General features: G+C 73.6%; 85 protein-coding genes (2 of these 85 running past the window's edge). 37 read left to right on the top strand and 48 right to left on the bottom strand.

The features are described from left to right. The 4 genes from WMF14_RS20885 to WMF14_RS20870 form a co-directional block, all read right to left on the bottom strand. On the bottom strand, positions 1 to 742 hold the start of the coding sequence (locus WMF14_RS20885) for a cation:proton antiporter (RefSeq protein WP_272099379.1). 995 nt of this gene lie to the left of the window's left edge; the window shows 742 of its 1,737 coding nt (coding positions 1-742); the start codon lies at positions 740 to 742; its stop codon lies off the left edge, out of view. A 106-nt stretch (positions 743 to 848) separates the two neighbouring features. After that, positions 849 to 1,523, bottom strand: coding sequence for a glutathione S-transferase family protein (locus tag WMF14_RS20880; RefSeq protein ID WP_437803306.1), 675 nt, complete (start codon positions 1,521 to 1,523; stop codon positions 849 to 851). A gap of 57 nt (positions 1,524 to 1,580) precedes the next feature. After that, positions 1,581 to 2,543, bottom strand: coding sequence for an NAD-dependent epimerase/dehydratase family protein (locus WMF14_RS20875; protein WP_437803305.1), 963 nt, complete (start codon positions 2,541 to 2,543; stop codon positions 1,581 to 1,583). Continuing rightward, a complete protein-coding gene (locus WMF14_RS20870; protein ID WP_437803304.1) occupies positions 2,543 to 3,190 on the bottom strand; it encodes a class I SAM-dependent methyltransferase in 648 nt (215 codons plus the stop codon). The genes WMF14_RS20875 and WMF14_RS20870 overlap by 1 nt, the downstream gene beginning before the upstream one ends. Positions 3,191 to 3,803: 613 nt before the next feature. Between WMF14_RS20870 and WMF14_RS20865 the strand changes: the two genes are divergently transcribed. Then, positions 3,804 to 6,245 (top strand): S8 family serine peptidase, encoded by a 2,442-nt coding sequence (locus WMF14_RS20865; protein WP_437803303.1) that lies wholly within the window; start codon positions 3,804 to 3,806, stop codon positions 6,243 to 6,245. Positions 6,246 to 6,254: 9 nt separating this feature from the next. Here the strand turns inward: WMF14_RS20865 and WMF14_RS20860 are convergent, their stop codons facing one another. From WMF14_RS20860 to WMF14_RS20805, 12 genes are all read right to left on the bottom strand, one after another. Then, a complete protein-coding gene (locus tag WMF14_RS20860; protein ID WP_437803302.1) occupies positions 6,255 to 7,382 on the bottom strand; it encodes an RtcB family protein in 1,128 nt (375 codons plus the stop codon). Continuing rightward, positions 7,379 to 7,702: a ribosome-binding factor A gene (locus tag WMF14_RS20855; protein WP_437330393.1), complete on the bottom strand. Its 324-nt coding sequence runs from the start codon at positions 7,700 to 7,702 to the stop codon at positions 7,379 to 7,381. Before WMF14_RS20855 ends, WMF14_RS20860 begins: the two co-directional genes overlap by 4 nt. A 300-nt stretch (positions 7,703 to 8,002) precedes the next feature. After that, positions 8,003 to 8,572 carry a hypothetical protein gene (locus WMF14_RS20850; protein ID WP_437803301.1) on the bottom strand — a complete coding sequence of 190 codons (570 nt, stop codon included), beginning with the start codon at positions 8,570 to 8,572 and terminating at the stop codon, positions 8,003 to 8,005. Between the two features lie 214 nt (positions 8,573 to 8,786). Next, positions 8,787 to 10,160: a 3-deoxy-7-phosphoheptulonate synthase class II gene (locus WMF14_RS20845; protein WP_272099365.1), complete on the bottom strand. Its 1,374-nt coding sequence runs from the start codon at positions 10,158 to 10,160 to the stop codon at positions 8,787 to 8,789. A gap of 212 nt (positions 10,161 to 10,372) precedes the next feature. Then, on the bottom strand, positions 10,373 to 11,275 hold the full coding sequence (locus WMF14_RS20840) for a hypothetical protein (RefSeq protein ID WP_437803300.1): 903 nt from the start codon (positions 11,273 to 11,275) through the stop codon (positions 10,373 to 10,375). A gap of 148 nt (positions 11,276 to 11,423) precedes the next feature. Then, positions 11,424 to 13,130, bottom strand: coding sequence for a serine/threonine-protein kinase (locus WMF14_RS20835; RefSeq protein WP_437803299.1), 1,707 nt, complete (start codon positions 13,128 to 13,130; stop codon positions 11,424 to 11,426). A gap of 324 nt (positions 13,131 to 13,454) precedes the next feature. Then, a complete protein-coding gene (locus tag WMF14_RS20830) occupies positions 13,455 to 13,625 on the bottom strand; it encodes a hypothetical protein (protein WP_012236312.1) in 171 nt (56 codons plus the stop codon). A 203-nt stretch (positions 13,626 to 13,828) separates the two neighbouring features. Beyond that, entirely contained in the window at positions 13,829 to 14,647 is an 819-nt protein-coding gene (locus tag WMF14_RS20825) for an RNA polymerase sigma factor (protein ID WP_437803298.1), read from the bottom strand. Then, the gene (locus WMF14_RS20820; protein WP_437803297.1) at positions 14,644 to 15,021 is read right to left on the bottom strand and encodes a hypothetical protein; all 378 of its coding nucleotides are present in this window, start codon (positions 15,019 to 15,021) and stop codon (positions 14,644 to 14,646) included. The genes WMF14_RS20825 and WMF14_RS20820 overlap by 4 nt, the downstream gene beginning before the upstream one ends. 217 nt (positions 15,022 to 15,238) lie before the next feature. After that, on the bottom strand, positions 15,239 to 15,556 hold the full coding sequence (locus tag WMF14_RS20815) for a PEGA domain-containing protein (protein WP_272100034.1): 318 nt from the start codon (positions 15,554 to 15,556) through the stop codon (positions 15,239 to 15,241). A 2-nt stretch (positions 15,557 to 15,558) separates the two neighbouring features. Then, positions 15,559 to 17,133: a glutamine-hydrolyzing GMP synthase gene (gene guaA / locus WMF14_RS20810; RefSeq protein WP_437803296.1), complete on the bottom strand. Its 1,575-nt coding sequence runs from the start codon at positions 17,131 to 17,133 to the stop codon at positions 15,559 to 15,561. A gap of 69 nt (positions 17,134 to 17,202) precedes the next feature. Then, positions 17,203 to 17,499 carry a hypothetical protein gene (locus WMF14_RS20805; RefSeq protein WP_272099352.1) on the bottom strand — a complete coding sequence of 99 codons (297 nt, stop codon included), beginning with the start codon at positions 17,497 to 17,499 and terminating at the stop codon, positions 17,203 to 17,205. 447 nt (positions 17,500 to 17,946) lie between these two features. On the opposite strand from WMF14_RS20805, the gene WMF14_RS20800 reads away from it, so the two are divergent. From WMF14_RS20800 to WMF14_RS20790, 3 genes are read left to right on the top strand one after another with little or no spacing between them, the layout of a single operon-like run. Beyond that, complete coding sequence (locus WMF14_RS20800; RefSeq protein WP_272099351.1) at positions 17,947 to 19,227, top strand: glutamate-5-semialdehyde dehydrogenase; 1,281 nt, start codon at positions 17,947 to 17,949, stop codon at positions 19,225 to 19,227. Positions 19,228 to 19,283: 56 nt separating this feature from the next. Beyond that, complete coding sequence (gene rsfS / locus WMF14_RS20795) at positions 19,284 to 20,177, top strand: ribosome silencing factor (protein ID WP_437803295.1); 894 nt, start codon at positions 19,284 to 19,286, stop codon at positions 20,175 to 20,177. Between the two features lie 7 nt (positions 20,178 to 20,184). Next, positions 20,185 to 20,622 (top strand): 23S rRNA (pseudouridine(1915)-N(3))-methyltransferase RlmH, encoded by a 438-nt coding sequence (locus tag WMF14_RS20790; protein ID WP_272099347.1) that lies wholly within the window; start codon positions 20,185 to 20,187, stop codon positions 20,620 to 20,622. Positions 20,623 to 20,635: 13 nt separating this feature from the next. Here WMF14_RS20790 and WMF14_RS20785 read toward each other — a convergent pair whose 3' ends face one another. Continuing rightward, positions 20,636 to 21,589 carry an SDR family oxidoreductase gene (locus WMF14_RS20785; RefSeq protein ID WP_437803294.1) on the bottom strand — a complete coding sequence of 318 codons (954 nt, stop codon included), beginning with the start codon at positions 21,587 to 21,589 and terminating at the stop codon, positions 20,636 to 20,638. 187 nt (positions 21,590 to 21,776) lie between these two features. On the opposite strand from WMF14_RS20785, the gene WMF14_RS20780 reads away from it, so the two are divergent. After that, entirely contained in the window at positions 21,777 to 22,787 is a 1,011-nt protein-coding gene (locus tag WMF14_RS20780) for a helix-turn-helix transcriptional regulator (protein WP_437803293.1), read from the top strand. 193 nt (positions 22,788 to 22,980) lie between these two features. After that, a complete protein-coding gene (locus tag WMF14_RS20775; protein WP_437803292.1) occupies positions 22,981 to 23,070 on the top strand; it encodes an SUMF1/EgtB/PvdO family nonheme iron enzyme in 90 nt (29 codons plus the stop codon). Positions 23,071 to 23,127: 57 nt separating this feature from the next. Here WMF14_RS20775 and WMF14_RS20770 read toward each other — a convergent pair whose 3' ends face one another. Next, the gene (locus WMF14_RS20770; protein WP_437803291.1) at positions 23,128 to 23,805 is read right to left on the bottom strand and encodes a putative quinol monooxygenase; all 678 of its coding nucleotides are present in this window, start codon (positions 23,803 to 23,805) and stop codon (positions 23,128 to 23,130) included. Between the two features lie 540 nt (positions 23,806 to 24,345). Between WMF14_RS20770 and WMF14_RS20765 the strand changes: the two genes are divergently transcribed. Beyond that, positions 24,346 to 25,083, top strand: coding sequence for an OB-fold protein (locus tag WMF14_RS20765; protein WP_437803290.1), 738 nt, complete (start codon positions 24,346 to 24,348; stop codon positions 25,081 to 25,083). 680 nt (positions 25,084 to 25,763) lie between these two features. Here WMF14_RS20765 and WMF14_RS20760 read toward each other — a convergent pair. The 7 genes from WMF14_RS20760 to WMF14_RS20730 all read right to left on the bottom strand — a co-directional run bounded on the left by WMF14_RS20760 (position 25,764) and on the right by WMF14_RS20730 (position 37,480). Then, positions 25,764 to 27,176: a hypothetical protein gene (locus tag WMF14_RS20760; protein WP_437803289.1), complete on the bottom strand. Its 1,413-nt coding sequence runs from the start codon at positions 27,174 to 27,176 to the stop codon at positions 25,764 to 25,766. Between the two features lie 126 nt (positions 27,177 to 27,302). Then, positions 27,303 to 29,321: a potassium transporter Kup gene (locus WMF14_RS20755; RefSeq protein WP_437803288.1), complete on the bottom strand. Its 2,019-nt coding sequence runs from the start codon at positions 29,319 to 29,321 to the stop codon at positions 27,303 to 27,305. 366 nt (positions 29,322 to 29,687) lie between these two features. Beyond that, positions 29,688 to 33,611 carry a hypothetical protein gene (locus WMF14_RS20750; RefSeq protein WP_437803287.1) on the bottom strand — a complete coding sequence of 1,308 codons (3,924 nt, stop codon included), beginning with the start codon at positions 33,609 to 33,611 and terminating at the stop codon, positions 29,688 to 29,690. A 248-nt stretch (positions 33,612 to 33,859) separates the two neighbouring features. Beyond that, the gene (locus WMF14_RS20745) at positions 33,860 to 34,363 is read right to left on the bottom strand and encodes a hypothetical protein (protein WP_437803286.1); all 504 of its coding nucleotides are present in this window, start codon (positions 34,361 to 34,363) and stop codon (positions 33,860 to 33,862) included. A 79-nt stretch (positions 34,364 to 34,442) separates the two neighbouring features. Beyond that, the gene (locus WMF14_RS20740; protein ID WP_437803285.1) at positions 34,443 to 35,588 is read right to left on the bottom strand and encodes a hypothetical protein; all 1,146 of its coding nucleotides are present in this window, start codon (positions 35,586 to 35,588) and stop codon (positions 34,443 to 34,445) included. Then, complete coding sequence (locus WMF14_RS20735) at positions 35,589 to 36,860, bottom strand: tetratricopeptide repeat protein (RefSeq protein ID WP_437803284.1); 1,272 nt, start codon at positions 36,858 to 36,860, stop codon at positions 35,589 to 35,591. It lies immediately after the preceding gene. Then, positions 36,857 to 37,480, bottom strand: coding sequence for an RNA polymerase sigma factor (locus WMF14_RS20730; RefSeq protein WP_437803283.1), 624 nt, complete (start codon positions 37,478 to 37,480; stop codon positions 36,857 to 36,859). The genes WMF14_RS20735 and WMF14_RS20730 overlap by 4 nt, the downstream gene beginning before the upstream one ends. A gap of 319 nt (positions 37,481 to 37,799) precedes the next feature. On the opposite strand from WMF14_RS20730, the gene WMF14_RS20725 reads away from it, so the two are divergent. Next, positions 37,800 to 38,627, top strand: a complete 828-nt coding sequence (locus tag WMF14_RS20725; protein ID WP_437803282.1) for an SPOR domain-containing protein — start codon at positions 37,800 to 37,802, stop codon at positions 38,625 to 38,627. A gap of 138 nt (positions 38,628 to 38,765) precedes the next feature. On the opposite strand, the gene nikR is transcribed toward WMF14_RS20725, so the two are convergent. Then, the gene (gene nikR, locus WMF14_RS20720; RefSeq protein ID WP_272099324.1) at positions 38,766 to 39,188 is read right to left on the bottom strand and encodes a nickel-responsive transcriptional regulator NikR; all 423 of its coding nucleotides are present in this window, start codon (positions 39,186 to 39,188) and stop codon (positions 38,766 to 38,768) included. Positions 39,189 to 39,202: 14 nt separating this feature from the next. Beyond that, positions 39,203 to 40,321, bottom strand: coding sequence for a hypothetical protein (locus tag WMF14_RS20715; protein ID WP_437803280.1), 1,119 nt, complete (start codon positions 40,319 to 40,321; stop codon positions 39,203 to 39,205). 298 nt (positions 40,322 to 40,619) lie between these two features. Here WMF14_RS20715 and WMF14_RS20710 point away from each other — a divergent pair, with 298 nt between their 5' ends. The 3 genes from WMF14_RS20710 to WMF14_RS20700 all read left to right on the top strand — a co-directional run bounded on the left by WMF14_RS20710 (position 40,620) and on the right by WMF14_RS20700 (position 47,252). Continuing rightward, the gene (locus WMF14_RS20710) at positions 40,620 to 41,855 is read left to right on the top strand and encodes an SPFH domain-containing protein (protein ID WP_272099320.1); all 1,236 of its coding nucleotides are present in this window, start codon (positions 40,620 to 40,622) and stop codon (positions 41,853 to 41,855) included. 140 nt (positions 41,856 to 41,995) lie between these two features. Further along, positions 41,996 to 43,981, top strand: coding sequence for a protein kinase domain-containing protein (locus WMF14_RS20705; RefSeq protein WP_437803279.1), 1,986 nt, complete (start codon positions 41,996 to 41,998; stop codon positions 43,979 to 43,981). A 181-nt stretch (positions 43,982 to 44,162) separates the two neighbouring features. Next, positions 44,163 to 47,252, top strand: coding sequence for a response regulator (locus tag WMF14_RS20700; protein ID WP_437803278.1), 3,090 nt, complete (start codon positions 44,163 to 44,165; stop codon positions 47,250 to 47,252). A gap of 15 nt (positions 47,253 to 47,267) precedes the next feature. Here WMF14_RS20700 and WMF14_RS20695 read toward each other — a convergent pair whose 3' ends face one another. From WMF14_RS20695 to WMF14_RS20685, 3 genes are read right to left on the bottom strand one after another with little or no spacing between them, the layout of a single operon-like run. Continuing rightward, positions 47,268 to 48,380 (bottom strand): ABC transporter permease, encoded by a 1,113-nt coding sequence (locus tag WMF14_RS20695; protein ID WP_437803277.1) that lies wholly within the window; start codon positions 48,378 to 48,380, stop codon positions 47,268 to 47,270. Beyond that, positions 48,377 to 51,067 (bottom strand): ABC transporter substrate-binding protein, encoded by a 2,691-nt coding sequence (locus WMF14_RS20690; protein ID WP_437803276.1) that lies wholly within the window; start codon positions 51,065 to 51,067, stop codon positions 48,377 to 48,379. The genes WMF14_RS20695 and WMF14_RS20690 overlap by 4 nt, the downstream gene beginning before the upstream one ends. Further along, positions 51,064 to 51,855: an alpha/beta fold hydrolase gene (locus tag WMF14_RS20685; protein WP_272099311.1), complete on the bottom strand. Its 792-nt coding sequence runs from the start codon at positions 51,853 to 51,855 to the stop codon at positions 51,064 to 51,066. Before WMF14_RS20685 ends, WMF14_RS20690 begins: the two co-directional genes overlap by 4 nt. A 476-nt stretch (positions 51,856 to 52,331) precedes the next feature. Here WMF14_RS20685 and WMF14_RS20680 point away from each other — a divergent pair, with 476 nt between their 5' ends. Next, positions 52,332 to 52,829: a MerR family transcriptional regulator gene (locus WMF14_RS20680; protein WP_437803275.1), complete on the top strand. Its 498-nt coding sequence runs from the start codon at positions 52,332 to 52,334 to the stop codon at positions 52,827 to 52,829. 242 nt (positions 52,830 to 53,071) lie between these two features. Then, positions 53,072 to 53,857: a sigma factor-like helix-turn-helix DNA-binding protein gene (locus WMF14_RS20675; RefSeq protein WP_437803274.1), complete on the top strand. Its 786-nt coding sequence runs from the start codon at positions 53,072 to 53,074 to the stop codon at positions 53,855 to 53,857. On the opposite strand, the gene WMF14_RS20670 is transcribed toward WMF14_RS20675, so the two are convergent. The 3 genes from WMF14_RS20670 to WMF14_RS20660 are packed head-to-tail and all read right to left on the bottom strand — an operon-like array spanning position 53,858 to position 57,918. Beyond that, entirely contained in the window at positions 53,858 to 56,356 is a 2,499-nt protein-coding gene (locus WMF14_RS20670) for a hypothetical protein (protein WP_437803273.1), read from the bottom strand. After that, entirely contained in the window at positions 56,344 to 57,216 is an 873-nt protein-coding gene (locus tag WMF14_RS20665) for a hypothetical protein (protein ID WP_272099304.1), read from the bottom strand. The genes WMF14_RS20670 and WMF14_RS20665 overlap by 13 nt, the downstream gene beginning before the upstream one ends. 60 nt (positions 57,217 to 57,276) lie before the next feature. Continuing rightward, positions 57,277 to 57,918: an RNA polymerase sigma factor gene (locus WMF14_RS20660; protein ID WP_272099302.1), complete on the bottom strand. Its 642-nt coding sequence runs from the start codon at positions 57,916 to 57,918 to the stop codon at positions 57,277 to 57,279. Positions 57,919 to 58,233: 315 nt separating this feature from the next. Here WMF14_RS20660 and WMF14_RS20655 point away from each other — a divergent pair, with 315 nt between their 5' ends. Then, on the top strand, positions 58,234 to 58,785 hold the full coding sequence (locus WMF14_RS20655) for a hypothetical protein (protein ID WP_272099301.1): 552 nt from the start codon (positions 58,234 to 58,236) through the stop codon (positions 58,783 to 58,785). Between the two features lie 200 nt (positions 58,786 to 58,985). Next, a complete protein-coding gene (locus tag WMF14_RS20650; protein WP_373372262.1) occupies positions 58,986 to 59,345 on the top strand; it encodes a septal ring lytic transglycosylase RlpA family protein in 360 nt (119 codons plus the stop codon). 36 nt (positions 59,346 to 59,381) lie between these two features. On the opposite strand, the gene WMF14_RS20645 is transcribed toward WMF14_RS20650, so the two are convergent. Further along, positions 59,382 to 61,817: a PQQ-binding-like beta-propeller repeat protein gene (locus WMF14_RS20645; RefSeq protein ID WP_437803272.1), complete on the bottom strand. Its 2,436-nt coding sequence runs from the start codon at positions 61,815 to 61,817 to the stop codon at positions 59,382 to 59,384. Between the two features lie 233 nt (positions 61,818 to 62,050). Between WMF14_RS20645 and WMF14_RS20640 the strand changes: the two genes are divergently transcribed. The 3 genes from WMF14_RS20640 to WMF14_RS20630 all read left to right on the top strand — a co-directional run bounded on the left by WMF14_RS20640 (position 62,051) and on the right by WMF14_RS20630 (position 64,616). Next, the gene (locus WMF14_RS20640) at positions 62,051 to 62,677 is read left to right on the top strand and encodes a CDP-alcohol phosphatidyltransferase family protein (protein WP_437803271.1); all 627 of its coding nucleotides are present in this window, start codon (positions 62,051 to 62,053) and stop codon (positions 62,675 to 62,677) included. A gap of 160 nt (positions 62,678 to 62,837) precedes the next feature. Beyond that, positions 62,838 to 63,428 carry a Uma2 family endonuclease gene (locus WMF14_RS20635; RefSeq protein ID WP_272099294.1) on the top strand — a complete coding sequence of 197 codons (591 nt, stop codon included), beginning with the start codon at positions 62,838 to 62,840 and terminating at the stop codon, positions 63,426 to 63,428. A 243-nt stretch (positions 63,429 to 63,671) separates the two neighbouring features. After that, complete coding sequence (locus tag WMF14_RS20630; RefSeq protein WP_437804252.1) at positions 63,672 to 64,616, top strand: outer membrane protein assembly factor BamB family protein; 945 nt, start codon at positions 63,672 to 63,674, stop codon at positions 64,614 to 64,616. Between the two features lie 43 nt (positions 64,617 to 64,659). Here the strand turns inward: WMF14_RS20630 and WMF14_RS20625 are convergent, their stop codons facing one another. Beyond that, positions 64,660 to 65,394, bottom strand: coding sequence for a hypothetical protein (locus WMF14_RS20625; protein WP_437803270.1), 735 nt, complete (start codon positions 65,392 to 65,394; stop codon positions 64,660 to 64,662). Between the two features lie 362 nt (positions 65,395 to 65,756). On the opposite strand from WMF14_RS20625, the gene WMF14_RS20620 reads away from it, so the two are divergent. The 4 genes from WMF14_RS20620 to WMF14_RS20605 all read left to right on the top strand — a co-directional run bounded on the left by WMF14_RS20620 (position 65,757) and on the right by WMF14_RS20605 (position 74,455). Further along, positions 65,757 to 67,250 carry a hypothetical protein gene (locus WMF14_RS20620; protein WP_437803269.1) on the top strand — a complete coding sequence of 498 codons (1,494 nt, stop codon included), beginning with the start codon at positions 65,757 to 65,759 and terminating at the stop codon, positions 67,248 to 67,250. A gap of 211 nt (positions 67,251 to 67,461) precedes the next feature. Then, on the top strand, positions 67,462 to 71,364 hold the full coding sequence (locus tag WMF14_RS20615) for a serine/threonine-protein kinase (RefSeq protein WP_437803268.1): 3,903 nt from the start codon (positions 67,462 to 67,464) through the stop codon (positions 71,362 to 71,364). Positions 71,365 to 71,581: 217 nt separating this feature from the next. Continuing rightward, positions 71,582 to 72,604, top strand: a complete 1,023-nt coding sequence (locus tag WMF14_RS20610; protein ID WP_437803267.1) for a methyltransferase — start codon at positions 71,582 to 71,584, stop codon at positions 72,602 to 72,604. Positions 72,605 to 72,700: 96 nt separating this feature from the next. Then, the gene (locus tag WMF14_RS20605; protein WP_437803266.1) at positions 72,701 to 74,455 is read left to right on the top strand and encodes a hypothetical protein; all 1,755 of its coding nucleotides are present in this window, start codon (positions 72,701 to 72,703) and stop codon (positions 74,453 to 74,455) included. A gap of 254 nt (positions 74,456 to 74,709) precedes the next feature. Here the strand turns inward: WMF14_RS20605 and WMF14_RS20600 are convergent, their stop codons facing one another. Continuing rightward, the gene (locus tag WMF14_RS20600; RefSeq protein ID WP_437803265.1) at positions 74,710 to 76,605 is read right to left on the bottom strand and encodes an NACHT and WD repeat domain-containing protein; all 1,896 of its coding nucleotides are present in this window, start codon (positions 76,603 to 76,605) and stop codon (positions 74,710 to 74,712) included. Positions 76,606 to 76,961: 356 nt separating this feature from the next. Between WMF14_RS20600 and WMF14_RS20595 the strand changes: the two genes are divergently transcribed. Beyond that, positions 76,962 to 77,210, top strand: a complete 249-nt coding sequence (locus WMF14_RS20595) for a hypothetical protein (RefSeq protein WP_437803264.1) — start codon at positions 76,962 to 76,964, stop codon at positions 77,208 to 77,210. 125 nt (positions 77,211 to 77,335) lie between these two features. On the opposite strand, the gene WMF14_RS20590 is transcribed toward WMF14_RS20595, so the two are convergent. From WMF14_RS20590 to WMF14_RS20580, 3 genes are all read right to left on the bottom strand, one after another. Then, entirely contained in the window at positions 77,336 to 77,848 is a 513-nt protein-coding gene (locus tag WMF14_RS20590) for a DoxX family protein (RefSeq protein WP_437803263.1), read from the bottom strand. A gap of 24 nt (positions 77,849 to 77,872) precedes the next feature. Beyond that, positions 77,873 to 78,667 (bottom strand): helix-turn-helix domain-containing protein, encoded by a 795-nt coding sequence (locus WMF14_RS20585; RefSeq protein WP_437803262.1) that lies wholly within the window; start codon positions 78,665 to 78,667, stop codon positions 77,873 to 77,875. A 73-nt stretch (positions 78,668 to 78,740) separates the two neighbouring features. Further along, positions 78,741 to 78,908 (bottom strand): hypothetical protein, encoded by a 168-nt coding sequence (locus WMF14_RS20580; protein WP_437803261.1) that lies wholly within the window; start codon positions 78,906 to 78,908, stop codon positions 78,741 to 78,743. 5 nt (positions 78,909 to 78,913) lie between these two features. Between WMF14_RS20580 and WMF14_RS20575 the strand changes: the two genes are divergently transcribed. Continuing rightward, a complete protein-coding gene (locus tag WMF14_RS20575) occupies positions 78,914 to 79,540 on the top strand; it encodes a recombinase family protein (RefSeq protein WP_437803259.1) in 627 nt (208 codons plus the stop codon). A 16-nt stretch (positions 79,541 to 79,556) separates the two neighbouring features. On the opposite strand, the gene WMF14_RS20570 is transcribed toward WMF14_RS20575, so the two are convergent. Further along, positions 79,557 to 85,208 carry a pentapeptide repeat-containing protein gene (locus WMF14_RS20570; protein WP_437803258.1) on the bottom strand — a complete coding sequence of 1,884 codons (5,652 nt, stop codon included), beginning with the start codon at positions 85,206 to 85,208 and terminating at the stop codon, positions 79,557 to 79,559. 460 nt (positions 85,209 to 85,668) lie between these two features. Between WMF14_RS20570 and WMF14_RS20565 the strand changes: the two genes are divergently transcribed. Further along, complete coding sequence (locus tag WMF14_RS20565; protein WP_437803257.1) at positions 85,669 to 88,383, top strand: dynamin family protein; 2,715 nt, start codon at positions 85,669 to 85,671, stop codon at positions 88,381 to 88,383. A gap of 81 nt (positions 88,384 to 88,464) precedes the next feature. On the opposite strand, the gene WMF14_RS20560 is transcribed toward WMF14_RS20565, so the two are convergent. The 3 genes from WMF14_RS20560 to WMF14_RS20550 all read right to left on the bottom strand — a co-directional run bounded on the left by WMF14_RS20560 (position 88,465) and on the right by WMF14_RS20550 (position 93,352). Next, a complete protein-coding gene (locus WMF14_RS20560; protein ID WP_437803256.1) occupies positions 88,465 to 90,018 on the bottom strand; it encodes a protein kinase domain-containing protein in 1,554 nt (517 codons plus the stop codon). Positions 90,019 to 90,071: 53 nt separating this feature from the next. Beyond that, entirely contained in the window at positions 90,072 to 91,661 is a 1,590-nt protein-coding gene (locus tag WMF14_RS20555; RefSeq protein WP_437803255.1) for a 3,4-dehydroadipyl-CoA semialdehyde dehydrogenase, read from the bottom strand. A 173-nt stretch (positions 91,662 to 91,834) separates the two neighbouring features. After that, positions 91,835 to 93,352, bottom strand: coding sequence for a TolC family protein (locus WMF14_RS20550; protein WP_437803254.1), 1,518 nt, complete (start codon positions 93,350 to 93,352; stop codon positions 91,835 to 91,837). Positions 93,353 to 93,623: 271 nt separating this feature from the next. On the opposite strand from WMF14_RS20550, the gene WMF14_RS20545 reads away from it, so the two are divergent. Next, the gene (locus WMF14_RS20545) at positions 93,624 to 94,562 is read left to right on the top strand and encodes a hypothetical protein (RefSeq protein WP_437803253.1); all 939 of its coding nucleotides are present in this window, start codon (positions 93,624 to 93,626) and stop codon (positions 94,560 to 94,562) included. Between the two features lie 37 nt (positions 94,563 to 94,599). Here WMF14_RS20545 and WMF14_RS20540 read toward each other — a convergent pair whose 3' ends face one another. After that, the gene (locus WMF14_RS20540) at positions 94,600 to 96,078 is read right to left on the bottom strand and encodes a hypothetical protein (RefSeq protein ID WP_437804250.1); all 1,479 of its coding nucleotides are present in this window, start codon (positions 96,076 to 96,078) and stop codon (positions 94,600 to 94,602) included. Positions 96,079 to 96,227: 149 nt separating this feature from the next. Between WMF14_RS20540 and WMF14_RS20535 the strand changes: the two genes are divergently transcribed. From WMF14_RS20535 to WMF14_RS20500, 8 genes are all read left to right on the top strand, one after another. Then, complete coding sequence (locus WMF14_RS20535; protein ID WP_272099258.1) at positions 96,228 to 96,767, top strand: hypothetical protein; 540 nt, start codon at positions 96,228 to 96,230, stop codon at positions 96,765 to 96,767. A 39-nt stretch (positions 96,768 to 96,806) separates the two neighbouring features. Beyond that, a complete protein-coding gene (locus tag WMF14_RS20530; RefSeq protein WP_437803252.1) occupies positions 96,807 to 99,254 on the top strand; it encodes a DEAD/DEAH box helicase in 2,448 nt (815 codons plus the stop codon). Between the two features lie 223 nt (positions 99,255 to 99,477). Next, on the top strand, positions 99,478 to 100,167 hold the full coding sequence (locus WMF14_RS20525; RefSeq protein WP_272099254.1) for a hypothetical protein: 690 nt from the start codon (positions 99,478 to 99,480) through the stop codon (positions 100,165 to 100,167). 593 nt (positions 100,168 to 100,760) lie between these two features. Further along, positions 100,761 to 102,107 (top strand): STAS domain-containing protein, encoded by a 1,347-nt coding sequence (locus WMF14_RS20520; RefSeq protein WP_437803251.1) that lies wholly within the window; start codon positions 100,761 to 100,763, stop codon positions 102,105 to 102,107. 23 nt (positions 102,108 to 102,130) lie between these two features. Continuing rightward, complete coding sequence (locus WMF14_RS20515; protein ID WP_157906757.1) at positions 102,131 to 102,526, top strand: STAS domain-containing protein; 396 nt, start codon at positions 102,131 to 102,133, stop codon at positions 102,524 to 102,526. After that, positions 102,507 to 103,292, top strand: a complete 786-nt coding sequence (locus tag WMF14_RS20510; protein WP_272099248.1) for an anti-sigma regulatory factor — start codon at positions 102,507 to 102,509, stop codon at positions 103,290 to 103,292. The genes WMF14_RS20515 and WMF14_RS20510 overlap by 20 nt, the downstream gene beginning before the upstream one ends. Next, the gene (locus tag WMF14_RS20505) at positions 103,289 to 103,873 is read left to right on the top strand and encodes a SpoIIE family protein phosphatase (protein WP_272099246.1); all 585 of its coding nucleotides are present in this window, start codon (positions 103,289 to 103,291) and stop codon (positions 103,871 to 103,873) included. Before WMF14_RS20510 ends, WMF14_RS20505 begins: the two co-directional genes overlap by 4 nt. Continuing rightward, positions 103,870 to 104,349 carry an ATP-binding protein gene (locus tag WMF14_RS20500; protein ID WP_272099244.1) on the top strand — a complete coding sequence of 160 codons (480 nt, stop codon included), beginning with the start codon at positions 103,870 to 103,872 and terminating at the stop codon, positions 104,347 to 104,349. The genes WMF14_RS20505 and WMF14_RS20500 overlap by 4 nt, the downstream gene beginning before the upstream one ends. Positions 104,350 to 104,407: 58 nt before the next feature. Here the strand turns inward: WMF14_RS20500 and WMF14_RS20495 are convergent, their stop codons facing one another. After that, positions 104,408 to 105,433 (bottom strand): tetratricopeptide repeat protein, encoded by a 1,026-nt coding sequence (locus WMF14_RS20495; protein ID WP_272099242.1) that lies wholly within the window; start codon positions 105,431 to 105,433, stop codon positions 104,408 to 104,410. A 306-nt stretch (positions 105,434 to 105,739) separates the two neighbouring features. After that, entirely contained in the window at positions 105,740 to 107,647 is a 1,908-nt protein-coding gene (locus tag WMF14_RS20490) for a L,D-transpeptidase (protein WP_272099240.1), read from the bottom strand. Between the two features lie 284 nt (positions 107,648 to 107,931). Here WMF14_RS20490 and WMF14_RS20485 point away from each other — a divergent pair, with 284 nt between their 5' ends. The 3 genes from WMF14_RS20485 to WMF14_RS20475 all read left to right on the top strand — a co-directional run bounded on the left by WMF14_RS20485 (position 107,932) and on the right by WMF14_RS20475 (position 111,032). After that, complete coding sequence (locus WMF14_RS20485) at positions 107,932 to 109,296, top strand: hypothetical protein (protein ID WP_272099239.1); 1,365 nt, start codon at positions 107,932 to 107,934, stop codon at positions 109,294 to 109,296. A 162-nt stretch (positions 109,297 to 109,458) separates the two neighbouring features. Continuing rightward, complete coding sequence (locus WMF14_RS20480) at positions 109,459 to 110,730, top strand: hypothetical protein (RefSeq protein ID WP_437803250.1); 1,272 nt, start codon at positions 109,459 to 109,461, stop codon at positions 110,728 to 110,730. 53 nt (positions 110,731 to 110,783) lie between these two features. After that, positions 110,784 to 111,032, top strand: a complete 249-nt coding sequence (locus WMF14_RS20475; RefSeq protein ID WP_272099235.1) for a hypothetical protein — start codon at positions 110,784 to 110,786, stop codon at positions 111,030 to 111,032. A gap of 17 nt (positions 111,033 to 111,049) precedes the next feature. On the opposite strand, the gene WMF14_RS20470 is transcribed toward WMF14_RS20475, so the two are convergent. Next, positions 111,050 to 112,729, bottom strand: coding sequence for a hypothetical protein (locus tag WMF14_RS20470; protein ID WP_437803249.1), 1,680 nt, complete (start codon positions 112,727 to 112,729; stop codon positions 111,050 to 111,052). Between the two features lie 240 nt (positions 112,730 to 112,969). Beyond that, positions 112,970 to 115,343: the 3' portion of a hypothetical protein gene (locus WMF14_RS20465; RefSeq protein ID WP_437803248.1), read on the bottom strand. It continues 1,742 nt past the right edge of the window; 2,374 of the gene's 4,116 nt are visible here — the last part of the coding sequence; its start codon lies beyond the right edge, outside the window; the stop codon is at positions 112,970 to 112,972.

The raw sequence follows: 115,343 nt of genomic DNA, 5'->3' as shown, positions 1-115,343 counted from the left end.
TCGACGATCCGAAGAGAATGGCCGAGCCCACGGCGACGCCGAGCGCGACGACGAGCACCGTCAGCGTGAAGAGCTCCCGCGAGCCGGTCTTCGCCACGTACCCGAGCAGCGCGGGGATGACGCGCTGTCCGACGATGAAGATGAACGCCACGAGCCCGGCGAGCTTCAGGACCGCGATCCCCACGGACACGGCGACGCCCGCCGCGCCCGCGCCCGCGGCTTCGCCCATCACGGCGGGGAGCAGCACGAGCACCAGCACGGTGAAGACGTCCTCGAGCACGAGCCAGCCGATGGCGAGGTGGCCAGCGGGGGTGTGCAGGACGTCGTTGTCGCTGAGGACCCGCGTGAGCACGACGGTGCTCGCCACCGAGATGGCCACGCCGAAGACGACCGCCGCGCCCCACGTCCAGCCCGCGGCGCGGCCGACCATGGCGCCGAGCGCCGTGGCGACCGCGATCTGGATGAGCGCGCCGGGCACGGCGACCTTGCGCACGGCGAGGAGCTCGCGGACGTGGAACTGCAGGCCGACCCCGAACATCAGCAGGATGACCCCGATCTCCGCGAGCTGGTCCGCGAGCCGCTTGTCCGCCACGAACCCCGGGGTGAAGGGGCCGACGAGGAGGCCGGCCAGCAGGTAGCCCACGATGGGAGAGAGCCTCAGGCGCTGGGTGACGAAGCCGAGCGCCAGGGCTGCGGTGAGCCCGCCCGTGATCGTGAGGATGAGGTCGAGTTCGTGCGGCATGTCCGGGTCTAGCGCTTTCCGTCGCCGGCCGCCGCATCGCGGTGCGGCGCCGCCGGCGATCGCGAGCGCGGCCTGGACCGCTCGCTTCTGCTTACATATTTACTTATTACACGCCCACGACGCCGATGGCCTCGTACGCCTCGATGATGTGCGGCTCCTCCCTGGCCTTGGCGACCCACGCCTGCATCGCGGGCAGCCCGAGGATCGACGCCACGTAGCGCCGGGAGACGGCGTCGAGCTCGACGCCGTACGTGTCGAACCGCGTCGCGACCGGCGCGTACATGGCGTCCGCCACGCTGAAGCGCCCGAACAGGAACTCGCCTCCCTGGCCGAAGCGCGATCGGCAGTCGTTCCATACCGCCTGGACGCGCGCGATGTCCTCCGACGCCGCGTCGGTGATCGCCACGCCCTGGATCTTCCGCCGCACGTTCATCGGAAGCGCGGCGCGGAGCGCGGTGAAGCTGCTCGCCATCTCGGCGCTCACCGATCGCGCGACGGCGCGCGCGTCGCGCGCCTCCGGCCAGAGCTTCGCCGCGGGGAAGATCTCCGCCGCATACTCGGCGATCGCGAGCGACTCCCAGATCGTGAGCGCCCCGTGCTGCAAGGCCGGCACCTTGCCCGACGGAGAGTAACGCTGGATCTCGAGCGTGCGCGTGCCCGGCGCCCTGAGGGGGATCACCACCTCTTCGAAATCGGCGCCAGCCTGCTTCAGGGCGAGCCAGGCCCGGAGCGACCACGAGGAATAGGTCCTGTTCCCGATATAGAGGGTGAGCTCAGCCATCCGCGGAGTCTACCACCGCGGCCGACACGCGCGGCGGCGGCCGCGTCGACGGCGCGCTCACCGCGCCAGCTCGCCCCCGAACACCTCGCTCGCCAGCGCCTCCACCGCCATCCGGACCGCCTCGTCGCTCGTGTGGCGCACCCGGAAGCCCAGCGCCGCCAGCTTGCCAGGATCCATCCGCGATCGCGGCACGTCCCCAGGCCACCCGCGCTCGCCTCCCTGATACCGGATCACCGCGTCCGGATAGGGCGACGCCGCCACGCACAGCTCCGCGATGCGCGAGACGCTCGTCGTGTCCTCGGGCGCGAGGTTGTAGATGTTGAGCCGCTCCCTGGCCTGATCGAAGCCGAACAGGATCCCCTCCGCGCAGTCCCGGACATCGAGGTACGGCTTCGACTGGCGCCCATCGCCGAGCACCTCGAGCTCCGTCCGCCGATCGCGCAGCTTCTTCAGGAAATCGAGCGCCGCGCCGTGCGTCCCGCGCGGCCCGACGACGTTGCCGAAGCGGTAGATCCACGCCGTGAGGCCGAAGCACTCGACATAGGCGCTGATGAGCGCCTCGCCCGCGAGCTTGCTCGCGCCGTAGAGCGAGATGGGCAAGGCGCCGAGATCGCCCTCCGCGCACCGACGCGCGGTGTCGCCGTAGACCGTCCCGGAGGACGAGAAGATCAGCCGGCCGACGGCCGTCCGCCGCATCGCCTCGAGCACGTTGTACGTCGCGATGGTGCCCTGATCGAGGTCGAGCCGCGTCCGCGCGAGCCCCCAGCGCGCCTCGGGGTTCGCCGCGAGGTGCACGACGAGGTCGTGGCCCGCCATGGCCTCGGTGAGCCGCTCCAGATCGAGGGCGTCGGCCTCGACGAGCGCCGCGCGCCCGGAGGCGAGGTGCGACGCCACGAACGCGCGGCGCCCGACAGAGAGGTTGTCGTAGATCGTCACGGGGCCGCGCTCGACCAGGCGATCGGCAAGGTGGCTCCCGATGAACCCGGCGCCGCCGACGACGAACGACCTGAGCTCCTTCATCACGCGTCTCCCGCGGCTCCCGCGATCCCCGAGGCCAGGCGCTCGATCCGCGCCGCGAACTGGAGGCGATCCTGGGTCACGAGGCGGAACGGCAGATCGTGGATCCGGAGCGGCCACTCGAGGCCGGTGATGCGACCGCCCGCGTCGCGCACGAGATCGACGAGCCCGCCCGGCGTGAAATATGTGCCCCGCACCTCGACGCCGGGCGCGGCGTTCCCGGCGAGATCCATCCAGAGCAGCACGCGCTCCGAGACCGGGCCGAACCGGAAGTGATCCTTGAGCGCGACGACGCGGGACGCGACCCGCAGCGCCTCGGCGAGCAGGGCGCCGGGGCGCGCGGCGTGGTGCAGCACGTCGGAGAGGAGCACCGCCTCGAACGCCGCGTCGGGGAAGGGGAGGCGCTCGCCGTCATAGCCGATGACCGGCAGCGCCGCCCCGGGACGCGCCTTCACGTCGACGCCGACGACGCGGGGCGCCCCGACCAGGCGCGCGACCTCCAGCGCGACCGTGCCGTCGCCCGCGCCCACGTCGAGCAGCGACGCCGCAGGGCCCACCTGCGCGGCCAGCGCCCGCGCGACGCGGACCACGCGCGGCACGTGGACCAGGCGATGGTGCAAGGAGAACAAGGCGCGCTCTAGGACCGTCATCGTGCATCCGAGCCCCGGCGCCGCCCGCGCCGGAGAGCCGCGCCACGCTAGTCGAGCGCCCGAGGACCGGCAACGCCCGGGGCCGGACACGCGCCGCCGGAGCCCCAGGCGGCCTCGTGAGCGCGATGAGCTCGGACGCCGCGGCATGGCAGGACAGCGACGACATCGCGAGATAACGACATCTCTCGAGGGGGCTTCTCTGGGCGCTCCGGGCTTCGTGGACACCGCGCCGCCGCGCTCCGCCGCGCGTGGCAGGGCCGCACAGCGCGGTCCTCGTTACGCCCCACCCGAATGGGCGGCTGCTCCGAAACAACCACTCTTCCATGGTCTGCGACAATGACGGTCCGCGGCGCGCGCCTCCCTCCGTTCTCGCGCCGCTCACGCTTGACCGATTCGCGTCATCGAACATAGCTGATCGATGATCGGAGCGCGCGGAAAGGGGCTTGTGAGGTGCGGTGGTTGCCGGCTCGTTCTGGCATCTCTCTGGTTCGCCATTTCAGGGTGCAGCGGAGAGACTGGAGACAAGGAGGCGGGCCACGACACTGCCCCTCCAGACGACTCGGAGCCAGGCGAAGCGACGTTCGCGCCGGCCGAGGCCACGGAGCTCTGGTTCGTGGAGTTCGAGCGAGCGCCGGCCGCGAGGGACAGCGGGGGCGACCGCGTCAAGCGCCTTGTCGAGGAGGAGCGGGAGCTCTTCCGGCGAGCTGCCGCGGCCCGCGGGCTCCGGTACAAACAACGATTCTCGTTCGAGGAGCTCTGGAACGGCCTCTCCGTCCGGGTCGCGCAGGAGAGCTCCGCCGCGCTCGCGGACATGCCCGGGGTCAAGGCCGTCTACCCCGTGGTGCCGGTGGAGCTCGACACCACGCGCGCGGCGCCGACGGTCGACCCGGACCTCGCCGTCGCAGGCGAGATGTCGGGCGCGGACGTCGTGCGCCGAGAGCTCGGCGTGACCGGCGAGGGCATCCGCGTCGGCGTGATCGACAGCGGCATCGACTACAATCACCCCGATCTCGGAGGCTGCTTCGGCCCGGGCTGCCGCGTGGCGTTTGGCTACGATTTCGTCGGCGACGATTTCGTCGCCGGCGACCCGAGCAAGCCGCCCGTGCCCGACGGACAGCCCGACGATTGCCTGGGCCACGGCACGCACGTCGCCGGCATCATCGGGGCGAACGGGGTCGTGCAGGGCGTGGCCCCGGACGTGACCTTCGGCGCTTACCGCGTGTTCGGCTGCCGCGGCGGCTCTCGCGCGGACATCATCCTCAAGGCGATGGAGCGGGCAGCCAGCGACGGCATGCACGTCATCAACATCAGCATCGGAACGCCGTTCCAGTGGCCTGACTACCCGACGGCGGCGGCGGCGAGCGCGCTCGTCGGGCGCGGCGTCGTGGTCGTGGCGTCGATCGGCAACAGCGGCGAGAAGGGGCTCTGGGCCGCCGGCGCGCCCGGCGTGGGAGAGGCGGTCATCGGCACCGCGTCCGTCGACAGCACCCGCGTCACCACCCTGTCGTTCACCGTCTCGCCGGGCGACGCCGTGATCGGCTACGCTCGCGCCGCCGGGAGCCCGCCCGCGCCGCTCTCGGGCAGCGCCGCCCTCGCGCGCACGGGGACGATCACCAGCGCGCGCGACGCGTGCGCCGCTCTCCCCGCTGGCAGCCTCGCAGGCCAGATCGCGCTCGTCCGGCGCGGCGGCTGCTCGTTCCACCTGAAGGCCACGCGCGCGCACGCCGCGGGCGCCGTCGGCGTCGTGCTCTACAACGACCGGGCCGGGGCGATGAGCCCGTCCGTGGAGGGCGACGACCCGATCACCATCCCTGTCGTGGGGATCGCGCAGGCGGACGGCGAGCTCCTCAACGCGCGCCTCGACGCCGGACCCGTGACCCAGAGCTGGACCCATCGAGCCGTGGCCGCGCGGAACGGCACCGCGGGCCTCGTCTCCCGCTTCAGCTCGTACGGCCTGAGCGCGGCGCTGTCCTTCAAGCCCGATCTCGCGGCGCCCGGCGGCACGATCTACTCGACGGTGCCGATCGAGCAAGGCTCGTACGACACGCTCAGCGGGACGTCGATGGCGGCGCCGCACGTGACCGGGGCCGTCGCGCTCCTGCTCGCCGCGCGCCCGGAGCTGTCCGCGGCGCGCGTGCGCGACGTCCTGCAGAACACCGCGGTCCCCGCGCCGTGGAGCGGCGATGTGAGCGCCGGCGTGCCGGAGAGCGCGCATCGGCAGGGCGCAGGCGTGATCCGCGTCGACCGGGCGATCCGCGCGACCACCATGATCATCCCTGGAAAGCTCTCGCTGGGAGAGAGCGAGGCCGGCCCCGCCGCGCGCACGCTGACGCTCGAGAACTCGAGCGGGCACGACGTCACCTACGACCTGTCGCACGTGCCCGCGGCGTGCGCGACCGCGGGTGACCACTGGGCGCCGGCGAGCGCCACGACCGGCGCCGCGCGCGTCGATTTCAGCGCCGCGAGCGTCACGGTGCCCGCCGCCGGGAGCGCGACCGTCTCCGTCACGGTCACGGCGAGCGATGCGCTCGCGGAAGGCGGCCTGTTCGGCGGCTACCTCGTGTTCACGCCGCGGGGCGGCGCGGCCGACGGCCTGCTGCGGGTGCCGTATGCGGGCTTCAAGGGCGATTATCAGAGCCTGCCCGTCCTCAAGCCGTCGGGTCTCGGGGCTCCGTGGCTCGGCAAGCTGAGCGGGACGCGCCTGACTCAGCAGCCGCGCGGCGCGGCCTACACGCTGGAGTCGGACGACGTGCCGTATGTGGTCGTCCACCTCGATCACGGCGCGGAGCGCATGACGCTGGACATCGTCGACGCCGCCACGGCGAAGCCGTGGGGGCGCGCGCTGATGCTGTCCCACGTCGGTCAGAGCGCTTCCGCGACGTCGGTCACGCGGTACGGATGGAAGGGGACGACGACGCTCGACGGGAGGGCGACCGTCGTCCCGGACGGGGATTACCTGATCAAGCTCCGCGCGCTCCGTGCGCTCGGCGATCCGGACAACGAGGCGCACTGGGAGACGTGGACGTCGCCTGTCGTCACCCTTGATCGGCCGTGACGGGTCCGCTCATGGCGCCTTGTAGACGAGCACCGGCCAGAGCCGGCGCGCGACGCGCACGAGGTCGCGTTGCGCCCGCATGACCGCGCCGATGTCCTTGTACGCCGAGGGCGCCTCCTCGCGCAGCCGGTCCGCGAGGCGGTGGTCGAACCACACGCCCTCGGCCTCTCGCAGCAGCTGCCGCGCGCCGATGCGGCGCCGCGCCTCGCCCCGCGGCAGCGCGCGCCCGGCGCCGTGCGCCGACGAGCCGAGCGCCTCGGGGTGGCCGCGCCCCTCGACGTGGAAGCTCGGGCTCCCCATCGACCCGGGCACGACGCCGAGCTCCCCCTCGCGGAGCCCCATGGCGCCCTTGCGGTGCACCCACAGCGCGCGTCCGCCGTGCTCCTCGCGCCGGACGTGGTTGTGATCGACCTCGACGCGCGACGACGCGTCGGCGTCGACGCCGAACAGCTCGGCGAAGAGCGAGAGGGCCTCGGTGACCATCCGTGCGCGGCTCGCCTGCGCGTACCTTGCGGCCCAGGCGGCGTCATCGAGGTACGCGCGCCCGGCTTCGCTGTCGGCGTCGAGGAAGCGGACGCCCGACGCGTCGCGCGCCGCAAGCGCCTCGTGGTGCTGCCGGATCGCGGGGCCCATGGCGCGCGAACCGCTATGGAGGAGCAGCCACAGCGCGCCCTCCTCGTCGCGTTGCACCTCCAGGAAATGGTTGCCCCGGCCCAGCGTGCCCAGCTCCATCCGGCCCTCGCGGTGCTTCATCGCCTCGAGGCGAGGCGCGGCGAGCCGCGCCTCGGCGAGATCGCCGGGCAGCGGCGGGGCGCCGGCGGCGGGGCGCAACAGGTGAGGGACGCGGCGGCCCAGCGCGGAGAGGAGCTGCGCCGCGCGATCGCGATCCGCGAGCAGATCGGCGTCCGCGCGGAGCCGCAGCGCGACCATGCCGCAGCCGATGTCGCCGCCGACCGCCGCCGGCAGGAGGCGACGGGTCGTGGCCGTCACCGTGCCGACGCACACGTCGTCGGCCACGTGCGCGTCCGGCATGACCGCGATGTGCGCGACGTCTTCGGTGCGCGCGAGCCGCGAGAGCGACGCGCTGAGCGCCGCGCTCGCGCCCTCCGGGAGCCACGCGGAGATGCGCGCGCTCACGGCTCTCCCTCCGGCGGCAGCACCTGAAACGCGAGCGTCGGCGCGCGCTTGCGGGTGATCGCCCCTGCGACCTCCGAGCGCACGTAGCCCGCCACCTTCTCCAGCCGCGCCGCCGCCAGCTCCGGCGGCGTGCCAGGCCTGACCTGCACGACCACCGCGAGCCGGCTGGCGTCCGGCGCCGGCTCCACACCCATCACCCAGACGCCCTGGAGGACGTCGTCGCGGAGCGCGGCGAGCGCGTCGCTCACCGCCTCCTGCACCTGACGGCAGAGCTGGCGCTCCTTGCGCTGCGCGTTCCGCGCCGCCGTCCCACCGAACAACGAACCTGCATCCACGACGGAGCGCGCGCTTTCGCGGCTCCGCGATCGATCTTTGCCCATGCCATGCTCCCGAGGGCGCGGCGACGCACCTACGCGTCGGCCGCGCGGTTCCAGCGACACGCGAGATGAGCTCGGGGATGTGAGCCTCGCCGGCGCGCTCAGCGGCGCGTCAGGCCGAGGCTCGTGGATGCAATGGGGTGCATGGCGGGCCTCCTTCGCCGCGTAGGGTGCACGAGCGAGGGCCGAGGCGCAAGGCGCGCCCCGGCTGCGCTCCCGGCGGGGTGATCGCCGGTGATCGCGCTACATGGCCTGCTGGCGATGATACGGCGGCGCCGCGCACTGGTACTTGGCGACCCTGGCGACGACGCGGAGCATCCGGCGCATGACGAGCCTCCCGAGCGGCGCCGTCAGCGCGTCCAGGAGGAACAGCCGCCGCCTCGTCCGCGTGTCGGTCGCGCGGATGCGCGCCTCGTACGCGAGCAGCGTCCGGCGCTGTCCGTAGGGCATCACGACGAAGCTCGCCGCCGCCTTGAAGTAGCCGGCGCAGTCGAACGACTTGAACTCGGCGGCGGTCCGCCTCGTGAACAGGCTCTCCACGCTCAACAGGCGCGCGATCGAGCCGATGACGATCTCGGATCCCTCCTTTTCGGCGAGCTTGGACTGGCCGTAATCCTCGATGTTCTGGAGCGACATCCGCGCGCGCGCCGGAAGCGGCGCGAGGCGGAGCCTGCGCCGGGCGCGCCGCACGGCGGCCAGGCGGAGCGCGAAGACCGCGCGCAGCAGGAGAGAGCGGCTCCTCGCGAAATCCACCCTCTTCAGCGTGGCGTACGTCACCTCCGGTGGCGCCATCACCACGATTGCGTGGTTCATGACGATATCGGCTTCCGGCAGGATATGCTCGAGCAGCGTGGGGCTGGCGCCGGAGCGCTGCGGACACCCGTGCGAGGCATCCGTCGTGGCTTGCTCTCCGCCCTGTCGGCTCTCACCCTGTTCCGTCGAGATGGTCTGCATGGCGAACTACCCCCTGCGGGTGTTCATTGGGCAGTCTCGACGGAACGCCAGCAGGGGACTCCTGCCCTCCGACTCAGCCTTTCGCGCGCCGGGAGGCCTCCGTCATGCGGTGGGCGATACGGAACGCCATCTCGAGGGACTGGCGGTAGTTCAGCCTCGGGTCGCACAGGCTCGCGTAGCGCTGGTCGAGATCGGACTCCGTGAGCCCCGCCCCGACGCACTCGGTGACATCGTCGCCCGTGAGCTCGAAGTGGACGCCGCCGAGGTGGGATCCCATGGACTCGTGCACCTCGAAGCTCCCCTCGATCTCGGTGAGGATATCCTCGAAATTCCGTGTCTTGATCCCGCCGGACGTCGTCAGTGTGTTGCCGTGCATCGGGTCGGACATCCAGAGCACCTTGCGCCCGGCGGACCGCACCGCCTCGATGAGCGGCGGGAGCCCGTCGCGCACGCGGCCCGCGCCCATGCGCACGATGAGCACGATCTTGCCCGGCTCGTCCGCCGGGTTGAGCCGGTCGAGGAGGCGAATCACGTCGTCGCGGAGCGTCTTCGGGCCGAGCTTGATGCCCAGCGGGTTCTCCACGCCGCTGAAGAACTCGACGTGCGCGCCGTCCGGCTGCCGCGTGCGCTCGCCGATCCAGGGCAGGTGGGTCGTCAGGTCGTAGAAGCCGGGCCGGCGCGCGACCTTCCGCGTCTGCGCGGACTCGTAGTGCAGGTTGAGCCCTTCATGGCTCGTGAAGAACTCGGCCCGCGAGAGCTCCCCGACCGGCACCTCCGCGAGCGCCTCCATGAACCGAAGGGCCTCCCCGACCTGCTCCGTCATCCGCTGGTATCGCTCGCGCAGCTCGCCGGGCAGATCCGCCCGCTCGAGGAAGCTCAGGTCCCAGTACTCCGGGTGGTGCAGATCGGCGAAGCCGCCCTCCGACAGGGAACGGATGAAATTCAGGGTGATCGCCGCGTGCTGATATCCCGTGATCATCAGGTTCGGATCGGGGCGCCGGGAGGAGGCGTCGAAGGGAGCACGATTGATGAGATCCCCGAAATAGCTGGGCAAGCTCACGCCGTCGCGCGTCTCGACCGGGCTGGAGCGCGGCTTGGCGTACTGCCCGGCAAAGCGCCCGAGGCGCACCACCGGCCGGCGGGCGCCGTGCACGAGCACGAGCGACATCTGGAGCAGGATCTTCAGCTTGTTCGTGACGATGTTCGGGCGGCAGTCGTCGAGCGTCTCCGCGCAGTCTCCCCCCTGGAGCACGAACCGGCGGCCGAGCTGCGCTTCGGCCAGATAGCCTTTGAGTCGCTCGACCTCCCACGAGGTCACGAGCGGCGGCAACGCCCGGAGCTTCTCGACGGCCGCCTGGACGGCCTCGGGCTCGTCATACGGGAGGGGCGCAGCGTTGAAACGTTCACGCCATGAATCCGGCGACCAGGGTTGAGCAGGAACGTACATGAGTTGAGCCCTACTATGTCAAGGCTCCCACCTGCGCAACCCTCGGTCAACGTCATCGATTCGAGCGTGAGGCGATGGGCTCGCGGGCGCGGTCATCGGCTCACCGACGCTGTCGTCGGCTCGCGGGCGCGGTCATCGGCTCGCGGGCGCGGTCATCGGCTCGCAGGCGCGGTCATCGGCTCACCGACGCTGTCGTCGGCTCGCAGGCGCGGTCATCGGCTCGCAGGCGCGTCCGCCGCCCGGGGCGATGGCCCGGTGCGCGCCTCGATCGCCTGGATCGCCGCCTTGATCTCTCCCGCGATCGAGGCGCACGCCGCCGTGCAGCGGCTCATGCCCAGAAAGCCGCACCCCTTGCCCTTGCTGGTGATGAGCGGCGCGAGGACATCGATGGCGCGCCGATCGCCGTCGGTCGTCGCGCGCGCCAGCAAGGCCTGCCTCGCCTTGCAGGAGGGCGCGACCCGGAGCTCGTGGGCGATGCGCAGCGCGGGCGTCGCCCGCCCCTGGACCGCGGCCTCCGCGAGCCGCTTCGCGGCGCGCTCCTTCAGCGCGGAGCTCCCCACCGCGAGCTCGTAGAGCAGATCCGCCCCGTGGCTGCCCATGCCGCTCGCCATCAGGTCGAGCGCGGCCGAGGCCACCTCGGGCGGTCCGCTGGCGGCGCTCGAGACGATGCGCTCCACGTCGTCGTCGGCCGCCGCCCCCGGATCGAGCTCCAGCAGCCGCTTCGCCGCGGCGAGCGCGGCGGCGTGGTAAGGCGGCGGGAGCGCGTGACGCAGCATCAGCGCGCGGAAGATCGCCGGATCCTTCGGGTAGCGCGAGGCGAGCGCCTCGAGCGCGAGCACGCCGCCCGCGGTCGCCGTCGCCAGCTCGTCGGCGGGGACGGCATCGGAGGGTTTCGGCGCGACCGGACGCCGGAGGCCGGAGCTCGACGGCGTCGCGCGCTCGGCGAGCGAGGCCGACTCGAGCCGGGAGAGGGAGACGCCGTCGCGCAGCAGCGCCGCGGCGATCACGACGACCACGAGGGCAGCCGCGCCCGTGACAAGCCACAGCGCAGCGGGCGGCGTCCGCGCCAGCAGGGAGGGGCGCGAGCCCGAGGCGTTGCCGCCTGCGCCGAGCACGGTGGTTGTTCCCGCCTGTGCGCCCGGTCTGTCAGGGGTGCTGGCCTGGCTGGCGCCCGTCCCAGATGCCTGCGCTGGCATGGCCCGCTCCCCTAACACACGCCCGGACGGCGGCCCATGGCTCACGTCCGGTGGCCCGGCCGCGGGCTCATCGCCGCTGGCCTCGCCACTGGAACAGGGCGGCGGCGCCCGCGGCGAGCACGCTGATGAGGAAGAGCAGCGCGTCCCAGACCGGCCACGCGATGCCGATGGCGCGCCGCAGGAACACGGCCTCGACGAGCCGCACGAGCAGCGACGCGGACCCGTAGGCCACGAGGGCGAGCACGACGGGCGTCGTGAGCCGCGGCGCGAGCGCGCTCATCCGGGCGTCGTCCCGCCAGACGCGGCGAAAGATATAGAAGCCGCCGAGCAGCCCGACGCCGAACAGGGCGCACAGGATCCCGAGCGTGAGCAAGGTGGCTCCCTGGCTCGACATCGCGGCGGCGTCGCCGCGCGCCGCGCGCGCGAAGCCGGCGAGGCAGCTGACGAGGCCCGCGCCGAGCCACCCCAGGCCGAGGCTCACCACGAGGAAGACCATCTGCCGCGTCAGGTACGCCTCGGACGACGCGGAGCCGGGCAGGCCGAACGCGTGCGAGAGCGCGTAAGGCCGCCCGAGCACGACGGACGCGCGCGCGAGCGACGCGCGAGCGCTGGGCGGCCCGGGCGCGGCCGCTTCCTCGTAGGGCGCGAGCTCGCCGGCGAGCTCGCCCATCGAGGCGTGGCGGCCCTCTCGCTGCTTCGCCATGGCGCGCTGGACGATGACCTCCAGGCCCGGCGGGATCTCCGGGTTCAGCGATCGCGGCGGCGGCGGCTCCTCCGTCATGACGGCGAGGAGCACTGCCGTCGGGTCGCTGCGCTCGAAGGGGCGCTGCCCCGTGAGCGCGTGGTAGAGGACCGCCCCCACGGCGTAGATGTCGGCTCGAGGGTCGATGTCTTCCCCCTTCGCCTGCTCCGGGGCCATGTACGCCGGCGTTCCGAGCACCATGCCCGTCCTCGTGAGCGTGGACGGCGCGGAGGTCTTCGAGATGCCGAAATCGAGGACCTTCACGGTCGGGCACGCAGGGTCGCCCGTGAGGAAGATGTTCTCCGGCTTGATGTCCCGGTGCACGATGCCCGCGGCGTGCGCGGCCGCGATGCCTTCGCATACCTCGCGCGCGATCCGCACCGCGGCGCCGGCCGGCAGCCGCCCTCCCGACCCTGCGAGGAGCTCGTCGAGGCCCTTGCCCTCCAGGTACTCGGCGATGATGCACGGCCGGCCGTCGCTCAGCCGGTTCACGTCGAAGATCTCGACGACGTGCGGGCTCCGGATCGACGCCGCGGCCTCGGCCTCGCGCTGGAACCGCGCGAGGACGGTGGGCTGCTGGGCGAGCTCGGGGTGGAGCGTCTTCAGCGCGAACCGCTTGCCCGGGATGCGGGTGTGGTGCGTCTCGTAGACGCGGCCCATGCCGCCTTCACCGAGCAGGCGGATGACGTGGTACGCGCCCGCCACCGTGGTGCCGACGAGCGGGTCCGCCTCCGCCGGCTGCCCGCCGGCCGCGCTGTCCGGGGGGCCCGCCGCGCTCCCCGCGGGAGGAGCGGGTGGACGGACCGTGTCGGCGGTCGCGTCGTGCGCCGCCGCCGCTGCCAGCCCCTTGGGGAGGGCAGCGGGGCGGACCGTCTCGGCGGCCAGCTCGTGCGCCGCCGCGCCCGCCGCGGGCGGAGGGGGCGGCGGAGGGCGAACCGTCTCCGCGGTCGTGGAGGTGGCGGCAGCGGCGGCGGCCGCGGCCTGCGCTCCGCGCACGGCGGCAAGCGCGGCCTGCCGCTCCGTGTCGCTCATGACGCGGGTGGGTCCGTCGCCCTCCTCGCCTCCCGTGGAGGGCGCGCGGGACGATGGCACGGCAGGAGTGCCCGAGCGACCGGGCGAAAAGCTCGAATCCGACACGCTCAGGGCCTCGCTCCCATGGATCCGGGTCGACCCTCACCAGAGGTGGGGATCGACGATTCGTCGCCAACGCGCGGGCGAACACCGCGAGGCGACGCTACCACGGATCGCGCCGCGCGAGGGCGCCGACCTGCGGAACCGTGAGCGGCTCGTGATTTCGAGGTGTTCGCGCGGCCGGACTGGCAAGTGTCGCGCGGTGCGTAACGGGTGGTCGCCCCTTCAGCTCGCGGGCTGCTCGACCTGGACGGGCTTCTGCTTGGCAGCCTTGCGCTGCTCCGCATCGAGCAGGCCGATCCGCGCCTTCTGGCAGCGCTTCAGGCGCTTCTTCTTGAGCGGGGTGGCGAGCCATTCGTGACGCAGACGGACATTCCACTTCGGAGTATTGGCCATGATCGTAGGACTTTCTCTGCGAGGGCGGCGGAGACTACACAAACGTGCCGGGGCGTCAAGCTGCCAGTGGGGTCGCCCGCTTCGTATTTTTCGCTCTCGTCTTGCTGTCGCGTGGTCGCGTAGTCGCGTTGTTGTGTGCGGCGCCGTGCGCGCTGCGTTCTGTCCCTATCGTCCCTGCGTTTGTGGCGCTGGCCCGCTGGCACTTACCACAGTGCTGGCGGGGTGGTCCTGGCAATCGCGGAGCGCTCGGCGATCCGCTGCTGGAGGCGGCGCCAGAGCGCGCGTGCAGCGGGCGCGGGGACGGCAGGGAACGCGCGCACGGTGTGGAGCATGGTTGTGGCGCTCGTGTGGAGGGGGCGCTCCGACGCGGTGAGGGCGCACAGGGCGCTGCGCCGCTCGGCCGACTGACGCGCGACCGCGGCGCGGAAGTCCTCGCGGGCGAGGCGCAGGCGGGAGCGGACCGTGTTCTCGTTGAGCGAAAGCTCGCCGGCGATGTCGGCCACCGCGACGCCGAGGAGATCGTACATGACGAGGATCACGCGCCGCTCGGGCGCGACCTTCAGCAGCAGCGCCGTCACGATCTCGGCGCGGTCGGCGCTCGCGAGCGACTGCTCCGGCGTCGGCGCCGGGGCGCGCCCGTCGAACGGCCAGGACACGCCGGCCCCGGAGGGGATCTCGCGGCGCCGGTGAGCGCGCGCGTGGTAGTGGCTCGTCTTTCTCCATGCGATGCCGAACAGCCACCGATGCAGCGCCGCCTCGGGCGTGATGCGAAGGGGCGGCGGCCCTGACGCGGAGAGCCCGCCCGCAGGGGCCGCGTGGAAACGCCATGGGTCGTAGCTGGCCAGGCCCCGATAGGCCGCGAGGAAGACCTCCTGGAGCATGTCGTCCAGATCGTTCACCGAGACGCCCAGCCAGCGGAGCGCGTGATGAAGGAACGGCAAGCCCACGGCATAGACCGTCTCGAACGACGGGCGCGCCGGCGCGGACGGCGGCGCGGACGGCGAGGAACGCGGCGGCGTCATCCGGAGCCTCGCGGCGCCGGGAGCTCCGCGCCGGCGCAGGTGGGGTAGGGGCGCGGCGCAGACCGGCCGGCCGGCAGATCGGACGCCGGCGGCGGCCGGAGCCAGCGCTCGACCGGCTCGAGCTCGACCAGCATGTCCAGGGAGGTCCGGAGAGAGAGGCGGAAGTCGTCGTCCTCGGCGGCTCGGGCGCTGTGGAACGCGACATAGAACAGCACGGTGCCCAGCTGCATCGCCCGCGGATCTCCCCGGCGTTGCAGGAAGCGATCGGCGAGATCGCACAGGGCGTGAAACAGGCGGCCTCCCGGGCGACAGCTCTCGGGACCGCACACATCGAGGGTGGCGCACCGGCGGGCGCGCCGGGCTGCTTTGTGCATGGAAGGCGCGCGCGTCTTCGTCACGCGCGCCTTCGGACTGCTCCGATCCGGCATGATTCGGTCCCCCGTAAGGTTGAGATCGCGATGGATGCCACGTGCATCCACCGCATGAATTACGGAGACCGCCTGCGGATGATTTCGTCCTGTGCCCTCTCGCCTGCGCGCCGGTGGATGTGCGGCGGCGCCAGGGCCGGCCGGCGTCGGCCCCGCGAGATCGTCAATCCGGCACGGGCGTGAGCTGCACCTGGAGGTGGATCGGCGGGGCGCCGCTCCTGGCCTCGACCAGGCGGTCCCAGGCGAAGTAGCCGGCCTTCTCCACGGTGATCCGGTGCGCGCCGGGCGGCAGCGCGACGCCGTGGGCGGCGACGTAGGCGAGCGCGCCGATGTACTGGTCGTCGATGGTGACCGACGCGTCGGGCACGTTCCCCTTCACCCGCAGCGAGACCGTCGCCGGAGTCCGAGCGACGCACGCCGACAGCCCGAGCATCAGGAGCGCCGCCGTGGCGCGCGTCCGCTTCGCGCTCGCGCTGGCCATCGTCACTCCCACTCGATCGTCGAGGGCGGCTTCGAGGACACGTCGAGCACCACGCGGTTCACGCCGCGCACCTCGTTGATGATGCGCGAGCTCACCCGGGCGATGAGGTCGTAGGGCAGCCGCGCCCAGTCGGCCGTCATGCCGTCGGTCGAGTGCACGGCGCGGAGCGCGATCGCCTCGTCGTAGGTGCGCTCGTCGCCCATCACGCCCACGGAGCGCACCGGGAGGAGCACGCAGAAGCTCTGCCAGAGCGACTCGTAGAGCCCGGCGGCGCGGATCTCCTGGTCGAAGATGGCGTCGGCCGCTTTGAGCACGCGCAGCTTCTCCGGCGTCACCTCGCCGAGGCAGCGCACGGCGAGCCCCGGGCCGGGGAACGGCTGGCGGTACAGGATGTCCCGCGGCATGCCCATCGCCTCGCCGGCGGCCCGCACCTCGTCCTTGAAGAGCTCCCGCAGGGGCTCGATCAGGCCGAGGTTCATCCGCTCGGGCAGGCCGCCGACGTTGTGGTGGCTCTTGATGACGGCGCTCGGACCCTTGAACGAGACGCTCTCGATCACGTCGGGGTAGAGCGTGCCCTGCACGAGCCACTTCGCGCCCTGGACCCGCTTCGCCTCCTCCTCGAACACCTCGATGAACAGGCGGCCGATCACCTTGCGCTTCTGCTCCGGATCCACGACGCCGCGCAGCCCCTCGAGGAACCGCGCCGACGCGTCGACGGCGTCGAGGTTCATGTGGAAGTGGCCGCGGAAGGTCCGCTCGACGCTCTCCGCCTCGCCCTCGCGCAGCAGGCCGTTGTCGACGAAGATGCACGTCAGCCGGTCGCCGAGGGCGCGCTGACAGAGCACGGCGGCGACCGAGGAGTCGACCCCGCCCGAGAGGCCCAGGATGACGCGGTCGCTCGGCCCGGCCTTCTCGCGGACCGCGGCGATCGCCTCCTCCACGAACGACGCGGGCGTCCAGGTCGGCGAGAGGCCGGCGACGTCGAACAGGAAGGACTGGAGGATCTCCTTGCCGCGCGGCGTGTGGACGACCTCGGGGTGGAACTGGAGGCCGTAGAGCTTGTCGCGCTCGCGGGCGACGGCGCAGAGCGGGCTGCCGGTCGTGGTGCCGAGCGACACGAACCCCTCCGGCATCGCGGTGAGCCGATCGCCGTGGCTCATCCAGACGTCGATGGAGTCGCCCTCGGCGAAGCGCGAGAAGATGCCCGTCGGGCGCTCGACGCGCACCGCCGCGGGGCCGTACTCGCCCCCCGTGTGCGCGCGCTCGACCTTGCCGCCGAGGTGATACGCCATGAGCTGGAGCCCGTAGCAGATGCCCAGCGTCGGGACGCCGAGCTCCAGCACCTCCCGGGAACAGCGGGGAGCGTTGTCTCCGTACACGCTGGCGGGGCCGCCCGAGAGGATGAGCGCCCGCGGGGCGAGCCGGCGCAGCTCGGCGATGGGCACGTCGAAGCGGTGGATCTCGCAGTAGACGCCAGACTCGCGCACGCGCCGGGCGATGAGCTGCGTGTACTGAGAGCCAAAATCGAGGATGACGACGAAGTCCCGCCGGGGTGAGAGCATGGCTGCCGCTAGCATGGCGGGGCTGGATCCGCCAGAGTCGCGCGGCCGAGGCGCTCGCCGCACGCCCGCTCGCAGCGCCCTGCGCTACGGCTGCGTGGGCGGCGGCGGCGTGGTGGGCGGCGGCTGCGTGGACGCGGGCGGCGCGCCCGGCGACGGGGCGAGCAGCGGCGCGCCCGGCGTCGCATCCGTCGCATCCGACTCGTCCGGCGGCGCGGCGGGCGCGTCGCCGACGCCGCCGTCGTACACGCGCGGGCGCTCGTACTCGGGCGGCGGACCGGGTGGGAGCGGCTTCGGCGCGGCGGAGGAGCACGCCGCGGCGAGGTGCGCGGCGAGGATCGCGGCGAGCGCCGCGATCGGCGAGGCGTGGCGGGCGCGTGTCATAGCTCCACTCCGCTCCCCCCGCTGTTCGCGGGAGGAGCACGATACGGTGGTATTTCGGGAGGGCCGGCCGGATCGGGCGGCACCTGGAGCCCCTCCGGATCGGCGAAAGGCGAGGAGGGGACGGAGCGGGCCGCCGGCGGCGCGTCGAGCGGCGCCCCCAGCGCGCCCGGCGCCGCGAGGGGGATGCCCGTGCTCGCCGTGGCGGGCGCGTCTGCGCCTGCGTCCGAGCCGCGGCACGCCGGCGCGATCACGGCGACGAGCGCCCCCGCGAGGAGCGCCGCGCCGCGCCGCGCGCTGCCTGCCCGCGGCGCGCGGCCGGCGTCTCGGGATCCGGGTGCGAAGGACGCCTGGCTCGAGCTTCGGAGATCGCCGGACACGGCGGGTACGCTAGCATGGACGCGCAGGAGAACGGTTGGCCCGCGCAGGGAGGCGAGCTAGGTTCCCGCTGTGGAACAGAGCAACATCGATCTAGAGGGCACGCTTCGCGCGCTCTGCCAGCGCGCCCGGACGGCTGCCCGGGCCCTCGCCCCGCTGGACCGGGCCCAGAAGGACCGCGCGCTGCGCGCGATCGCGGAGCGGCTGCGCGCCGAGGCCGGCGAGGGCAAGCGCTCCGCGGTGCTGGCCGCGAACGCCGAGGACGTGGCCGCGGCGCGCGCCGCCGGCGTCTCCGAGGCGCTCGTCGACCGGCTCGTGCTCGACGAGGCGCGGCTCGCGGCGATCGCCGGCGCGGTGCTCGAGGTCGCCTCCGCCAGCGATCCGGTCGGGCAGGTCGTCGGGATGGAGCGGCGGCCGAACGGGCTCCTCGTCGGGCAGGTGCGCGTCCCGCTCGGCGTGATCGCGATGATCTACGAGTCGCGCCCCAACGTGACGGTCGACGCCGCCGTGCTCTGCCTGAAGAGCGGCAACGCCGCGGTCCTCCGCGGCGGCAAGGAGGCGGCTCGCTCGAACGCGGCCCTCGGCGAGCTGATCTCGGACGCGCTGCGCTCGGTCGGCCTGCCGGCCGACGCCGTGCAGATGGTCCCCTCGCTCGACCGCGAGGCCACGCGGATCCTCCTCGGCCTGACCGGCATGATCGATCTGGCCATCCCGCGCGGCGGCGAGGGGCTCATCCGGTTCGTGGCCGAGAACGCGCGCGTCCCGGTGATCCAGCACTACAAGGGCGTGAACCACCTCTTCGCCGACGCCGGCTGCGACGTCGAGATGGCCTACCGCCTCGTCGAGAACGGCAAGCTCCAGCGCCCCGGCGTCTGCAACGCGCTGGAGTGCCTGCTCGTCCACGAGGGCGTCGCGGCGCCGCTGCTCGGGCGCGTGGCCGCCCTCTCGGAGCGCGGGCTCGAGCTGCGCGGCGACGCCGCCACCTGCGCGCTCGTGCCGTCGGCGCGCAAGGCCGCGGAGGACGACTACGGGCGGGAGTTCCTCGCGCCCATCCTCGCGGTGCGGGTGGTGAGGTCGCTCGACGAGGCGATCGAGCACATCGGCCGCTACGGCTCGATGCACACCGAGGTCATCTGCACGCCCCGCTACGATCACGCGCAGCGGTTCCTGCGCGAGGTCGACGCGAGCTGCGTGCTCGTGAACGCGTCGTCCCGGTTCAACGATGGCGGCGAGCTCGGCCTCGGCGCGGAGATCGGCATCTCCACGACGAAGCTCCACGCCTACGGCCCGATGGGGCTCGCGAGCCTGACGACGCTCAAGTGGATCGCGTACGGCGAGGGCCAGACCCGCTGACGCGGGCGAGACGAGGGGCGCCGGTCATCGACCGGGCGCAAGAAAGCGAGAGAACGTTGGCGAGCAAGAAGGACGCAGGCGAGGGGAGCAGCAAGCCGCGGGCGAAGTCGGGGTCGAAGGCGGGCGAGGGCGCGGAGCCCCGCGCGCCGGCGCGGAAGAAGGCGACCACCGCCAAGGCGGGCGCGGCCGGCCGGGCGTCGTCCGCGGCCAAGCCGAAGCGACCGGCGTCTCCCCGGATCCGCGCCTCCCACGCGGGCGTCGGCGAGGCCGGCGCGAAGAAGAAGGTGGTCCGCGCGCGCCGCGCGGGCGGCGAGGCGGAGCCGCTGGAGCGCGCGGAGCGGCCGATCCCCGCGGATCGGCCGGCTTCGAGGGCGCGGCGTCCGGCGCGCGACGACGGCGACGCGCCGGCCCCGCGGGTCGCGCGTGGCGGCGGCGAGGGCGCGAAGGCGGTGCTGCCGCTCGCGGGGCGGTCGCCCGCGCGCGCCAAGTCGCCGCTCACCGGCCCGAAGCGCGCCGGCTCGCGCAGGAGCACGCCGCCGCCCGTCCCCGAGCCCTCGGCACCCGCGCGCGAGCTCGCGCTGACGCTGGCCGCGGCGGGGCTCGACAAGAAGGCGATCGGCGTCGAGATCCTGGAGGTCGTGGGGCGCGTCGACTACGCGGACTACCTCGTGATCATGACCGGCCGCTCCGACCGGCACGTCCACGCGATCGCGACGGGGCTGGAGGAGGCGGTGCGCAAGCAGAAGCTCGCGCCGCTCTCGATGGAGGGCCTCGCCGCGGCGACCTGGGTGCTCATCGATTTCGGCGACGTGGTGGTGCACGTGTTCCAGGAGGAGACGCGCCGCATCTACGACATCGAGGGGCTCTGGATCGACGCGGGGCGCGTCCCGGTCCCGGAGGAGAGCCTGCCGCCGGGGGCGCAGCCCGCCCCGCGGTTCGATCCGAGCTGAGCGCGCCGTGCGACTCGTCGTCGCCGCCGTCGGGCGCGTGAAGGACAAGCCGCTGCGCGCGGCGATGGACGAGTACCTCGGCCGCATCCGCCGCTACGTGGCGTGCGACGAGATCGAGATCCAGGACGGCCCGCCGGCGAAGGTCGGGCCGTTGCTCGCTCGCGCGTCGGCGGGGGCGAGCGTCATCGCCATGGAGGTGGGCGGCAAGGCGCTCGGCAGCGAGGCGTTCGCGGCCGGCGTCGAGCGCTGGGGCTCGCGCGGCAAGGGCGTTGTCACGTTCCTGATCGGGGGCGCGGACGGGCTGCCGCCCGACGTGTCCGCCGCGGCGGACGACCGGTGGAGCCTGTCGCCGCTCACGTTCCCGCACCGCCTCGCGCGGCTGGTGCTGATCGAGCAGCTCTACCGCGCGATGACCCTGCTGCGCGGCGAGCCCTACGCCCACTGAGGCGGAGCGCCGGTCACTCCTTGGGCCAGTCGGGGCACGCGAGCTCCATCGGTCCATTGAACCAGCTCGCATAGGCCGCCTCGCCGGCCCTGTTGTACCTGCCGAGGTTCCGCTCGAAGTACTCGCCCCAGTGGGGCTTCCGGCCATCGACGTCGGTGAACCCGTACTCCCTCGCGAGATCCCACGAGCTGAACACGCGGCCGGATTTCGCCGCGACGCCCGGATCGGCGGCGAGCGCCGCGACGGCGCGGCCCACGTAGAACGGCGTCTCCGATTCGATGAAGTGCGGCTCCTTCTCGGCGGCGTCTCGCCAGTTCGCCTCCGTGACGCCGAAGTGGTCGAGCATGGCCTCCGAGCGCAGGAAGCCGGGCGTCACCGCGAGCGCCGTCACGGCGGGGTGGCGGCGCAGCTCCCAGGCCATGGCGAAGGCCAGGCGGATGACCGACATCTTCGCCAGATCGTAGAAGAGGTTGCCGCGGTAACCGAAGTGGTCGCCGTCGGTGATCTCGACGATGAGGCCGCGATCGCGCTCGAGCATGAGCGGCACCGCGTGGCGGCTCGTGATGATGTGCGAGGTGACGGCCCGCTCGAGCAGGATCCTCCCGCTGGGCAGGGAGAGCTTCCAGAACGGCTGGCCGAACTCGGTGAGCTCATCGCCGCCCCACACGTCGTTGACCAGGACGTCGAGCCTCCCTTGCTCCTGCCGGATCCGGGCGCAGAGCGCCTCGACCTGCTCCTCGACGGTGTGGTCGACCTGCGCGGCGACGCCGCGCCCTCCCGCCGCGGCCACGAGCTCGGCGGTCTCCTCGATGGTCTCGGGGCGCTGGCCCGTGGCGGGCCGGCCGCGGACGCTGCGCCCTGTGCAATAGACCGTGGCGCCGGCCTCGCCGAGCGAGCGTGCGATGGCGCGCCCCGCGCCGCGCGTGGCTCCGGCGACGAGCGCGACCTGTCCTTCGAGCGGTCTCATACGATGTCTCCTCCTTGGCGACCGGCGTCGTCGCGGACGCGCGCGGCTCCTGCGGCGCGCGCGCCCTTGCATTCCGGCCTGTTCCGGTCGTCCTGCGACGCTACGGGAGAATTCCTGACGTCTCCTGTCATGAATTGCGCGTAGCCTCTCGGGCGGGTCATTTCGGGGTCGGGAGCCACGGACGGTCATGCGCGCGGATCGGCTGCTCAGCTTGATGTTGCTCTTGCAGCGGGCGAAGAGCCGGCAGCTGACGGCCGAGGACCTGGCGCGCCGCCTGGAGGTCTCGGCGCGGACGATCTACAGGGACCTCGACGCGCTGTCGTCCGCGGGCGTGCCCGTCTATGCGCAGCGCGGCCCGAGCGGCGGGATCGCGCTGGCGGAGGGGTGGCAGACGACGCTGACCGGGCTGACGCAGCCCGAGGTGCAGGCGCTCGCCGCGGTCGCCGCGCCCGGAGCGCTGGCCGACATCGGGCTCTCGGCGGCGCTGGAGAGCGGGCTGATCAAGCTGTCGGCGGCGCTGCCGGCCGTGCACAGGTCGCTGGCCGAGCACGCGCGGCAGCGGCTCCACGTGGACGCGTCGGGGTGGTTCCAGGGCAGGGAGGTGGTGCCGCACCTCGACGTCCTGCGGGAGGGGGTCTGGCAGGATCGCAAGGTGTGGCTCGCGTACCGGGACTTCGACGGCGAGGCGAGCGAGCGGGTGGTGGAGCCGTACGGGCTCGTGATCAAGGCCGACCGCTGGTACCTCGTCGCCGGCACCGAGCGGGGGCCGAGCATCTTCCGGGGAGCGCGGGTGGCGGGGGCGCGGCTCCTCGAAGCCGCGTTTGCGCGGCCGGAGGGGTTCGACCTGGCGGCGTGCTGGAAGGCCTTGAGCGGGCGGTTCGCGGAGCGCAGGGCGAGCTACGTGGTGACGTTGCGCGTGACCGGGGAGGGGGAAGAGGCGCTCCGGCGGGTCCGGCCCGGCGGCGAGCACGAGCGGTGGGGGCGCGGGGAGCGCGGGCGCGACGGGACGAGCGCCGTGACGGTCGACTTCGAGCGGGAGTCGATCGCGATCTCGCAGATCGTCGGGCTGGGCCGGGGCGTCGAGGTGGTCGAGCCGGCGGCGCTGCGGGCGCGGCTCCGGGAGATCGCGGAGGATCTACGAGCGGTTTACAGGGCGCGCGGCGCGGCGGCGCCTCGACGCGCGGGCAGGAAGAGGTGAGCCGACGCCGGAGAGATCGCGAACGTGCCCAGGCTCATTCCGCGCCGGGACACGAATACCCGATCTCCCAGTCGCATGCATGTCAAGTCGTGAAGAAGACGATTCGGTGGTGCGGACATAGGATGCCGACACCTGGCAGCTCGTTCATCGTTGAATTGTTTTCAATTGTTTGCATGAGCACGATGGGAAGGGCGTGATCTGGCGCCGCGAGGCGAACGGCTATCGGCTCCCCACGGAGGCAGAGTGGGAGTACGCCGCGCGGGGCGTCGATGGACGCCTCTAGCTGTGCGAGGGCGATCGAGCGAGCGGGCGAGAGACTGCAGCGTCTCGGGGGTAGTACTTAAGACCCCTCGACCAGATCTCGCAGCTGAGTCAGCTCCCGATCCACCCATTCTCTCTGCTCGTCGAAAGCCGCCTCGGAACACCCCGGCGGCCGCTGAATGGTGAAGAGGAGCAGGCTCCCGGGGCCGTGTCGCACGATGCGCATGGGCATCCGCAGCTCTCCGCTGCCTGGATCCACGCAGTGCCAGACCACGCCCGCGGACGGGTCTGCCTCGTAGCGGAAGCGCACGTCTCCCTGGGGGGAGCTCACGATCCAGCGCTCCCCCTCCTGTCGCAATCCCTGGCAGAAGCGCGTGCTCCAGCGGGGCAGGAGGCGGATGTCCGCGGCCAGACGGAAGGCCGTGTCCAGGGGAGCGCGCGTCAGGGCGAGGGCTGTATATCGCGTGTCCCCGGGCTCGTGTCCCGGATAGTAGCTCACCTCCAGGCGCTCAAGCAGCGCACGCATGCGCGGAAACAAGGCGGTTCCGTGGGGCGAGCCGCAGTGGGCCGCCAGCGCCTCTCCGTCTTGATAGCGGTCCAGGACCACATAGCGCCCGGGCGCGCCGTCCCTGAACAGGTCGTAGCTGAGCGTGCCCGGCTCCTGGGCCCGGACTGCAGCCGCGTGGGTCCTGAAGATCGCCTCGAACTCCGCCTCGGAACCCGCCTTGGCCTGCGCGCGCTTGATACCACCGATCATGAGCCCTCCTTCCGACCTCGCGGAAGTTACGCACCGGCGGGCCGGCCGACTTGGAGGATCTTGCGATCGGTCGTTGGCCGTCCTCGGAGGCGCCGTACGTCCAACGGATTGCCCCCGATCTCCCGGTGAAATCCATCGGTGAAATGGCTGCCCAAAAGAACCAAGGACCGCCGAGGTGGCAGCCAGCCCACTCACGGTCGGCCACCGCGGCCCAGGGCCGGCCGAGCAGGCCCTGGGCGATGGTCGGGGGAGGCGCGCCGCTTCCGGCGCAGCGCGCATCGTGCCTGGGGAATTCAACCCGGAGGGGGTCGACAGCCTTCGGGGAGAGAAAAAACTCAACCCGGAGGCTGTCGACAGCCTTCGGGGAGAGAAAAAAAACGAGGAGGCTCCAGTGCCCGGCGCTCGCTTCGTCGAGCGGGATGGCGCCGAGGCGTCTCAGCCGTCGCCCGCCGCCAAGCCGAAGCGATGGCGGCGGTGGGGCGGTCAGGCTGAACCGAAAGCGGTGGACGGCCGCGGATCGAGGCTCGTAGCCTCGATCTCATGCAACAGCCGCCGAACGGAGGATGGGGACCGCCTCCCGGGTACCCACCGCCACCACAACAGCAGTATCCGCAAGCGCCATACGGCCCGCCGCAAGGGTACGGGCCCCCTCCCGGCTACGGCCCTCCGCCTCCGAAGCCGCCGTGGTACTTCGGCGCGGGGATCGTCATCCTCTCGCTGTTCTGCTGCTGGCCGGTGGGCCTGGGGCTCCTCTGGAGCTCGCCCGCGTTCAGCAAGAACGGCAAGGTCGGCCTCACGATCGCGGTCGGCATCCTCTGCCTCATCGGGGCCGTGGGCGCGTTGAACGCGCCGCAGACACCTGCGACCCGCGCGGCCGCGACGCCCACGGTGGCGACCGCGCCGGCTGCCAGAGAACCGGCGCCAGCGCCCAAGGCCGTCGAGCCGCCGCCGGCCGAGGTGCAGGCGCTGAAGGTCAAGGCGTCCGACCTCATGTCCGCCTACAAGGCGAACGAGGTGCGCGCGGACGGGCAGTTCAAGGGCAAGACGGTCGAGACGACCGGCGTCGCGGGCGACATCAAAAAGGACATCCTCGGCGGCATCTACATCATCGTCGGCACCGGAGCGGCGTTTGAGCTTCCCGCGCTCCAGGCGACGTTCTCCAAGGCACACGAGCAGGAGGTCGCGGCGGTCTCCAAGGGAGACCGCGTGACGATCCGCTGCGAGGTCAAGGGCCTCATGATGCACGTGCAGCTCGACGACTGCGAATTCGTGCGATAGCGGGTAATGGTCAAGGTGCCAGTCGATTGGTCAAAGTGAGTACTTCGCGATAGCGGAGCTCAGATCGGGCCCGTAGGTTCGGCCTCAAGCAAGTGCAGCCCGCGTCGGCGCCAACCGACCGGGCTGCGTGGCCGAACCCCGACCGAAGCGGAGTTCGACAGTGCAGCTATACCTGATCCCACCCGACGGTGGGCAAGGCGGACGTGTATCCACACGGCGCCGCCCCTTCGTCACCCGTTCCCTCACCGAACCCGAGCGCAAGCGCCTCCGGGAGGCGCTGAAGAACCTGCGTGGGCTGCGTACGGCACGTGGGCATGCCTCACCGAGGTGATGGGCATGCCGACCCGTGATCGCCTCGGGCCAGTTCGCCGGGTCGCCCGGCACCGCCATGCGCGCCGCGCGGGCGGCTGGAACCACGATCGAGCGCCTATTCGGCCGCCCAGTCGCAGCGGACAGGTGCCCTATGTGCGGGAGGAGCGGGTGAAGCGCCCGCGGAAGGTGGCGAAGAGCCCGCCTGCCGCACGACATCCCAAGAAGAAGCCGACGATGGAGGCGATCCTCGCGGAGCGCGGCATCGTCCTCGCGACGCTCGCCGGCATCCCGCGACGCGACCGACGCGATGTGGAGGCCGAGGTGTTGCTCAACGCCTGGAAGGCTGTCGACGCCCTCCGGCGGACCGCTCACTCCGGGAAGAACGTCTCGATCGTCAGCGCCGGCGTCCCATCCGCGTGGACCCCGCCGAGCACCGCGAGCGTCCCGTTCGGCGCGGGCACCACGGCCGCGCCGCGCCGCGGCTCCCTCAGCGGCAGCTCCTCGACCTGCGCCGCCGCGACGTCGACGATGAAGCTCCGCGTCAGCCCGTCCTCGCCCGCCTCGGACCCCACCGCGAGGATGCGCCCGCCGGGCAGCGCGAACGCCGCGACGCCCCCGATGGCCGCGGTCAGCGCTGCGCCCTCGACCTCCACCGCCGCGCAGGTCGCGGCGCTCACGGCGCACCCCGGCGCGAGCCGCCGCGTCGGCGCCGCGGCGCCGCCCTGGACCCCGCCGACGAGCGCGATCTCCCCGGGGCCGGTCACCGCGGCGCCCGCCCCCTCGGAGGGGTCCGGCGGAAACGGCCTCGGCGAGAACGCGGTGGCGCCGTCGCCGAGCACCTCCAGCCCCGCGCCGTCCGCGCTCCCGCCGGCGACGACCAGGCCCAGCCCCTCCACCCACACGGCCGCGGCGCCGGCCCGCGCATGACGGAGCTTCGCCACCGAGAGCGCCCCGTCCGCGCCGACGACGAGCACCTTGTCCGAGGGCTCGCCCGGCGCCCCCTCGGCCGCGCCTGAGCGCGTCGCGCCGACGACGAACGAGCGCCCGTCCGAGGCCTCGATCGTCCGGCCGCCCGCCACCTCCGCGAACGAGCCGAGCCCCTCGGGCAGCGACGCCTCGGCGCTCTGCCCCGCCGCGAGGTCGGTCCAGGTCGCGCCCTCGTCGTCCAGCGTGAGCAGCAGGTCTCCCCGGACGACGAGCGACCGCGCCGCCCGCGGGAGCGCGCCGCTGGAGGCGCTCCCGCCCCACATCGCGAGGTCGTATGCGTCGAGCCGGGCCGGGTCCACGTCGCCCGCCGCGGCGCCCCCGGCCGCGGCCCCGCCGGTGAGGACCAGGTACCGCTCCGCGAGCGCCGCCCCGGGCGCGCCGACGCGCGACGCCGCGAGCTCGCCCGGCGGCCGCGCCCACCGGCCGGTCCGCTGGGCGAAGAGCGGCAGCACGTCGCCCGTCAGCGCGGCGAGGTAGATACCCGCCGCGGAGCGGCCTCGCACCACCGTCGCGCCGCCCGCGTCGAGGCCGCGCACCTCGAACGTGTACGCCCGCTGCGCCGGGATCTCGCCGAAATCGAGCTCGCCGCCCGGCGCCGCCGCCGCCGATACGGTGACGTCCCCCTCGGCCGCCGTCGCGGTCACCTCGATCCGGGCGACCGGCGGATCTTCCTGGAAGGCGGTCGCCTCGTGCCCCGGCACGACCTCGATCGTGAGCGTCCACGGCTCGGACGCGCAGCCCAGGAGCGACAGGCCGAGCGCGGGCAGGACACGGCCCAGGGGCGTGGTCTTCATGAGGGCCGAGTCATAGCGCCTCGGGCGCGCGAAAGCCCAGCGGAGGTGGAGCCGCCCGCCATCCGAAACCTCCCCTCGAATTTTTCTCGCTAAAAACCCAACAATCGAGGGGACTTATCACGCCCGCTACAGGTCGACCTGCACGCCGATCTCCACAACCCGCTCCGGCGGAAGCCTGAAGTAGTCGGGCACGGCGCCGGCGTTCCGCGCCATCACCGCGAAGATCGTCTCCGTGATCCTGCCCATCCGGCCCCTGTCGGTGGCGAGGATCGTCTCGCGGCCGAGGTAATACGCCACGTCCGCGAAATCGATGGGCAGTCCGTGCGTGGCCGCGGCGCGCCGCAAGAGCGCCGGCACGTCGGTCGACTGCATGAAGCCCGAGCGGATGACGATCTGGTGAACCCCCTTGTCGAGGCTCGTCACGTCGAGACGCTCCCTGTCGGCGACCCGCGGGACGTGCTCCGTCACCACCGTCAAGATCACCACCGTCTCGTGGAGCACCTTGTTGTGCTTGAGGTGGTGCGTCAGCGCATAAGGCGTCTTGCCTGCGCGCGAGCTCAGGAACACCGCCGTGCCGGGGACCCGCGCGCGGCACTTCGCGTCGAGATCGCGCACGAAGGCAGAGGCCGAGGGGGCCGCCCGCGTGAAGCGCTCGGCCAGGATCGCGCGGCCTCGCTTCCAGATCACCATCATGATGAACAGGACAGCGGCGATGACAGCCGGCACGTACCCGCCGTCGAGGAACTTGATCAGGTTGGCCCCGAAGAACGGCAGATCGAACGAGAGGAACAGGATCAGCAGCGGCAGGGCCTTCGCGAGCGGGGCTCGCCACGTGTGGCGCATGACGACGAAGAAGACGATCGACGTGATCCCCATCGTGCCGGTCACCGCGAGGCCGTACGCCGCGGCCAGCCGGCTCGACTGCTGGAAGATCAGCACGAGCGCGAGGCACCCGGCCGCGAGGGCCCAGTTCGTCAGGGGGATGTAGATCTGCCCCGCGGTCTCGCTCGAGGTGTGGCGCACCTGGGTCCTCGGCAGGTACCCGAGCTGGATCGCCTGGTGCGTGAGCGAGTAGGCGCCCGAGATCAGCGCCTGCGACGCGATCACGGTGGCCATGGCGGCGAGCGCGACCAGCGCGTAGGTGAGGGGACCCTTCGGCACCATCGCGAAGAACGGGTTCGCGGCGGCCTCGGGCGCTTGAAGCAGGAGCGCCCCCTGGCCGAAGTAGTTGAGAACGAGCGCCGGGAGCGCGAGCGCGTACCAGGCGAGCCGGATCGGGGCGCGCCCGAAGTGCCCCATGTCCGCGTAGAGCGCCTCGCCCCCCGTGATGACGAGCACGACCGACCCCAGGATCGCGACCCCGTGGAGGCCGTGGGCGGCGAAGAAACGCGCGGCGTACACGGGGCTCAGCGCGGCGAGCACCGCCGGGTTTCTGGCGATGAACACGAGCCCGAGCGCGGCGAGCGCGGTGAACCAGAGGACCATGATGGGGCCGAAGACCTTGCCGACGCGCGCCGTCCCCCAGCGCTGCACGCTGAAGAGCCCGACGAGGATCGCGCAGGTGAGCGGCACGACGAACGGCTTGAGCGCGGTCGTCGCCACCTCGAGGCCCTCCATGGCGCTCAGCACCGAGATGGCGGGCGTGATCACGCCGTCGCCGTAGAGGAGCGCGGCGCCGAGCACCACGAGCCCGGCGAGCCAGCCGACGCCCTGCGTCCCGCTGGCGCGCAGCCGCTCCGGCACCAGCGCGAGCAGGGCGAGGATGCCGCCCTCGCCGTCGTTGTCGGCCCGGGTGATGAAGGTGACGTACTTGACCGTGACGACCATCATCAGCGACCAGAAGAGGAGCGAGAGCAGCCCGAGGACGTTGTCGGGCGTCGGCGGGACGCCGTGCGTGCCGCTCACGCACTCCTTGAGCGCGTAGAGCGGGCTCGTGCCGATGTCGCCGAAGACGACCCCCAGCGCGGCCAGGGCGAGCGCTGCCTTGCCGCCGTGGTGGCCGTGCGCCGCGGTAGCGTCGGCGTCACGGCGAGCAGCGCCGTGCTGCGTGGGACCATCGTCCGCGCGGGTCACCGCCTGCTGCGTCGCTCCAGGAGGGGCCGGCATAGCGCCGGGGGGAGGCTCGGCAGAGGCCCGGTCGTTCATGGGGCGGAGTCATAGCGCTCGCCGTCGTGAAAGCCCACCGCCGCGCGCGTGCTCGGCCCCGATGCTGGGAATCCTGGCCGGGCACCAGCTGCGGCTTGGTGAGAACTTGGATCGGGACCTCCTGCAGCGCCTGGTCGACCAGCTCCGTGCGATGCATCGAGGTGAAGCACTCGTCGCGAGACGGAGCCGGTCATCTTGGCTCAAGCTGCGATCGTGGTTGAAGCTGCCACCGCGCTCGACGTTCTTCGTCCGGGCGCGGTGACATCGCGCGGCGCACGAAGACCAGGAACTGTTGAATCGACCGGCGCCGGACCGGGAGAGGCCCCCTCCAGGACGGTCGCGCTCCGCGCGGGTCAGGCGGTGGGCTCAGCCAGAGGGCAAGCGATGGCCGGCGCGTAGAGCGCGCCGCTTTCGGAGCACGCCGAGGGCCAGCGGTGCGAGCAGCCAGAGGGAGGTCGATGCGCCCGACCTCGTCGTTCCGATATGAGCGCACGAGCATCCTCCATCGTCCGACGGGTCCGCGTCGGCTGAGCCAGAGCCGCTCGAATCGGGGGGCGCGCCGCCTGTAGAAGCTCCGCCACCACCAGCCGAGCTGTTCGACCCATCCGTTGCGGTGCCGCCGCTCGTCGAGGCGCCTTCCGCAGACGTTCCAGCGCCACCCGTGCTCGCAGCGCCGCTGCCCGCGCTTCCGCCGCCGCTGCTCGCGCCACCGGCGCCGCCGCTGGTCACCGCGCCTGCCGTGGCGGTCGTGCTGGCGCTGCTGGCGCCCCCAGCGCCGTTCTCACCGCCTGCGCCTGCGCTGGTCACCACGCCTGCCGTGGCGGTCGTGCTGGCGCTGCTGGCGCCCCCAGCGCCGTTCTCACCGCCGGCGCCGCCGGTGTTCGCACCTCCGGTGCCGGCGGCGCTCGCACCGCTCTCTCCGCCGCTGCCGCCGCTGCTCGCGGCGCCTGCCGTGGCGCTCGTGCTGGCGCTGCCGGCTGCACCTCCGGTGCTCGTGACGCCCGTCCCTGCGACGTCACACGAGCCCTTGATACAGATACCGCTTGCGCCGCAGCTGTTGCCGTTCGTGGAACCACAGATCCCGTCGACGGCAGCGCCCGCCGCCACGCTGCACGCGGAGCAGTCATCCGTCGCCGCGCTGCAAGTCGTTCGGCAACAGACACCATCGACGCAGTGCCCGCTCTTGCACTGGATGTCGAGCTCGCACTCCTGTCCTTGCGACGCGGCGTCCATCTGATTGGCATTGACGCGATAGTTCTGAACGCCAGTCGTCTGGTCACCGAAGACGTACGTGACGAGCGAGCTGCGTCCGTCCCCGACCGCTGCCACGGTCGGCGAGTGGTACGCCCCGGTCGACGACGACAGGAGCGTCGTGCCGAGGACCACATCGCCCGCCGGTGAGAGCCACGCCCCGTGGATTTTCTTCTCTGTGATGCCTCCGGGCCACACGATGAGCGTGTCGACGCCGTCGAAGGCGAGCTCCGGTCCCTGCCGATACCACGCGCCGGAGTACCCTGCGATGCTCGTCGCGGAGAGCTGGATCCAGCTCGGATCCAGGACGTTGCCCGTGCTCGGCGACACGCGGGTCGCCCACATCCGGTAGGTCGACGAGCTGACGCTGCTGCTGGCGACCCGTCGCGCCGCGACCACGAAGGACGTGCCGTCGTAGGCGACCGCGGGGAACATGCCCGTACCCAGGCTGAGACCTGGGCTCGGATCGAGGCGCGTGCCGTCGGGCAGGACGCGCGCGCCTCGCGTCCCGCTCGGCAGGAGGCTCGTTCCAGGCGTGTGCCAGACGATGAAATATTGACCTGCCCCATGGGCCATCGTGACGTGGCTCGCGCCCGTCCGCTGCGCCACGAGCAGCGGCGGGTCGTCGAGCACCGCGCCGTCCGCGCCGATACGCGACGCTTCGAGCTTGTCGTTGTCACCGCCAGCCGTATCTTGCCAGGCGACGAGGTACCCAGAGCCATCCGAGGAGACCGCCGGAGTCTGATCGGAGCCGCCCACCGAGATCGCGATGCCGTCCGGATCGAGCACCTGTCCGTCCGGCGTCACGCGCGCTCCAACCACGTCGCGGCGGGTGTAGTTGCTGCCGCTCCTGCGTCCGTCGATCCACACCACGAAATAGCCGCTCTCGCTCGCCGCGAGGCGAGGCTCGAGCTGATCGTACGGCGCGCTGTTGATCAGGATTCCGGCTGGATCCAGGACGGTGCCCGCCTCGCTGACGCGCGCGCCATAGAGGTCGGTGCGCGTCCCCTCGCGGTAGTCCTGCCAAACCACGAAATAGTTTCCATCCCTGTAGGCGATGGCGGGCATCGACTGCTCGCTCGCCGCCCGGCTCAGGTGCAGGCCTCCGGCGTCGAGGGCGGCGCCGTCCGCGATGCGGGTGCCAAAGACCTCCACGTCGTCGTCGCCAGCAAAGCTTCCATTGCCAAAGCGCCCATCCTCCCACGCGGCGAGACACCCGGCCGCGCCGCAGAACACGGTGGGTAGCGCCTTTCTCCCGCTGGCCGTGACGAGCGCGCTCCCGGCGCCGCCCAGGACCGCGCCGTCGGGGCTCACCCGGTTCACGAACACGTCCAGAGCGTTGCCGGAGCTCCAGACGACGACGAAGCTCGTCCCGTCGAACGCCGCCGAGGGGGCGACGTGCGTGCCGGGCTCAGCAGAGAGCTTCTGGCTCACCGCGTCCTCCACCACGCCGGCCTGGCTCACGCGCACGGATTCGATTTGCGGGCGATCGGTCCCGTTCTGGTAGGCGACCAGGTAGCGCGTGCCGTCGAAGGCGACGGACGGCTTGATCTGATCGTAGGCGCCGGCCGCGATCGCGATGTGGTTCGGCTCGAGGACCACGCCCGCAGGCGAGATGTGCGCGCCGTAGATGTCGAAGCCGGCGACGCCCCCGCCCCGACGATCCGACCAGGTCGCGAAGTAGTTCGTGCCATCGAAGAGGAGGCGCGGCTCGAGCTGCGCCTGAACCTGGGTGGCGACGTTGAAGGAGGCGCCTACGAAGGTGCCGCCGGCGCTCACCAGCCGCGCCTTGATGTTCGAGCTCGAGTCCGTGTGCGTCGGCCACGCCACGAGGTAGTTCGTGCCGTCGAAGGCGACCGCGACGTCCCGTCCGAGGGCCTTCTCGATCGCCACCCCGCCCTGGCCGTGGAGCGGGACGCCCGCCGGCGTGATGCGGTTGAATCGAACCCAGCCGCTGATGTCGACGAACGCCACGAGGTAGTTGGTGCCGTCGAAGGCGATGGCGGGAGGGTGCTCCGCCGTGCCGTTCTCGAGCACGGGGATGCCCCCCGGATCGAGGACCTCTCCGGCCGGCGTGACGCGCGTGGCAAAGAGCTTGCGGTAGTTCTCGTCGATGGCCCGGTGGTCGTTCCAGATCACCAGGTAGTTGGTGCCGTCGAAGCCGATCGCCGGCATCGACTGATCGAGGCGCGCAAAGCCGAGCACCGGCTCGTTCAGCGGGATGCGCAAGGTGAGGAGCGGATCGATCTCGGCGGGGAAGATGGAGCCCGCCAGGACCTCCTCCGGCACCACGATGCGCAGCGCGCCCTCGCCCAGGTGCTCGACGGCCAGCGAGGCGACGTCGCCCGTCGCGTCGCGCCATGTCGCGTCTCCGTAGCTCACCACCCGACCGTCCTCGGTCACGAACGAATGCCCCGAGCCCGCGGAGTACCCGCGGTACGTGGCCCCCGTCACGCGGAGCCGCACCTCGATCGCCCCCGCGCACGGCGCCTCCGCGAAGGAGAAGCTCTGATGAAGGCCTTCTTCCGTGTTCGCGAGGTGCTCGACGGCCCAACCGCGATCGAGCGCGAGGTGACCGTCGGCGACCACCTCGGCGCCGCGCCGCTCGGGCGACGCGAGCTCGCCTCCGCCGCACGAGAAGCCAGACGTCTCGAACGCGACCGGGACCGACGGGGCCGCGCCTCGAGCGGCTCTGCCGGCAAGGCCCAGCTCCACGCGCTCCTCGGAGACACGCGCCCGGTAGGCGCCAAAGCCGCCGCTGAAGGTGCCTCCGGGCGTCCGGCGAAAGGCGAGGCGCGCTCGACGCATCGTCTTCTCGAGGTCGAAAGGCACGGCATGAAGCGACCTGGCGCCGCTCTGGACAGCCCTCGAGGCCTTCGCCTCGGCTCCCGGCTGCGGCGCGGAAGAATCGGAGCAGGCCGCCCCGCCGAGCGCCGCCAAGGTCGTCAGCAGCAGCGCGCTGGTCACCCGGCGGCTCGCGCCGAGCCCGCGGTGCGAAGGCCTGGTCGCAGGGGGCGAGGTGCGAGCGCAAGAAGGCATGTGCCCGCAATTTCTCACGCTCGAGCTCGCTCGCCCATGGAAAGCCGCCGACCACCCCGGAGAAAGCCGCCGCGTCTGGCGTTGGGTCGCCCCGAGCGCGCTCTTCACTCGGAGATCGTTGGAGGCCGGCTTGTGAGAAAAATCACGCCACTGGGCCAGCGCATCCAGTGCGCCAGGGACGCGACGCCCGGAAGAAACGAGAACGAGCGGGCTCTCCCCGACGGGGCCAGGTCCGTCGACCTCGACCTTCAGTCACATTCGTACTTCCACATGCAGACGCCCTGTTCGTCGGTGAGGCCAGGCCCGTGGTATTGGTGCCAGCACTCCATCCCGCTCGGGCACGTGGTGTTCTCGTCGCAGGGCAACCAGCAGACCGTGTTGCACATGGGCGTGGCGGTTCCGCTCGGCGGCCGCGGGCAGTCCTCCGCGACTTCGCACCTGTAGTTGCAGAGCGCCGCCACGTCGCACCACATCGATCCATCCTCTTGCCGCTCGGCCACGTACGACACCATGCACGTGCGCTCTTCCCCGTTCGCCTCGGGATCCGGACAGACGTGGGGGAGGGAGAAGTCGCCCTCATCCCCGGGCGGGGCCACGCAGGCAGCCCACGGCCCTTCGGTGGCGCCCTCGACGGAGGTGGCCAGGTGGACTTCGACGATCGAATCGATATGGCGGTCGCCGCACGCCGCCTGCGCGGACGCGAAGGCCGCCGACAAGCCAAGGGCCCAGAGCTTCGTAGCCGTGATCTTCATTCGGTCCTCCACGCCGAGCGCCGAGGCGCCCGGCGTCCAGATGTTCTGCGCTGAGGTCACGGCAGCTGCCCATTTCGGCTCATGGCAGCACGAGCTCCACCCCGAGAGATGCGCCAAGGAACGGGCGACCCCACGTGTCGGTCGCGCGGCCTGCGGCGTCGAGCACGATGCGCGGCGCCGCGATCCCGGCGAGCAGGTGCTCGCTGATTCGCAGGTGTGGAGTCGGCGCGAACGAGAGCCCAGCGCGCAGGTACGGCGCGACCGCGTACGCGTCCTTCGACCTGCCGACGTATCCCGGCGAGCGGCCTTCGCCCTCGACGTGCAGCCAGGCGGCGGCGAGCCCCGCGCCGATCGAAGGCAGCCACGCGGCGTCGGTGGGGCCGAGCGGGACGCGCACCCCCAGCGAGGCGAGGGCCACCCGCACGCGCCGCGTGCCCTCTTTGCCCTCGCGGCTCGCGGTGGCGAGCGGGATCTGGACGAAGGTGGAGAGCCCCAGTCGAGGCCGGATCATCGCGTACCCCGACACGTCCAGCATCGGGGTGGCAGGCACGCCGCCGGGGCTCCAGAGGACCGCCGGCGCCGCCGCGACGCCGAACGTCGTCGGTACGCTCGCGGTCGCGCCTGGCCGGGATGGCGGAGGAGGGCGCGCCTGGGAGGCGCCGTCGGCTCGCGCGAGGGGGGCGGCGACGGGCGCGGGCCTGGCCGGCGGCGGCTCTCGCGCGTCGACGACGGCGGGGGCCGCCGGATCGGCTTCAACCTCGCCCCGCGATGGCGGGGGAGAGCGCACCTCCAGGAGGCTCGCGCGCAGGAACTCCACCGCGCGGATCGCGACCGTGGCGGGATCGTCGGCCATCACGGTGCGCTGGACCGACTTGCCCGTCGCACCCTGGGCGATCGAGACCTCGACGCCGCCTGGCACCTCCGCCACGCGGAGCGCCACCGCCGCTTCGGCCTCGCGCGCGCTCGTCTCGATGGGTCCGTGGGAGGGCGCATCGGCGCCTGGCACCCTCACGACCTCCACCGTGAATCCGAGCGTCGCGAGCTCGGCGTAGACGCGCGCCATGATGGGATCCGAGCGGCGATCGGCGATCAGGACGACCTTCGGGCGCGGCGGCTCCGGCGGCGGCTCGGGCGGCGCCGCGCGCGCTTCGGAGGCGACGAGGAGGCAGAGCCCGAGCGCCCAGGCTCCGCCGTGCGCCGCGCGAGCCGGCCTTCGAGACCGCACTCACTCCCCCTCGAGGAGATCCCTGGCGTGCGCGGCGTGCGGCCCCGCCGGATAGCGCGCCAGGTAGCGGCGCGCGGCCTCGCGGGCCTCGCTGGCCGAGCCCATCGACTCCCGGCATTCGATGACCCTCCCGAGCGCCTCCTGCGCAAAGGAGCCGCCCGGCTGCTCCTCGAGGTACACGAGGAACCAGCGCTCGGCCTCGGCGTACGATCGCCGCTGGTCGAACGCCATCCGGCCGAGGTGGAAGGCGGCCTTCGCCGCCTCGCCGGAGCCCGCGAACCGGCTCCGCGCCGCGGTGAGCGCCGCCGCGGCGCGATCCGGCTTCCCGGAGAAGCGCGCGACGTCCGCGAGCATCAGCAGATCCGCCGCGCTCGCGCGGGCGACGAGCCCGTCGAAGCCCTCGGCCTCGGCCGCGGTCATGGCCTCTCGGTACCTGTCGCCGGCCACGAGATCGCGCCAGCTCGGCGGGCGCGGGGAGGCGTCCGCGGCCTTCGCGATCCTCGCTCGTTCGCTGGTGCCGGTCGCCGCGGGGGCCGGCTCCGAGGCCGCCTGGTCGATGCGCGTGGAAGGCGGCGGAGGCGGGGCGGCGGCGGGCAGCTCCCCGCGCGTGAGCTCGAAGCGCTGCTCCTTGCAGAAGACCTCTAGCGTCTCTCCCGCAGCGACGGTGCGTCGCCCCCCAACGAGCGGCCCCGACACGGCGACCGAGCCCTCCCGCAGCACCAGCTTGAGCTCCTCGCTCGCCGGGGACCAGCTCAGCTCGAAGCGCGTGCCGGTGACCAGCACGTCGAACGGGCCGACGTCGAAGTTCCATGCGCTCGTCGCGGTGTGGGTCACCGTCGCCGTGAGCCGGCCGCCTTCCAGCAGCACGCGCGCGCCACGCGCGTCGGCGGCCACCACGCGCGCCCGGGCGTTCGCGTCCAGCGCCAGGGACGTGCCGTCCGAGAAGGCGACCGCCAGAGGAGCGTCCGCGCCGGCGGCGATCCACGCCCCGACCTGGCCTTGCGCCGAGCCGACCGCGAACGAGAGCGACCGCGACGACGGGAGCAGGACGAGGAGCAGCGCGGCGCAAGCTCCTGCCAGCGCCACGAGGGCCGCCGGCGCGAGCCACCGAGCACGCGCGGGGCCGAGGCGGGCAGCCCCGGGACGGGAGGAGCCGCCGGCCGCGACCTCCAGGAACCGCTGGCGCGCACCATCGAGATCCTGCGCCGCGAGCTCCTCATCCTGGGCCCGGCGGAGCTCACGAAGACGATCGAGCGACGGAGGATCGCTCATCGCGCGCCTCCCTTCAGCCACTCCTCGAGGGCGGGTTGGTCCCGCGCCGCCTCGAGGAAATGGACCTCGGCGCGGGCCAGCCTCCGCTTGATGGTCGCGAGCGAGACGCCGCACGCGTCGGCGACCTCCTGGAGATCCATCCCCTCGATGCGCCGCAGCGCGAACGCGATGCGCTCGTCGGCGGGGAGCCGCTCCAGCGCGCGATAGGTCGCGCGCAGCGCCTCGTGGGCTTCACCTTGGTACGGGGGCTCCACGAGGGGTGGGAGCTCGTCGGGGGCGAAGAAGAGGAGCCATTTCCGGCGCGCGCGCCGCTGGATGCAGGTCCGCGCCGTGAACACGGCGACCGAGGTGATCCACGCCTTCAGCGCCGCCGGATCGCGCAGGGTGTCGAGGGAGGACAGCGCGCGGACGAAGGCGTCGTGATGAGCGTCGGAGAGGTCGCGGCTGCCGCCGAGCAGCCGGCCGAGGACGCGGAGCACGTGCCCGGAGAAGCGCTCGTGGAAGGCGGAGAGCGCGGCGGGATGCCTCGCGCGGAGGCCCTCCACGAGCGCCTCGTCGCTCGCGTAGGCGACAACGCCGAGCCGTCGCGGGGGGGCGAGAGCGCCGGCGCGCATCACCATGGTCGTGGGGCTCCGCTGAGAATGACCGAACGCCTCCTGCCGCCTCGTGATCCGATCGGCCCCCTTGAGTCACGGCAGCGTCGCGGGACGGCTCACCGCGGACGAAGCCCGCGGGAACAGGGCGGGCAGCGCGCGCCCGGCGCCGGCCGAGAACTTTCCCCGCACGCGCCGCGCATGCGAGGCTGCCCGGCCCCGCCGAAGTGCGCGCTCGCCCGAGAGCGCTCGCAGAGACCGGACCCGTCCGGGGGATGTAGGATAAAGTAGCACACGAAAGTTGTTGGTCGCCGGCGGGGCAGGGTAGACGGGGCGAGGAGGACGCATGAGGCGCAGCAAGGGCGAGAGCATGGACACCGGGGCGGTGCGGAACCTCGAGGAGATCCAGGAAGAGGATCCCGGGGCTCGCCCGTCGCGCGCGGGCGCGCTGGTGCTGGCCTCGCTCGGCGGGGCGTGCATCGTCTTCGCGGGGGTGGCGCTCCTGCGCGCCCCGCACCGCGAGCGGCCGGTCAACGCCGATCCGCTCGGCGATCTGGTCGCGCGCGCCCACCCGGCCGGCGTGAAGCCGGCCCCGCGCCCCGCCACGATCGGGGAGGACGTGACGTTCCCCGCGGTCCTCTCGGACGCGGAGCACCCGACGACAGCGCTCGAGGCGGTGCGCGATCCGCGGGCGGCCAGGGCGGCCACCTCCGCCGAGGCGCCCGCTGCCGCACCCGCCCCGCCGCTTGCCGCGGACCGGCTGCCCGTGGTCCCGCTGCCGGCGCAGCACGTGCTCGGGCCCTCCGGGGGCGAGGTCGCCCCGAACGACACGCTCACGGCGATGGCCCGCCACGTGTCGCGCGAGGAGGGGCCCGAGACCGAGCGGGGAGGGCCTGGCAGCTACCAGCTCCAGGTGAGCTCGTTCAAGGACCCCACCGACGCCGAGAACTTCGCGGCGGCCCTGCGCCGGCGCGGGCACAAGGCGTACGTCGAGCCGGCGTACGTGAAGGGCCGCGGCCTCTGGCACCGGGTGCGCGTCGGCCCCTTCAAGTACAAGCGCTCGGCCGTGATCTACCGGCAGGAGTTCGAGGCCAAGGAGCGCCTCGTGACGTTCATCGTCGACCCGCCCAAGACCACGGTGAAGGTGGCTGAAAGCCCCGGCGACGACGCGTAAATCAGCGGCTCCAGGGCCATCGCGGTCGACGACGGCTACGTCTGCTGCGCGAACCAGGGGGCCGGTACGGTGGTGGAGCTGCGCAAGTGACGGCCTTCGCCCCGCCGCGTCGGCCCTGCGGCCGGCCGCCGGCCCCTGTTACCGGCGCGCCGCCCCCGGCAGCGCCGCGGCCGGCGTGAGCGCGCAGGACAGCACCCCCTTGGCCCCGGCGAGCTGCCCGGCGAGCTCGGACAGCTCCTGCCCGCGGCCCTTCAGCACCATCACCTGGAGCAGCCGGTCCGCGTCGAGGCGGACCAGCAGGCTGGAGACCACCAGACCCGCGCGCCGCTCCTCCAGCTCGGAGATCCGCAGCACGAGCTCGCGCACCTCGGGCTCGTAGACGAGCGTCAGCGTGGCCGCCACCTCGGCCCCCTCGTCCAGGGCGGCGCGCGTCAGGTCGGCGCGGACCAGATCCCGCAGCGCCTCCGAGCGGTTCTCGTAGCCCTGCGCGGTGATCCGCCGATCGAAGTCGGCCAGCAGCGCGCGATCCATCGCCACGCCGAAGCGGACCAGGTCGCTCATCGCTCGTCCCCCGTTCAGCTCTTGCGCCGCTCGAGGTGCCGCCTCGCGGCGTCCTTCACCGGCGACGTCACGTTCTTGCTCTTCGCGATGCCCCGGAGATCGGACTCGCGCAGGTGCTGGACCAGCCGCGTCGCGACGAGCACCGGCGTCCTCGGGTTCTCCACGAGGTTCCGCTTCACCGTGTAGCTCTTCAGCCACTCGGGCGTCGTCGAGATGATCCGCAGCACCTCGTCCGAGATGTTCCGGTTGCGGCTGATGAGGACGACCTCCTCCTCCTGCATCTGCGGGCTGCGCACGGCGGCGCTGGCCACGAGGCGGTTCGAGTCGCGCACGAGCAGCATGCGCTCCTCGCGCGAGCCGAGCATCGCCCGCCGGATCCGCTGCGACATGGTCATGTCGGCGAGCCGCTTGTAGAGCGGGACGTACTGCTCCTTGATCTCCTCCTTGCCCTCCTCGTCCTCGACGTGGGTGTCGACCGGCTCGTCCGCCGCGAGGGCCTCCGCGAGCGCCTGCGTCTCGCTGAACAGCACGTCGTCCGGCGTGGGCTCGGGCGACGGCTCCGCGATGAGCTCGTCCTTGATCGCGACGCTGACCTCGCGCCACGCCGGGATGCCCGTGAGCTCGACCCCGTTGCGGGAGGCGAGATCGACGAGGCGGTCGGCGGTCGACATCCGCGTGTTCTTGTTGAGGTAGAGCTTCTCGATGACGCGCGGGTTCTTGAGCAGCCGCTCCTCGTTGACGGCGATGAGCTCCGTCACCGCCTCGCCCCCGGTCCGCGCGAGCTCCTCGAGCGTCTCCGCGGCGATGCCCGGCATCGCGCAGAGCCTCTCGACGACCGGGAGGCGGTCCGCATACGCGCGGGCCAGCCGATCGATGACCGGCGGCTGCAGATCCGCGCCGAGCGCGCCCTGGAGCAGCGGCTCGGGGAGCGCCGCCAGCGTCTTCTCCGCGGCCTCGCGGGCCGGCTCCTCCTCGCGCGAGGCGAGCAGCACGAGCACCGTCACGACCTCGCCCGGCTTGAGCCCGGGGGCGATGCCGCGCGCCGCCATCTCCCTGAGCTTCTGCGGCGCGCTCGGCTGCGCCAGCTTCTGCGCGGGCGCCGAGAGGGAGCCGACGTCGATCGGCGCCGTCATCGAGGCGCCCTCGCCGGCGCGGCCCCAGGTGGCCCCAGCGGCTCGAGCAGAGCAAGCAGAGCTGGCAGAGCAAGCGGAGCAACGGGCATGCGGTCCTCCCGGCGGGCATTGCTGCCCTGCGATCTGCGGATTATCCTGAGGCCGCTGTGTGCCTGAAAGGCGCGGCGATCGTCAACGGAGAATGAACGGCGCGGGCCCTGCGCGCCGCCTGCCGGAATGAAGCCCGAGGTCCCGGGGGGCAGGGGACCGGCAGGTCCGTTACACCCAGCACACCGAGCACACCGAAGAGGAGCGCGACATGGGGATTTTCGATTTCGTGAAGAGCGGCGTCCGCGAGATGATGATCGCGCGCCCGGACGCGGCGAAGCATCTCATCGTCTACAAGCACCCGGATCAGAACGTCCCCTTCTGGTCGCAGCTGACGGTCGACAGCGATGAGTGTGCCCTCTTCTTCAAGGACGGCAGGTACATGGGTTACCTGCCCACAGGGCGCCACACCCTCCAGACCCAGAACATCCCGTTCCTGAACAACCTCGTCAACAAGTTCACGGGCGGGGACGTCTTCATCGCCGAGATCTTCTTCGTCAAGACGCAGCCGGTCCGCGGCGTGCCGTTCGGCGGGCCGCTGGAGTCGATGGAGGACCCCGTCCTCTTCGAGTTCGTGACGCCGCGCATCTTCGGTGAGTTCTCGCTGGTCGTGGTCGATCCGGTGCGGTTCGTCGTCGGGTACCACGGGCAGTGCGGCGGCAGCGGCGACAACGACGTCGTCCTGAGCTGGATCAAGGGCAAGTTCTTCATGAGCGTGAAGACCGTGATCGGCCAGGTCTGCGCGCAGCAGCAGAAGAGCCTGCTCAACCTCGGCGGCATGAGCCTGGAGCTCGGCGCCCGCATCGTGCAGTCCGCGCCGAACCTCGAGGAGATCGGCTGCAAGATCCTCGAGATCGGCAACTTCAACATCAACTTCTCGGCCGAGGAGCAGAAGCTCCTCCGCGAGGCGAACAAGGCGCGCGGCGATGCGCGCCGCGGCGTCGGCGTCGCGCAGGACACCGCCCGCGCGAAGCAGTTCGAGCTCGACCAGCGGTTCCAGCAGGACGCTCGGTACGTGCAGCAGCTGGCGGGCAACTGGCAGAACTACGCCGCCGGCCAGGCCATGATGGGCGCCGGCCAGGGCATGGCGCAGGGCGGCGACGGCAGCGGCGTCGCGGGGCTGGGCGCCCAGGTGGCGATCGGCGCCGGCCTGGCGCAGGCGATGAACCCCGCGCTCGCGGCGCAGGGCCAGCCTCAGTTCGTGCCGCCGCACATGCAGCAGCCGGGTGCGCCGCAGGGCTACCCGGGTGCGCCGCAGGGTTACCCGGGCGCGCCGCAGGGCTATCCGGGCGCGCCGCAGGGCTATCCGGGCGCGCCGCAGGCTGCCCCCGCCGCAGCGCCGTCGATCGAGCAGCGCCTGGAGCGCCTCGGGGAGCTCAAGAGCAAGGGCCTCATCACCGACGAGGAGTTCCAGGCCCGCAAGGCGAAGATTCTGGAAGAGATCTGAGTCCTTCCAGGCGCGCTGTCCGCCGCGCGCGGCGACCCTCGGGGGGGGCGCTCCACGGCGGTCGCCAAACTGGCGCCATCTGATCCGAACCACTGAGCGCGCTTTCGGCTAGACTCGATGGGGTGCCAGTGACGCTCCGCATGGCCGGGGATGCTCAGCCCGAGATGACCGCCGGCGAGTCCGAGGCTGCCGAGCTGTTCCATCGGGAAGACATCCCGCGGCTGCACGGAGACGAGCCATTTGCCGAGGCTCCGGCGCGCAGCGATGTGCCGCCAGCCCGAAGCGATTTGCCTCCGGCGCGCAGCGATGTGCCGCCAGCCCGAAGCGACGCGCCGCTGCGCAGCGATGTGCCGCCCCGCAGCGAGGTGCCGTTCCGCAGCGATGTGCCGCCGCGCGGCGACGTGCCGCCGCGCAGCGATGCGCCGTTCCGCAGCGATGCGGCGTTCCGCAGCGACGTGCCGCCGCGCAGCGATGCGGCGTTCCGCAGCGACGTGCCGCCGCGCGCGGATACGCTGCGAGCGCCCGTCGACGCGCGCCCGGCGATCCCGCCGCTGCCGGCGCGCTTCGACGGGCCGGCGCGCCGGGGGAGGGCGAAGCAGACCCCGCGCGCGCGGCGCTGCCCGACCTGCAAGCAGACCTTCTCCGGCGACTCCCGCTTCTGCCCGTTCGACGGCGACCCGCTCGCCGACGCGCCCGACTGGAACCCGTCGGCCGATCCGATGCTCGGGCGCACCATCGACGGCCGCTACGAGGTGCAGGCGGTCGTGGGTGAAGGGGGGATGGGGACGGTGTACGAGGTGCGCCACAAGTCGCTCGGCCGCCTCTTCGCCCTCAAGGTGCTCCGGCACGACATCGCGCAGGACGCCGAGCTCGTCGCCCGCTTCATCCAGGAGGCCAAGGCGGCCGCGGCGATCGGCCACCCCAACATCGTCGCCGTGAGCGACTTCGGCGCGATCGAGGTCGAGACGGGGCAGGCAGAGCTGCCGTTCTTCGTCATGGAGTTCCTCTCCGGGACCTCCCTCGCGTCGCTGCTGCGCACCGAGAAGACGCTGCCGGCCGACAGGGTCGGGCAGATCATGCTCCAGTGCGCCGCGGCGCTCGGGGCTGCGCACGCCGCGGGCGTCATCCACCGCGACCTGAAGCCCGACAACGTGTACCTCGTCCGCAACGGCGATCAGGAGTTCGTCAAGCTGCTCGATTTCGGCGTGGCGAAGGTGACCGGCGGCAAGCGGCTCACGCGCATCGGCATGGTGTTCGGGACGCCGCACTACATGAGCCCGGAGCAGGCGGAGGGGAAGCGCATCGACGCCCGCGCCGACATCTATGCGCTCGGCGTCCTCATGTACGAGTGCTTCGCGGGGCGCGTCCCCTTCGAGGCGGACACGTACATGGGCGTGCTGACCAAGCACATGTACATGTCGCCCGAGCCGCTCGAGCAGGTGATGCCCGACGCCACCACGCTCGGCGCGTTCGGCCCGATCGTCATGCGCTGCCTCGCCAAGAACCCCGAGGAGCGCTTCTCCTCGATGGCCGACCTCGTCGAGGCCATCGAGCTCGCCCTCGATCCGCCGGGCCGCGGGGTCTCCGTCGCGCCCCCGGGCGAGCTGCCTCGCCACGAGTCGATAAGGCCGCGCGCGCACGAGTCGATACGGCCGCGAGCGCACGAGTCGATACGGCCGCGCGCGCACGAGGAGATGCTCGCCCCGGTCCAGGCGCCCGCGGAGCCGTCCGAGCCGCTCTCGATGGCCGCGCGCGTGGCGATCGCGCTCGCGGCGGTCCTCGTGCCCATCGTCATCGCCCTCGGCGTCCGCGCCTTGCGCGCCTCGGCGTCCGAGGCGGCGGCCGAGGAGCCGCCCGAGGCCGCCTCCGCCGGCGCTCCCGGCGCCCTCCCGGCGGAGACAGCGCCTGCCAGGGCGATCGACGAGCCGCCCGCGGTCGCGACCGCGGCCGCGACGGCGGCGCCCGCGCCGCTCGCGCAGGAGCCGCCCCGCACCCAGGGCACAGCCGTCCCGATCCCGGCGAAGCCGACCGCGGCGACGGGCCGTCCGGCGGCGCCCACGGCGCCCACGGCCTCCATGGTAAGGCCGCAAGCAACCGGCGATATCGTCGATCCCTGGAAGCGCTGATCGCCCGATCGGCGCGCGACGAAACCTGGCCTTCCCCGCCGTCCTGTGTGCACGATGGACGACGTCGAGCGCCGGGCCCGCGGCCGCGGGACAAGCGATCGACGGCAGCGGCGACGCTCAGGGCGGAGCGCTTGACAGCGTCCGTTCTGGCTCGCCATCCTTCGCGAGGCGGAAACCTCTAGTGGCCAAGCAACAGCTCCTCCTGGTCGACGCGGATCCGCGCAGCGTTCGGGTCCTCGAGGTCAGCCTGAAAAAGGCCGGTTACAGCGTGACCACCGCGAAGGACGGAGCGGACGCTCTCGCGAAGCTGGAGGTCTCCACGCCGGACCTCGTCCTCAGCGACACGCGCCTCCCCAACGTGGACGGATATGCCCTCGTCCGCAAGATGAAGGAGCACGCCGACTGGGCCTCGATCCCTGTCGTCTTCCTCACGAGCCAGCGGTCCATCGAGGACAAGATCCGCGGGCTGGAGCTCGGCGTCGAGGACTACCTCACCAAGCCGATCTTCGTGCGCGAGCTCATCGCGCGCGTGACGCTGCTCCTCGCGCGGCGGACGCGCGAGGGGATCACGACGCGCCACTTCTCGACGACGGGGCGGACGAGGTTCTCCGGGTCGATCCTCGACATGAACGTCGTGGATCTACTGCAGACGTTCGAGGTGAGCCGGAAGAGCGGGATCGTCCACCTGTCGCACGCGGACAACGAGGCGCAGGTCTATTTCCGCGAGGGCAAGGTCGTCGACGCGACGCTCGGCCGGCTCTGCGGCGAGGAGGCCGTCTACCGCGCGCTGCTGTGGAACGAGGGGACGTTCGAGGTCGAGTTCTGCAAGGTCGACAACCCCGACGGGATCGAGACGTCGACGCAGGGCCTCCTCATGGAGGGGATGCGCCGCGTCGACGAGTGGGGCCGGCTCCTCGAGGCGCTGCCGTCGCTCGCGACCGTCTTCGAGGTCGACAGCGAAGAGCTCCTGGAGCGGCTGAACGAGATCCCCGACGAGCTGAACGGGATCCTGCGCCTGTTCGACGGCAAGCGCACGCTGATGCAGGTGGTCGACGCGTCCCCGTTCGAGGATCTCTCGACGCTCTCGACCATCTCGAAGCTCTATTTCGAGGGGCTGCTGGTGCCCGCGGCGGCGCTCCCGCCCGACGACGTGGTGCCGAGCGAGCCGGAGACGGCGTTCCACGACGAGTTCTCGCCGCTCTCGTCGCCGTCGAGCGCGCGGCGCTCCAACTACCCCGACGGGAGCCCGGGGAACGCCGGCTCGGACGACCTCGAGGACGCCGCCGTGGTCCCGGCGCCGCTCTCGACCCGGGTCTCCCCCGCGGTGCTCCCGCGCTCCCGGCCCGGTCACGAGCTGCACTCGCCGGCGGGGGACCCGGACGCGGAGGCCCCCGGGCGCCCCGTGACGACCCGCAGCGCGGTGCACGGGCCAGGGGCGGTCGGCCGAGCGGCCAGCGCGAGCGCCGCCGTGGCGCGGTCCGCGCCGGAGGGGGCGCGTGCGCCGTCGGAGCCGCCGCGGAGCGCCGTGTCGGCCGCGACGGCGCGCTCCGGCGCGGCGGGTGGCCGCGCGCCGTCGGAGCCGCCGCGGAGCACCGTGTCGGCCGCGGCGGCGCGCGCCGGTGCGGCGGGTGGCCGCGCGCCGTCGGAGCCGCCGCGGAACGCCGTGGTGCGCCCCGGCGCGGCGGGTGGCCGCGCGCCGTCGGAGCCGCCGCAGAACGCCGTGGTGCGTCCCGGTGCGGCGGGCGGCCGTGCGCCGTCGGAGCCGCCGCGGAACGCCGTGGCGCACCCCGGTGCGGCGGGTGGCCGAGCGCCGTCGGAGCCGCCGCGGAACGCCGCATCGGGTGCCGAGGCCGCGCGGGTTACGCGGTCGCGCGCGGAGATCGATCTCGAGAAGGACACCACGCTCGCGAGCAGCGATGAGGCCCCGCTCACGCGACCGCTCGTGACGCCGCGCAGCTTCGCGCAGAAGCAGCGCTCCACGAGGAGCGACAGGCCCGTTGCCGCGGCCGCTCCCGCCGAGCAGCGCGTTCGCTCTACGCCCCCCGCGGCGCCCGAGGCGCCTGCAGCGGCGCCGCCCGAGCCCGCGGCGCCGGCTGCGCTTGCGTCGGCGCCGTCCGCGCCAGCGGCGGCGACAGGCGTTGCGCCGCCCGCCGGCGAGGAGCGCGCCGCGGCGGCCTCGACGAGCCCCACGCTGCGCCCCCGCCCGCCGAGCGATGCGCCGCCGCCCGTCGCCGTCCCGCGCGGGGCGGAGCGGGCGCAGGCGCCGCAGCCCGTCGAAGCGAAGGCCGCGGAGGCGCGCCCGATCGCGGTGCCTCCGCCGCTGCCGAACGCCGCGGCGGCCGGCGCCGCCCCGGCGGCGAGCCTCGCGGCGGCGCAGGACGACGCGCCCCCGGGCGATCCCGGGCCGATCAGCGAGAGCGAGCGCTTCTTCCTCGGCAGCGGGGCCGTCGCGCCGGAGGGGATGGCGGCGCAGGACCATCGCTCGGGCGAGGACGCCGATACGACCGCCGGCGCCGTCGAGGCCACGCTCTTCGGGCCCCACCACGAAGAGCGCCGGGCCCGCATCGCGCGGATCGCCGCCGGCCTGGTCACGGCGCTCGCGCTCGGGGCCGCCGGCGTGTGGCTGGTCGGCCAGACGGGGCGCCCCGTGCCAGCGGCGCCGGCCCATGCGCCCTCGCCCGAGGAGGTGCTGGTCGGGCAGCGCTCCGCGGCCGCGACCGCGGCGGCTCCGGCCGCGCCGGAGCCGGAGGGAGAGCCGGCCGCCGCTTCGGCGGCGGGGCTCTCCACGACGACCCCTGCCGACATTCCGGCGGGCCAGCCGGCCGCGCCAGCCTCGGCGAGCGCACGGGCGAAACCCATCGCGCCGGTCGGAGCGCCTTCCGAGCACGCGCCGGCCGCCCACGCGGCGCCGCCGAGCGCGGCGGCGACCGCGAGCCAGGCCGCCGCGCCGGCGCGGGAGCCGGAGCGCACGGCTGCCCCGCCCGCGTCCGCGTCGGCCGCGCCCGCGCCAGCCGCGCCGGACGAGGAAGGCGGGCCGCTCTCGGCGCGCGTGATGCGCGCCCTGGAGTCGGGGCAGACCGGCAAGGCGGTGCAGCTCGCGCAGCAGCTCACGGCCGCCTCCCCGGGGAGCGCCGCGGCGTGGCACCTGCGCGGCGCTGCAGAGCAGGCAGCCGGGCGCGGTGGGCGGGCCTCGTTCCGCAAGTGCGCCGAGCTCTCCTCGCCCGAGTCCTCGCTCGGCGCCGAGTGCCGCGCGCTCGCCGGCATGCAGTGAGCGTGCGGCCCGCGCTCAGCGCGACCGCGACCTGAGCCGGGGATCGAGCGCCAGGGCCGCGAGATCGAGCGCGACGGTGGCGAGCACGATCGTGGCCGCGGAGAAGAGCACCGTCCCCACGATCAGCGGGCCGTCCCGGTTCTGGAGCGCCTCGACCGCCATGCTCCCGACGCCGGGCCAGCGGAAGAGCTTCTCCGTGACGATCGCGCCGCCCGCCAGCGCCCCGAGATCGAGCGCGGCGAGCGTGGCGAGCGGCAAGAGCGCGTTGCGCAGCGCATGGACGACGAGCGCGCGCAGGCGAGAGGCGCCCTTGGCCCGCGCGGTGCGGATGAAGTCCTGGCGGAGCAGCGTCCGGAGCTCCTCGCGGACGATGCGCGCGTAGAGGGCGCTGCCGAACACGCCGAGGGTCAGCGCCGGCAGGACGAGGGAGCGCAGGTGATCGGCCGCCGTGGCGCCGTACCCGTCGTAGGGCAAGAGCCGGAGCTTGTAGGCGAGCACGTACTGGAGGGCGGGGCCCAGCACGAAGGTCGGCGCGCTGGCGCCGAGCAGGGTGGCGCCGAGCGCCGCGTCCTCCCAGGCCGTCCCGCGGCGGGCCGCCGCGACGATCCCGAGCGAGAGGCCGAGCAGGAGCTGCACCAGCAGGGCGGCCAGCGCGAGCTCGACGGATCGCGGCACCTTCGCCTCGAGCAGATCCACGACCGGCTTGCGGTAATGGAAGCTGTACCCGAGGTCGACGTGCAGGCCGAGCGGACCCGCCGCGCAGCTGCGGTGCTCCGGATCGGGGCGCGCGCCCGCGTCGGGGCCAGCGGCGCTGCCGTCGCCGCCCCGCGCGGGGCCGAGGTGGACGAGCCGCCGTACGAACCGCGCGAACTGCACGGGGACCGGGCGATCCAGCCCGTGGATGGCCCGCGCGCGCTCGAGGTCCGCCGCCGAGGCCTGCGGCCCGACGAGCATCCGCGCGGCGTCTCCCGGCAGGAGGTACGCTATCCCGAACGAGACGGCGGTGACCCCGGCGATGACGATCGCGGCCCAGCCGAGGCGCCGGAGCAGGCGCGCGAGCGCGGAGCCCACCGCGGAGGCGCGGCCCGGGCGGGGCGTGGAGGCACGGCGCGCGCGCGTGGTGCTCATCGGGGGAGGGCCGCGCGCGCGAGCAGCGCGCGGAGCGGCGTCGCGGTTCGTGGCGCGGCGGCGCGCGGCCCTCCGCCGGCCGAAGGCCGCGCGGACGGGTCGAGCCAGACCTCGTGGAGGCGGGACGTGAGCGCGGCGGCGCCCTCGTGGCCGCGCACGTAGGGGTGCCAGAGCTCCAGCTGCCGCGCCGTGTACGTGGGCACCCACGGCGCGCGGTCGCGGACGATGCGCTCGGCGCGGTCGTAGAGCGCGAGGCGCCGCGCGCGATCCTGCTCGGCGTGGGCGGCGTCGAGCGTGCGATCGAGCTCCTCGTCGCTGAAGAAGGCGTAGTTCTGCGAGCCCTCGTCGCGGATGGCGCGCGTGGAGAGCGTCGGCTCGAAGACGCTCGCCGGGTCGGGGAAATCGGCCTGCCACCCGACCCAGCCCATGGGGACGGCGCGGCGCCGCGAGGCCTCGGCGAGGTAGGTCGCCCAGCTGACGAGCCGCAGGCGGACGCGGAGGCCGATCCTGGCGAGCTGCTGCTGGACGATCTCGCCGATCGCCTGCTCCAGCGTGTCCGGGACCGCGATGTAGTCGATGACGCCCGGGTAGCCGCCCCTCCCGGTCGCCGGATCGAACGGGTAGCCGGCCGCGGCCATCTGCTCGAGCGCGCGCGAGAGGTCGTGCTGCCGCATCGGCGCGTCGCGCGGGGGGCCCGGGATCGACGGCGGCAGCACCCGGTCGAGCGCGAGCAGATCGGGGCGCACCTTCTCCAGCACGGTGGGGTCGAGGGCGAACGCGACCGCGCGCCGGACGGCGAGCTGGTCGAACGGCGCGAGCTCGGTGTTGAGGAAGACCGCGTTGGTCCTGTTCCGCGTCAGCCAGCGCCTGTGCCCCTCCCACCCGGGCGCGGCGCGGTAGGCCGCCGCGTCGATCGCGGTCAGATCGCGCAGGGTGTCGAGCTCGCCCTCCTCGAACTTGTAGCGCTGGGTCGTCGCGCGCACGCCCGTCTGCCACTCGATGGCGTCGAGGTACGGCAGGCCCGGGCGGAAGTACCCCTCGTGGCGGGCGAGCCCGATGCTGCCGTCCTGGTCCCACCGCGCGACGCGGAACGGGCCGGCGCCGCACGGCGGCGGCGGGCTCGCCGCGTCGACCGCGGCCCCGGACGAGGGGCACACCGGCGCCATGAACGCGAGCGTCATGAGGGGCAGGAACGTCGCGTCCGGCGCGCGCAGATCGATCGCGACGGCGTGGTCGCCGAGCACCCGCACGCCGGCGAGGTGCGGCGCCGCGCCCGCGCGGTACTCGGCGAAGCCCTCGATCATGTCGTACTGGCTCGCGCCCGGGCTCGGCGTCCTCGGGTGGAGCGTCCGCTCGATCGAGCGCTTCACGTCGGCGGCGCGGAGCTCCGCGCCGTCGTGGAACCGCACGCCCTCGCGCAGCGTGAAGACGTACGTCCGCCCCCCGCGCTCCACCTCGATCGCGCGCGCGAGATCGGGCGTGATGCGGCCGCCCTGGTCCCATGCGACGAGGCGGGCGAAGACGAGCTCCGCGACGGTGCTCGAGAGCTCGTCGTAGGCGATCGCCGGATCGAGCGCGCGCGCGTTGACCGTGGTCGCGAGGCGCAGCGTCCCGCCGCGCACGGGCGCGCGGGACGCCGGCTCGCCGCCGAGAGGAGCGCGGACGCCGCCCGCCGAGCCGCCCGAGAGCAGGAGCAGCGCCGCGCCCGCGACGAGCAGATCGACAGGCAGGCGACGGCCGCGCGGGAGCGCCGCGCCGGCCGGATCGAGCGCGTCGCGGAGCCCCTCGCTCGCGCGGTGGAAGCCGAGCACGGCGAGCACGATGGCGAAGCCCGGCGCGGCCACAAGGAGCGGCCTTACCCCGAGGTACGGCTCGGCCTCGTGCAGCATGCGGCCCCAGGTCGCGGTCGGCGGCTGCGCGCCGACGCCCAGGTAGCCGAGGGCGGCCTCCGCGAGGATCATCTGCCCGGCGCTGATCGTCGCGAGCGCGAGCAGCGTCCCGCCGACGTTCGGCAGGACGTGCCGCCGGACGACGTGCAGCGGCCCCGCGCCGAGCGCGCGCGCGGAGGCCACGAAATCGCGCTGCGTGAGCTCCGCCGTCTTGGCCCGGACGACCCGCGCCGCGCCGGTCCACCCCGTGAGGCCGAGCACGAGCAGGATCGTCCCCACGTCCGCGCGCCCCACGGCGACGCCGATCGCGGTCACGAACAGGAGGTACGGCAGGGCGAGGATCACGTCGACGAGCCGCATGAGCGCGCCGTCGAGCGCGTCCGCCCGCGTGCCGGCGGCCATGCCGGCCGTGACGCCGACGAGCGCCCCGAGCCCCGTGGCGAGGGCGGTCGACGAGAGCGCGATGGCGAGGGAGAGCCGCGCGCCGTGCGCGAGGCGCGCGAGCAGGTCGCGGAAGAGCGGGTCCGTCCCGAGCCAGTGGGCGGCCGACGGCCCGGGCGGCGCTCCGGAGGCGTCGCGGGCCAGGGTGAAGTCGCTCGCGTTCGGGTCGTGGGCGATGACGGCCGGCCCCACCGCGGCGAACAGCGAGAGCAGCGCGACGATCCCGAGGCCGAGCAGCGCCGAGCGGTCCCCGAGGAACCGCCGCGCCGCGTCCTCGCCGAGGACGGCGCGCCCGGCGCGCTCGGCCGCTCGCGCCGCGCCGCGCGAAAGCCGAGCCCAGCGCGCCGCCGCCGTCACCGCTTCCCTTCGAGGAACTGCGTCACGAGCGCGACGAACTCCCCCGGGCGCTCCTCGTGGGGCGAGTGTCCGGCGTCCATGATCTCGAGCATCGCGCCGGAGATCTCGCGGGCGAGCCGCTGCGCGCTCGCCGCCGGGAAGATGCGGTCGTCGCGCCCCCACACGACGAGGGTCGGCGCCGTGATCCGGGTGAGGCGCGCGACGACGGGGCGCGCGTCGAGCACCGAGCGCATCACCGCGTGGGCGCTCTCGCGCGCCGAGGGGGCGTTGAAGAGATCGTAGTGCCGGTCGACGCGCGACAGCGGCACGGCCGCGTCCGCCCGGAACACATCGTCGCGGAAGTACGACCGGAACGTGCCGCGGCCGTGGAGCTGCTTGAAGACGATGCCGCCGACGATCGGCAGGAGCGGGAGCTTCATCTTGAAGCTCATCGGGAACGGGTAACAGAGCGCGTCCTCCAGGACGAGCCGCTGCACGAGCTCCGGGTGGTTGGCGGCCAGCGTGATCGCGACGGCGGCGCCCATCGCGTGGCCGACGAGGTGCGCGCGGCCGACGCCGAAGGCGGCGATGAGGTCGGCCACGGCCTCGGCGAACGTCTCGATGCCGTAAGCGTACCGCGCCGGGCTCGGCTTCTCGCTCTCGCCGAAGCCCGGGAGGTCCGGGGCGATGACGTGGAACCGCTGGGCCAGCGTGTCGATCACGTCATCGAACTCCAGGTGGCTGACGAGGAAGCTGTGGATCAGGAGCAGCGCCGGGCCGTTGCCCGCGCCGGCGACCAGGACCCGCATCCTGACACCCCGGGCGGTGACATCCCTGATGACGCGTTCGACGGGTCGGGGGGCGGCGGGCGAGGCCGAGCTCCGACCCTCGCTGGCGAGGGTCTTGGCCATGGTGGCGGCGAGACTATCAGCCCTTTTGTCTGAAAGGACCGATGTGTGTCAGGGTGCGGGGCATGCCGCTGCACGAGCCCCGCTGGGTGTCGGGCGCCCTCTTGCTCGCACCCATTGCACCGAGCGTCGCTTTTTTCCCACCCCGGCCCCCGACCTGCGCCGTGCCGGGCGGGCCGACGCGTCGTTCCGACGGACGAAAAATGTCCGAGGCATGTCAAGAACCCCGGCAAAGCACCGCGTCTCGCGACAGCCACACAATAATCGTAGTCGCGTCAATTGACTGTATTCCATTCAGTGGAATAGAGTCGCCCGCGTCGGTTGGGTAGGGCCTCCGGCAATCGATGGGAGGACCGGTGCAGAGGATCCCCGAGGAGGTGCTTGAACGCATCGAGCGGGAGCACGCCCAGGGGATCACTTCGAGCGATATCCTCGAGCTGTTCGCGGCTCATGGCATCAAGTTCAGCGAGGCGACGCTCCGGAAGTATGTGCAGCTCGGCTTGCTCCCGCGCAGCGTGCGGGTGGGTCGCAAGGGCAAGCACCAGGGCTCGCAGGGGATGTATCCGGCCACGGTAGTCCGCCAGGTTCAGCGCATCAAAGAGATGATGGCCCAGGACTACACCATCGAAGAAATCCAGCGTGAATTCCTGTTCGTGAGAGGTGATATCGAGGAGCTCGAGCGCACGATGGCCAAGGTCTTCAATGCGCTCAGGGATGCCGCCAAAGAGAGGCGGAGCGAGACGAGCGGCAGGGCGATAGCCCAGGACCTCGCGAGCGCGGAGTCGCTCGCGCGGGAGCTCGTCGCCAAGCTGGCGTTGATAGAAGAGCGCTTGATGGCGCAAGCGCGGCTCACGAAACAGGCGGCTTCCTCTTGAGGGGCCGAGTCGCGGGGCTTTCGTCGTCGTGAAGTAGATGGGGCGGCGGGCGCGGCCCCGCCTGGGTTTGATGCGATCGACGGGACGGGCATCGGCTCGTTTCGTCGCAATTTTTTAGGGACGGCATCCGGCTTTACGTCGGGCTTAAGGAGCGGATCCCTCTGCGCTCGAGCTGGGACTCGGACGTACGGGGAGAGACGCGCGCGCTTGAGAGCGGAGACGCTACCAAACGGAGGCAGCGCATGGCGACGGTGTCTGACAGCGAGCTCGAGATCTTCAGCCTGGACGGTGCGGATGCGGCGGAGGGCGATCGCGACCCCGGGGGCTCGACGGAGCCCGTCGTGGAGGGCGCGCTCGCGCTCCAGGCGGACCCCGCGGAGTCGGGGAACGCCATCACGCGCGAGCAGCGCAGGTCGCGGCGGAAGCGCGAGATCCGGGCGCGGACGATCAGCGTCAAGCGCATGACCAAGCGCGAGCTCGAGATCGGCCGGATGCTCTACCCCGAGACCGATTACTACAAGCCGCGGGCCCGCGCCGAGTGCGTCGACGGCCCGAGGCCGTGCCCGTACGTCTCGTGCCAGCACCACCTCTATCTCGACGTCTCCGCCAGGACGGGCGCCATCAAGCTGAACTTCCCCGATCTCGAGGTCTGGGACATGAACGAGACGTGCGCGCTCGACGTCGCGGATCGCGGCGGCACGACGCTCGAGGACGTGGGCGCGATCATGAACCTGACCCGCGAGCGGATCCGCCAGGTCGAGGTCAAGGCGCTCGCGAAGCTAGAGGCGCTGAAGGACATGTCGGCGCTGCGCGATTACGTCGACGAGGGTCCTGTCGGCAAGCGCCGGCTCCCCGTGCTGACCCAGCCGGACGAGGACGAGGTCGACGAGGACGAGGTCGACGAGGACGAGGACGAGGCCACGCGCGCGGACGGCGAGGACGAGGACGAGGACGAGGGCCTCGAGGCGCCCCGCGCCGAGCGGGCGGCCGAGCTCGATGACGCCGGCGACTTCGACGGCGGGGAGTGATCAGTCGGGCCGGGCCTCGACGGTCACGATCGCGTCCGCTCCGAGCGCGCCCGCCAGGAAGGCGCGCCACGCGGCCAGCGTGATTTTCGCGGCGGCCGCGCGGGAGGGGCGGCCGTTGAACAGCTGGATGAGCCTGCGCCTGGGCTCCGCGAGCGCGTCGCGCTCCCGCCGGGCGAGGAGGGCGTCGGCGCGGCCGAGATCGGCGTCGGTCACCCGCTGCGCGAGGCCGGCCAGGAGCTCCTTCACGCGGGCCGAGGCCTCGCTCAGCTCGCCGGCCTCTGCCCTGATCTCGACGGCGAGCGCCGCGGCGCGTGTCCCGCCGAGGACGCGCGCGCTCGCGCGGGCCGCGAGCGGCCGCTTCGCCGGCGCCGCGCTGGCTGGAGCCGGGGACGCCGTGCTCGCCGCAGGAGAGAGCGCGGCCGCGAGCAGGCCGCCTTCGCCGTTGAGGGCGGAGACCGTGAGCTCGGCGAGCTCGCGCGCCGTGGGAGCGGCCTCGCGCGCCGCAGGGAGCCGCGCGCCGACGACGGCCTGCGAGAGGGCCGCCCCGGCCGGCAGGCGGGCGTCGTGGTGACCGAGCCGGGGCACCACCGCGCCGTCCGGTGAGCCGCACCCGCGCGCGGTGAGCCGCGGCGCGAGCCAGCGCTCGGCGGCCTCCGCCGCGGCGGCCGCCTGGGAAGCGTCGGCGTTCGCGAGGACCGCGAGCCGGAGCGGGCCGGTCGCGAGCGCCTGCCAGCGGAGCTGCACGGTCTCGAGCGCGCCGCTCGCCACCCGGTCCCAGACGCCGAACGGCTCGATCCAGGACGGGTGGTCCGGCGCGATCGCGGAGGCGAAGGCCTCGAGCGCCGCGGCGCGCCCTCCGGAGAGGTGCTCCAGGTGCTGGAGCGCCGCGGCGCGCGCCAGCGTGAGCGCCTCGGGGCCCAGCGTGGTCGCCGCGACCGTGCGCGCGGCGGCGTTCGCCACGCGGCGCCCGAGCTCGGCCGGGGTCTCGCGCTCGTCGCGGAACGGCGCGTGCGCGATCACGCCGACGGCATCCGCCGTGACCCACGGCTCGATCGTGACGTCGAGCTCGCGCCGCCGGGTCTGCACGGCGGCGAGCGCGGCGAGCGCCGTCGCGCCGGCGTCGTACAGCCCTTCCTCGGCGATGCCGCACGGGCTCCCGAGCAGGACCCAGACCTCGCCTTGCCCGCGCTCGACCAGCGCCCGCCGCTCCAGGGCGGGCTGGGCTCCCGGCGCGAGCGCGCGCGAGAGCTCGGCCTCGAAGCGCCGCGCGCCGGCCTCGCCCGGCGCCGCGGGCTTCGGCGGGTCGGCGCTCGGAGGGAGGCCGAGCGCCGTCGCCCACCGCTCCGGCGGCGCGCCCGGGGCGCTCCCGGAGAGCGCCCACCACGAGGCGCGCGCGCCGGCGTCGCGGGGGTCCTGCGCGGTGAGGATCTGCCGCGTTGCGACGGCGGGGCTCGGCGGCGCCGAGAGGCCGCGGCGGATCTCCTGCCGCGCCACCGCCGCCGCGAGCGCCGCCGAGGCCTCGACGGCCGGGGCCGTGGGCAGATCGGCGGCCTCGATGGTCACGCTCACGCAGCCGCCGCGCGGGCGGGCGACCCCGAGCACCTCGACGGCGCGAAACGGGGAGGGGAGCGCCGAGAGGCGCGCGCGGAGCGGGGACCCAGGCGCGCCGAGCCGCTCCGCCGCGGCGACGGCCGCCTGGGGGCTCGCGACACGCGCGGCCACGGTGACGCGGGCGGCCCGCCGCCCGAGCTGGTTCGTCGTGTACACGCCGACCGTGTCCGCCGCCGGCCAGGGGTCCGCGGGCGGGCTGCCCGCCGGCCAGGCGTCGATGCCCTCCGCCGCGCGCGCCGCCTCCTCGCAGAACGCGGCGGGGCCGACGGCGGCGATCGAGGTGCGCCCGGCGTGCAGCGCCGCGGCGCGCCACCCTTCGAGCTCCCGCGCGCCCGCGGGCGTCGCCAGGTCGACCACGGGCTCCGCGCCCGCGAGGCCCAGCTGGCCGGTGCACGCCGCGATCGGCGAGAGCTCCGGCGCGTCGAGCGGGCTCGATCGGAGCGCCTGCGTCCGCTCCGCCGCCCGGGCGACCTCCGGGCTGCCGGCCGCGATGGGCTGCGCGAACGCCGCCGACAGCGCGCGCAGGAACGGCGCTACGCGCGCCGCGTCCCTGACGAGCAGGCGCACGCGGAAGGCGCTGCGGTCGATGCGCGCGTCCACGTCGAAGCCGGCCGCGAGCAGGCGCGCCTCGACCACGCTGGCGAGCGCCGTGGTCGCGACCGAGCCGAGATCGGTCGCGACCGAGACGACGAGCGCGGGCGCGGGATCGCCGTCGCGCGAGACGAGCGTGAGCCGCGGCCGGGCGTCGAGGTTGCGCACCTCGATACGCCCGACGCTTCCCTCGGGCGTCGATGCGAGCGCGTGCGCCGGCGGGCCGCCGGGCGCCGCGCCGCCGCAGGCCGCGAGCAGGACGAGCGGCGAGAGGAGCGCGGGCCTCAGGGAGCGCATGCGTCGTCGGAAGGCAGCGGCGCGCCCTCCAGCTGGAAATCGGCCGGGCAACGCGGGGCGATCTTGAAGCCGTAGAAGTAGGTGAGCACGCCGGTGACGGACCGGAAGGAGGCGCCGTCCGCGAGGGGCGGCCCCTCGCGCTCGAGGTCGTAGAGCTCGTTCGAGAGGCGCGGGACGTCGGCGGGGGGCACGCCGGCCCCGACGTCGATCGACGCCGCGTAGCGGCCGTCGCGGCTCGATGGGTCGCCGGCGATGCTGACGCCCTCGACCCGCACGAGCATGCCGATGTACGGGCGCGCCGACGCGTAGCCTCTCAGGTGGGCGAGCGGCACGTGGATCGGGACGGCGGGGTGGTCCTCGAAGCGGAAGCTCAAGGTCCCGCCGATCTCGGGCAGGGTGCGGCAGCCGCCGAAGCGGCCGGCGGAGGGGCCGAGGAACTCGGTGAGCTCGCCGAGCACGTCGATGACGTCGCCGGGGATGAGCCGCAGGTCCGGGGGGCTGAACGCGGGCTGGAAGACCGTCATCCCCGAGTAGGGGACCGGCTCGTCGGCGCTGTCCTGCACGTAGTAGTTGCCGCGCGCGCCCTCGCCGGTCTCGTCGAAGCGGTCGATGGCGACGATCGTGGCGCCGGTGACGTGCGCGCGGCGAGCGGGCGGCACGGCGCAGCGCCGGCTCTCGTCGTCCTCCGGGGCGAGCCACCCGGCGTCACCGACGATCTCGGCGATGCGAGCGCCGCCGCCGCGCTCGTCGGCGAGGGGGATCGCGGTGGCGTCTCCGTCGCCGCCGCCGCACGCGCCGAGCAGCGGGGCGGCGGCCGCGATGAGCGGGAGCGCGGAGCAGGTGCGGGGCGGTCGAGCCATCCACTCCGGCTCATACCACAGGGCCGACGGCCGCCGAGCCCCCTTCGGGGGAGGGAAACGTCACGCCGCGAGGCTGACGCTGGACAGCATCGCCTCCAGGCGGCTCTGGATCTTGTGGCGCTTCGAGTACACCGTCTTCACGCTGATCCCCATCCGCTCCGCGATCTGCTCCGGGGGCAGGCCCTCGGCGAAGTAGAGCGCGACGAACTCGCGGTCCTTGTTGGAGAAGGCGTGGAGCACCCGCCCCACGAGCGCGGCGCGCTCGCGGCGCTCGGCCTGCTCCTGCGGCGAGGGGCGCTCGCAAGGGAGCTCGACCGCCGCGTCGTCGAGCGGGGCACAGCGCGGCGCGCGCCTCCTCGAGCGCAGATGGTCGTACGCGCAGTGGACGGCGAGCGTGCCGATCCAGGAGCTCAGCCGCGTTCCGCGGCCCGCGTCGAAGCTCCTCAGCTTGCGCATGTCGTTCGAGAGCAGCTGCACGAGCAGCGTAGCGTGGATGTCGCGGATGTCGTCCTGCGCGACCACAGCAGAGAAGCGGGCGATCACGCCGCTGATGCAGCGGTGGACGAGCCGATCGTAGCGGGCGTGGAAGGCGCGCCAGGCGCGCTCGTCCCCCGCGATCATCGCCTCCACCAGCGCACCTTCGGCGAGCTCGCCGAGGTTTTCCGAGCGTCCGTTGTCGCAGAGAAGCAAGTCGTTGGGCATGCCTGGCGCCTGTGCACCCGACGTGCCAGCGAGGACCGACGCGCGGAGGGGTCGCGTCGCTGCGCGGCGTCCTCGCCCGGCGGCGGCCGCCGTCGCGCGATCTGCCGCGGAGCGCCGGCGCGGCCCGCGATCTCGGGCGCCGCGGAGATCGGGCGACGAGCGCGCGCCGCAGGCGTCATCGCAGCGGCGGCGGGTCGTCGCGGACCTGCGTGTGCCCGAGGCGCTGTTAACGCGGGTTCACGTGGCCGGCGCCGTTCTGGAGACCCCGCGCGCATCGGCTCGGCGCGCGGGCCTGTTTCGGGTTATGGACGGATCGTGCTCTCCGGTCGTGCCCTGGCTCTCGCGGTCCTCGCGTGGTCGCTCCTCAAGGTCGCGGTGCGCCGTCTCTTCGACGACGGTCCGAGCGGGCTTGCGCTCTTCCGCGAGAACTACGACGCCGATGGCCTGCCGCCGCTCTCGCCCGCCGAGCGCGCGGCCCTGCCCCGCTTCTCCCGCTGCATCGCGTGCGGGCGCTGCGATCTCGGGGAGGCCGAGCGCATCGCGGCCTCCAAGGGGGCCTACCGCGGCCTCATGACCGTGGTGCTCGCGTCGTCGCGGAGCATGCCGGACTTCGACGCCGCGGCGCTCGCGCTCGCGCACGTGCCGGAGGAGGTGCTCGCCGAGAAGGAGAGGATCTGCCCGACCGGCGTGCCGTTCCGCGAGCTGGCCGGGTTCGTGCGGGCCAAGGCCAGGGCCCAGGCGGCGCCGTCCGCGGACGGGGCAGGGAGCGGCGAGCCCTCGGCCCTGGCCCTTGTCGCCGCGGTGACCTCGCCCGCGGCCGACCTCGACCCCTCGTCGGCCGAGCGCGCCGCGTCCGAGGCGACGTGACGACGCCCGGTGGACGCCGCGGCGTGGCGAGGACGCTCGCCTTCCTCTTCCTCTTTTTCACCCCCGCCTGCTCCGCTCACCAGCCGGCAGCGCCCCGCACGGGAGCCGACGCGCCGATGGCGCTCGGCGTCGCGCCGAGCACCCCGCCGGCGCGCCCGCGCCACCAGGCCGCGGGCGACGAGCCGGACGACGGCGACGGCATCTCCACGCCGACCGCGCCCGCGAGCGCGCGGAGCGCGGCGAAAGGGACGCCGATCCAGCGCGGGCGCGCCACCTACTACGCCGACAAGTTCAAAGGCCGCCGCACCGCGAGCGGCGAGCGCTACAACCCGCGCGCGCTCACGGCCGCGCACCGGACGCTGCCCTTCGGCGCCGTGGTCGACGTGGTCCGCCGGGACGGCCGCCGCGTGCGCGTGCGGATCAACGACCGCGGCCCGTTCAAGCGCGGCAGGATCATCGACCTGTCGCGCAAGGCCGCCGAGCGGATCGGGCTCATCGAGGACGGCGTCACCCAGGTGACGCTCGAGCTCATCTGGAAGCCGGCCCGGGGGCCGCGCTGACGCGCGCCGCGGCCCCTGCTGCGCGCGCCGCGGCGCCTACTGGACGAGGCTGAGCCGCGGGGCCGCGGCGAAGGCCGCGAGGTGGCCGCTCTCCTCGGCCACGTAGACGTCGCACCGCTCGTCCACCCGCAGGAGATCCGGGATGAGGTCCGTCGGCACCTTGCCGAGCAGCGCGCCGTCGCGCGGCCGGACGACGTGCACCTCGCTCTGCGGCACGAACAGCGCGCCCGAGCGGAGCACCGGCTCGAGGCGCCGCGGCCTGTCGCCCTCGACGCCGCCCGCGATGACGTGCCGGTACCGGACCGCGCCGTCGTGCGCGCCGACCCCGACGATCTCGCCTGCCTCGCTGTTCACGACGACCACATCGTCCACCATGAGGCACGAGGCCGTCGCCGCGCACGCGGTCAGGTCGAAGCGCGTCGCCCCGGTGCGGCGATCGATCCCCACGAGACCCGTGCCGCGCCGCCCGTGGGTCACCACGCACACCGTCTCGGGCCCGAGCAGCGGCGCGCCGACCGGCGCCACGTGCTTCGGCAGATCGACCGTCCACCGCGCCTCGCCGGACCACGGGTCGAGGTGGTGCAGCCGCGCCCCGCCGCGGCCCACGAAGGCGCCGTCGCCGGCCAGGGCGAAGAGCGCGTCGTGATCGACCGCCACCGGCGATGCGAACGGGAGCCGGTCGCAGAAGCGCCACACGACCTCGCCGCTCAGCACGTCGAGCGCCGCGAGGGCCGGCTCGCCGCTGCCCACGAGGACGAGCTTGCCCGCGCGGCGGAGCCGGAAGTTCTCGCCGCGCCGCGCGGCGTAGCGCCAGCGCACCTCGCCGGAGTAGAGGTCCACGGCCGCGAGGTGGCGCGTCCCCTCGCTCACGATGAGCATCCGCGGCAGCCCGGGGGCGCTCACCACCGCGCCCGAGGCGTTCGCGCCGACGCGCGGCGAGAGCCGCGTCGACCAGGCGACCTCTCCGCTCGCCAGATCGTGCAGCTGCAGCGTGCCGTCGGGCAGGAGCCTCCCGAGGCCGACCGGCGTCATCACCGAGACCGCGCGGGGCGCAGGCTTGCGCCACAGGCACTCGCCGGTGCGCCGATCGATGCACGTCAGCTCGCGCGTCGAGCCCACCACGAGCACGTCGCCGCACAGGAAGGTGGCGCGGAGGTCGAGCGACGGGATCGCCGCGATCCACCGGGCCGTGAAGCGCAGGCGCGTCCGCCCGAACGTGTCCTCGGCCGCGGCCTGCGGGCGCGCCGCCGCCGCGAAGGCGCGGTACGTCTCCGGGGCCACGTTGATCTTCGCGTCGTTGCGCGTGAGCTCGCGGAGCCGCTCGGCGAGCTCGCGGACGCGCGCCCGGAACTCGAACAGGCGCAGGTTCGACGTCTGCCCGCGATCGCGGCGCACCAGGCTGCGCGCGAGCGCCCGCCCGAACGCGACCACGCCCTGGGCGAGCGCCGCCACGTCGACGGCCGGGAAGGTCCAGGTCTGCGCCCGCTCCTCGGCGGCCGCGAACGAGGGTACGCGGCCAGGGCCGGGCGCGCGGGGATCGGCGGAGGGGACGCGGCCCACGCGGGGCACGCCGAGCGTGAGCGACAGCGCCCCCTCGCTGTGCAGCCGGACGCCGAGGATCGCGCCGCCGACGGTCAGCCGCCGGTGGTAAGGCTGGCGCCGCGCCCACGCGTCGAGCGACTCGAGCGACAGCGACGCGAGCTGCTCGGCGAACGGGAAGACGAAGACGTCGGGCAGCTCCCGCGCCTCCTCGCCCACGAGCACGCGGATCTTGCCCCGGAAGAGGAGCGAGAACAGGTCGGCCCGGAGCACGGCCGGCTGCGTGAGCGCAGCGCCCTGCGACGTGCGCAGGAGCGCCTCGGCCGCGATGGCGATCGGGATCTCGCCGGTCGGCTCGACGCCCACGATCGCCGGCTCTCCTCCCGCCTCGTCGGGCGAGAACGGCAGGGAGGCGGCGAGGCACCGCCGGGCGGTCGAGAGCCGTTGCTCGCCGAGCCCGCCGAGCCCGCCGAGCTCCGCGTCGTTGTCGGCGAAGGCGGCGTCGCGGCGCGCGCCGGGGCCCCTGTGCGAGGCGAACCGGTCGATGGTCGCGAGGAGGCGCGCGCAGAGCGCTTCGCCGTCGAAGCGCCGCTCGTGCAGGGCGACCTCGGGCACGTCCCCGCCCTGGAAGACGGTGACGAGGAGGTCGCGGCCCACGCGCTCCAGCCCGAGCTCCCAGGGGTCGGGCTCGAGGCACAGGCGCACGACCGCGCGCGCGCGGCGTCCGGAGGCGAGCTCCCCCGCGGCCTCGGCGAGCTCGCAGAGCAGCGGCAGCGTCTCGGCCTCGGCGCGTAGCGGCAGCGCCGCTCCATCGAGCGGAGGAGACGCGTTGCGCGCCCCCTCCAGGACGAAGTCGAGCACATCGTGCAGCGACGTGCGCTCGGGCTCCGGTGAGCATCGGGTGTTGTCGGCGACAAGTGACAGTCCGGGCATCCGCCGACGGATGCTAGGCAGAGCGCGGCCTGGTCCTAAGTTTTGTGCGCGGATCGCCGCGGAGTGGACAAGCACGTGCCACCTGGCTAGACGGCGCCAGCGCCAGGCGCGCCGCGGCCCGAGGCGCCCTGCCACGAGAGGATGGGTCGATGACGGCCCGATGACGGCGACGCGCGCCGCGCAGGTTGTTTGGCAATCGAACCGGACGTGCGAAACTGCGCGCCCCGAGCGCCATGCCTCCCGATAGACCGCCCCATTTCTCGATGCTCCGATCGTTCGTGCTCGCCGACTTCGTCACGCTGGCGAACGCGGCGAGCGGCACGCTGAGCATCCTGCTTTGCCTGAACTACGTGGCCGAGCGCGAGCGCATCTACATCTGGGTGGCCTTCGGGCTCCTGCCGTTCGCGCTGGCGTGCGACGTCCTCGACGGCACGATCGCGCGCTGGCGTCGCAAGCACTCGCCGCTCGGGGCCGATCTCGACTCGCTCGCCGACGTGGTCTCGTTCGGCGTCGCGCCGGCGGTGCTCGGCTTCGCGCTCGGCCTGCGCGGGCTGTGGGACGCCGCCGCCCTCGTGTACTTCGTCGCCTGCGGGATCAGCCGCCTCGCGCGGTACAACGTGACGGCCGCCGAGCTGTCGGACGAGCGGGGAAAGGTGCGTTACTACGAGGGGACGCCGATCCCCACGAGCTTGCTCATCGTGCTGCTCTTCGGGGTGCTCTTCGCCAAGGAGCGCGTGCACGAGCAGCTCTGGCTCGGGTCCATCGCGATCGGCCCCTGGGTGTTCCACCCGCTCAGCCTGGTCTATGCCGTGAGCGGCAGCGCCATGGTCAGCGGCACGTTGAGAATACCGAAGCCGTAGCGGGAAGGGGCGGGCGCGCGCCGACGCGCGCCGGGAAGGGGCGGGCGCGCGCCGACGCGCGCCGGGGAGGGGCGGGCGCGCGCCGACGCGCGCCGGCCTCGCTCGGGTCCGTCGCGCCACACGACTTGCCTCTCCCTGGGCGCCCAGGCACGCTCCGGTCATGGGCCAGCCCGCCGAGAAGCAGCCCCGCGCCACGTACGCCGACCTCGAAGCCGTCCCGTCGAACAAGGTGGCGGAGCTCGTCCGCGGCACCCTGCACGTGTTCCCCCGGCCGGCGCCGCGACATGCGCGAGCCGCGTCCAGGCTTGGGGGGAAGCTGTCCGGCCCCTTCGACCTGGGCGAAGGCGGGCCCGGCGGCTGGACCATCCTGGTCGAGCCTGAGCTGCACTTCCCCGACCCGCACACGGCGGGTGAGTTCGACGCGCTCGTGCCCGACCTCGCCGGCTGGCGGATCGAGCGCATGCCCGAGCTGCCCGAGACGGCCTTCTTCCCGCTCGCTCCCGACTGGATCTGCGAGGTCCTGAGCCCGTCGACCGAGGACGTCGATCGCACGGAGAAGATGCCCCTCTATGCGCGCGAAGGCGTGCTCCACGCGTGGCTCGTCGATCCAATCCGGCGCACCCTCGAGGTCTTTTCGCTCGCGGCGGGCCGGGGGTGGGAGCCCGGCCCCGTCCACCGAGACGCGGCGCGGGTCCGGGCCGTGCCCTTCGAGGCCCTCGAGATCGATCTCTCGGTGCTCTGGGCGAAGTAGCAGAGGCAAGTCCCCGGTCCGGCGGGCCGCGCACGGTCGCTCTCGATCACGGGCACCCGGCGGCGATAGACTGCCCGGATGCGGCCCTGCAGGAGCTGTGGTGCCTCGCTGGAGGCAAGTCATGATGGGATCGCATGCCCGCGCTGCGGCGCTGATGCCCCCGGCGTCGCAGGCGCGGCTGCACCGCAGGGCGCGCCCGCGCCGGGGCCGTCCCGTGCGACGAAGGTGCTCCTCGCCGTGGCGATGGCTGCGGTCGGGATCGGCTTCGCGGTGATGTTCTTCGCGCGCGTCGAGCCGCCGCAGGAGCCCGCGCCGCGCGCGCGCCCGCTCTCCACGCAGCTCGACGCCCTCTGCTTCGTGGACGCGAACGGCGACGACGCGCCCGACCCGGTGCTGTGGCAGGACGGCAAGACCCGCGGGCGCGTGGTGGCCATCGACGGGCGCAGCGGGCAGGGGATCTGGGCCTCGCGGGAGATCGAGGAGCCGGACGCGCTCGCCTGCCCGGACCCGAACATGGTGCTCGCGGGCGGGGGCGACGCCGCGCTGCGCGCGCTCGACGCCCGCACCGGCAAGGAGCGGTGGGTGGCGAACCTCCCCGGGGTCCCCGACGAGATCGCAGGGGGCAACGGCTGCGCGACCGTGGTGATGAAGGACGGCACGGCCACCGGGATCAAGCTCGAAGGGGGCGCGGCGGCCGACTGCCCGACGGCGCCGCAACCGTCGGCGATCACGGGGCAGTTCTGGGAGCGCAAGAAGAACCCCCAGGTGGTCCAGGCCGGCGGCGTGGAGGCCGTGCTCACCGTGCCGACCGAGGGCCCGCCGCGGCTCACGGCCGAGGGGCGGCGCGGCAGCGAGTCGCTCTGGAAGAAGGAGCTCGCCGCCCGCGCGCCGCTCTCCGGCGGGCGGCCCGACCTGTTCCTCGTCTCGAGCGGCGGCGCCGCCGTCGTCGTCGGCGTCGACGTGGTGAACGGCACCGAGCCGCGGATCATCGCCCTCGATCCGGTGTCCGGGGCCGTGCGGTACGAGCGCGCCGCAGCCTACCTCGGCGACCGGCTCGCGGCGGCGAAGGCGTCGGGCCCCTACGTCTACGTCGTCAGCGGCGCCGCGGTGAGCGGCGCTGCGCTGCGCGCGATCGACCCGGCGACCGGCGAGACCGCGTGGCGCGCGACCACGCCGCCGTCGCCGTGAGCCGGTCGTCGAGCCGGTCGTCGACGTGGCCCGCGGCGCGCCCTCAGCAGAGGCAGCCCACGAACGTGCCCGAGAACAGCGGTCGCTCCATCACGGCGGCGCCGCACGTCGGGCAGGTCTCGCCGAGCTTGAGCTCCCGCGGTTGCGGCGCCGGCTTCGCCGGCTGCGCGGAAGGGGACGGTCCCGCGACGGCGAGCGGCTGGAACTCCACGATCGACACCCGCGAGAACCCCTGCCTCGGCGTGGCGCTGCGCTGCGGCGACGCCAGGAGATCCTGCTTGTTGCGGACCGGCAGGATGGGCCGCGACATGTTGATGTAGGCGAGCTCGATCGTGTAGAGCGCCGGATCGAGCATGCGCGGGTCCTCTGGCTGCACGATCCCGTGCTGGAAGGCCTCGATCAGCATGTCGACGTCCGTCCTCGCGTTGCGGTTGCGCGCGGCGTCGACCAGGAAGAGGCCATTGCCGTAGTAGGCGGCGTTGAGCCAGAAGCCGGTGCCCGCGGTGTGATAGCCGCCGGTCGCCCACTTGTACCCCCGCAGCGAGCGCACGTGTGTCGTCAGCGCGTTCGCGAGCGCGTACGACGTCATGCCGAGGGGCAAGAGGCTCACGAGCGCCGCCGGGTGGAAGTTCAGGCAATCGCTGCAACAGACAGGCACCGTCGGCGCGAGCGCCTGCGCCGGATCGATGCAGACCTGGACTTCCGATTCGCTGCGATAGCAGCCGGTAAAACACGAATGCCGCTCGACGGCGGCCAGGAGCGCGGCAGGAAGTGCCATGCGGGGAACTATACCGTCCACGAGGGCGCATGGCTGCCACCAGGCGCAGCGGCGCTGCCGCTGTCCGAGGCGTGCGCCCCGCGGCGAGCCCAGGTGTTCGCGACGTTCGCGCACGTGCCCGCGCGTCCGCGTGGTCGCATCTCGCATCTCGCCTGCTCGCATGATTGCGAGCAGGCGAGCGCAATTGCGTCCTTCGTGCGCCTGTCACAGGATCGCTGCGTGCTGATGGCCGTCCACCCTGAGCGCTTGCTCCGCTGTCGGTGCGTCCTCGATGGAGATCGCGCGGAGCGGCGCGGGCTGCTGTCCAGCGCGGGCGCCTCCGCCTCGTGTCCATCGGAGTGCCGCGCGGACGCACAGGCGGCGTGACGCGGCGGGAGCGTTCGCTGCTCATTGCGCTCGCCGGCGCGCTCTCGGCGCTGATCCCGGCGCTCGCGCTCTCGGGGTTCACGGTCGACGATGCCCTGATCACGGCGCGTTATGCGCACCACCTCGCTCGGGGGCTGGGCTACCGCTTCAACGCGGCCGGGCCGGTGACCGACGGCGTGACGCCGCTCGGGTGGGCGTTCGTGCTGGCGCCGTTCGCGGCCGGCGGACCGCTCGCCGCGCTCGCGGCCGCGAAGGCGCTCGGCGCCCTCGCGTGGACGCTCGCCGCCGGCGTCCTGGCGCTCGCGGTCGATCGGGCGTCCGCCCGGCCCGCGCGGTTCGCGGCGCTCGCGCTCGTGCCAGCGTCGGCGCCGCTCGCCGCCTGGAGCGTGGCGGGCATGGAGACGGGCGTCGTCGCGGCGCTCGGGGCGCTCGCCGTCGCGCTGCCAGCGCTCGGCGGCGCGCTCGCCGGCGCGGCCTGCGCCGGGGCCGCGGCGGCCCTCCGGCCGGAGCTCCTGCCGTTCGCGCTCATCGTCGCGCTCTCGGCCCAGGCGGCGCCGCGCCGCGACGCCGCAGGGGACGCGCCGCCGCGGCCCGCGTGGGCCCGAGCGCTCGCCGCGCTCGCGCTCGCGGGCCTCCCCTTCGTCGCCGTGGCGGCGGCGCGCCTCTCCATCTTCGGGCGGGCCGCGCCGCTCTCTGCGCTGGCGAAGGCGCCGGACGCGGCGCTCGGGGCCCGGTACGCGCTCGCGTGCTTCCTCCTGACCGGGCCGGTGGCGCTGATCGCGCCGGCCGCGTGGCGCGCGCTCCCCGCGTGGCCGCGCGGGCTGCTCGCGGCGGTCGCGGTGCACTTCCTCGCGGTCGCGGCGGCGGGCGGCGACTGGATGCCGCTCTCGCGGCTCGTCGTCCCGGCGCTGCCCGCCGTGGTGCTCGCGGCGGCCCACGTCGCCTCGGTGGCCGACGCGCGCGCCACGGCGCTCCGGCTCGCGCTCGCGCTCGCGGGGGAGCTCTTCGTGATGGTCCGGGTCGGGCCGACCGCCGCGCGGGTGGGCAGCGACCGGCTGCGCGTCGTCGAGGAGCTCCGCGGCGCGCTCGCCGGGGCGGAGGTCGTCGCGGCGCTCGACATCGGCTGGCTCGGGGCGGCGACGGGCGCGACCCTCGTCGATCTCGCGGGGGTCACCGATCCGGCGATCGCGGCGCTGCCCGGCGGGCACACCACGAAGCGGATCCCCGGGGCGCTGCTGGACGCGCGCCGGGTGGACGCGCTGGTGCTGCTGCTCGCCGAGGGCGAGGCGCCCGCGTCGCCGTGGACCGCATCGCGGTTCGCGCGCGGCGTGGAGCAGCGCGTCGCGCGCCTGCCCGGCGCTGGCGACGCGTTCGCTCCGGTGGCGGTGAGCGGCGTCCCGCACCTCCGCTACGTGGTGCTGCGGCGGCGCGCAGGCGACGCGGATGCAGGCGAAGCGCCCCCTGACACGGGCGCGCAGCGCGACAGGTAGGTGGGTCGGCTAGGCGCGCCGGTGCGTCAGCGTGTGCGCCGCGCCGACGCGAGCGCCTGCGCCGCGACATGCGTCCCCGCGCGGTGATCGGCCGCGGTGAGCCGGCACGCACGCCGCGCGACGTCGAGCGAGGTGACAGTGGACGGACGGCGCGCGCCGCTGGCACGCTGTGCAATAGCGGCAGAGCGCCCGCCAGGAGCGCGTCAGCTCGATGCAGGCAGGAGAGGTCGTCGACGACCGGTTCGAGATCGAGGAGCACGCCGCCTCGGGCGCGACGGCGCGCGTGTACCGCGCGCGCGACCTCCGGTCCGGCGAGCTCGTCGCGCTCAAGCTCCTCCAGACAGCCGCCACGGCGTCGCTGAGCGCCCTCGCGCGCGAGCATCTCGCCCTCGCGACGCTCGCGATCCCCGGCGTCGCCCGTTACGTCGCGCACGGAGCGACGGGCGGGGGCCGGCTCTACCTCGCGATGGAGTGGCTCGACGGCGAGACCCTCTCGGAGCGGCTCGATCGCGGCCCGCTCACGCTCGCCGAGGCCTCCACGCTCGCCGCGCGCATCGCCGAGACGCTCGCCGCCGTCCACCAGCTGGGGTTCGTGCACTGCGACGTGAAGCCGGAGAACCTCATCCTCGAGGGCGGCGACCTCCAGCGCGTCCGCCTCATCGATTTCGGCGTCTCGCGCTTCTCCGGGGATGAAGAGGAGTTCCCGACGCTCGGCGACATCCGCGGCACGCCCCAGTACATGGCCCCGGAGCAGGCCCGCGGCGAGCCGCAGATCGACGCGCGCGCCGACGTGTTCGCGCTCGGCAGCGTGCTCTTCGAGTGCGTCACCGGGCGCGCCGCGTTCGACGGCAGCGACCCGCTCTCGGTGCTCATGAAGGTCCTCCTCGAGGAGCCGCCGCGGCTCAGGGAGCTCCGCGACGACGTCCCGGTCTGGCTCGACCGGCTCGTCGCGCGGATGCTGTCGAAGGCGCGGGAGTCCCGGCCGCGCGACGCGGGCGTCGTCGCGGCGGCGCTCGCCGCGGAGGCGCTGGATCCCCGCCTCGACGCGGGCCCGCCGTCGCTGCAGCCCCCGTCGTCCCACCCGCCGGCGCAGCGCGGCCGCGAGATCACGACCAGCGAGCGGAAGGTCATGTGCCTCCTCCTCGCCCGGGAGGGCCAGGCCGACGCGGCGGCGACGCTCTCCGACGTCGAGGACGAGGCGAGGGCGCGGGCGATCCGCGAGATCGTCGAGCGCCACCGCGGCCGGATCGAGCTCCTGGAGGCGCGGTGGCTGCTCGTGACGCTCTCGGGCTCGGCCGCGCCCACGGACCTCGCGGCGCAGGCGGCCCGCTGCGCCCTCTCGCTCAGGGAGCTGCTCGGCGGCGCCCGCCTCTCGCTCGTCACCGGCCGCGCCGAGGTCGCGGCGCGGCTGCCGGTCGGCGCGGTGATCGATCGCCTCGTGCAGCTCGTCCAGGGCAGCCGCGAGCCCCTCCATCCGGCGGCGATCCGCATCGACGACACGACGGCGGGCCTGCTCGGCGCGCGGTTCGACGCCACCCGGGACGCGTCGGGGTGCTGGCTCCACGGCGCGCGCGAGGAGCCCGAGACGCAGCCCTCGCTCCTCGGCCGACCGGCGCCCTACGTCGGGCGCGAGCGCGAGCTCGGGCTGATCGAGGCCGAGATCGACGCCTGCGTCCGCGGGGCGGCGCCGGGCGCGGTGCTGGTGACGGGCGCGGTGGGGTCGGGCAAATCGCGCCTTTGTTACGAGCTCGTCCACGCGCTCGGGTCGCGCGCCGAGCCCCTCGCGGTGTGGCTCGGCCAGGCGGACCCGATGAGCGCGGGCTCCGCCTTCGGCCTGCTCCAGCGCGCGCTCCGCCGCGGGCTCGGCCTGCGCGACGGCGAGCCGATCGAGTCGAAGCGGCGCAAGATCCGCGCGCGCGTCGAGCGCCGCTGCGGCGCCGCAGCGGCCGCGCGCATCGCGCCCTTCCTCGGCGAGCTCGCGGGCGCGCCGTTCCCGGACGACGACGACGTGCAGCTCAGGGCGGCGCGGCGGCGACCGCTCCTGATGAGCGACCAGCTGCGCCTCGCGTGGGAGGATTTCCTCGACGCCGAGTGCGCCGCGCAGCCGGTGCTCCTCGTGCTCGACGACCTGCACTGGGGCGATCTGCCGACCGTGACGCTGGTCGAGGCCGCGCTGCGCAACCTGAAGGGCAGGCGGTTCGCGGTGCTCGCGCTGGCGCGGCCCGGCGTGCACGAGCTCTTCCCGGGGCTCTGGGGGCCTCACCTCGCCCGGGAGGTCCGCCTCTCGCCGCTCGCGCCCTCGGGCGGCGAGCGGCTCGTGCGGGAGGCGCTCGGCGCCAGGGCGAGCGCGGAGCTCGTGAGGACGCTCGTCGAGCGCGCCGACGGCAACGTGTTCTATCTGGAGGAGCAGATCCGCGCCGCCGCCCGCGGCCGGACCGCGGCGCCGCCGGAGACGGTGCTCGCGATGGTGCAGGCCGGGCTCGACGCGCTCGACCCGGAGGCGCGCCGCGTGCTGCGCGCCGCGAGCGTCTTCGGCGAGGCGTTCTCCGAGGCGGGGGTCGCCGCGCTCGTGGGCCGGGCGGAGGTCGCGCGCGAGCTCGACGAGCTCGTGCGGCACGAGGCGATCGTGCGGATCGGGCCGCGGAGTGCGGCCGGCGACGCCGCGCTCCGGTTCCGCCACGCGCTCATCCGCGAGGCCGCCTATAGCATGCTGACCGAGGGCGACCGGCGGCTCGGCCACGCGCTCGCGGGCGGCTTCCTCGCGCAGCGCGGCGAGGCCGATCCCATGGCGCTCGCCGAGCACTTCGAGCGCGGCGGCGAGCCCGCGCGCGCGGCCACGGCGTACCTCGCGGCCGCGCGGCAGGCGCTCCGGGGCAACGACCTCGGCGCGGTGCTGGCGCGCGCCGCGCGCGGCATCGCGTGTGATCCGGCGCCCGCCACCGTGGGCGAGCTCCGCCTGCTCGAGAGCCAGGCGCACTTCTGGCGCGGCGATCTCGCGCTCGCCGAGGAGCGCGCCGCGGTCTCCGCGGAGCACCTCGCGGAGGGCTCCGCCGCGTGGTTTGCGGCGCTGACGCGGATCATCATCGCCGCGGGCGCCACGGGCAGCCTCGAGCGCGTCGAGCGCTGGGCCGCCGTCGCGCGCGAGACGCCTGCGCCCCTCGAGGACGGGAGCTCCGCGAAGAGCGTGTGCCTGAGCTCCGCCGCGCTCATGCTGATCTTCGGCGGCCGCTATGCGCTGGCCGACGCGCTGATCGAGGGCGCGGAGCGCGCGATCGAGGGCGCCCCGGCGCCGGATCTCGAGGCCGTGGCGAACCTCCACGAGGCGCGCGCCATCCGCGCGCACGCGGGCGGCGACCCCGGCGCGAGCCTCGCGGGCATCGAGGCGGCGCTCGCCGCGTTCGAGCAGGCCGGGGACGTGCGGCGGGCGTGCATGGCGCGGATGAACCTCGGCTACTCCTACGGCCAGGTGGGTCAGCTCGAGGAGGCCGAGGCGGCGCTGCGGCTGGCGCTCGCCGAGTCGGAGCGGATGGAGCTGCGCGGCACCACGGCGTACGTCCTCCAGAACCTCGGCCTGGTGCTCGCCTACCGAGGCCGGCTCGACGAGGCGAGGTCGGTCGAGGAGACAGCGTGCGCGATGCTGGAGCGCCACGGCGACGTGCGCATGGAGGGCTGCGCGCGCGTCTACCTCGCGAGCATCCTGCTCCTCGCGGGCGATCCCGAGGCGGCGGCGCGCGAGGCGCGGGCCGCGGACGCGATCCTCGAGCGGGCCCCGCCGATGCGCGCCTACGCCGTCGCGGTGCTCGGGCGCGCGCTGCTCCACCTCGGCAGCCCCGGCGACGCGCTCGCCGCCGCCGAGCGCGCGCGCGCGCTGCTCGACGAGGTGGGCGTGGAGGAGGGCGAGTCGGTGGTGCGCCTGGTCTATGCCGAGGCGCTGTCGGTCTGCGGGCGTGGGGTCGAGGCCGCGCGCGCGATCGCCGAGGCGCGCGATCGCCTGCTCGCGCGCGCCGGGAAGATCAGCGACCGCGCGTTCCGGGCGCACTTCCTGGAGCGGGCGGCGGACAACGCGCGCACGCTCGAGCTCGCGCGGGCGTGGCTGGGCGAGGCGGCGGAGTAGCCGAGCGCGCTCGTCGCTCGTGACGAGGCGCGCTGCGCAGGCGGCGCGCCCGCCGCTCCGCCGCCGAGGTGGTCCGCGCCGGTGTTATTCCGGTCGACCGCGAGATCGGATCCGGTAGCTTCCTCCTCGCCTGCGCCGGGGGGCGACAGGCCTGTCATCGCGGGCGTGCGCTGCGACGGGCGAGCAATCCGACGGGCACGAACGAGAGGGGGAAGTCATGATGTCGCATCAGGATGCGGAGCCGTCTCCCGCGCTGTTGATGGATGCGTTGGGCGCCCACGTGCGTACGGCGGCGCTGAAGGGGGCCATCGAGCTCGACCTGTTCACCGCGATCGCAGCGGGCAACGAGACCGTCGCGGAGCTGGCCGGCGCCTGCGGTGCTTCCGAGCGCGGCATCCGCATTCTCTGCGATTACCTGGTCATCCTCGGGTTCCTGACCAAGGACGAGCGGCGGCATTACCGCCTGACGGTCGACTCGGCTGCGTTCCTCGACCGGCGCTCGCCTCTGTACCTGGGCGGGGTCACCGAGTTCGTCCTCTCGCCGATGGTGATGGAGGCCCACCGGGATATCGCCGCTGCCGTGCGCAAGGGCGGGACGGTGCTGCCCGACGAGGGGACGATCGCGCCCGAGCACCCAGTGTGGGTGAGGTTCGCGCGCGGCATGGCCCCGCTGATGAGGCTGTCGGCGCAGCTCATGGCGAACATCGTCGAGGTGCCGGGCGGCAGGCCGGTGCGCGTGCTCGACGTGGCGGCGGGCCACGGCGTCTTCGGGATCACGCTGGCCCAGCGCCATCCGAGCGTCGAGGTCGTGGCGCTCGACTGGCCCGCGGTGCTGGAGGTGGCGCGGGAGAACGCCGAGGCTGCCGGCGTGGCCGAGCGGTGGCGGCCGCTCCGCGGCAGCGCGTTCGATGAGCCGTTCGGCGAGGGGTACGACATGGTGCTGCTGACGAACTTCCTGCACCACTTCGACGTGCCGACGTGCGAAGCGCTCCTGCGCAAGGCGCGCGCCGCGCTGTCCGAGGGCGGCCGGGCGATCACGGTGGAGATGGTCCCGAACGAGGACCGCGTCTCGCCCCCGGGCGCGGCGTCGTTCGCCATGACGATGCTCGTCCAGACGTCGCGAGGCGACGCGTACACGGAAGCGGAGCTCGGCGCGATGTTCGGCCGCGCAGGGTTCTCGCGGACGGAGTTTCACCCGCTGCCGTCCACGAGGCAGGAGCTGGCCATTTCCTACCGCTAGCGAGCGGGCGGCGCGACCTCCCGACAGCGAACGAGCGGGCGGTGCGACGCCCGGCCGGAGGGCTGTCGGCCAGGTCGTTTACACTGGGAGGCGGCGATGAGGAGCCGCCCTTTCATCACGCTGCGCCTCCCCAGGGTCGTGCATCCGGGCGAGATGTTCGACGTCGGGCTCTCGCTGGAAAGCGCTGCGGAGACGCCCATCAAGTTCGTGCGCGTGGCCCTGCGGCACACGCACGAGCAGCTGGTTCCGGGCGAGGGGACCTTCGAGGTCCGCGACCTGCTCCTCCTCAGCGAGGAGGTGGCCGGGGAGGGGCGGCTCGGCGAGGGGATTCACCGCTACAGGGTCTCGTTCGCGCTGCCTGGTGATCTCCCGCCGACGTTCGCCGGCGCCTTCCAGGCGTGCCGGTGCGAGGTCCGCGCGCACGTCTCCATTCCGTGGTGGCTCGACGCCCGGGAGAGCCGGGAGGTCCTCGTCCGGCCCAGGTCTGCGCAGCGGCCGGAAGACGAGCCGTTCATCGACGCGAGCCACCGCGGGCGCGGCGCCTTCGTCGAGGTGTCGCTGCCGGGCCGGACCCTCACCCCGGGCGCGATCCTGACCGGGGCCGTCGCCTTCGGTGGTCTCCCGGGGCGCTACCCTTTCGGGCTCCGCGTCGCGCTGGTCGGCAATGGGGTGGAGCAGGTGAACGCGCGCAGCGGTTCGTACGAGAGCTGCCCGAACGTGTTCTTTCAAGATGTCACAGGGATCGCCGAGGGAACGGAGGTGCCTTTCCGCATCGCTTTGCCGAGCGATCTCGCGCCGTCCTTCAGCCTCCGCGAGGTCGCCCTGGAGTACGCGCTGGAGGTGACGATCGAGCACCTGGCGGGCGGGGAGCTGGTGCGACACCGCGTGCCGGTGATCGTCGGCCTGTTCGAGCCGCGGACCGGGCGCGATGGCAAGCGGCCCCGGGTCGGCGCGGATCGCTGGCGCGCGGTCTGGGCGCGCGCGGGGAAGCGGGTGGGGCTCTCGCTGGAGCGGGGCCTGCGGCTCCGCGGCGTGCGCGCGGGCTGCACCGTCGAGGTGACCTCTGCCGTGAAGGGATTGAGGCCCGGCCTTGGCGCGACGGTGCGGTTCGCGGAGCCCTGGGGGTTGCGCCTCGACGTCCAGTGGCGGCGCGTGCTGGAGCTCGATGGGCTGGAGACGGGGGAGGAGGGGTTCGATCGGCGCTTCCGGTTGGTCGGACGGGAGGAGGCGCAGGTGCTGGCCGTGCTCGGGCCTGCGCTCCGGCGTGCGCTGCGTGCTTTCGATCGAGCCGACGTGGACGACAGGGAGGCGTGGGTGTGGAGCGCCGCGGAGGCGTCGGACGAGCAGGCGCTCGACGCGTTCCTGGCGCAGGTCAACGCGCTCGCGCAGGCGCTCGCGGAGGCCGGCGCGGCGCTGCCGCCGCCGGCGGCGATGGCGGCGTGGCTGCCCGCGTGGCGCCGCTTCGCGGAGGAGAGCGACGGGGCGCTCCGGGTCGGTTCGATGCGGCTCTCGGGGACGCTCGAAGGGGCGCGTTTCGAGCTGGAGACGCTGTTCAAGGGGGCCGTTCCTGCGAGGACACGGGTCTCGTTGCGGCTGGATCCGCCGATCGAGGGCGCGGCCAGGCCGAGGAACGCGGCGGAGCAGGCGATCGCAGCGGCGATCCTGGAGCAGGCGGCGCGCGTCGGGGGCGTTGCGGAGGCGGAGGAGGGGGTCGCGGTGGCGCCGGGCGCGATCGCGGTGGTGATCGGGGCGCCGCTCGCGGATCCGGCGGCGGCGCGGGAGGTCCTGCGGCCCATGCTGGCGCTCGCGCGGCAGATGCGGGGGGAGGGGCGGGGCGGGCCGTACCGGTGAGGGGGAGCGAGGGCGGGGACGAGATATGGCCGGGGGCTGGTCGGCAGGGCGGGCGAGGATGTCGGATATGGCCCGGCGGCCGATCGGCAGGGCAGGCGGGTATGTCGGATATGGCCCGGCGGCCGATCGGCAGGGCAGGTCGGTATGTCGGATATGGCCCGGCGGCCGATCGGCAGCGCAGGCGGGCATATCGCGAGTTGGCCGAGGGCTGGTCGCCAGGGCAGGTGGGTATGTCAGGAGTTGGCCCGGGGGAGCTATCCGGAACGCTCTTGGAGCTCCGAGACCGCGCGGCGGTCGGACGCCGAGACGATGCGCTGGCCATCTGGGCTGATCGCGCAGCCATTAACATTGCCGGAGTGCCCTTCGAGGGTGGAGAGGAGCTTCTCGATCGCAAGGTCCCATACCTTGAGCGTCATGTCCCAGGAGGCCGAGACGATACGCTGGCCATCCGGGCTGAACGCGCATGCCTTGATCAGACCGGAGTGGCCTTCGAGGGTGTAGAGGAGATTCCCGGTTGCAAGTTCCCACACGTTGAGCGTCCTGTCCCAAGAGGCCGAGACGATGCGCTGGCCATCTGGACTGATCGCGCAGGCATGGACCGGACCGGAGTGGCCGTGCAGCGTGCGTTCCTCTCCAGTCCACATCCGTACTGGATGCAGCAGCCGGATCTCCGGCAGGCCGCGCGGGAACCGCAGCGTTCGCGCAATTCGCTCCTCCTCCCAGCCGGCCGAGCGCAGCCGGTTGTAGACCAGCTCCGGCAATGCTTCCGGCGCATCGCGGAGCCAGTGCGACTCGGCCTGCACCGCTCGATGGAGCAGGTCGATGTCGCCGTCCCAGAGGTCCTTCGCGCCGAAGCGCAGTGTTTCTTCGAGCGCCGCGGGGCCATCCTCGCGACAGAGCGCCCCCAAGAGGCCGAGATCCCGGCACAACCCCCGCGCTTTCTCCTTCTCGCCCGCCGCGAGGCTATGCGCGATCGCGTGTCGCGCGGCATATCGCCTCCGGAACTCGCTCTCCCGTTCTGCTACAGGCCACCGCGCCGCCGTCTCCAGCAACCGCCGGTGCATTTCGACCATGCGCATCGGCCCGAGCTTGTCCGCGACGAACGCGCGGAACGTCTCGTGGTACGGCCGGTACGCCCGCGCGCCGCGCCACGACGCTGGCTCCTCCAAGAGCAGCGCCCGCGCGGCGTGGAGGAAGTCCTCGCCGGCCTCCATGCCCTGCCATCCCCACGCCGCCTCGATCTCCTCGAGCGGCAGCGCCTCGCGCGCCGCGCAGACCATGCCTAACCCGTTCGTGACGAGCCCGAACTGCTCGCGCGGCAAGCCCCGGAGCTGGCGCCAGATCTGCTCCAAGAACCCGCTCAGCCCGCGTGGCAGGCGCTCCACGCGCCTTTGTTCGACCGGCTGCTCTTCGAGCCATTCCCTGAGCTTCACCGCATAGAGCAGGTTCCCCTCCGCACTGATGACCGCCTCCTCGACGAGCCGCGGGTCGAGGGGAGGCGTGAACCGCGGCGCCTGATCGCTCCAGAAGGCGCGGCAGGCCTGCTCGTTCGAGCTCGCCCATGCGGGCGCGTCGAGGTCGATGCGCCGCACATTGCCGCGGCGCTCCAGCCAGTCGAGGTGCGGATACTGCGGGCGCGAGGCGCAGAGCGTGTGCACGCGCGGCGGCAGCGCATACGGCAGGAAGCGTGGCAGCGGGTTCTGCTCGGCGCCGTCGCTCCGCGCCTCGTCGAGGCCGTCCACGACGAGCACCAGGCGCTCGCCTCGGGGGACGAGTTCGTGTTTCGAGACCTTCGCCAGGAGCTCGATCAGCCGGCTCTCCGGCCGCGCTTCGGGGTCCTTTTGCGCCGGGAAGAGCGCCTCGATCTGCGCCGAGAGGGAGCGCGCGACCGCCTCGGGGCGATCCCAGTCCATGACGTCGCGTCGGAGGAAGTGGTGCGGTGCCCTGTGGCCGCGCTGCTCTTCCACGTCGAGCCACCGCGAGAGGATCGCGCTCTTGCCCATGCCGGGCCCGCCCGTGACGAGCACCCAGCGGCCTGACGTCCCCGCGCCGTCGAGGTGGCGATCGATGGCCGAGAGCACGTCCTCTCGACCGAAGAAGTGCTCGTGGCGGCTACGCTCGATACCGAAGTCGAAGAGCTCTCTCGCCACGGCGCCAGTCTAACAGACGACCTCCTCGCTGCCGCCAGTCGGCAGATCGCCGCCGCGACCCCTCTCAATCCGGTGCAGCGCTGGCCCGAGTGCGCCGCAGATCGTTCCGCACCACCTTGGGCCCGCTGCGGGGTTGCTCCGGCTCCGGTTTCACCTCGATCGACCGATGCCGCGTCGCGTCGATCCGTCCCGCTGCCGAGATCGGTCGGGCTGACGAACCTGCCCGAACCGCTTCGAACCGTAAACCCAGCGCGCGAAGAAGTAACGGTAGCCGTCGCGCGGAGCCTGCTGCGTCACCTTCGGGTCGGCGTGCTAGAAGGAGCGCCCTATCCGCTCGTTCCGGAGGAGCACTCTGGATGCATACCGTTCGCAAGCTGTACGAGAGCGACGAGCAAGGCACAGTGCACGTTGACCTGGACGTCGGCGCCCCTCACCGTCGAGTCGAGGTCGTGCTCGTCGGGCAGAAGATCGATGGCGCCCAAGCCCCGACGGAGGCGCTGGAGACGAAGCGGGCCGAGCTCGAAGCGCTGGCCGGCTCCTTGTCAGATGATCCCATCGCGCGTCCCGCACAGCCGCTCCTCGAGACCCGGCTGCCCATCGAATGAAGTACCTCCTCGACACCAACACCTGCATTCGATTCCTCAACCAGCGGTCGCAGGCGCTCATCGATCGCCTGACCGCGACATCCAGGACTTTGAGCTATCCCAACTCATCCGCCGGCCCGGTCGCCTCAATCGGCAGCGCCTCGCGTGCCGCGCAGACCAACCCCAGCCCGTTCACGCTTCGTCCGCTCCCCGGCACGGGAGCAGATCGCCACGGCGACCGTCGCGGCGACGAACACGATCTGCATCAGCGTTCGCGGCACCAGCGGCGTCACCGGGCTGCCGCCCAGGCTGAGCCCCGCGCGCGCCGCATACACGTTCGCAGGAAACATCGCCAGGAGCAGCACCGTCAGCCCCGCGGCTGCCCACGGCGCGAGCCGCGGAACCAGGAGCGCCGCCGCGCCCGCGATCTCCAGGACACCCGTCGCAGCCACGAGGAGCTCGGGGTAGGGCAGCGCCGGCGGCACCATCGCCACGAGCTCGGCGCGACGGCTCCCGAAGTGGGCCGATCCGGTCAGCAGGAACATCGCCGCGAGGGCGTACCGCAAGCACGTCACCCAGCTCCCGAGGTGCCTGACGCCGAGGCGCCCGAGGACAACGAACAGCGCGAACGAGATCGAGAGGATGAGCAGAGGTGCCATGCCCTCAAGGTGGCGACCCGCTCCTCACCCGTCTTGAACGAGCTGGCTACGGCGTCTCAGATCGGAGGGGCTCACCCCGAACATCCGGCGGAAGGTCCGGGTCATGTGCGCCGCGTCGGCGAAGCCGGCCGCGCTGGCAGCCTCCGAGAGCGCCGCGCCGCCGGCGATCGCCGCCCCGGCGCGCTCCAGCTTGAGCCACAGGAGGTACGGCCGCAGCGGCACGCCGACGCTCTCCGTGAAGGCGTGCATGAACCGCCCCGGCGAGAGTCGCGCGATGCCGGCCAGCGCTTCGAGCGACGTGTCCGCGTCTCCGGCGCTCGCCCGCAGGTGGCGCAGCACCCGCTGGACCCCGGGGTGCCTCGGCCTCGGCGAGGACGGCGGGACCGCGATCCCCAGCGCCTCGAACACGCCGGGCAGCGCCGCCGAGAGCCCGGCCTCTCCACGCTCGGCGACGCACGACCGCAGCCGATCCGCCGTCTCGCTGCTCATGACCTCGATGGGCGACGCCCCGAGTGCCTGGGCGAGCCCCTCTCCGACGTCGCTCTCCGGCTCGATGAACACGATGAGCACACGGGCGCCCGACGCGTCGATCGCGTGCGCGGTGTCCGGGGCCGTGAGGACGGCGCTTCCTCGCTGGAACGCGTCCCTGACGGCCGTCCCGATCTGGAGCTCGCCGTCGAGCGCCAGCACGAGGTGCCAGCAATGGTGGGCGTGCAGCGTGCTCCGCTCTCCAGGGCCCCACGTCGCCAGCACGGAGGGCCACGGGCGCAGGATGCCCACGGGCGCGGCGAGGCCTGTCGTTCTCGGCGGGAGGAGCATTGGTCGGAGGCTACCCGGACTGCTGCGAGAACCACCTTCGGGCCTCGACGGTCCGGGCCTCGCTGTGCCCGAACTACGGTAGCAGATCGTCGTCCTCCGCCGCCGCCGCGCCGATCTCGACGATGAGCAGCGCGAACGCTCCGCCCCCGAGCTGTCGGTAGCCCGGCGATCTCCGCCGCGCGCTGACGAGCCACCCGTGACCACAGCGCTGGACAACCGTCGCCGTCCAGGGTTGTCTCATCCAGGATGACAGCGTGCCGGTTCAAGCGCGGCAGCCCCGAGCGCGCCGTGGCCTACGTCCGCATCTCCACGGACGCCGTGTGCGCCTCGGCTCCAGAGCAGCGCCAGGCGATCGAGGCCTGGGCCAGCCGGGAAGGCGTCGAGATCGTCGCCTGGCACGAGGATCGCGGGGAGGACATCGGCGACCGGCCCGGCTTCGCGGCGGCGCTCGACGCGGTCACCCTCGCCGGCGCCGGCCTGTTCGCGGTCGCGAGCGAGGACCGCGCCAGCATCGCTGGGCTCAGCGGCCCGTACCGGTCCGCCGCGGGCGAGCGCGGCGCGCGCCTCGTGACCGCCGACGGGAGCGGGATGCCGGACGGGACGCACCGCTGCCCGATCTGCGGCGATCCCTTGGACCTGTGGCCACGCCACCCGCGCGCTGTGTGCGGGCTCTGCAAGCACGAGGCCACCGACGAGGCCGGGCGGCCTCTCGAGTTCTTCAACACGTCATTCGAGGGCGGCTTCGAGGCGCGCTACGCGGATACCGGCGAGCCTCGGGACAGCCACGCATGCGTCATCCGGGGCGTGCGGTGCCGCGCCGACGAGGCCCGGTTCGGCGGGATCGTGATCGAGGCGATCGGCGGGACGGCGTAGAAGATCAACCGAGCCCTCAGCGCGCCTTGGCGACGCGGAGCGCCTCGACCGCGCGCCGGATGCCCTTGGCCACCTCGGTCCAGGCTTCGTCCTGGTTCTGCCAGGACGTGACCGGCTTGCCATCGGCCGGGAGCGCCTGGAGCCGGGCGAAGGGGGCGCCGTGCCAGTCGGTCTGCCGGAGGAGGACCGGAATGACGCGGGCCTGACCGGCGTCATGCCGCTCGAGGGCGCGCTTCATCTCCCTGTCAAAGCAGTAATCGGAGGCGAGGAAATCGGCGCTCACGAGGAGCAGGATCACGTCCGCGTCTTCGAGGTGCCTGTCGATCTGGCCAGCCCAGTCATCGCCGGCCGCGATACGGCGGTCGTGCCAGCCCCGGACCAGGCCGTCGCGCTCGAGGAGGGCGAGGTGCTTCTCCAGGTCGTTTCGGAGCCCCTCGTCCTCGTGGGAATAGCTGAAGAAGAGGCGGACTCGGTTGGTCGTCGAGACGCTCTCCCTGGCCGTCGAGGCGTGGAGCGCAGGCGACGCGGGGAGCAGCGGCTCGTCGTCCGGGATGCGCAGGCCAGGCACCAGCGCGTCGAGCTCGCCCGGCTCGAAGCGGCAGAGGTTCGCGGCGTGCCAGAAGCCTCCCGCGACGTTGCCGCCGAGCTTGTAGCGGCCGTCGGGGCGGAAGGCGACCCAGCCCTCGGGGAGCTTGAGGAGCACGGCGCGGCAAGCGCCGGTCAGCACGTCCCAGAAGCGGACGGTGCCGTCGGTGGAGCTGGAGAGCAGCGTCTCGCCATCCGGCATGAAGGCCATGTTCACGATCTCGCCGGTGTGCCCCTGGAGGACGCGCGCCATCTCGCCGGCGGACACGCGCCAGAGGAGAACGCTGCCGTCGTCGGACCCCGACGCGAGCCAGGCACCGTCGGGGCCGAAAGCCAGGCTTATCACCGGGCCGGCGTGGCCGCGCAGCACGCGTGGTTCACCGCCCTCGGCGAGGGGCCAGAGCCGCACGGTCGTGTCGTCCGATGCCGAGGCCAGCGTCGATCCATCAGGGCTGAACGCCACGCTCTGCACGACGTGGCCATGACCTTCCAGCACGCGCACCGCTCCTTCGCCGTCCACCTTCCACAGCCGGATGGTTCGATCGACCGATCCTGAGGCCAGCGTCGATCCATCAGGGCTGAACGCCACGCTGCTGATTGCATCGTCGTGGCCTTCCAGCACGCGAAGCGGCTCCGCTGTCTCGGTGTGCCAGAGTCGCACTGTCCTGTCGAGCGAGCCTGACGCGATCACGGCACCGTCATGGCGGAAGGCGAACTCCGTGATGTCATGATAATGCCCGCTCAACACGCGCGCCGAGCGGCCTGCGCCGAGCCTCCGGAGCCAGACCGTGTGGTCGCGCCGTGCGAACGCCAGCGTCGTCCCGTCAGGGCTGAAGGCCAGCTTCGCGGAGGAGATGCCGCTATCCATGAGCGGCGGCAGCGCGGTCCACGTCGACATCCGCCAGAGATGAGCGCCAAAGTCCTCGGAGGCGAGCGCGAGCGTCGCGCCATCGCTGCTCAACGCCATCGCCATGGACACGTTCGGCTGTCCTTTCAGCACGCGCAAGGCGCCGCCGGTCGACACGTGCCACAGCCGCACCGCGCTGTCCTTCGAGCCCGAGGCGAGCGTCGCGCCGTCAGGGCTGAACGCGACGCTCGTCACGCCACCCAAGTGGCCCTCGAGCGCGTGTAGCGCGACGCCTGATCGATTCCACAGCTGCACGGTCCCGTCGCTCGAGCCAGAGGCGAGCGTCGCGCCGTCGGGGCTGAACGCGACGCTCCTCACATGTCGCGCGTGGCCCTTCAGCATGTGCAGCACCTCGGCCGTCGATACGCGCCAGAGGCCGATGTCGTAGTCCAGGGAGCCGGAGGCCAGCCTCTCGCCGTCGGGGCTGAACGCGACGCTGAGCACGCCAGCCCGGTGGCCGCTCAAGATGCGGAGCGTCTCGCCCGTCGCGACCTTCCAGAGCCGGACGATGGTGTCGTGGGCTCCGGAGGCCAGCGTCTCGCCGTCAGGGCTGAACTTGACGGCCATCACTCCATCCAGATGGCCGAGGAGCACGGCGATCGGCTGGAAGGTGGCCACCTGCCAGAGCCGGACGGTGCGGTCAGAAGAGCCGGAAGCCAGCGTCTCGCCATCAGGGCTGAACGCCACGCTGTTCACGTGTCGAGAGTGCCCCTTGAGCACGCAGAGCACGTTGCCAGTCGACACGTCCCACAGCCGGACGGTGCAATCGGCCGAGCTGGACGCGAGCGTATCCCCGTCAGGGCTGAAGGCGACGCTCGTGACCCTGTCGGTATGGCCGTCCAGCCTGCGCAGCGCGCTCCCGGTCGCCATGTCCCACACCACGATCCCGTGGGAGTGACCCGATGCGAGCAGGGTCCCATCGGGGCTGATCGCCACGGCGTTGCACCGGCTCCCTTGCACCCAGGCGGGCTCGAACCTCGCCGCCTCCGGCATCGCCGCGCCGAACGTGTCGCACCCGTCGAACCGCGCCCCCCGCGCCCCCACGAGCTTCGCCCCGCGCAGCCTCGTCGAGGCGAGCGTCGCCCCCGTCAGATCCGCGCCCACAAGGCGCCCCCGGATCGCCGTCGCCCCCGTCAGATCCGCCCCGGTGAGGTTCGCGCCGGTGAGGTCCGCGCCGTCGAGCAGCGCCTTCGCCATCAGCGCACCGCTCAGGTTCGCCCTTACGAGCTTGGCTTCCCGTAGATCTGCCCCCCGCAGGTCGCACCCGCTGAGATCCTTCCCCGAGAGGTCCTGCCCCCGCAGGTCCGCCCCCGCGAGGTTCATCCGCTCGCTCACCCCGAGCCCCATCCGCCCGTCGATCCGCAGCGCGTTCGCCGCCGCCACCGTCCCCCACGCCCCGCCGAGCGCCGCGCGGACCCATGCCTCCGCCGCCTTCCGGCCCGCGAGCGCCCCGAAGAAATCGGCCATGAGGTCGCTCAGCTCGCGCTGCTCGAGCGCCGCCGCCTGCCCGGCGCGCTGCACCTCCTCGGCCGCCTCTCGCGCCACGAGCCACTCGAGCACCGACTGGTGGATGAACCGGAAGTTCTCCTGGTCGTCCCACACGAGCAGCGTCCCCGATCCGATCTGGTGCGCCGTCACCCCGACATCGAGCTCGTGCCGTCCGAGGGCCTGCAGCGCCGCGATGAGCTCCGCCGGCAGCTCGCGCACGTTCACGCTCTGCTCCGTCCGCTGCCACAGCCGCGTCGCGAGCTCCGTCACCGCCCGCCACCGCTGCGCCACCGACAGCCCCGGCTGCGCGCCCTTCGGGTGCGCGCGCTCGTACTCCCAGACGAGCCACCGATCCAGGAGCAGCTTGTAAAGCCCCGCCGAGGTGATCTCCCCGTCGCCCGACTTCGCCTGCCGCAGCTGCGCCTCCTCGATCTCGGCGATGAACCCCAGCATCCTCGGGTTCGCCGACAGGCCGAGCAGATCCTTCACGTCCGCGAGCAACCGCATGCGCGCGTCGGCCGCCTCCTCGCCGCCGAGCCGGTTGAGGAGGAACCTGCGGATCTGCGCCTCGGTGAACGGCAAGAGCCGCGCGAGCCGGTAGCCGGGCAAGAGCGCGGCCTTCTCCGCCAGCGCGGACCGCACCTGCTGCTCCGAGATGAAGTGCTGGCTACGGCTCGTGACCACCACCTTCGCCGCCTTGCCCTGCGCCGCCTGGATCAGCGTGTCGAAGTGCTCGACCGCGCGGTCGTACGTCACGCGGAAGGCGAGCTCGTCGAAGCCGTCGAACAGGAGGGCGATCCGCCCCTCGGCCAGCATGTGCCGGAACGCGGGCAGATCGATCTTGCCGAGCCCCGCGAGCGCCAGGTGCTGCGCGATGAGCGCGTTCAGGTCGCGCGCCTTCTCCAGCGCGCGCATCTCGATGAGCACCGGCGTCAGCGGGCCGCCCGCCCTGCCCATTCGCCGCGCGAGCTCGTGCAGGAGGAACGTCTTGCCCGTGCCGAAGTCGCCGAGCACCAGCACGAACCGGCTGTGCTCCGAGTCGAGCAGCTCCGCGACGGCGTCGAGCGCGCGCTCGCGCGCCACCTCCTCCTGGCCTGTCGTGAGCGCGACGCGCTGGTCGACGTAGAGATCCGGCGGATACGTGGGGTCTCGCTCGAGGCTTGCGTTCTGCCACGCAAGGTAGCCGCGGAAGTCGATGAGCCCCTGGTACTCGAGGAACCGCACGAGGCGCACGCGCCGCGCGCTCGCGTAACGCACGAGCTCCTCCGGCGCGGGCTCGCCGCCGTAGACCAGCGTGGACACGAGGCCCGGATCCTCGCGCCGGTACGAGGCGTCGATGCTCTCGATGAACGCGGAGACCGCCTCGGTCGAGATGCCGCTCTCGAGCGCCGCGAGCGGCGCGATCCGGACGATGCCGCCCTCGTTGACCGAGACGCGAAGGTAGACGCCGAAGGGGAGGGGCGCGTCGAACCACTCGATCTTGACGCCCTCGGGCTCGCGCAGCCTGCACACGCGCTCGACCCGCGAGAGGAAATCGTCGCTGCGCCCTTCCCCCGGGAGGAGGATGTCGTCGCCGTGCGGATCCGCGTGGCCGCCCCGCGCCCGCGCCGGGAAGCGGCGCAGCCTCGGGCCTCGGCCGGCGTGCTCGGCGCGCGCAGGCGCAAGAAAGCGCCTCAGAAAGGCGACGAGGAACTCCGCCGAGGCGCGGCACGCGAACGCGCGGAAGCTGTCGTCCCTGTCGTGGTCGGCGTGATCCGAGACCGCCTTCGCGATGATCGACCGCCTCCCGAGGCGCTCCGCGACGTGGCCGATCGTCGCCGCCTCCACCTCGACGCCGAGCACCTTCCGCCCGATCGGCTTCAGCCGCTCGAACAGCCCCGCGTCCTCCTGCACGGCCTTGCCCGTGGCGATCGGGCCGATGTGCACGCGGAACGGCCGGGCCGGCGGCGGGCCGTCCGGGTGGAGCAGGCGATCCCGGCGGACCTGCGCCACGCCCGCCTCCGTGAGCTCGAGGCCGCCGTCGCCGATGCGGAGCACGCCCGCCGCCTCCAGCTCGCCGATGCGCTCGGTCCAGCCCGGGCACCGCGCTGCGCGCTCCGGCCGCGAGACGGGCGGCGGTCCCCCCTCCACCTGGCTCTCGTAGAGCGCGTGCCGGAGCCACCACGCCTGCGACGGCCTCGACGGCGGGCGCTCGGCCGCGAACGCCGCCTGCCGCTCGAACTCGCGCGCGAAGGGCGCGGCCTCCATGGTCCACGTGCGCTCGAGGTTGTACGTCTCGATGTCGTGGAAGAAGGCGCCCTCGCCGCCGCCGTGGGCGACGCGCTTGCCCTCGTCGTAGCTGTAGACCCGGTCGGCGACGATGACGTCGCCGAGCGACACCTCGCCCCGCTTGCCGGCGCAGATGCCGCACATCGCGAGGCACCCCGGATCGAGCTCCTCGATGAGCCCCTGCGCCCTCGCCGCCGCAGCGCTCTCGCCCATCCGCCCCGACCACGCCGCGGCGACGCGGAGCGGCTCGCCGCGGTCGTTCGAGAGGTCGCGGACGAAGTACGGGAACCCGCCCGGATCCCGCGCCTCCCGCCAGCCGTCTCGACCGCCCTCGCCGAGGGCGAGCACCGCCTCCAGCTCGTCCTGCAGCGCGGTGACGATCAGCGCGTCGACGCGCCCTGTAACGATGTCGGCCGGCACGGGTCCACTCTAACAACAAGCGCTCACGTTCCGGGCTCGGGCCAGGTCGAGACCTGGCCGAACGCTCGTCGCCAGACCCTGACTGGGTCCCGACCTGATCGAGCGCTGGTGGTCAGATCCTGAGTGGGCCCAGACCTGGCGGTCTCCTCGTTTTCGAGGCGTGGTCCAGATCGAGGCCTGGCAAAACGCTCGTCGCCAGACGCTGAGCAGGGCCCAGACCTGGCGGTCCCCTCGTTTTCGAGGCCCCGCCCAGGTCGAGATCTGTCCGAGCGCTCGTCGCCAGACGGCTGACCTGGGCCCGGACCTGGCGGTCCCCTCGTTTTCGAGGCCCCGCCCAGGTCGAGATCTCCAGCGAGGCTCCCCGGGGGAGTCGCCGGCCAGATCGGAGCCTGGCCGCCCGCCGCGCCGGCCTTCGTTTTTCCTTGGACGACCGCCCTCCCGGAAGGCTTTCATCCGGCCCATGGCGAGGCTCGTCGAGGCGCTGAACCGATTCTTCGGGCGGGTCGAGATCCTCGCCCTCGGCCTCGAGAACGAGCGCAGCGCCGCCGAGGCCGCGCTCGCGAAGGGCATGCCCCTCGAGGCCCGCGAGCACGCCCGCACCATCCTGTCCGTGCTGCCCGACTCGGCCGTCGGGCTCGCGCTCTGGGCCGACGCCGCGGAGGACGCGTGGCTCGACCAGGAGGTCGTCGCCGCGCTCACGGATCTCGCGAAGCGCGTCCCCTGGCGCGCCGACGTGTGGCTCCGCCTCGGGCGCGCGGGGCAGCGCGTCGGCTGGGACGGCGCGCGCGACGCGATCGAGCGGGCCACGTCGGCGCCGGAGGAGCGGGACGCGGCGCGCCTCGCGCTGCTCGATCTCTCGGACCTCGACCTCGCCGCGGGCGACCCGGCCCGCGCGCAGCGCTGGCTCGACCGCATCCCGGCGCCGCTCACGACCGTGCCCGACCGCGACGTGGCCCTCCGCCGCGCCGAGTGCGCGCTCGCGTACGGCGATCTCGACGGCGCGCGCGCCGCCGCGGAGATCCTCGGCGAGCCCACCGCGATCGAGGGGCGCGCCGCCCTCGTGCTCGCCCGGCTCGCGCTGGCCGAGGCGAGCGCCGCGGCGGCCTCCTCCGCGGCGGGCTCCTCCGCGGCCCTGCCGCCCGCCGTGGTGGGGCGGGCGCTCGACCTCGGGCTGCGGGCGCTCGTGCTCGACGTCCCCGGCGCTGCGGAGCTCTGCGCCGCCCTGGTCGCCGCCTCCCGCGACGTGCTCGTCGTCGACCGCGTGCGCCGCGTCGTCCGCGCCGCCGGCGCGCTCGACGAGCCGACCTGGGCCGCCGCGTTCGCCTTCGCCGAGGGGCGGCGCGACGACGCGCGGCAGGCGCTCGCGCGCGGGCTCTCCGCGGGCGACCGCGCCGCCGCGGCGGCGCTGCTCCGCATGGCCGTCGAGACGCGCGACCTCGGCGCGCTCGACGCGCTCGTCGCGCGCGGCAAGGCCAAGGCCAAGGCCAAGGACGACGACGAGGAGCCGCGCGGCGCGGCCGCGCCCCCGCTCCCGCCCGACCTCGTCCGGCTCCGCGACGCCGCGGCGATGGCGTCCGCGGGGCAGGGGAGCGGCGCGCTCGACGCGCTCGACGCGGTGACCGGCGAGGGCGCGGCGTGGGCCGACGACATGCGCCGCGCGATCGCGCAGGCGTGGGTGCCCCCCGCGGACGGCCCCGCCGGGGCCCGCGCCGCCGCCGCGTGGAGCGACGTGCTGCGCGAGCTCGCGCGCACGGCCAAGCTCCTCGACCGGCTCGACCTGCTCGCGGCGATCGAGGCCCTCGCGGTGGAGCGGGAGCGGCCGCTCCGCGCGGCCGTGGTGGGCGAGTTCAACGCGGGCAAGAGCACGTTCCTGAACGCGCTGCTCGGCGAGGACGTGGCGCCGACCGGCGTCCTGCCGACGACCGCGACGCTCCACTGGGTCGCCTGGGCGCCCGATCCGTTCGCGCGCATCGTCGTGCGCGGCGGGCAGGACCGCGTCGTGCCGCACGCGGCGCTGAAGGACACGCTGCGCGCGCTCGCGGCGGCCGGGGACAAGGTCGCGCGGGTGTTCATCTACGCGCCCATCGAGCGGCTCAAGCGCGTCGAGATCCTCGACACGCCCGGCTTCAACGCGCCCGACCCCGATCACATCGCCGAGGCGCGGCGGGCGTTCGACGAGGCCCACGTCGCCATCTGGCTGCTCGACGCGCCCCAGGCGATGAAGGAGTCGGAGCGGCGGGTGCTCTCCGAGATCAGCGCGCTCGGCGTGCCCGTGCAGATCCTCGCGAACAAGGCCGACCGGCTCAAGCCCGACGCCCTGGAGACGGTGCTCGCGCACGTGCGTGACAGCCTCGCGGCGAGCTCCATCGCCTCGCTGACGCCGCCGATCGCGTTCTCTGCGCGGCTCTCGCTGAAGGGGCGCCTCGGCGACGAGGCGGCGCTCGCCGCGTCGGGGTGGGCCGAGGTCGAGGCGCTCTTCGCCGAGCAGATCGTCGACGCGAGCGACGCGCTCCGCGAGCGCGCGCTCCGCCGCAAGGCGGGCCGCATCGCGGCCGAGCTCGCCCAGACGGCGTCGGCCCGCGCGGCCGAGGATCGCGAGGCCGGGCGGCGGGCGCGCGCCGAGGCCGACCGGCTCCGCGCGAGCGCGGCGTACCTGCGCCGCGAGCGGCGCGCGCTCGCCGCGGCGATCGACAAGGCGCTCGAGCCGGCGCGCCGGGAGCTCGCGTCCGACCTGCGCCCGATCGCGGCGCTGCCCGAGGAGCGCAAGCGCACGGACGCGAGCGTCCGCGCCTACGTGCAGGAGCGGCTCGTGGCGCGGCTGAGCTGGCCGCTCTCCGCCGAGATCGCGAGGGCGGCGCGGGCCGGCGCGGAGCCGGCGGCGCGCGGCGTGCGGGGCGCGAGCGGCGCCGACGAAGGGGGCGCCGCGCCCTCGTCGCGGGCGGCGGCCCACGTGCGCGCCGTCCTGATGGGCATGGTGGCGGTGCACGACGCGCCCGACGAGCTCGCGGCGCGCCCGATCGAGGGCGTCGTCGAGGCCGCGATCGACGCGTTCGCGATGGCGCTGTCGGCCGAGGCGGAGGCGCCGGTCCCGCCGCCCGCGTCCGCGGCGGTCGAGCTGCGCGCGCAGGCGCTCCGGGCCGCCTTCGAGGCGCGCGTCACGCCGGCCAGCGCCTGAGGCGCGAGGCGTCGGCGGCTCGGGAAGAACGGCCGCCTTCGAGGTGCCCGCCGTACCCGCCCGCGCCGAGCGCGCGAGGCGTCAGCGGCTCAGGAAGAAGGCGAGCACCCCGAGCGCCAGCCCGATCACCAGCGCCAGCGGCACCACGAGCTTGACCATCCACAGGTCCGTCGGGCGCGCGGGCGGGCGGCGATCGCGCCGGATCGGCGCCGGCGCGATCTCGATGACGCTCTCGGCCGAGGACCGCGAGGGCGGCCGCGGCTGCGCGGCGGCGGTCGCGCCGGCGCCTCGCGGCGCGTCCGGCCGGGGGGACGGCGCGCGGGCGCCCACGGCGGGGAGGAGCGGCCCGAAGTCCTTGCGATCGTGGATCACGACGTCGCTCGCCGGCGGATCGCTCGTCGGCGCGACGAGCCGCCGCACCGCCGGGAGCGTGCGCGAGAAGTCGTCCGACGTCGGTCCGGCCGGCGCCTCGCGCGGGAGGGCGATGCCAGGGAGCGTCGCGGCGAGCGACAGGATCGCGCTCGACGGCGGCCCTTCCGTCAGCGGCGCCTCGCGGAACACGGACTTCGCCAGCGCCTCGCCCCGCTGCGCCGGCGGCGGCGTGTCGCCCTCGCGCATCGGCGGCGCGGCCGTCATGGAGCTCCGGAGCGACGGCGGCATCGCCACCTCGAGGGTCGGAGCGTCCTCGGGCGCGCTCGTCCGGGCGGCCGGGAGCAGCGCGTCCGACAGGTGGGGCAGGAGCCGCTCGAGCTCGTCGCGCAGCTCGGCCGCGCTCTGCTGGCGCTGGTTCGGCCACTTCGCGAGCGCGGTGAGGATGATCGCCTCGAGGGCAGGGTGGATCTGCGGCAGGAACTGGCTCGGCGCGGGCGGCGGCTTCCGGAGGTGATCCATCGCCACCTCCCACGCGACGGCCGTCGGCGGGAAGGGGAGCCGGCCCGTGACGAGCAGGAACAGGAGCACCCCGCACGCGTACACGTCGCTGCGCCCGTCGATGACGTCGCCGCGGCACTGCTCCGGGGACATGTACGCGGGCGTGCCGACGACCACGCCGACCGTGGTGACCGAGCCCCAGACGCTGATGGGCGCGCTGTTCGGCCCGTCGTCGCCGGACCGGCCGTTCCTCTCGACCATCTTCGCGATCCCGAAGTCGAGCACCTTCACGCGCTCGACCGACGGATCCGCCGGATCCCGCACGACCATCACGTTCTCGGGCTTGAGATCGCGGTGCACGATGCCGCGCGCGTGGGCCGCGGCGAGGGCGTCGGTGATGCCGATCAGGAACCGCGCGGCGCGGGCCTCGGAGAAGCGGCGCTCGGCGAGCAGGACCTCGAACAGGTCCTGCCCGGCGACGAGCTCCATCACGATGTACGGCAGGTGCCCTTCCACGCCGGAGTCGAGGATCTGCACCGTGTTCGGGTGGTGGAGGCGCGACGCCGCCTTCGCCTCCCGGTAGAAGCGGGTGACGAACGTCTCGTCGCCGAGCAGCTGCGGGTGCATGATCTTGATGGCGACGTCGCGCGGCTCCGCGTCCTGCTCGCCGCGGTAGACCGCCGCCATCGCGCCCTCGCCGATGAACCCGGTGACGCGGAAGCGCCCTGCGATCGTCTTGCCGATGAGTTGCGGGCCGGCGCTCATGGGCGAGACTTCACCATAAAGTCCACGGAAAGAGCTACCCCGGCCTTCGCGATCTACGGCTTCGCCGGCGCGGGGCGCGGCTCGCCCTTCGCCCCGAGGATCGCCTCCAGGACCGGCCGCGACCCCTGCACGGCGGTGCGCTGCGAGTAGAAATGGAGCCCGCGCAGGCCGCCGAGCTCCTCGCCGCCGCCGGCGCGGCCCGGGCCGCCGTGGATCGTCTGCGGGAGGACGGTGCCCGGGCCGGGCGCCTGATCGGCGATCTTCTCGCTGCCGAGCAGGACGCGGCCGTGGTACGGCGCGACGCCGAGCAGCACCTCCGCCGCGAAGGCGCGGTCGTCGCTGTAGACGGAGCAGACGAGGCTCCCGCGGCCCCGGCGCAGCAGCGCCACGGCGTGCGCCGCGCCGCCGTCGTACGGGAAGAGCGTGGCGACGGGGCCGAAGACCTCGTGCTCGTGCGCGGCGGGCGCGCCGTCGGGGCCGCTCGCGACGAGCAGCGTCGGCGGCACGAAGTACCCCTTGCCCGGGGGCACCCCGATCACCTCGAAGGGCGCGGCGCCGCCGAGCGCCACCGCGGCATCCGCGGCCAGGCGCTCGATGCCCGCGCGCACGCCGCGGAGCTGGTCGGCGGTGGTCAGCGGACCGACCGTGACGCCGTCCTGCGTGGGATCGCCGACCCGCGCGTCGCGGAGGCGGTCGACGAGGTCGTCGCGCACGGCGTCGACGACGGCCGCGGGCGCGAAGATGCGGCGGATCGCCGTGCACTTCTGGCCGGCCTTCTGGGTGATGTCGCGCACGACGTCGCGCAGGAACATCGCGTACGTCTCGGAGCCGGGGGCGGCGTCGGGGCCGAGGACGGCGCCGTTCAGGCTGTCGGCCTCGACGTTCACGCGGACGCCCTCTCGCGCGAGGCCCGGCATGAGCCGGAGCGCGGCGCCGGTGGCGCTCGATCCGGTGAAGGCGAGGACGTCCTCGCCGCCGAGGTGCGCGAGGAGATCGCCCGGCGGGCCGGCGACGAAGGAGAGCGCGCCGCGCGGCAGCGGGGCGCGCTCGGTGAAGATCTTCATGAGCCGGAGCGCGACGAGCGCGGTGCTGGTCGCGGGCTTCGTGATGACGGGCATCCCCGCGAGGAGCGCGCAGGCGGCCTTCTCCGCGAGCCCCCACGCGGGGAAGTTGAAGGCGTTGATGTGCACAGCGACGCCGGGGCGCGGGACGAGGATGTGCTGGCCGAAGAAGCGCGGCGAGCGCCCGAGCTGCACGCCGTCGCCGTCCGTGAGCAGCCGCGCGTCGCCGAGCTGGGCGCCGAGGTCGGCGTAGTAGGCGAGCGTGCCGATCGCGCCGTCGACGTCGAACTTGGCGTCGCCGCGCGTGTTGCCGCCGTTGCGGATGGCGACGTCGAGGAGCGCGTCGCGCTCGGCGTGCGCTGCGCGCGACATGGCGCGGAGCAGCTCGCCGCGCTCCGCGAACGTGAGCGCGCGGAGCGCGGGTCCGCCCTCGGCGCGCGCGAACGCCGCCGCGGCCGCGAGGTCGAGACCGTCCGTGCTCGTCTCGGCGAGCGGCTCCTCGGTCGCGGGGTTGACGAGCACGTGCGGCGCGCCCTGGCCGGCGCGCCACTGACCTTGGACGTAGCTCTCGAGCCGCTCCATCGGGCGCGTAGCCTACTCGCGCGGTCGCTCGGCACAACCCCCGCGCCGGGCGGCGCGCGGCGTTCCGGTCGCGCTCGGTGCGCGCCGGGTCGCTGCCGCGCTCGGCGTTGCGGTCGCGCTCGGCGTGCGTCGCGTCGCGGCCGCGCTCGGCGCGCGCACGTCCTGCGCGCACCTCATCTGCACGAGGCGGACGAGAGCAGCGCCGTGATCTTCGCCTTCACCACCTCGAACTCCTTCACCGCGAGATCGAGCTCGGCCTCCCGCTGCCTGCGGCCGGACTCGACCAGATCGAAGCTCGTCGCGGTGCCGGCCTCGAACGCGACCTGCGTGAGGCGCGCGGTCTCGCGCGCGAGGTCGCGCGACTGCTCGGCGACCGCGCGCGCCTGCTCGGCGACGGCGACGCCCCGGACCGCCTGCGTCGTCTCGAGCCCCGCGGTGCGCTCCACCGCCCCGAGGCGGACCCGCTGCTGCTCGACCACGGCCCGGTTGATCTCGAGATCGCCGTAGCGCGCCCCGCCGTCCCAGAGGGGGACGGTGAGCACGGCGCCGATGGACCACCCCCAGGACCGCGCCCGGCGGGTGGACTCGTCCCCGAGCGAGGTCTGAGCGCTCAGCGTGCTCGACAGATCGACGTACGGGGCGAACGCGAGCTTCGCGTCGGTGAGGTTGCGCTCCGCGATCTCGAGCTCGGCCCGGGCGGCGCGGACGTCGGCGCGCTGATCCGAGCGCGCCTCGGCGCACTGCGACTGCACCTCCGCCGCGATCGCGTTCAGCGAGAAGCCCTGCGGGACGCCGACCTCGCCGCGCTCGCCCAGCACGGCCCCGAGCGCCTCCCGCGCCTTGCGCAGCGCCTCGTCGCCGGACACGAGCGTCGCGCGGGCGAGCGCGACGTCCTGCTCCGCGCGGACGACATCGAGCTTCGTGCCGGTGCCGAGCCGCTCGCGCCGCCGGGTCAGCTCGAGCCGCTCGAGCGCGCTGCGCAGGCCGACCCGGTTGATCTCGCTGACCCGCTCGGCCGTGACGATCGAGACGACGGCGTCCGCCGCGGCGCCGACGGTGATGCGGCGTCGATCCTCCAGGCTCAGCCTGGCGACGTCCACCGAGCGCCTGGCGGTGCCGATGCCGTACCAGGCGCGCGGGGCGAGGACGGGCTGACGGAGCGTGAGCGACGCCGTGAGGGTCGTCGGAGCAATCTCGATATCCTGGCGCGCGCCCGACGGATCCTCGGGGGGGGGCACGAAGCCCGACGGGAGACGCTCGGCGCTGCCGCCCGCCAGCTTGTGATTCACATCACCGTGCGCGTCGAGGCTCGGGAGCGCCGCGGCGAGCGCCCGCCGCGCGACCCCCTCGGCGCGGGCGACCTCCTGCACGGCGATGGCGAAGTCGACCGACCGCTGCTCGATCATCGCGCGCGCGTCGTTCCAGCTCGCCAGCGTGCGCGCCGGCGGGGGGAGCGGCGCGAGCGCCGGGTCGTTCACCTCGATGCGCTGCGGCATCGCCGCCGGCGCGGCGGCCGCCGTCGGGGGCGCCGCCGCTGGGGCCGCTGTGGGCGCCTGCTGGCCCGGCCGCGCCTGAGTCTGCCGGCCCGGTCGACCCTGGGGAGGCGCCGGCTGCGCGAGGGCGACGCCTTGGCACAGGGCGAGGACGGCGAGGTGGCTGACAGCGACCATGCGGAGCCGGCGATGGAGCATGCGCGACTCGATGCGCCGGACAGGGCGCGACGACAAGCCCGAAGCGGGGCAGGGGCGCGCTCCCGCCCTGTGCGCGTGTGCGAAACCGTGGGCGCGACGAGCCCCCGCCGTGGGTCACGGTCGTGGCGACGAAACCCGGATGCGCCACTATTCTGGACCACCGATGCCAAGCCGGTTGCCCCCGATCGACATCTGCCTCGGCTGCGGGACGCGGCGGCGATGCGGCCCCGCGGACCCCTGCGCTCGTTGCGGCGAGCCGCCTCACCGCGCCGTGTGGCGGCGGTCCGAGCCGCGGGGCGCGTCGCCGAAGATCGAGCTGTTCCTGAGCGCGATCACGAGCGGGTTGCTGCTCGCGTACACGGCGCTCTACGGGTTGCTCCTCTCGGGCCTGGCCGGGGCCGCGGACGACTCCCTGCCGGCCGCGGGGCTGTTCGCGGCGAGCGTCCTGCTCGGCGCGAGGCTCGCGCGGTGGATCGTGCGGTCACTGTTCGATCTCTGGGGCACGACGTGGGCTTACTGCTCGGCCGACGGCGCCCGCCGGGGGACCGTGCGCACGCTCCTCGGGTGGTACGGCGCCGGCGAGGGCGTGAGCCTGACGGGGTTCCACCCGACGAGCGCGGGCTCGACGCTCTTCTGTTCCTCGGACGCGATCGAGGCGGGGCTCCCCGTCGTCGCCGCGAACCTCTCGCGCATCGCGGGGGCCAAGGGCGGCGACGCGTTCTCACCGTTCGAGGTGCTGATGCTCAGCGCCTTCACCGGCCTCGTCGCGCGCGGCGAGGCGACCATCAGCAGGGCCACGGCGGTGCGCTGGCGGAAGGGCTGGCTCGGCGCCGCGCGGCGCGGCGCGCCGAAGCCGATGTTCACGATCGAGCGCTGCGGCGATCGCGAGGAGGGCAGCGCGATCGAGCGCGAGATCCTCTCGGCGCTGCAAGCGAAGGCGGACGGCCTCGCGCTCCTCGCGGAGCCCACGCCGCCGGGGGGCTACCGCGACGCCGCGTGGCGGCCGCCGCCCGCGCGGCTCTGCATCGAGGAGGTGCTGTGCCCCCGCGCGCTCGCGCTGGCGGCGAGGGCGCTCCGGAAGGAGCCCCGCGGCGGCGCTCCGGTCGCGGTCGCCGCGGCGCTCGACGAGTTCGGCAAGCGCGACCCCGCCCGGATGAGCCACCTCCGCGTGCTGCTCGCGGAGCAGCACCGCCGCACGTTGTCAGCGTGATCGGCGCATGAGCCGCGCGTGAGCGGCGGCGCGGCGCTCAGTGCCAGACGCCGATGCCGGCGCTCACGCTGTCGTAGCGAGGCGCGAAATCCATGGACGCCTGCAGCGTCAAGGCGGTGTCGGGGACCAGGCCCCAGAAGGTCGTCGACAGCACGCGGACGTCCGCGCCGAACGTGAAGTGCTGCCGGCCGACACGCCCGCCCCCCAGGCGCCCGAAGCGGTTCGGCTCGTAGTAGCTGCCGAACCGCGTGTGCACGCGGCCCGGGATCGGCTCCGTCTCGATCCCGAACCGCGGCGAGAAGCTCACGTGCGCGCCCGAGGTGCCCACCGCCGACGGGCCGTGCTCGCTCCCGGGCTGCTTCTGCGCCAGGAAGCGCTCCAGGCTCACCCCGTTCGACACAGGGCCCGTGACGAGGAGCTCCGCCGTGATGAGCAGGTGCTCGCGCGGCCAGTTCCAGTAGCGGGCGCGCCGCTCCGCCTCGAGGACGGCCGGCCCCGCGGCGAGCTCGCGCTCGTCGGCGGCGCGCTCGCGCGCCCGTTCCATCGTGAAGACGCGCTCGCGCCGCGCGCGCTCCTCCGGGTCGTGGATGGCGCCGAGCTCGCGCTCCCTCCGCTCCTCCCGCGCGGCCTGCCTGCGCGCGACCGCCTCGCGGAGCTCCCGCTCCTGCACGTGCGGATCGATCCACGCCGGGTTGAGCGGGCGCGGTCCGACCTGCACGGCGAGCCCGACCTCGAGCTCCCAGGGGAGGACGACCTCGTTCGGCAGGATCAGCCCGCCGGCGCGGCGGACCTGCCCGTCCATCACCACGCCCTCGCCGAGCAAGCCGCCGCCGTTCACCGGGAAGCGGAACGTGGCGCCGAGGCGGTAGGACGCCCAGTCGGGGCGCACGAGCACCCCGAGCTCCGGGGAGATGCCCGCGATGGTCAGGTTGGTCTGCTCGGCGCCGAGGTTGAGCGTCACCGCGCGCGCGCCGGCGCCCAGCACGAGCGCGTCGCCGAGGAGGCGGACGCCGCCGAGGAAATGGTACTTGCCGATCACGACCGTGGTCTCGGCGCCGGCCTCGTCCGTCAGGGAGTACCGTTGCAGCTCGGCGTTGACCCCGACGCCGAAGTCGCCCGCCTGGAGCTGGCCGCCGAGGGTCAGGTACACGAAATTCGAGTAATCGAGATCGATGTCGCCGCTGTTGTCGAAGTCGTTGTTCTCGAAGAGCTCGATGGGCAGCGAGATCGACGCGGCCACGTCCCACTCGAACCAGCGCATGCTGAACGGCTCGCGGAGCGCGGGCGCCGCGGCGTTGGCGACCATGCCGGCGATCCCCTCGGCGTAGCCGGCGTAAGCGCCGGCGATCCCGGTCACGCGCAGCGGCGCCAGGATGGGCCCCTGGAAGAGGTCGATGGTGTAGGCGTTGTCCTGGAGCGGCTGAGCCAGCGCGGCCCCGGGAGGGCCCAGGAGGAGGGCCAGCGCGGAGAGCGCCGCAGCGGATCGGCGGGCGATGATGCGGAGCGCCGCGGTCATGTCGGTCACCTCGCGCTGCTCCCGTCCAACAGCATCTCGTCGCGCCCGCGGCGAGGTGATAGCACTGGCCCGCAAGGAAGGGACCGCAGAAGCGGAGCCCGACCGGCGGCGGCCGCGCACCCCAGCCCGCCCGAGGAATCGCAGCTCTCATGCCCGCTCAAGCTCCCGCGCCCATCGCTCCCGCCCCGGCCGTGCCAGGGACCGAGGCGCGAGCGCGCCCTCCTGGAGCGCGGCGCCGCCCTGGCGGGCCTCGCGCCCGTGGCCGGCGCATCGCCCTGGTCGCGTACTACAGCTTCGCCGCGCTCATCATCACCTCGTGCACCCTCCAGCTGATCCGGCAGGTCTTCTTTCTGCCGGCCGCGCCGTCGCCCTACGCGAGCTGCGAGGAGGGCCTCCTGGCGCTCGTCCGGGCCGTCGAGCGCGCCAGGGAGGCCGCCCCCGGGACCGACGGGGAGGACGCCGCCCTCGCCCGGTTCAGGAGCACGCTCGCTCCGGCGTGGACTTACCGGGACGGGGTGGCCGCCTCGTGCCGGGGCTCTGAGGACAACGAGCGCGCTCTCGACGCCATCGAGCGGCTCCGCTATGCGGAGGAGCACGCAGCGCGGCGCGAGGCAGGCGATCTGGCTCCGCTGCGGCGGCGGGTCCGGGCGATCGTCGATGGCCAGCTTGGGCCCGCGTCCCCGAGATAATACCCCGACGCGGCGATCACGCAGGACGATATGACCGACATGACCGTTCCTTCTCCCCCTGCCGCAGTGGCGGGTGAAGCGCAGACCGGCGACAAGCCCCAGCCGCCGCCTACCTTCGATGTGCTGCCCCTGTCGTCCGAGCTGCGCGAGACCCTCGCGGAGATTGGCTACGTCCACCCGACGCCGGTGCAGCTCGCCGTCTGGGAGCCGGTGACGCGCGGGCGCGACGCCGTCGTGCAGGCGCGCACCGGCACCGGCAAGACGGCGGCGTTCGGGCTCCCGATCGTCGATCACGCCGTGAAGCGCTCGCTCGCTCAGGCGCAGGTGCTCGCGCTGTGCCCGACGCGGGAGCTCGCGCTCCAGGTCTCGGCGGAGGTCGAGCGCCTCGGCAAGCGCAAGGGCATCAAGGTGGTCGCCGTGTACGGCGGCGCGCCGATGCAGCGGCAGATCGACGCGCTCGCCGCGGGCGCGCAGGTCATCGTCGGCACGCCGGGCCGCGTGCTCGACCACCTGCGCCGCGGGACCATCGTCGCCAAGCACATCCGGCTGCTCGTGCTCGACGAGTGCGACGAGATGCTCTCGATGGGCTTCGAGCGCGAGCTCACCGCGATCCTCGCCGAGCTGCCGCCGGAGCGGCAGACGCTCCTGTTCTCGGCGACGCTCCCGCCCGACATCGAGCGCATCGCGCGCAGCAAGCTGCGGTCGCCCGAGTTCATCACCCTCTCGGGCGACGCCGTCGGCGCGCTCCAGATCCAGCACTACGTCTACCTGATCACGGGCGACAAGCTGACCTCCCTCGTCCGCATCATCGAGGTCGAGAACCCCGAGAACGCGGTCGTCTTCTGCAACACCAAGGACGAGACCGAGGCGGTCGCCGGGGCGCTGAAGCGCCAGGGCTACGACGCCGACTGGCTGAACGGCGATCTGCCGCAGTCCGATCGCGAGAAGGTGATGAGCGCGACGCGCGAGGGGCGCCTGCGCTTCCTCGTCGCCACCGACGTGGCCGCGCGCGGCATCGACATCTCGCACCTCACGCACGTCATCAACTACGATTTCCCGCAGGACGCCGAGGCGTACGTGCACCGCACCGGCCGCACCGGCCGCGCGGGCCGCACGGGCACGGCGATCGCGCTGATCACGCCGCAGGACGTCGGGCCGCTCTACATCCTCCGGCTGACGTACAAGATCCGCCCGCTCGAGAAGCAGCTCCCCACGGAGGGGGAGCTCAAGACGCGCGCCGAGGCCGATCTCGTGGCGATGCTCGCCGAGGCGTTCCTGTCGAAGGGCACGCACCGCGACGATCTCTCGCTCGCGCGCCGGCTGCTCACGCACGACCAGGCCGAGGCGATCGTGGCGGGCCTCCTGCGCGATCACCTCGGCGCGCGGCCGACGGCGCAAGAGGAGGCGAGCGCCGCGCGGCGCGCCCAGCAGCCGCAGCGCGCGGCGGCGCGCGACAGCGAGGGGCGCGGCACGGATCCGTCGACCAAGCCCGAGCCGGCGGCGCGCGGGCGGGCAGCGCGGGACGCGACCCCCCGCGCGGCCGACTCGGCCGAGCCGCGCTCGCCCGAGCCGCGCTCGCCCGAGACGGAGCGCAGTGAGCTCGCGCGCGAGGGCGACCGTGACCGGGGGCGGGAGCGCGATCGGCGATCGCTGCGCCTCCGCCGGGACGAGGGGCGGCGAGGCCCTCGCGGCGCGGACGCGCCCGGGGGGGAAGAGCCCCGACGGCCCGAGGGGGCGCGGGCGCGCGACGACGGCCCCGTCTCGGTCGAGCCGCTCACGCGGCCGGAGCCGCTGATGCGGATCGAGCCGCCGCGAGGCGAGGGCGGGCCGGGCCGCGGCCCGGAGCGCCTGCGCGAACGGCCCGCCGCGACGCTGCTGTCGGCGCGCCGCGGCGCTGGCGCGACCGGCGCCGCTGGCGCCGCTGGCGCCGCTGGCGCCGCGCCGGGCAAGCCTCACGGCGGCGCGGCGGGACAGCCGTTCTCGCGTCACGCCGACTTCACCATGTGGCAGCCGCCCGAAGAGGAGGGCGACGACGAGCCGATCCTCGGCGAGCCTCCGTCTCCGGCGCCCGGCTCGCCGGTGTCGCGCGGCGGCGATCGAGAGCGCGCGAGCGGCGCCGTGCCGTCGGCCCCCGGCGAGGCCGCGGTCGAGATCGAGAGCGGCGAGGCCGGCGAAGCGCCGCGCGCCGAGCCCGCGCGCGACGAGGCGGACGGAGAGTTCGTCGAGGTCTTCATCAACCTCGGCCGCCGCGACGGCGCGCGCGCGGCGGATTTCCAGCGCGCGCTCATCGAGCGGGGCGGGATGGCCAAGGGGGACATCCGGCGCATCCGGGTGCGCGAGCGCAACGCGTTCGTCAGCGTCCCGAAGGCCGAGCTCGCGCGGGTCGTGGCCACGCTGAACGGCGCGACGATCGCGGGCAAGGAGGCGCGCGCGGAGCAGGCTCGTGAGCGCACGTCAAGCGCCGAAGAGGTGGCGGAGGACGCCTGAGCGCGGGTCGCGCGGATCGTCGCAAAAGCGTCGATCCGCCGCCACATGGCGGCGGAGCGGGCTCCACGCGGCGTTTCACGCGGTTCCGCGCCGTGCAAGACACCGCCCGCCGGCGCACGTCGATGGTACGTCGGTGAGGGCTTGCGTGCGACGTCGTCCAGGCGTCGCCTCTCGGCGCGCAACGCGCTAGCCAAGCTCGCCCACTGGTCGTATCACGGAAGGGATGGGGCGCAGTGGAGCGGAGGACATCGACCGGCTTCGACGGGACATCGATCGAGCGCTTGCTGACAAGCTCGACGCGGACAGGGTTCTCCCGCTGCTCGCGCGCCTGGCCCGCGCGACGTCGCCCGGGAGCGAGCCGTGGCTCTACGCGCACCGCCACCTCGCGGAGATGGGCGTGGAGCACGATCCGTGGCGCGCCGCGCTCTTCGCGCGCCGCGTGCTGCAGTTCCACGAGGAGGACGACGGCGCCTGGGCGGTGCTCGGCCTGGCGCAGTCGCTGCTCGGCAACTACCGCTACGCCGCGCGCGCCTACGAGCGCGCGCTGGCCATCGTGCCCGAGAACCCGTGGTACGCGCACAACCTGGGGCACCTCTACGACGTCGCGCTGAACCGCCCGCACGACGCCTTGCCGCTCCTTGCGCAGGCCACCGAGGCGCAGACAGGCGAGGCCGACATCGCCGCGAGCTACGCGCACGCGCTCGCCCGATGCGGCAAGCTGGTGCTCGCCAAGAAGATCTTGAAGCGCGCCATCCGTCACGGAGCGACCGCGGACCAGATGGCGCTGTGGCGCTGGCTCGACGCGGGCGCTCCGACCACGGGCGAGAGCGGCCCAGACCCTCAGCGCCCGGCCGACTCGAAGCGCAAGGCCAAGCGACGGCGCGCTCGCGAGCGTCAGAGCCTCGGCGATTGAGTTCGATCGTCCCGCGCGTGGCTCCGGTCACGCGATCCGCGCTGGTGAACAGCCCGCGTCGCATGGGGGGAACCTCACGTGAGCTCCGGCCCTCTCCATCCGCACATCCGAGGAGCGGAAGCAGAAGGTGCGCGCCGACCGAGCTCGGCTGCGCTGCGGCGCGGCATAGGCTGCTGCTGGCGTGGTCGATCGTGACGCGGGGCACGGGCGCAGTTGTGCGGACACGGGCTACCTCGGCTGGGCGACGGTGGATGCCGTCGCCACAAGCGACACGCATGGCCGACGCGAAGCTTGACGGTGGGTTGCCCGGTTGGCGATAAGCTGTGTTTCTCGACTGGTGCTGGACACGGTCCCCGCTCGGGACAGGGCACCCTGCGAGGAGAAGAAATGAGCGTCACGAGCGTGCAAAGGACGGACAGGACGGCGAAGAGCCACGCGCTCTCCGCGGCCGTCTCGTTTGGCCCGCGCGGCTCATCCTCCCGGCACGCGCATGTGGAGCGATCCTGCAAGGGGATCCGCCGCGCCGCGCACCGGAGGGACGCGCTGCCTAGCGCCACGCACGGCGCGCGCGGGCTTACGACGGGGAGTTCGCGATGAGCGAAGAAGCTCTGCGGCAAGAGATTGCGAGGCTCACGGAGCGCATCGCGACGCTCGAGCAGCAGATCGAGGGGCACGAGCGCGCGGCGAAGGAGCAGGCCGCGCAGCTCGACCGGGCGACGCGCGAGGCGCGCGAGCGCGGCGAGCAGCTGGCCCGATCGGACGAGGAGCTGCGGCGACAGGCTGGCATCTTCAAGCTCGTGCTCGACAGCATGGCGGACGGCGTCGCCGTCGTTGACGACAGGGGCGAGCTCCTGATGCGCAACCCGGCCGCGGAGCACATGCTCGGCCGCGCGCCGCTCGACCTCACCTCGGGGGACGACGGGCCCGGCGACGCCACGCTGTTCTTCCCCGATCGCGCGACCCCCTGGCCGATGTCCGAGCACCCGCTGTCGCGCGCGCTGCGCGGCGAGACGGTCGATCAGGTCGAGCTCTTCGCGAGGAAGTCCGCCGACCAGGACGGGCGGGTCGCCCGCCGCTCCAACGGCGTGGCGGGCGGCGCGATGCCGACCCTCGCGCCCACCGCGGGGCCGCAGGGGGACGACGTCGAGCCGCGGTCGGTCCGCGTGCCTTCGCTGTTCACCGAGCCGCGCATCGAGCACGGACCGGTGTCCGGCCTGTTCCTGACGGTCAGCGCCAGCCCGATGCGGGGCAAGGACGGGTCGATCTCCGGGGCCGTCGCCGTGTTCCGCGACGCGACCGAGAAGAAGCGCCTCATCGAGGATCTCGAGGCGAAGAACCGCGATCTCGTGGAGAGCGAGAGCGCCAAGGGCGAGCTCGTCGAGCGGCTCCGTTACGCGATCGACGAGATCTCGACGCCCATCCTCGAGCTGTGGGACGACGTCCTCGCGCTGCCGATCATCGGCGTCGTCGACTCGCGCAGGAGCGCCCAGATCATGGAGCGGCTGCTCGACGAGATCGTCCGCCGTCAGTCGCGCTACGTCATCATCGACGTGACGGGCGTCGAGGTGATCGACACGCGGACGGCCGACCATTTCATGAAGCTGATGAAGGCGGTCGAGCTGCTCGGCGCGCGGTGTCGGATCACCGGCGTCAGGCCCGCCGTCGCGCAGACCATGGTGGAGCTCGGCATCAACCTCGGCACCGTGCGCGCCGCGCGCAACCTCAAGCATGCGCTGCGCGAGAGCATGGCGCTCGCCGGCCAGAAGCCGACGCCCGCGTCCCTCATGGGGGCCCGCCGCGGCGCGGCCAAAGACAACGAGAAGCAGACAGGACAGCCGTTCACCCCTGGCGGCCCACGGGCCGCCTTCGATCCGTCGGGCAGCGGTGCAATGACCACGACACAGCTGCAGCTCAGCGCGAGGAAGGAGACGTCCACTTGATGCAAGCGGGTAGGGTCCCCATCGTGGGCCTCTTCGGGAACTTAATCGTCTCGGTGCAGGGCGGGCTCACCGACGGCCAGGTGGAGCAGCTGCGCGACGACGTGACCGGGTCGATCGAAGCGCGATCGCCCCGCGGCCTCATCGTCGACCTCTCCGGTGTCGAGATTCTCGATAGCTATCTCACCCGCGCCATCCGTGACATCGCGCTCACGGCCCGGCTGATGGGCGTCCGGACGGCGGTGTGCGGCTTGCGCCCCGCGGTCGCGATCGCGCTCGTGGAGATGGATCTCGAGATCCCTGGCGTGGTGACGGCGCTCAACCTGGAGCGCGCCGTCGAGATGCTCGCGCCGTCCGCGGAGGACGACATGATGCCGCCGGAGCTCACGAACGAGGTGTCGCATGAAGATCCCTCCTCGTGACGGACCGCCCTCCAGCGGCGGCGCCACGGGGCCGCCGTCGAGCCGGTCCAGCGGACCGGTGTCGACGCGCATGCCGGGTACGCCGCAGTCGGCGCGCGGCCCCGTGCCGTCGTCTCCGCAGATCGTCGGCCGCTCGATCACCGATCAGATCGAGACGGTGCTGGCGCAGTTCCTCTCGCCTGCGGTGAGGAAGAGCGTCATCGACTGCGGGATCCGGCAGGCGAAGGTCGATCCGATGGTCGCGCGCGAGGGTGATCTCCGGCGCCTCCTCGTCGAGGTGAAGCGCGGGGTGAAGCTGTTCGTCCGCGACCAGGCGCAGCTCGATCGGTGCATCTCCGAGCTCGGCGAGCTCGACCACGCCGCCCCTGCGCCGCGCGAGATCACCATCGATGTGCGCAACGAGGAGGACGTGCTGCGCGCGCGGTCAGCCGGCCGCGAGCTCTGCATCGAGCACCTCGTCAGCGATGTCCTGCAGACGAAGATCGTCACCGCGATCTCGGAGCTCGGGCGCAACATCGTCAGGTACGCGGGCAGCGGACAGGTCGTCGTCCGCTCGCTCACCTCGCCGATGCGTGCGATCGAGATCGTCGCGCAGGACAACGGGCCCGGGATCACGAACCTGCCGGAGATCCTGAGCGGCAAGTACCGCTCGCGTCACGGTATGGGCGCGGGCCTCCGCGGTACGAAGGCGCTGATGGATGCGTTCGACGTCAAGACGGCGCCCGGCGCGGGGACGACCGTGACAGTCAGGAAGTACCTCGGATGACGGTCGCTATCGGGACCGCGTGCTGCGTCGCCGCCGGCGAGGAGATCGCCGGCGACGAGGTGGTGGTGGTCCGACAGTCCCCCTGGGTGCTGATCGGCCTCGCCGACGGGCTCGGCCACGGTCCCCACGCCGCGCAGGCCGCCTCCGCGTTCTGCCGGTACGTGGAGGATCACGCGTCGATGCCGATCGAGGATCTCTTGACCGGGGCAGGGGAGCAGCTCGCGTCGACGCGCGGGGCCGCGGCTGCGCTCCTGCGCATCGACGAGAGCGTGGGCGAGCTCGAGTTCTCGGGCGTCGGCAACATCGCGATGAAGGCGATCACGCGGACGGCCATGCCGAGCTTCTGCTCGGCGGGGATCCTCGGGCGGCGCGTGCGGCGGCTCCGCAGCTTTCGCTTCCCCATCTCGCCCGGCGACGTCGTCCTGCTCCACTCCGACGGGATCTCCAGCGGCTTCGATCTCAGCGCGTTCCGCGACCTCGATCCCGAGGAGATGGCCCGCCGGATCGTCGACGTCCACAAGAAGTCGTTCGACGACGCGACGTGCGTCGTCGCCGTGGTCCGCGACAGGGGCGCGGCGTGACGCAGAGGTCCCCGCCCGCGTTCAGCATCCCCGTCACGCGCGAGGAGGATCGCTTCGCCTGCGCGGCCGAGGGCGCGCACATCGCGCGCTGGGCAGGGCTCTCGGAGCGCGCCCAGCACGAGCTCGCGATCGCGATCGCCGAGCTCGTGTCGAACGCGGTGCGCCACGGCGGCGGCGGGAGCATCAGCATCCGCGCGATCCGTGATGACACGCAGACGGGCGGCGGCCGGTGGGGCGTCGAGGTGATCGTGCGCGACTCCGGCCCAGGCCTGGACCCGAAGCTGGCGCTGCTCGAGGAGGTGGGGCCGAAGAGCGATCGCGGCCCGTCCTCGTCGAGCTCTGCGCGGCTGACGCCGAGGATGCCCGGTCAGGGGCTCGGCGTCGGGCTCGGCGCCGTGCATCGGCTGATGAGCTCCGTCATCATCCGCTCGTCACCCGGCATCAGCACCGAGATCCTCGCCGTCAAGTGGAAGTAAGCGGCGCCCCGCGCGCCCACGCGGCGCGGCGGTCGTGGCGAGGAGCGCCCTCGCCCGCTCAGTTGAGCTCTTTCTCGGTCCGCTCGTTCTGCTCGGCTTCGAGGAACGTCGCGGTGATCTCGCGCTCGAGCGCCAGGTTGATCTCGCGCTCCAGCGCCTCGATGCTGCCCGCGAGGCGGGCGACGTTGAGGGCGTAGACGAAGACCCGCGCGCACGGGTGGACATCGGCGCTGCCGCGGAGGCCCCGCTCCCGCTCGTCGGCGTTCAGGCCGTCCAGAAGGACCAGCGCGCGGGGATCGACGCCCTCGGCCACGAGCTCCATCCCGGGCACGTCGGAGATGTAGAGCTCCGCCCCCTCGACGTAGCGCCGGAGCACGGGGTTGAGCGCGGCGACCGTCTTCTGCGCCAGCGTCACGAAGCCGTCGCGGCTCGGCGCCCAGGGGGGCATGCCGAGCTCGACGTCGAGCTCGCGGGAGCGCAGGAAGGCCTGCGTCGCGCCGCGGACGTCGCCCCGCTCGTCGCGGATGAGGCCGAGGTAGTAGTGGGCCTCGGCGTGCCGCGGGTCCTTGAGCGCCGCCTCCTCGATGAGCGCGGCGGCCTTGTCAGCCTGGCCGATCTCGTAGAACGCGCGGCCGACGAGGAAGGTGTGGTTCGGGTTGTCGTAGGGGCCCTCGGGGATCTTCGCCGCGACCTGGGCCGCCTCGTCGAGATCGCCCTTGCCGAGGAGCGCGTCGAACTTCAGGAGGAGCGCGTCGATGATCTCCTCGTCGACCTCGGCCAGATCCAGCGCCTGGTCGCACATCTCGATCGCCTGATCGAAATCGCCGAGCGGATGGATGTACACCTCGGCGGCGTTGAGCATCGCCTCCAGGTAGGTGTCATCGAGGGCGATCGCCTGGCGGTACGCCTCGATGGCCTCCTCGCCCTCGCCCTCGAGGGCCGCGACGAAGCCGAGCAGGTTGTGAGCCTCCGGCGAGTTCGGATCTAGCTCGAGCGCCCGTCGGGCCGACGCCTCTGCTCCGCGCGTGTCCCCGCGCTGGACGAGATCCCACCCGCGGTCGAGGTGCGCCGAGAACTGGTCCATGGCGGCTCCACAAGTGTGCGAAGGGGAGCCCCGAGTCAAGAGGGAGCCCTGTCAAAGCGACCGTTCAAGCTGTTCCGAGCACGACCCGCCCGGATTTCCAGCGACCGGCGGAGGCAGGGCGGCGGGCGGGCAGGCCCGCTGGCGGGCCCAGGCGAGGCGCGGCGCGGCTCCGACGCGCGCTCGTCCTCATGCGTCGCGGCGAGCCCGGTCCGGCCGGTCCACGCGCGCCCCGCTCGAGGGGGAGCGCACCCTGTTGCTGCGTCCTCGTCCGCGCGGCCGATCGGCGCGCGCGGCCCGCTCACCCGCTCACTCGTGGATGGACACGAGCGTGCCGCGGTTCTCCGGCGTGGCCCAGACGCCGTGCCAGCCGCGCGGGAGCCTGGGCTCGCTCCAGAAGAACACCTTCTTCGCGTCGAGCGGCGAGAGGTTCACGCAGCCGTGGCTCATCTCCCGGCCGAAGTTTCCGTGCCAGAAGGCGCCGTGGAGGGCGTACGAGCCGTCGTAATACGCGACGAACGGCACGTCCTCGATGCTGTAGGGCAGATCGCCCGCGACCGTGCCGTCGCCGTCCATCGTGGTCGCGATGTGCTTCTCGCGGATGCGGAACACCCCCGTGTGCGTGGGGTGATCCTTCTTCTTGTCCTTCGAGCGCCTCCCCGGCGAGATGAGCGCCGCGAAGACGGGCTTGTCGCCCTCGACCGCGACCAGCGTCTTGCGCGACAGGTTCACGTCGATCCACTTCTCGCCCGGCGCGAGATCCGGCGGCGGGGCGCCGAGATCGGTGTACGTCCCGTCGGCGCCCTTCATCCACCAGCCCTCGGTGGTCTTCCGGTAGACCGTCGACCTGTGGGTGTGGGACTCGCCCGTGAGGCCGAACGCCGCGAAGCGCTCGAGCGAGCCGGCCACGGTGACGGACTTCTTCTCGGCGTCGAACTGGTACTTGCTCGCCGACTTCGCGAGGATGAAGCCGACCGACTTCGCGCCCTCGGGGAAGTCGATGCCCTGCGAGGCCGGCGGCTTGATGATGTACATGCGGTCGCTCGGCGCGACGAGGCCGGCGGTCGTCTTGTACCAGCTGCGGCCGTTCCAGCCGAAGGTCTTGTCGACCGCGACGAAGAAGCCCTTGACCATCCGCTTCGCGACCGTCGAGTCGGCGTCCTTGTCGAGATCGGCGAGCGTGACGTTGCGCGGCCTGCCCTTGTCGTCGACGTTCTCCCACCAGGGCTTCTCGGGCTCCTCCTCGACGGGCGCCGGCGCGATGCCGAGCGACGCGGCCTCGGCGACGGCCGCCGCCTTGTCCTCGACTGCAGCCGGATCCGCCGCGACCGCGGCCACCGGCGCGGGGTTCGCGGCGGCCTCTGCGCGAGCGGCGGCCGCAGCGGCGACCTCCTTCTCGGTCTCCTCGTAGAGCGCCTCGGCGCGCTGCTTCTCCTCTTCCTTCCGCTTGCGCTTCGCGGAATCGAGGTACGGCTCGTAGCGCATCATCTCGTCCTTCGACGGGACGGAGCGGTACAGGGGCGTGCCGTGCGTCGTGTTGAAGGCGTACTTGTACGGGAGGACGTCGTCGAGGTTCGGCGGCGTGATGCCGAGGCGGACCTGCGGGTTCGACAGGTCCGTCGTGGCGGACCTCCCGCAGACGTAGCCGCCGTCGAGGAGGCGGTACCATCCCTTGGCGCAGCTACCGCCCTTGATGGGCTTCGGATCGACCGGCACCTTGCCGCCGAGCCGGATGTAGCCGAGCCGCTGCTTGGAGAACTCCATCGTCGGATAGACCGCCGCCTGCGGCACGATCGAGCCGAGCAGCGGCCCCGTGTACGGCTTGTCGGGCGCGGGGGGCTCCGGGGCCTCGGAGGGCGCGGCGGCCGGGGCCTCCCTGGGCGCCTCGGCGGACGCGGCGGCGCGCGCGGAGGACGTCGGCGCGGGGCGGGGGAGGGACGAGGTCCGCTCGGGCGGCGAGTTGCCTTCGGTGGAGGGGCCGGGAGGGGCCTCGCCCTGGCATCCGCTCGCCCACGCCGCGGTGCCGGCGAAGGCCGCCGCGGCGACGAACCCGAGCACGCTGGACACGAGCGAGGTGCGCACGACGCCGCCCCCGGCGCGTTCGGCGCCCGGCGCCGGTTGCGGGTTCCGCAGGTCGTCGGTGCGGACATTGCCGCTGCCGTGCGATCGAGCGGGGTCCTTCTGCCCGCGGGGGCGGGGCGCCTGAGAGCGGTTCATCGCATCCACAGCGTTGGGCGAGGACCGGCCTTCCCGATCCTCGCGGTCTGATGATCGACCCGTAGGGTCGGGTCGGCTCGGCGGTCTTAGTACCTGGTCACTCACGTGTCGATCCACTTCTCTGCGGAGCGCGCGCCCCTCGAGCTGGCGATGGCGGGCGCCGGGGCAGGCGGCATCGCATGACCATCGCCCGAGCGAACGACGTGCCACGGAGCCGCGACGCGCGGTGAGGGCGCGCTCCGGGGCTCGGATGCCGTTCGGACGGCTGCTGCTAGGGTACCGCCGTGGCGGAACGGACCCCGGGGCGTGGCTTGAACAACACGACGGAGGCCCAGCGCGTGGGCCGTGGCACCGCGGCGGTTCCGCTCGTTCGCGCCGCATCCAGGCGCGCGCTCGTCACCGCGGCCGTCGTCGCGGCGCTCCTGCACCTGCCCCTGCTCCCGACCCCGCTGTTCGCGTGGCTCGACGCGATGTTCGCGCTCCGGGGCGAGCTGGCCGACTACGACGCCGGCGAGACGATCGTGCCGATCGATCTGGATCTCCTCGCGGACGACCCCAGCGCGGTGGCGGCTGCGCCCTCCGCGAGCGGCGGTGAGGGGGCGCCTTCAGGGGCGGGCGCCGCCGCGCCCGCGACGCCGTCGCCCGCGACGCCGCCCACGGCGTCGGCGAGCGCCTCGCCGGAGGCGCCGGACGCGGGCGCGCCCGAACGGCCGCGCCGGAAGCCGCCGGGCGACGCAGGCCCGGACGCGTCTGGCGATGGGGGCACGGAGAGCGACGGCGATCACCCGAACCTGCGGACCCCGCTGAGCGCCGCGGGCGCGCCGGGCAAGCTCGCGTCGAAGGACCCGAACGTCCAGGTGCTCATCGCCGGCGACCGGCTCCGCAGCCACGAGCTCGGCGCGTGGTTCGGCCGCATCCTGACGACCATCCCCCAGTGGCAGTCCTTCTTCAGCGACACCGGTATCGACCCGATCCGGGACATCGACCACCTCCTCATCGCCGGGCCGCAGCTCCGCGACTCCAGCAAGGTCGTCGCCGTCATGGACTACCGGGCGCCCGAGGAGACCATGCGCGCGGCGGTCGACATCATCGTCCAGCGGTCGAACGGCTCGTGGATCGAAGACGCCCCCGTCCCCGCCGCCCGGGCCACCGCCGACCGCAGCAAGCGCATCTTCGCGATGGTGCCGGACCGGCGGCTGCTCGTGGTCCTTCCCGCTGCTGAAGAAGATCAGCTGTCCAAGTTGAAGTCCATGAAAGGGTTCAACAAATCTTCGGCGGCGGGCATCGTCATCTCGATGCTCACACCGGCGAACGCCTTCCGCGGGGTCCAGGCGGTCCCGCGCAGCCTCGCGTGGATGCGGCTCACGGTCACGCCGACCAAGGATGGGGGCGCGGACCTCGCCCTCACGGCGGGCGATGAATCTGCTGAAGATGCGCTGGTTCACGCGCAGGAGCTCACGAAGACCTTGAACGCGATCCGGACCATCGACCTGGGGATCACGAGGATCGATGTGGTGGATGAGATCGCCTTCAACACCGACGGGAAGGTCATCTGGTCGAAGCTCCACGTCACGAACCGGCAGCTCAAGCTGATCATGGGCTTCGTGGAGAAGGCGCTTCTGGAGCAGGGCGGCGCGCGGAAGCCGTAGCGCGCGGGGCGAGAGCGGCTGCGCCGGGGCGAGAGCGGCTGCGCCGGGGCGAGAGCGGCCGCGCCGGGGCGAAGGCGGCCGTGCCGGGGCGGAGTGCCGCCCGGGCCGCGCGGAACACTAGCCAAAGCGGCGGCGTTCAGTTAATCCGACCAGCCCGCGCCGATGACGCCCGAACACTCTCCGTACGCCGTGCTCGATGAGCTTGCCGGACACCCCCGCGGCGACGACCTCGCGCGGGTCGTCCACACCGCGGCCTTTGCCGCCGCGGATGAGCGGCGGACGACCCTGGAGGGCGGCCTCGCCGAGCTCGTCGACCGGGCGGGACTGTCGGTCGCCGACGCGGAGACCCGGTTCGGCAACGTGGTCCGGGCGCTCGAGCGCGGCACGAGCGAGGGCGCGGGGAGCGCGACCCGGGTGCTCCTGGCCACGCTGCTCGCGCGCGGGGTCGCTCTCTCGCCGCCCGACGGGCCGGAGGCGGAGGGGCGCGTCGCCGAGGCGCTCGTCTGGCTGGCGACGTACACCTCCGTCGACGCGCTGACCGCGCTGGACGCCGCGCTGGGCGAGCGCGCCGCGGGCCTCTGGCGGTCGATCGCCGCGCTGGTGCGGCGCGCCGACCAGGGCGCGCTGCCCCAGCTGGGCCGGGCGGGCGCGATCATCGCCGCGGCGGCGCTGCGGGGGAGCACCTCGCCCGACGCGCGCGCCGAGGCCGTGGCGCTCGTGGACGACGTGCGCGATCCGATCGTGCGCTCGCTGCTGCGCGACGCGCTCTCGCCCGCCAGGCGGCCGAGCCGCGCGCCGAGCCCGAGCGGCGCCGCACAGGAGGGCGCCGGGGCCGCCGGGGACGAGAGGTGGGCGCCGGAGCGCGACGGCGGGGCGACGGCGCGGCTCGCGGGCGAGCTGTCACCGCCGCCGCGCGGGCCGGTGGCGCTCGTGCTGCTGGCGGCGACGGGGATCCTGCTCGTGATGCACGTCCTCCGGCTCGCCGGGCGGTTCCTTCTGCGGTACCGCCGGCCCGCCGCGCTGGAGGTCGGCCCGAAGGGCGTGACCGTCCGGAGCCGGACAGAGCTGTTCGGCCGGACGCTGCGGGAGCGGGAGACGTACATCCCGGTCGAGGCGCTCCTCCGGGCGACGCGCGAGGTGCGCTACCCGCGGCTCGCCCTCTACACAGGGCTCGTCGCGCTGGGGCTGGGGACGTACCTGGGCGTGTCGCTGCTCGTCGACGGCGCGCGCGCGGGCTCCCCGGAGCTGCTCGGCATGGGCGCGCTCGTCTTCGCCTTCGGCGCGGCGCTCGACTTCGGGCTGTCGCACCTGGAGACGGCGACGCGCGGCCGCTGCCGCGTGGTGCTCGTCCCGCGGAAGGGCCCGGGGGTCGCGCTCGCGGGGATCGAGCGCGACGCCGCGGACCTCGCGCTGGGCAAGCTGCCGCGCGCCTGAAACTTGGCCGGATCGCGCAGCCTTCGCTAGGCCGATCGGGCGAGGTGATGGCGATGCGCTCGAAGACCGAAGCGATGGCGGGGCTCAGGCGGATGCTGCACGACATGCTGACCGCGCAGGAGGGCGGGGAGAGCGCTCCCCGCCTGGCGCGGGTGAAGGGCTGCGTCGACGGCGCGATGCGCGCGCTGCTCGACAGCGGGCAGGCGACCCGGAAAGAGCTCCTCGATCTCGTGGCCGCGGAGCGCGCGCGCGTGAGCGGCCCGGCGACGGCGGAGATCGGCGCGGCGTCGCTGGTCGCCTGACGGCGCGGCGGCGCCGATCACTGCTGCGGGCAGCTCGTGTTGCTGGCGAAATCCCAGCAGGCGCCGCTCACCCCGGCCGCGCCGTCGCTCCCGGGGGAGCCACCGAGCCCGGCGGAGCCGCCGTTGCCAGCCGTGCCTCCGGTGAACGGCACCTCGGCGGCCGCGGGGCTGGGCGTGATCTTGTAGGCGATGCCCACCGCGTGGCCGCCTCGGCCGCCGCCGCCAGGGCCGCCATCGCCGCCCGCACCACCCTTGCCACCCATGCAACCCGCGAGCGAGCCGGACCCGGCGACGCGACTCCCCCCCTTGCCCCCCATGCCGCCCGAGCCACCGGGGCTTCCACCCCCGCCCTCACCTCCATTGCCCGCCTTGCCGACGGCGATGGTCACATCGGTCAGCGCCAGCTTGGTCCCCAGGCTGAGGATCCCGACGCTCGACCCGCCGGCCTTGCCACCGCCGCCTCCCGTTCCACCGCAGCCGCCCGCCCCGCCGCCGCCGCCGCTTGCGCCCGCGCCGTCGATGTAGCCACCTCCGCTGGCCATGCAGAAGCGTCCTGCTTTCGCGCCCCCGCCCCCGCCGCCGCCTTGACCGCGCGTCCCGTTGACGCCTGCGCCGCCGTCACCTCCGCTGACGCCGACCAGCGTCAGCGCGGTGCGGTCGCCCGCTGCGCCAGCGCTGCCGGAGGCGCCCCTCGCACCGCTCGCGCCGTCCCTGCACTCGGTCGTCTCTCCCGTTCCCCCCGTCTGTCCGTGTCCGGTGCCGCCGAGGCCGAGCTCGGTCGGGGAGACCGCCGGAGGCGTGCCGTCGCCGCCGGTCTGCCCGCGTCCCTCATCCACAGCGGGCTGTCCCCCCAGGCCGCCGACGCCGCCGCTCGTTTCGCCGTCCCCGCACGTCGTCACGCCGGGTTGGCCGCTGTAGACCGCCACGAGGCACGCGCTCGAGACGTCCTCCAGCGCGTTCGAACCGTCCTGCGCGACCGCCGGCGTCTCGCCGTTCGCGCCGTTCATCCCGTTGCCTGCGATGACGTCGACGTGATCGAGCTGCGCGTCGATGTCCGCGACCGCCACGCCGATCGACGACCCGCCCGTAGCCGTCGCGTTGGCCGCGCTGATCGTGAAGCTCCGCACCCGTGTTCCGCCCGCGTCCTCGGTCAGCGTGAGCGCCACCTTGTTCGCGGGCCCTCCGAGGGTGCTTCGCGCCGCCGGGCTCCACGTCCAGCCCGCGTTGCAGTCGAAGCCGCCGATCACCTCGATGGCCGCCTTGACCGTGACGCTCTCCTCGAACACGCCGCTCGAGCACACGAGCACCCGCTTGCCGTTCGCGCTCGCGATCGCCTCCGAGAGCGACGTGTACGGCCTCGCCTTCGTCCCGTCTCCTCCGGACGCCGCGCCCGCGCTCGCGAACACCGCGCACCGGTCCACCACCGTGCTCGCGTCCTGGGTCGGGTCCGGCTCGCACGTGGGGCCAGGGTCGTTGCCGCCGCCCGTCGGCTCGGGGGGGCAGTACCTCGAGTCTTCCTTGCAATCCTCGGCGTAGGACAGCGGCCAGCACCCGGCGAGGTGCAGCGCCGCGACGGCCGACGCGGCGGGGAGCAGCCACAGAGAGAACGGGACGCCGATCCGCCGCCGCGCGGCGCGCCGCGCGGGCGCGCCGGCCTGGTCCTGCGCTCCACCGGATGGCGCAGATGCGTTGCTCACCGCGTTGCTGCTCGTTCGTTCCGTCGCTCTCATCGTCCCAAGCCTTTCCTGTGACGCTTCGCTCTGCCTGCAGATCCTCGCAGAAGGCGCACCCGCGCCCTGGCCGCGCCGACCCAGGAGCATACCCAGTCGGCGGATCGCCTGCTCAACGGCGATCCGTCGGCCGAGCGCTCCAGGGGGACGCCGCACGCGGCGATCCCGTCATCTCACGGCCCGGGCGCTCGCGCCCCGGAGCGCGCTTCAGGGAGCGACGAGCGCCACGTCTCCCTTCGTGGTCTGTCCGCCGACGCGCCACCAGTTCGCGATGAGCAGCCGCCCGTCCACCTCCACGATCCGCGAGAAGGCGCCCGCGAAGCCTTCCTGCTCGATCGCCCGGATGAGCCAGCTGTGGCCGTCGCCGCTCTTCGTCCCGATCGCGAGCCGCAGGGCCCCGCTCGTCGCGTCCTGGTAGCTGATGCGCACCTCCCCGGCGGCCGTCACGAACACGTTCGCGTCGTCGCCGATGAGGTGCTGCCCGTCCTCGAAGGGGGCGCCCTCGATCCCGAGCCCGTCGTCCGCCACCTCGGAGGGCTCGACCTCCGTGCCTCCCTTCACCCGCGCGTACCGCAGCCCCTCCGAGCGGCCGTCCGCGTAGGCGAGGTGCCAGTCGCCGGCGCGATCGATGAACAGCGACGTCCCCATGCCCACGTCGCCCGTGTCCGTCCCGTCCGGCGCCGCGCCGTCCACGATGCGGGTCTCCCACGCGCCCATCGACTTCGACGCGATCACCACGTCGCCGTGGATGCGATCGTAGAACGCCAGGCCGAACCCGCCCGCATCGTCGGGCGCCATCGCGATGTAGTCGCCGATCGCCTCGGGGTACGTCTCGAGCCGGTTGCCGTCGGAGATCGCGGCGCACGCCGGCGAGCCGCCGTCGTCGATGCACGCCTGCCCGGAGGCGCACCCCGGCTCGCAGTCGCCGGCCGCGAGCGGCGTCGCGCAGCGCCCCGTGCTCCGGATGCACTTCGCCCCGGCGCCGCAGAGGAACGCGCGGCACGGCGTCGCCTCGTCCTTCGCCACGTCCTCGAACCGCCACGCGCCCTCCCCGGGCGAGGCGCTCTCGCCGGTCGCGATCCGGACGCTCGACGTGACCGAGCCGCCCTCGCCGGGCTCGATCGCGAGGTAGGCGATGACGGGCAACTCCTTCACGAAGAGCAGCTTCGCGTAGCGGCCGATATCGCTGCTCGGCGCCTGCTGCACGAAGCTCACCGCCCACGTGTCTCCCTGCCGCTGCGCGAACTTGAGCGCGCGGTTCGTGCGGTCGTAGTAGGCCACCGCCGGCTTTCCGTCCGGCCCCACCGCGATGGACGTCCAGAGGCCGACGTCGTCGCCGGGCTCGGTCTGGCCCCCGCGGAACCCGCTCACGTCGAACCGGGCCGGGTCGACCGGGGGCTCCGCGGGCACCCCGTCGATCGCTTCCCACGCGACCGCCTCGCCGTCCCACGTGCCGACCACGAGATCGCCCCACGCGAACGCGTTGCGCCAGTCGGCCTCCGCGTAGCCGGCGACCCAGACCGTGCGCTTGTCGGCGGCGACCGCGACCGAGGTGTATGCGCCGATGAGCCCGTGCTCCAGCGTCGTGCAGTCGGGCGCGACGCACCCCTGTTCCACCTCCTCCGGCTCCTCGCTGCAGGAGCATCCGGCGTGCGAGCCGAGGAGCGCGACGACGGCGGCCCCGGCCAGCGCGCCCTTCACGCCGCGCGCACCCCGCCGCGCAGGGCGCCGAGGCGACGAGCCCCGGTCGCCGCGCCGCGCGAGCCGCAAGGCCGCCGCCGCGACGGCGAGGCCGAGCCAGCGGACGCCCGACGACGCCTCGCTGGCGCCGCCAGCCATGACGCATCCGCAGCCCGCCGACGGGTCGACGGGGACCCGGCCGCGGAGGATCGCCTGCCGCGCCGTGCCGAGGTTCCCCTCCTCGTCCACGGCCTCGACCTCGATGTCGACGGCGTCGCCCACGTCCACCGACGTCGTCTCCGCCGCCGTCGACCAGGGGGACCACGCGCCGTCATCGAGCCGCACGCGCACCTTCGCGCGCGCGGCGTCCGAGACCCGATCGCTCACCTCGAGCGGCACCCGGCCGTCCACCGCGGCGCCGACGGAGATGACCGGCGGATCGACGTCGACCACCATCTCGACGGTCGCCGGCGTGGGATCGAGCGACAGGGGAGCGCCCGCGATCCGCGATCGCACCGAGATCACGTGGCGCCCCGGGAGCCGCAGCCAGTCGTCGTGCAGGTCGACGACGCGCTCGCGCCTGAACGGGCGCCACACGCCGCTGTCGATCCGGTACGAGTACTCGACGGCCCGCGTGCCGTCGTCGAGCGGCGAGCTCATGACGAGCCGCGCCGTCGGCCCGTTGTCGCGGGTCATCGTGGGCAGGCGGAGCCCCTCGGCGCGCACCTCCTTGCGGCTCAGCTCGGCCTGCGTGTCGCTCCGCGGCGAGCGCTGCTGCGCCGTCGTTCCGAACGCCGCGAAGATGCCGAGGTAGTTGTCCTGCCCCTTCGTGAGCTTCCTCAGGCCGGGGGAGCCCGCGCCCTCGGCCGACTCCGGGATGACCAGCGAGAGCCCGAGCGCC

This window comes from Sorangium sp. So ce693 (genome assembly GCF_051521375.1).
GTDB classification, from domain to species: domain Bacteria; phylum Myxococcota_A; class Polyangia; order Polyangiales; family Polyangiaceae; genus Sorangium; species Sorangium atrum.
This window is presented reverse-complemented; position numbering and strand designations above follow the sequence as displayed.

Excerpts from the sequence above, each read along its gene's own strand:
- WMF14_RS20880 (WP_437803306.1), bottom strand. The coding sequence starts at position 1,523 with ATGGCTGAGCTCACCCTCTATATCGGGAACAGGACCTATTCCTCGTGG.
- WMF14_RS20875 (WP_437803305.1), bottom strand. The coding sequence starts at position 2,543 with ATGAAGGAGCTCAGGTCGTTCGTCGTCGGCGGCGCCGGGTTCATCGGG.
- WMF14_RS20870 (WP_437803304.1), bottom strand. The coding sequence starts at position 3,190 with ATGACGGTCCTAGAGCGCGCCTTGTTCTCCTTGCACCATCGCCTGGTC.
- WMF14_RS20850 (WP_437803301.1), bottom strand. The coding sequence starts at position 8,572 with ATGAACCACGCAATCGTGGTGATGGCGCCACCGGAGGTGACGTACGCC.
- WMF14_RS20845 (WP_272099365.1), bottom strand. The coding sequence starts at position 10,160 with ATGTACGTTCCTGCTCAACCCTGGTCGCCGGATTCATGGCGTGAACGT.
- WMF14_RS20835 (WP_437803299.1), bottom strand. The coding sequence starts at position 13,130 with ATGAGCGACACGGAGCGGCAGGCCGCGCTTGCCGCCGTGCGCGGAGCG.
- WMF14_RS20830 (WP_012236312.1), bottom strand. The coding sequence starts at position 13,625 with ATGGCCAATACTCCGAAGTGGAATGTCCGTCTGCGTCACGAATGGCTC.
- WMF14_RS20825 (WP_437803298.1), bottom strand. The coding sequence starts at position 14,647 with ATGACGCCGCCGCGTTCCTCGCCGTCCGCGCCGCCGTCCGCGCCGGCG.
- WMF14_RS20820 (WP_437803297.1), bottom strand. The coding sequence starts at position 15,021 with ATGCACAAAGCAGCCCGGCGCGCCCGCCGGTGCGCCACCCTCGATGTG.
- WMF14_RS20815 (WP_272100034.1), bottom strand. The coding sequence starts at position 15,556 with ATGGCCAGCGCGAGCGCGAAGCGGACGCGCGCCACGGCGGCGCTCCTG.
- guaA (WP_437803296.1), bottom strand. The coding sequence starts at position 17,133 with ATGCTAGCGGCAGCCATGCTCTCACCCCGGCGGGACTTCGTCGTCATC.
- WMF14_RS20805 (WP_272099352.1), bottom strand. The coding sequence starts at position 17,499 with ATGACACGCGCCCGCCACGCCTCGCCGATCGCGGCGCTCGCCGCGATC.
- WMF14_RS20785 (WP_437803294.1), bottom strand. The coding sequence starts at position 21,589 with ATGAGACCGCTCGAAGGACAGGTCGCGCTCGTCGCCGGAGCCACGCGC.
- WMF14_RS20780 (WP_437803293.1), top strand. The coding sequence starts at position 21,777 with ATGCGCGCGGATCGGCTGCTCAGCTTGATGTTGCTCTTGCAGCGGGCG.
- WMF14_RS20770 (WP_437803291.1), bottom strand. The coding sequence starts at position 23,805 with ATGATCGGTGGTATCAAGCGCGCGCAGGCCAAGGCGGGTTCCGAGGCG.
- WMF14_RS20765 (WP_437803290.1), top strand. The coding sequence starts at position 24,346 with ATGCAACAGCCGCCGAACGGAGGATGGGGACCGCCTCCCGGGTACCCA.
- WMF14_RS20760 (WP_437803289.1), bottom strand. The coding sequence starts at position 27,176 with ATGAAGACCACGCCCCTGGGCCGTGTCCTGCCCGCGCTCGGCCTGTCG.
- WMF14_RS20755 (WP_437803288.1), bottom strand. The coding sequence starts at position 29,321 with ATGAACGACCGGGCCTCTGCCGAGCCTCCCCCCGGCGCTATGCCGGCC.
- WMF14_RS20750 (WP_437803287.1), bottom strand. The coding sequence starts at position 33,611 with ATGCCTTCTTGCGCTCGCACCTCGCCCCCTGCGACCAGGCCTTCGCAC.
- WMF14_RS20745 (WP_437803286.1), bottom strand. The coding sequence starts at position 34,363 with ATGAAGATCACGGCTACGAAGCTCTGGGCCCTTGGCTTGTCGGCGGCC.
- WMF14_RS20735 (WP_437803284.1), bottom strand. The coding sequence starts at position 36,860 with ATGAGCGATCCTCCGTCGCTCGATCGTCTTCGTGAGCTCCGCCGGGCC.
- WMF14_RS20730 (WP_437803283.1), bottom strand. The coding sequence starts at position 37,480 with ATGGTGATGCGCGCCGGCGCTCTCGCCCCCCCGCGACGGCTCGGCGTT.
- WMF14_RS20725 (WP_437803282.1), top strand. The coding sequence starts at position 37,800 with ATGAGGCGCAGCAAGGGCGAGAGCATGGACACCGGGGCGGTGCGGAAC.
- nikR (WP_272099324.1), bottom strand. The coding sequence starts at position 39,188 with ATGAGCGACCTGGTCCGCTTCGGCGTGGCGATGGATCGCGCGCTGCTG.
- WMF14_RS20715 (WP_437803280.1), bottom strand. The coding sequence starts at position 40,321 with ATGACGGCGCCGATCGACGTCGGCTCCCTCTCGGCGCCCGCGCAGAAG.
- WMF14_RS20710 (WP_272099320.1), top strand. The coding sequence starts at position 40,620 with ATGGGGATTTTCGATTTCGTGAAGAGCGGCGTCCGCGAGATGATGATC.
- WMF14_RS20705 (WP_437803279.1), top strand. The coding sequence starts at position 41,996 with ATGGCCGGGGATGCTCAGCCCGAGATGACCGCCGGCGAGTCCGAGGCT.
- WMF14_RS20695 (WP_437803277.1), bottom strand. The coding sequence starts at position 48,380 with ATGAGCACCACGCGCGCGCGCCGTGCCTCCACGCCCCGCCCGGGCCGC.
- WMF14_RS20685 (WP_272099311.1), bottom strand. The coding sequence starts at position 51,855 with ATGCGGGTCCTGGTCGCCGGCGCGGGCAACGGCCCGGCGCTGCTCCTG.
- WMF14_RS20675 (WP_437803274.1), top strand. The coding sequence starts at position 53,072 with ATGGCGACGGTGTCTGACAGCGAGCTCGAGATCTTCAGCCTGGACGGT.
- WMF14_RS20670 (WP_437803273.1), bottom strand. The coding sequence starts at position 56,356 with ATGCGCTCCCTGAGGCCCGCGCTCCTCTCGCCGCTCGTCCTGCTCGCG.
- WMF14_RS20665 (WP_272099304.1), bottom strand. The coding sequence starts at position 57,216 with ATGGCTCGACCGCCCCGCACCTGCTCCGCGCTCCCGCTCATCGCGGCC.
- WMF14_RS20660 (WP_272099302.1), bottom strand. The coding sequence starts at position 57,918 with ATGCCCAACGACTTGCTTCTCTGCGACAACGGACGCTCGGAAAACCTC.
- WMF14_RS20645 (WP_437803272.1), bottom strand. The coding sequence starts at position 61,817 with ATGCCCGGACTGTCACTTGTCGCCGACAACACCCGATGCTCACCGGAG.
- WMF14_RS20640 (WP_437803271.1), top strand. The coding sequence starts at position 62,051 with ATGCCTCCCGATAGACCGCCCCATTTCTCGATGCTCCGATCGTTCGTG.
- WMF14_RS20635 (WP_272099294.1), top strand. The coding sequence starts at position 62,838 with ATGGGCCAGCCCGCCGAGAAGCAGCCCCGCGCCACGTACGCCGACCTC.
- WMF14_RS20630 (WP_437804252.1), top strand. The coding sequence starts at position 63,672 with ATGGCTGCGGTCGGGATCGGCTTCGCGGTGATGTTCTTCGCGCGCGTC.
- WMF14_RS20625 (WP_437803270.1), bottom strand. The coding sequence starts at position 65,394 with ATGGCACTTCCTGCCGCGCTCCTGGCCGCCGTCGAGCGGCATTCGTGT.
- WMF14_RS20615 (WP_437803268.1), top strand. The coding sequence starts at position 67,462 with ATGCAGGCAGGAGAGGTCGTCGACGACCGGTTCGAGATCGAGGAGCAC.
- WMF14_RS20610 (WP_437803267.1), top strand. The coding sequence starts at position 71,582 with ATGATGTCGCATCAGGATGCGGAGCCGTCTCCCGCGCTGTTGATGGAT.
- WMF14_RS20605 (WP_437803266.1), top strand. The coding sequence starts at position 72,701 with ATGAGGAGCCGCCCTTTCATCACGCTGCGCCTCCCCAGGGTCGTGCAT.
- WMF14_RS20595 (WP_437803264.1), top strand. The coding sequence starts at position 76,962 with ATGCATACCGTTCGCAAGCTGTACGAGAGCGACGAGCAAGGCACAGTG.
- WMF14_RS20590 (WP_437803263.1), bottom strand. The coding sequence starts at position 77,848 with ATGGCACCTCTGCTCATCCTCTCGATCTCGTTCGCGCTGTTCGTTGTC.
- WMF14_RS20585 (WP_437803262.1), bottom strand. The coding sequence starts at position 78,667 with ATGCTCCTCCCGCCGAGAACGACAGGCCTCGCCGCGCCCGTGGGCATC.
- WMF14_RS20580 (WP_437803261.1), bottom strand. The coding sequence starts at position 78,908 with ATGAGACAACCCTGGACGGCGACGGTTGTCCAGCGCTGTGGTCACGGG.
- WMF14_RS20575 (WP_437803259.1), top strand. The coding sequence starts at position 78,914 with ATGACAGCGTGCCGGTTCAAGCGCGGCAGCCCCGAGCGCGCCGTGGCC.
- WMF14_RS20565 (WP_437803257.1), top strand. The coding sequence starts at position 85,669 with ATGGCGAGGCTCGTCGAGGCGCTGAACCGATTCTTCGGGCGGGTCGAG.
- WMF14_RS20560 (WP_437803256.1), bottom strand. The coding sequence starts at position 90,018 with ATGAGCGCCGGCCCGCAACTCATCGGCAAGACGATCGCAGGGCGCTTC.
- WMF14_RS20555 (WP_437803255.1), bottom strand. The coding sequence starts at position 91,661 with ATGGAGCGGCTCGAGAGCTACGTCCAAGGTCAGTGGCGCGCCGGCCAG.
- WMF14_RS20550 (WP_437803254.1), bottom strand. The coding sequence starts at position 93,352 with ATGCTCCATCGCCGGCTCCGCATGGTCGCTGTCAGCCACCTCGCCGTC.
- WMF14_RS20540 (WP_437804250.1), bottom strand. The coding sequence starts at position 96,078 with ATGACCGCGGCGCTCCGCATCATCGCCCGCCGATCCGCTGCGGCGCTC.
- WMF14_RS20535 (WP_272099258.1), top strand. The coding sequence starts at position 96,228 with ATGCCCGCTCAAGCTCCCGCGCCCATCGCTCCCGCCCCGGCCGTGCCA.
- WMF14_RS20530 (WP_437803252.1), top strand. The coding sequence starts at position 96,807 with ATGACCGTTCCTTCTCCCCCTGCCGCAGTGGCGGGTGAAGCGCAGACC.
- WMF14_RS20525 (WP_272099254.1), top strand. The coding sequence starts at position 99,478 with ATGGGGCGCAGTGGAGCGGAGGACATCGACCGGCTTCGACGGGACATC.
- WMF14_RS20520 (WP_437803251.1), top strand. The coding sequence starts at position 100,761 with ATGAGCGAAGAAGCTCTGCGGCAAGAGATTGCGAGGCTCACGGAGCGC.
- WMF14_RS20510 (WP_272099248.1), top strand. The coding sequence starts at position 102,507 with ATGAAGATCCCTCCTCGTGACGGACCGCCCTCCAGCGGCGGCGCCACG.
- WMF14_RS20505 (WP_272099246.1), top strand. The coding sequence starts at position 103,289 with ATGACGGTCGCTATCGGGACCGCGTGCTGCGTCGCCGCCGGCGAGGAG.
- WMF14_RS20495 (WP_272099242.1), bottom strand. The coding sequence starts at position 105,433 with ATGGACCAGTTCTCGGCGCACCTCGACCGCGGGTGGGATCTCGTCCAG.
- WMF14_RS20490 (WP_272099240.1), bottom strand. The coding sequence starts at position 107,647 with ATGAACCGCTCTCAGGCGCCCCGCCCCCGCGGGCAGAAGGACCCCGCT.
- WMF14_RS20480 (WP_437803250.1), top strand. The coding sequence starts at position 109,459 with ATGACGCCCGAACACTCTCCGTACGCCGTGCTCGATGAGCTTGCCGGA.
- WMF14_RS20475 (WP_272099235.1), top strand. The coding sequence starts at position 110,784 with ATGCGCTCGAAGACCGAAGCGATGGCGGGGCTCAGGCGGATGCTGCAC.